Annotated in this window: 105 protein-coding genes, 4 tRNA genes and 1 riboswitch (1 of these 110 only partly in view); of the genes, 41 read left to right on the forward strand and 68 right to left on the reverse strand. The window is 65.9% G+C overall.

All coding sequences use genetic code 11. The features are described from left to right. The 5 genes from QQK63_RS12985 to QQK63_RS13005 all read right to left on the reverse strand — a co-directional run. Window positions 1–331, reverse strand: a 331-nt coding sequence (locus QQK63_RS12985; protein WP_284283221.1) for a hypothetical protein, incomplete at its 3' end; no start/stop codon positions are given. Between the two features lie 264 nt (window positions 332–595). Beyond that, window positions 596–1,066, reverse strand: a complete 471-nt coding sequence (gene cynS / locus QQK63_RS12990) for a cyanase (RefSeq protein WP_277828764.1) — start codon at window positions 1,064–1,066, stop codon at window positions 596–598. A gap of 31 nt (window positions 1,067–1,097) precedes the next feature. Next, complete coding sequence (locus QQK63_RS12995) at window positions 1,098–2,000, reverse strand: ABC transporter ATP-binding protein (RefSeq protein WP_277828766.1); 903 nt, start codon at window positions 1,998–2,000, stop codon at window positions 1,098–1,100. A gap of 11 nt (window positions 2,001–2,011) precedes the next feature. Continuing rightward, window positions 2,012–2,845, reverse strand: a complete 834-nt coding sequence (gene ntrB / locus QQK63_RS13000) for a nitrate ABC transporter permease (protein WP_277828768.1) — start codon at window positions 2,843–2,845, stop codon at window positions 2,012–2,014. Between the two features lie 3 nt (window positions 2,846–2,848). After that, the gene (locus tag QQK63_RS13005; RefSeq protein ID WP_277828770.1) at window positions 2,849–4,234 is read right to left on the reverse strand and encodes a CmpA/NrtA family ABC transporter substrate-binding protein; all 1,386 of its coding nucleotides are present in this window, start codon (window positions 4,232–4,234) and stop codon (window positions 2,849–2,851) included. 204 nt (window positions 4,235–4,438) lie between these two features. Between QQK63_RS13005 and QQK63_RS13010 the strand changes: the two genes are divergently transcribed. Further along, window positions 4,439–6,307, forward strand: a complete 1,869-nt coding sequence (locus QQK63_RS13010) for a sigma 54-interacting transcriptional regulator (RefSeq protein WP_277828772.1) — start codon at window positions 4,439–4,441, stop codon at window positions 6,305–6,307. 123 nt (window positions 6,308–6,430) lie between these two features. Here the strand turns inward: QQK63_RS13010 and QQK63_RS13015 are convergent, their stop codons facing one another. From QQK63_RS13015 to QQK63_RS13055, 9 genes are all read right to left on the reverse strand, one after another. Beyond that, entirely contained in the window at window positions 6,431–7,168 is a 738-nt protein-coding gene (locus QQK63_RS13015) for a hypothetical protein (RefSeq protein ID WP_277828774.1), read from the reverse strand. Window positions 7,169–7,295: 127 nt separating this feature from the next. Beyond that, window positions 7,296–7,814 (reverse strand): hypothetical protein, encoded by a 519-nt coding sequence (locus tag QQK63_RS13020; RefSeq protein ID WP_277828776.1) that lies wholly within the window; start codon window positions 7,812–7,814, stop codon window positions 7,296–7,298. Next, window positions 7,811–9,109, reverse strand: a complete 1,299-nt coding sequence (locus QQK63_RS13025) for a hypothetical protein (RefSeq protein WP_277828778.1) — start codon at window positions 9,107–9,109, stop codon at window positions 7,811–7,813. The genes QQK63_RS13020 and QQK63_RS13025 overlap by 4 nt, the downstream gene beginning before the upstream one ends. Further along, window positions 9,106–9,858, reverse strand: a complete 753-nt coding sequence (locus QQK63_RS13030) for an ABC transporter ATP-binding protein (protein WP_277828780.1) — start codon at window positions 9,856–9,858, stop codon at window positions 9,106–9,108. Before QQK63_RS13030 ends, QQK63_RS13025 begins: the two co-directional genes overlap by 4 nt. Beyond that, window positions 9,855–10,814 (reverse strand): FecCD family ABC transporter permease, encoded by a 960-nt coding sequence (locus QQK63_RS13035; protein WP_277828783.1) that lies wholly within the window; start codon window positions 10,812–10,814, stop codon window positions 9,855–9,857. Before QQK63_RS13035 ends, QQK63_RS13030 begins: the two co-directional genes overlap by 4 nt. A gap of 92 nt (window positions 10,815–10,906) precedes the next feature. Next, the gene (locus QQK63_RS13040; RefSeq protein ID WP_277828785.1) at window positions 10,907–11,977 is read right to left on the reverse strand and encodes an ABC transporter substrate-binding protein; all 1,071 of its coding nucleotides are present in this window, start codon (window positions 11,975–11,977) and stop codon (window positions 10,907–10,909) included. Window positions 11,978–12,373: 396 nt separating this feature from the next. After that, entirely contained in the window at window positions 12,374–13,150 is a 777-nt protein-coding gene (locus QQK63_RS13045) for an ATP-binding cassette domain-containing protein (protein ID WP_277828788.1), read from the reverse strand. After that, window positions 13,147–14,223, reverse strand: a complete 1,077-nt coding sequence (locus QQK63_RS13050; protein ID WP_277828790.1) for an ABC transporter permease — start codon at window positions 14,221–14,223, stop codon at window positions 13,147–13,149. Before QQK63_RS13050 ends, QQK63_RS13045 begins: the two co-directional genes overlap by 4 nt. A gap of 143 nt (window positions 14,224–14,366) precedes the next feature. After that, window positions 14,367–15,398 carry a substrate-binding domain-containing protein gene (locus QQK63_RS13055; RefSeq protein ID WP_277828792.1) on the reverse strand — a complete coding sequence of 344 codons (1,032 nt, stop codon included), beginning with the start codon at window positions 15,396–15,398 and terminating at the stop codon, window positions 14,367–14,369. A gap of 152 nt (window positions 15,399–15,550) precedes the next feature. Between QQK63_RS13055 and QQK63_RS13060 the strand changes: the two genes are divergently transcribed. Then, window positions 15,551–16,753: an ROK family transcriptional regulator gene (locus tag QQK63_RS13060; RefSeq protein ID WP_277828794.1), complete on the forward strand. Its 1,203-nt coding sequence runs from the start codon at window positions 15,551–15,553 to the stop codon at window positions 16,751–16,753. Between the two features lie 166 nt (window positions 16,754–16,919). Here the strand turns inward: QQK63_RS13060 and QQK63_RS13065 are convergent. Together QQK63_RS13065 and QQK63_RS13070 are read right to left on the reverse strand one after the other, a co-directional pair. Then, window positions 16,920–16,994 (reverse strand) — tRNA-Phe (locus QQK63_RS13065). Window positions 16,995–17,101: 107 nt separating this feature from the next. Continuing rightward, window positions 17,102–17,284 (reverse strand): DNA gyrase inhibitor YacG, encoded by a 183-nt coding sequence (locus QQK63_RS13070; protein ID WP_277828797.1) that lies wholly within the window; start codon window positions 17,282–17,284, stop codon window positions 17,102–17,104. Between the two features lie 139 nt (window positions 17,285–17,423). Here QQK63_RS13070 and QQK63_RS13075 point away from each other — a divergent pair, with 139 nt between their 5' ends. Further along, a complete protein-coding gene (locus QQK63_RS13075; protein ID WP_277828799.1) occupies window positions 17,424–18,683 on the forward strand; it encodes a lytic murein transglycosylase in 1,260 nt (419 codons plus the stop codon). Window positions 18,684–18,894: 211 nt separating this feature from the next. Here QQK63_RS13075 and QQK63_RS13080 read toward each other — a convergent pair whose 3' ends face one another. The 13 genes from QQK63_RS13080 to QQK63_RS13140 form a co-directional block, all read right to left on the reverse strand. After that, complete coding sequence (locus QQK63_RS13080; protein WP_277828834.1) at window positions 18,895–19,947, reverse strand: ribonuclease E/G; 1,053 nt, start codon at window positions 19,945–19,947, stop codon at window positions 18,895–18,897. Next, window positions 19,944–20,543, reverse strand: a complete 600-nt coding sequence (locus tag QQK63_RS13085) for a Maf family protein (RefSeq protein WP_277828836.1) — start codon at window positions 20,541–20,543, stop codon at window positions 19,944–19,946. Before QQK63_RS13085 ends, QQK63_RS13080 begins: the two co-directional genes overlap by 4 nt. A gap of 85 nt (window positions 20,544–20,628) precedes the next feature. Further along, on the reverse strand, window positions 20,629–20,847 hold the full coding sequence (infA, locus tag QQK63_RS13090; protein WP_037209844.1) for a translation initiation factor IF-1: 219 nt from the start codon (window positions 20,845–20,847) through the stop codon (window positions 20,629–20,631). A 73-nt stretch (window positions 20,848–20,920) separates the two neighbouring features. Next, on the reverse strand, window positions 20,921–21,814 hold the full coding sequence (locus tag QQK63_RS13095) for a carbon-nitrogen hydrolase family protein (protein WP_277828838.1): 894 nt from the start codon (window positions 21,812–21,814) through the stop codon (window positions 20,921–20,923). Continuing rightward, on the reverse strand, window positions 21,811–22,395 hold the full coding sequence (locus QQK63_RS13100; protein WP_277828840.1) for a GNAT family N-acetyltransferase: 585 nt from the start codon (window positions 22,393–22,395) through the stop codon (window positions 21,811–21,813). Before QQK63_RS13100 ends, QQK63_RS13095 begins: the two co-directional genes overlap by 4 nt. Further along, complete coding sequence (locus QQK63_RS13105) at window positions 22,392–22,796, reverse strand: ketosteroid isomerase-related protein (RefSeq protein WP_277828842.1); 405 nt, start codon at window positions 22,794–22,796, stop codon at window positions 22,392–22,394. Before QQK63_RS13105 ends, QQK63_RS13100 begins: the two co-directional genes overlap by 4 nt. After that, window positions 22,789–23,259, reverse strand: coding sequence for an arsenate-mycothiol transferase ArsC (locus QQK63_RS13110; RefSeq protein ID WP_277828844.1), 471 nt, complete (start codon window positions 23,257–23,259; stop codon window positions 22,789–22,791). The genes QQK63_RS13105 and QQK63_RS13110 overlap by 8 nt, the downstream gene beginning before the upstream one ends. Before the next feature lie 13 nt (window positions 23,260–23,272). Beyond that, window positions 23,273–23,755 (reverse strand): UPF0262 family protein, encoded by a 483-nt coding sequence (locus QQK63_RS13115; protein WP_277828846.1) that lies wholly within the window; start codon window positions 23,753–23,755, stop codon window positions 23,273–23,275. Then, window positions 23,752–25,074 carry a histidinol dehydrogenase gene (hisD, locus tag QQK63_RS13120; protein ID WP_277828848.1) on the reverse strand — a complete coding sequence of 441 codons (1,323 nt, stop codon included), beginning with the start codon at window positions 25,072–25,074 and terminating at the stop codon, window positions 23,752–23,754. The genes QQK63_RS13115 and hisD overlap by 4 nt, the downstream gene beginning before the upstream one ends. A gap of 99 nt (window positions 25,075–25,173) precedes the next feature. Then, the gene (locus QQK63_RS13125) at window positions 25,174–25,680 is read right to left on the reverse strand and encodes a GNAT family N-acetyltransferase (protein WP_277828850.1); all 507 of its coding nucleotides are present in this window, start codon (window positions 25,678–25,680) and stop codon (window positions 25,174–25,176) included. Next, window positions 25,677–26,141 carry a DUF2948 family protein gene (locus tag QQK63_RS13130; protein WP_277828852.1) on the reverse strand — a complete coding sequence of 155 codons (465 nt, stop codon included), beginning with the start codon at window positions 26,139–26,141 and terminating at the stop codon, window positions 25,677–25,679. The genes QQK63_RS13125 and QQK63_RS13130 overlap by 4 nt, the downstream gene beginning before the upstream one ends. Further along, window positions 26,134–27,405: a UDP-N-acetylglucosamine 1-carboxyvinyltransferase gene (gene murA, locus QQK63_RS13135; protein WP_277828854.1), complete on the reverse strand. Its 1,272-nt coding sequence runs from the start codon at window positions 27,403–27,405 to the stop codon at window positions 26,134–26,136. Before murA ends, QQK63_RS13130 begins: the two co-directional genes overlap by 8 nt. A gap of 13 nt (window positions 27,406–27,418) precedes the next feature. After that, window positions 27,419–27,586, reverse strand: a complete 168-nt coding sequence (locus QQK63_RS13140; RefSeq protein ID WP_277828856.1) for a hypothetical protein — start codon at window positions 27,584–27,586, stop codon at window positions 27,419–27,421. Window positions 27,587–27,671: 85 nt separating this feature from the next. Between QQK63_RS13140 and QQK63_RS13145 the strand changes: the two genes are divergently transcribed. After that, window positions 27,672–27,746 (forward strand) — tRNA-Thr (locus QQK63_RS13145). A gap of 213 nt (window positions 27,747–27,959) precedes the next feature. Here QQK63_RS13145 and QQK63_RS13150 read toward each other — a convergent pair. The 9 genes from QQK63_RS13150 to QQK63_RS13190 all read right to left on the reverse strand — a co-directional run bounded on the left by QQK63_RS13150 (window position 27,960) and on the right by QQK63_RS13190 (window position 38,293). Beyond that, on the reverse strand, window positions 27,960–28,940 hold the full coding sequence (locus QQK63_RS13150; protein WP_277828858.1) for a hypothetical protein: 981 nt from the start codon (window positions 28,938–28,940) through the stop codon (window positions 27,960–27,962). A 1-nt stretch (window position 28,941) separates the two neighbouring features. Further along, window positions 28,942–30,480, reverse strand: coding sequence for a ShlB/FhaC/HecB family hemolysin secretion/activation protein (locus QQK63_RS13155; RefSeq protein WP_277828860.1), 1,539 nt, complete (start codon window positions 30,478–30,480; stop codon window positions 28,942–28,944). 187 nt (window positions 30,481–30,667) lie between these two features. Then, entirely contained in the window at window positions 30,668–32,152 is a 1,485-nt protein-coding gene (locus tag QQK63_RS13160; RefSeq protein WP_277828862.1) for a mannitol dehydrogenase family protein, read from the reverse strand. Next, window positions 32,152–32,925 carry an L-iditol 2-dehydrogenase gene (locus QQK63_RS13165; RefSeq protein ID WP_277828865.1) on the reverse strand — a complete coding sequence of 258 codons (774 nt, stop codon included), beginning with the start codon at window positions 32,923–32,925 and terminating at the stop codon, window positions 32,152–32,154. Before QQK63_RS13165 ends, QQK63_RS13160 begins: the two co-directional genes overlap by 1 nt. Next, window positions 32,922–33,926, reverse strand: coding sequence for an ABC transporter ATP-binding protein (locus tag QQK63_RS13170; protein ID WP_277828867.1), 1,005 nt, complete (start codon window positions 33,924–33,926; stop codon window positions 32,922–32,924). Before QQK63_RS13170 ends, QQK63_RS13165 begins: the two co-directional genes overlap by 4 nt. Before the next feature lie 86 nt (window positions 33,927–34,012). Beyond that, on the reverse strand, window positions 34,013–34,843 hold the full coding sequence (locus QQK63_RS13175) for a carbohydrate ABC transporter permease (RefSeq protein WP_277828869.1): 831 nt from the start codon (window positions 34,841–34,843) through the stop codon (window positions 34,013–34,015). A 9-nt stretch (window positions 34,844–34,852) separates the two neighbouring features. After that, entirely contained in the window at window positions 34,853–35,731 is an 879-nt protein-coding gene (locus QQK63_RS13180) for a carbohydrate ABC transporter permease (RefSeq protein ID WP_277828872.1), read from the reverse strand. A gap of 120 nt (window positions 35,732–35,851) precedes the next feature. Next, window positions 35,852–37,165, reverse strand: coding sequence for an ABC transporter substrate-binding protein (locus QQK63_RS13185; RefSeq protein WP_277828874.1), 1,314 nt, complete (start codon window positions 37,163–37,165; stop codon window positions 35,852–35,854). Between the two features lie 96 nt (window positions 37,166–37,261). Next, the gene (locus QQK63_RS13190) at window positions 37,262–38,293 is read right to left on the reverse strand and encodes a LacI family DNA-binding transcriptional regulator (RefSeq protein ID WP_277828875.1); all 1,032 of its coding nucleotides are present in this window, start codon (window positions 38,291–38,293) and stop codon (window positions 37,262–37,264) included. A gap of 209 nt (window positions 38,294–38,502) precedes the next feature. On the opposite strand from QQK63_RS13190, the gene xylB reads away from it, so the two are divergent. Further along, complete coding sequence (gene xylB, locus QQK63_RS13195) at window positions 38,503–39,972, forward strand: xylulokinase (RefSeq protein ID WP_277828877.1); 1,470 nt, start codon at window positions 38,503–38,505, stop codon at window positions 39,970–39,972. Here xylB and QQK63_RS13200 read toward each other — a convergent pair. Beyond that, complete coding sequence (locus tag QQK63_RS13200) at window positions 39,962–40,720, reverse strand: DeoR/GlpR family DNA-binding transcription regulator (RefSeq protein ID WP_277828879.1); 759 nt, start codon at window positions 40,718–40,720, stop codon at window positions 39,962–39,964. The two genes, xylB and QQK63_RS13200, sit on opposite strands and share 11 nt — an antisense overlap. 247 nt (window positions 40,721–40,967) lie before the next feature. On the opposite strand from QQK63_RS13200, the gene glpD reads away from it, so the two are divergent. The 9 genes from glpD (at window position 40,968) to QQK63_RS13245 (ending at window position 51,392) form a co-directional block, all read left to right on the forward strand. Then, window positions 40,968–42,569 carry a glycerol-3-phosphate dehydrogenase gene (gene glpD, locus QQK63_RS13205; protein ID WP_277828881.1) on the forward strand — a complete coding sequence of 534 codons (1,602 nt, stop codon included), beginning with the start codon at window positions 40,968–40,970 and terminating at the stop codon, window positions 42,567–42,569. 28 nt (window positions 42,570–42,597) lie between these two features. Then, complete coding sequence (locus QQK63_RS13210; protein ID WP_277828883.1) at window positions 42,598–43,686, forward strand: ABC transporter ATP-binding protein; 1,089 nt, start codon at window positions 42,598–42,600, stop codon at window positions 43,684–43,686. A gap of 10 nt (window positions 43,687–43,696) precedes the next feature. Next, entirely contained in the window at window positions 43,697–44,803 is a 1,107-nt protein-coding gene (locus tag QQK63_RS13215) for an ABC transporter ATP-binding protein (protein ID WP_277828885.1), read from the forward strand. After that, complete coding sequence (locus tag QQK63_RS13220) at window positions 44,803–45,675, forward strand: carbohydrate ABC transporter permease (RefSeq protein ID WP_277828887.1); 873 nt, start codon at window positions 44,803–44,805, stop codon at window positions 45,673–45,675. The genes QQK63_RS13215 and QQK63_RS13220 overlap by 1 nt, the downstream gene beginning before the upstream one ends. Then, window positions 45,675–46,529 (forward strand): carbohydrate ABC transporter permease, encoded by an 855-nt coding sequence (locus QQK63_RS13225; RefSeq protein ID WP_277828889.1) that lies wholly within the window; start codon window positions 45,675–45,677, stop codon window positions 46,527–46,529. The genes QQK63_RS13220 and QQK63_RS13225 overlap by 1 nt, the downstream gene beginning before the upstream one ends. A 22-nt stretch (window positions 46,530–46,551) precedes the next feature. Then, window positions 46,552–46,824, forward strand: coding sequence for a DUF2160 domain-containing protein (locus QQK63_RS13230; protein WP_277829090.1), 273 nt, complete (start codon window positions 46,552–46,554; stop codon window positions 46,822–46,824). Window positions 46,825–46,935: 111 nt separating this feature from the next. Then, entirely contained in the window at window positions 46,936–48,639 is a 1,704-nt protein-coding gene (locus QQK63_RS13235) for an ABC transporter substrate-binding protein (protein WP_377135258.1), read from the forward strand. 144 nt (window positions 48,640–48,783) lie between these two features. Next, window positions 48,784–50,271 (forward strand): glycerol kinase GlpK, encoded by a 1,488-nt coding sequence (gene glpK, locus QQK63_RS13240; RefSeq protein ID WP_277828893.1) that lies wholly within the window; start codon window positions 48,784–48,786, stop codon window positions 50,269–50,271. Window positions 50,272–50,273: 2 nt separating this feature from the next. Next, window positions 50,274–51,392 (forward strand): iron-containing alcohol dehydrogenase, encoded by a 1,119-nt coding sequence (locus QQK63_RS13245; RefSeq protein ID WP_277829092.1) that lies wholly within the window; start codon window positions 50,274–50,276, stop codon window positions 51,390–51,392. Here QQK63_RS13245 and QQK63_RS13250 read toward each other — a convergent pair. The 3 genes from QQK63_RS13250 to QQK63_RS13260 form a co-directional block, all read right to left on the reverse strand. Next, window positions 51,389–52,594, reverse strand: coding sequence for a winged helix-turn-helix domain-containing protein (locus tag QQK63_RS13250; RefSeq protein WP_277828895.1), 1,206 nt, complete (start codon window positions 52,592–52,594; stop codon window positions 51,389–51,391). The genes QQK63_RS13245 and QQK63_RS13250 overlap by 4 nt on opposite strands. A 297-nt stretch (window positions 52,595–52,891) precedes the next feature. Then, the gene (locus QQK63_RS13255; protein WP_277828897.1) at window positions 52,892–54,781 is read right to left on the reverse strand and encodes an acyl-CoA synthetase; all 1,890 of its coding nucleotides are present in this window, start codon (window positions 54,779–54,781) and stop codon (window positions 52,892–52,894) included. A 117-nt stretch (window positions 54,782–54,898) separates the two neighbouring features. Further along, the gene (locus QQK63_RS13260) at window positions 54,899–56,719 is read right to left on the reverse strand and encodes an ABC transporter transmembrane domain-containing protein (protein WP_277828899.1); all 1,821 of its coding nucleotides are present in this window, start codon (window positions 56,717–56,719) and stop codon (window positions 54,899–54,901) included. Window positions 56,720–57,026: 307 nt separating this feature from the next. Here QQK63_RS13260 and QQK63_RS13265 point away from each other — a divergent pair, with 307 nt between their 5' ends. The 3 genes from QQK63_RS13265 to QQK63_RS13275 all read left to right on the forward strand — a co-directional run bounded on the left by QQK63_RS13265 (window position 57,027) and on the right by QQK63_RS13275 (window position 58,722). Continuing rightward, complete coding sequence (locus QQK63_RS13265; protein ID WP_277828901.1) at window positions 57,027–57,218, forward strand: hypothetical protein; 192 nt, start codon at window positions 57,027–57,029, stop codon at window positions 57,216–57,218. Window positions 57,219–57,285: 67 nt separating this feature from the next. Next, window positions 57,286–57,359: transfer RNA gene (locus QQK63_RS13270), tRNA-Gly, on the forward strand. Window positions 57,360–57,582: 223 nt separating this feature from the next. Further along, a complete protein-coding gene (locus QQK63_RS13275) occupies window positions 57,583–58,722 on the forward strand; it encodes a GGDEF domain-containing protein (protein WP_277828903.1) in 1,140 nt (379 codons plus the stop codon). Window positions 58,723–58,747: 25 nt separating this feature from the next. Here the strand turns inward: QQK63_RS13275 and QQK63_RS13280 are convergent, their stop codons facing one another. From QQK63_RS13280 to QQK63_RS13295, 4 genes are all read right to left on the reverse strand, one after another. After that, on the reverse strand, window positions 58,748–60,415 hold the full coding sequence (locus QQK63_RS13280; protein WP_277828905.1) for a bifunctional diguanylate cyclase/phosphodiesterase: 1,668 nt from the start codon (window positions 60,413–60,415) through the stop codon (window positions 58,748–58,750). A gap of 314 nt (window positions 60,416–60,729) precedes the next feature. Continuing rightward, the gene (locus tag QQK63_RS13285; RefSeq protein ID WP_277828907.1) at window positions 60,730–61,395 is read right to left on the reverse strand and encodes an SOS response-associated peptidase; all 666 of its coding nucleotides are present in this window, start codon (window positions 61,393–61,395) and stop codon (window positions 60,730–60,732) included. 74 nt (window positions 61,396–61,469) lie between these two features. Then, a complete protein-coding gene (locus QQK63_RS13290) occupies window positions 61,470–61,634 on the reverse strand; it encodes a hypothetical protein (protein WP_277828909.1) in 165 nt (54 codons plus the stop codon). A gap of 166 nt (window positions 61,635–61,800) precedes the next feature. Then, window positions 61,801–63,411, reverse strand: a complete 1,611-nt coding sequence (locus QQK63_RS13295) for a bifunctional metallophosphatase/5'-nucleotidase (RefSeq protein ID WP_277828911.1) — start codon at window positions 63,409–63,411, stop codon at window positions 61,801–61,803. A gap of 123 nt (window positions 63,412–63,534) precedes the next feature. On the opposite strand from QQK63_RS13295, the gene QQK63_RS13300 reads away from it, so the two are divergent. Beyond that, the gene (locus QQK63_RS13300) at window positions 63,535–63,870 is read left to right on the forward strand and encodes a DUF952 domain-containing protein (protein ID WP_277828913.1); all 336 of its coding nucleotides are present in this window, start codon (window positions 63,535–63,537) and stop codon (window positions 63,868–63,870) included. A 4-nt stretch (window positions 63,871–63,874) separates the two neighbouring features. Further along, the gene (locus QQK63_RS13305) at window positions 63,875–64,927 is read left to right on the forward strand and encodes a quinone-dependent dihydroorotate dehydrogenase (RefSeq protein ID WP_277828915.1); all 1,053 of its coding nucleotides are present in this window, start codon (window positions 63,875–63,877) and stop codon (window positions 64,925–64,927) included. A gap of 72 nt (window positions 64,928–64,999) precedes the next feature. On the opposite strand, the gene QQK63_RS13310 is transcribed toward QQK63_RS13305, so the two are convergent. Genes QQK63_RS13310 through QQK63_RS13320 form a run of 3 tightly spaced genes read right to left on the reverse strand, consistent with a single transcriptional unit; the run spans window position 65,000 to window position 67,297 of the window. Continuing rightward, on the reverse strand, window positions 65,000–66,313 hold the full coding sequence (locus QQK63_RS13310) for an MATE family efflux transporter (RefSeq protein ID WP_277828917.1): 1,314 nt from the start codon (window positions 66,311–66,313) through the stop codon (window positions 65,000–65,002). Further along, entirely contained in the window at window positions 66,306–66,815 is a 510-nt protein-coding gene (locus tag QQK63_RS13315; RefSeq protein ID WP_277828919.1) for a PaaI family thioesterase, read from the reverse strand. The genes QQK63_RS13310 and QQK63_RS13315 overlap by 8 nt, the downstream gene beginning before the upstream one ends. Then, window positions 66,812–67,297 carry a PaaI family thioesterase gene (locus tag QQK63_RS13320; protein WP_277828921.1) on the reverse strand — a complete coding sequence of 162 codons (486 nt, stop codon included), beginning with the start codon at window positions 67,295–67,297 and terminating at the stop codon, window positions 66,812–66,814. The genes QQK63_RS13315 and QQK63_RS13320 overlap by 4 nt, the downstream gene beginning before the upstream one ends. A 146-nt stretch (window positions 67,298–67,443) precedes the next feature. On the opposite strand from QQK63_RS13320, the gene QQK63_RS13325 reads away from it, so the two are divergent. From QQK63_RS13325 to QQK63_RS13360, 8 genes are all read left to right on the forward strand, one after another. Then, window positions 67,444–67,818 carry a MerR family transcriptional regulator gene (locus QQK63_RS13325; protein WP_277828923.1) on the forward strand — a complete coding sequence of 125 codons (375 nt, stop codon included), beginning with the start codon at window positions 67,444–67,446 and terminating at the stop codon, window positions 67,816–67,818. Window positions 67,819–67,916: 98 nt separating this feature from the next. After that, on the forward strand, window positions 67,917–68,882 hold the full coding sequence (locus QQK63_RS13330) for a glycosyltransferase family 61 protein (protein ID WP_277828925.1): 966 nt from the start codon (window positions 67,917–67,919) through the stop codon (window positions 68,880–68,882). A gap of 196 nt (window positions 68,883–69,078) precedes the next feature. Next, complete coding sequence (locus tag QQK63_RS13335; RefSeq protein WP_277829094.1) at window positions 69,079–69,480, forward strand: MerR family transcriptional regulator; 402 nt, start codon at window positions 69,079–69,081, stop codon at window positions 69,478–69,480. Between the two features lie 33 nt (window positions 69,481–69,513). Next, window positions 69,514–71,289 (forward strand): acyl-CoA dehydrogenase C-terminal domain-containing protein, encoded by a 1,776-nt coding sequence (locus tag QQK63_RS13340; RefSeq protein ID WP_277828927.1) that lies wholly within the window; start codon window positions 69,514–69,516, stop codon window positions 71,287–71,289. Window positions 71,290–71,351: 62 nt separating this feature from the next. Further along, complete coding sequence (locus QQK63_RS13345) at window positions 71,352–71,564, forward strand: hypothetical protein (RefSeq protein ID WP_277828929.1); 213 nt, start codon at window positions 71,352–71,354, stop codon at window positions 71,562–71,564. A gap of 301 nt (window positions 71,565–71,865) precedes the next feature. Continuing rightward, a complete protein-coding gene (locus QQK63_RS13350) occupies window positions 71,866–72,498 on the forward strand; it encodes a glutathione S-transferase family protein (protein ID WP_277828931.1) in 633 nt (210 codons plus the stop codon). A 13-nt stretch (window positions 72,499–72,511) separates the two neighbouring features. Continuing rightward, window positions 72,512–73,723, forward strand: coding sequence for an acetyl-CoA C-acetyltransferase (locus QQK63_RS13355; RefSeq protein WP_277828934.1), 1,212 nt, complete (start codon window positions 72,512–72,514; stop codon window positions 73,721–73,723). A gap of 15 nt (window positions 73,724–73,738) precedes the next feature. Then, entirely contained in the window at window positions 73,739–75,943 is a 2,205-nt protein-coding gene (locus tag QQK63_RS13360) for a 3-hydroxyacyl-CoA dehydrogenase NAD-binding domain-containing protein (RefSeq protein WP_277828936.1), read from the forward strand. 9 nt (window positions 75,944–75,952) lie between these two features. Here the strand turns inward: QQK63_RS13360 and QQK63_RS13365 are convergent, their stop codons facing one another. After that, window positions 75,953–77,044 carry an enolase C-terminal domain-like protein gene (locus QQK63_RS13365; RefSeq protein ID WP_277828938.1) on the reverse strand — a complete coding sequence of 364 codons (1,092 nt, stop codon included), beginning with the start codon at window positions 77,042–77,044 and terminating at the stop codon, window positions 75,953–75,955. Window positions 77,045–77,179: 135 nt separating this feature from the next. Between QQK63_RS13365 and QQK63_RS13370 the strand changes: the two genes are divergently transcribed. Then, window positions 77,180–78,814 carry an AMP-binding protein gene (locus QQK63_RS13370; protein ID WP_277828940.1) on the forward strand — a complete coding sequence of 545 codons (1,635 nt, stop codon included), beginning with the start codon at window positions 77,180–77,182 and terminating at the stop codon, window positions 78,812–78,814. 71 nt (window positions 78,815–78,885) lie between these two features. Then, window positions 78,886–79,902, forward strand: coding sequence for a hypothetical protein (locus tag QQK63_RS13375; protein WP_277828942.1), 1,017 nt, complete (start codon window positions 78,886–78,888; stop codon window positions 79,900–79,902). 9 nt (window positions 79,903–79,911) lie between these two features. Here the strand turns inward: QQK63_RS13375 and QQK63_RS13380 are convergent, their stop codons facing one another. From QQK63_RS13380 to QQK63_RS13435, 12 genes are all read right to left on the reverse strand, one after another. Further along, complete coding sequence (locus QQK63_RS13380) at window positions 79,912–80,715, reverse strand: hypothetical protein (RefSeq protein WP_277828944.1); 804 nt, start codon at window positions 80,713–80,715, stop codon at window positions 79,912–79,914. A 69-nt stretch (window positions 80,716–80,784) separates the two neighbouring features. Then, entirely contained in the window at window positions 80,785–81,417 is a 633-nt protein-coding gene (upp, locus tag QQK63_RS13385) for a uracil phosphoribosyltransferase (RefSeq protein WP_277828946.1), read from the reverse strand. Next, window positions 81,414–82,400: an adenosine deaminase gene (locus QQK63_RS13390; protein ID WP_277828948.1), complete on the reverse strand. Its 987-nt coding sequence runs from the start codon at window positions 82,398–82,400 to the stop codon at window positions 81,414–81,416. The genes upp and QQK63_RS13390 overlap by 4 nt, the downstream gene beginning before the upstream one ends. Window position 82,401: 1 nt before the next feature. Next, on the reverse strand, window positions 82,402–82,563 hold the full coding sequence (locus tag QQK63_RS13395; RefSeq protein ID WP_277828950.1) for a hypothetical protein: 162 nt from the start codon (window positions 82,561–82,563) through the stop codon (window positions 82,402–82,404). Next, entirely contained in the window at window positions 82,550–83,779 is a 1,230-nt protein-coding gene (locus tag QQK63_RS13400) for a phosphopentomutase (protein ID WP_277828952.1), read from the reverse strand. The genes QQK63_RS13395 and QQK63_RS13400 overlap by 14 nt, the downstream gene beginning before the upstream one ends. Before the next feature lies 1 nt (window position 83,780). Then, window positions 83,781–85,091 carry a thymidine phosphorylase gene (locus QQK63_RS13405; RefSeq protein ID WP_277828954.1) on the reverse strand — a complete coding sequence of 437 codons (1,311 nt, stop codon included), beginning with the start codon at window positions 85,089–85,091 and terminating at the stop codon, window positions 83,781–83,783. Then, complete coding sequence (locus QQK63_RS13410) at window positions 85,088–85,519, reverse strand: cytidine deaminase (RefSeq protein WP_277828956.1); 432 nt, start codon at window positions 85,517–85,519, stop codon at window positions 85,088–85,090. The genes QQK63_RS13405 and QQK63_RS13410 overlap by 4 nt, the downstream gene beginning before the upstream one ends. A gap of 72 nt (window positions 85,520–85,591) precedes the next feature. Further along, window positions 85,592–87,151, reverse strand: a complete 1,560-nt coding sequence (locus QQK63_RS13415) for a response regulator (RefSeq protein WP_277828958.1) — start codon at window positions 87,149–87,151, stop codon at window positions 85,592–85,594. 72 nt (window positions 87,152–87,223) lie between these two features. After that, complete coding sequence (locus tag QQK63_RS13420) at window positions 87,224–89,122, reverse strand: propionyl-CoA synthetase (protein WP_277828960.1); 1,899 nt, start codon at window positions 89,120–89,122, stop codon at window positions 87,224–87,226. A gap of 139 nt (window positions 89,123–89,261) precedes the next feature. Then, window positions 89,262–90,602 (reverse strand): putative bifunctional diguanylate cyclase/phosphodiesterase, encoded by a 1,341-nt coding sequence (locus tag QQK63_RS13425; RefSeq protein WP_277828962.1) that lies wholly within the window; start codon window positions 90,600–90,602, stop codon window positions 89,262–89,264. Window positions 90,603–91,027: 425 nt separating this feature from the next. Then, a complete protein-coding gene (locus QQK63_RS13430) occupies window positions 91,028–92,041 on the reverse strand; it encodes an alpha/beta fold hydrolase (protein ID WP_277828964.1) in 1,014 nt (337 codons plus the stop codon). 136 nt (window positions 92,042–92,177) lie between these two features. Beyond that, the gene (locus QQK63_RS13435) at window positions 92,178–93,410 is read right to left on the reverse strand and encodes an amidase (RefSeq protein ID WP_277828966.1); all 1,233 of its coding nucleotides are present in this window, start codon (window positions 93,408–93,410) and stop codon (window positions 92,178–92,180) included. A 141-nt stretch (window positions 93,411–93,551) separates the two neighbouring features. On the opposite strand from QQK63_RS13435, the gene QQK63_RS13440 reads away from it, so the two are divergent. After that, window positions 93,552–94,514, forward strand: coding sequence for a Gfo/Idh/MocA family protein (locus QQK63_RS13440; RefSeq protein ID WP_277828968.1), 963 nt, complete (start codon window positions 93,552–93,554; stop codon window positions 94,512–94,514). Window positions 94,515–94,926: 412 nt separating this feature from the next. After that, window positions 94,927–95,178 carry a hypothetical protein gene (locus QQK63_RS13445; RefSeq protein WP_277828971.1) on the forward strand — a complete coding sequence of 84 codons (252 nt, stop codon included), beginning with the start codon at window positions 94,927–94,929 and terminating at the stop codon, window positions 95,176–95,178. Window positions 95,179–95,184: 6 nt separating this feature from the next. Here the strand turns inward: QQK63_RS13445 and QQK63_RS13450 are convergent, their stop codons facing one another. Then, window positions 95,185–97,464 carry an NADP-dependent malic enzyme gene (locus QQK63_RS13450; protein WP_277828973.1) on the reverse strand — a complete coding sequence of 760 codons (2,280 nt, stop codon included), beginning with the start codon at window positions 97,462–97,464 and terminating at the stop codon, window positions 95,185–95,187. A 91-nt stretch (window positions 97,465–97,555) separates the two neighbouring features. Then, complete coding sequence (locus tag QQK63_RS13455) at window positions 97,556–98,323, reverse strand: NAD kinase (protein WP_277828975.1); 768 nt, start codon at window positions 98,321–98,323, stop codon at window positions 97,556–97,558. 194 nt (window positions 98,324–98,517) lie between these two features. Here QQK63_RS13455 and glyA point away from each other — a divergent pair, with 194 nt between their 5' ends. Continuing rightward, window positions 98,518–99,813 carry a serine hydroxymethyltransferase gene (gene glyA / locus QQK63_RS13460; protein WP_277828977.1) on the forward strand — a complete coding sequence of 432 codons (1,296 nt, stop codon included), beginning with the start codon at window positions 98,518–98,520 and terminating at the stop codon, window positions 99,811–99,813. Between the two features lie 197 nt (window positions 99,814–100,010). Beyond that, on the forward strand, window positions 100,011–101,024 hold the full coding sequence (locus QQK63_RS13465) for a fatty acid desaturase (protein ID WP_277829096.1): 1,014 nt from the start codon (window positions 100,011–100,013) through the stop codon (window positions 101,022–101,024). Between the two features lie 203 nt (window positions 101,025–101,227). Here QQK63_RS13465 and QQK63_RS13470 read toward each other — a convergent pair whose 3' ends face one another. Beyond that, window positions 101,228–101,836, reverse strand: coding sequence for a TetR/AcrR family transcriptional regulator (locus tag QQK63_RS13470; protein WP_277828979.1), 609 nt, complete (start codon window positions 101,834–101,836; stop codon window positions 101,228–101,230). Between the two features lie 89 nt (window positions 101,837–101,925). Between QQK63_RS13470 and QQK63_RS13475 the strand changes: the two genes are divergently transcribed. From QQK63_RS13475 to QQK63_RS13505, 7 genes are all read left to right on the forward strand, one after another. After that, window positions 101,926–102,192, forward strand: a complete 267-nt coding sequence (locus QQK63_RS13475; RefSeq protein ID WP_277828981.1) for a hypothetical protein — start codon at window positions 101,926–101,928, stop codon at window positions 102,190–102,192. A 79-nt stretch (window positions 102,193–102,271) separates the two neighbouring features. Further along, complete coding sequence (locus QQK63_RS13480; protein WP_277828983.1) at window positions 102,272–103,558, forward strand: homoserine dehydrogenase; 1,287 nt, start codon at window positions 102,272–102,274, stop codon at window positions 103,556–103,558. Window positions 103,559–103,569: 11 nt separating this feature from the next. Then, the gene (locus tag QQK63_RS13485; RefSeq protein ID WP_277828985.1) at window positions 103,570–104,271 is read left to right on the forward strand and encodes a ceramidase domain-containing protein; all 702 of its coding nucleotides are present in this window, start codon (window positions 103,570–103,572) and stop codon (window positions 104,269–104,271) included. 74 nt (window positions 104,272–104,345) lie between these two features. After that, window positions 104,346–105,317 carry a class II fructose-bisphosphatase gene (glpX, locus tag QQK63_RS13490; RefSeq protein WP_277828987.1) on the forward strand — a complete coding sequence of 324 codons (972 nt, stop codon included), beginning with the start codon at window positions 104,346–104,348 and terminating at the stop codon, window positions 105,315–105,317. Continuing rightward, entirely contained in the window at window positions 105,314–105,871 is a 558-nt protein-coding gene (locus QQK63_RS13495) for a cysteine hydrolase family protein (protein WP_277828989.1), read from the forward strand. The genes glpX and QQK63_RS13495 overlap by 4 nt, the downstream gene beginning before the upstream one ends. Continuing rightward, complete coding sequence (recJ, locus tag QQK63_RS13500) at window positions 105,868–107,610, forward strand: single-stranded-DNA-specific exonuclease RecJ (RefSeq protein ID WP_277828991.1); 1,743 nt, start codon at window positions 105,868–105,870, stop codon at window positions 107,608–107,610. Before QQK63_RS13495 ends, recJ begins: the two co-directional genes overlap by 4 nt. A gap of 91 nt (window positions 107,611–107,701) precedes the next feature. Further along, window positions 107,702–107,776, forward strand: a tRNA-Glu gene (locus tag QQK63_RS13505). A gap of 261 nt (window positions 107,777–108,037) precedes the next feature. Here the strand turns inward: QQK63_RS13505 and gcvP are convergent. The 3 genes from gcvP to gcvT form a co-directional block, all read right to left on the reverse strand. Next, entirely contained in the window at window positions 108,038–110,875 is a 2,838-nt protein-coding gene (gcvP, locus tag QQK63_RS13510; protein WP_277828993.1) for an aminomethyl-transferring glycine dehydrogenase, read from the reverse strand. Between the two features lie 123 nt (window positions 110,876–110,998). After that, complete coding sequence (gene gcvH, locus QQK63_RS13515) at window positions 110,999–111,361, reverse strand: glycine cleavage system protein GcvH (protein WP_277828995.1); 363 nt, start codon at window positions 111,359–111,361, stop codon at window positions 110,999–111,001. A 14-nt stretch (window positions 111,362–111,375) separates the two neighbouring features. After that, window positions 111,376–112,491 (reverse strand): glycine cleavage system aminomethyltransferase GcvT, encoded by a 1,116-nt coding sequence (gene gcvT, locus QQK63_RS13520; protein WP_277828996.1) that lies wholly within the window; start codon window positions 112,489–112,491, stop codon window positions 111,376–111,378. 148 nt (window positions 112,492–112,639) lie between these two features. Beyond that, window positions 112,640–112,733, reverse strand: a riboswitch (glycine riboswitch). A gap of 74 nt (window positions 112,734–112,807) precedes the next feature. Between gcvT and QQK63_RS13525 the strand changes: the two genes are divergently transcribed. After that, window positions 112,808–113,133, forward strand: the 5' portion of a protein-coding gene (locus QQK63_RS13525; protein WP_277829098.1) for a gamma-glutamylcyclotransferase. Its footprint extends 238 nt past the window's final position; the window shows 326 of its 564 coding nt (coding positions 1–326); it begins with the start codon at window positions 112,808–112,810; the stop codon falls past the right edge of the window.

Here is a 113,133-nt window from a genome sequence, read left to right on the forward strand (position 1 = left end):
GGGCGGCGCCCGCCGCATCGGCGCCCAGCTCGGCCGAGGCGGTGCCATAGCTGCCGCCCGGATCCCAGATCGCAAAGGCGCCGCTGCCCGCCCCGTCAAGGCAAAGGCCGTCCGCCCCCATGACGCCAAGGCAAGAGGTTCCGGCATGGAGCGCGGCGGTGCCGAAGGCGGCAGGGGCGGCCGAGGCCATATCCTCCGGGTCGAGGCCGACCGCGAAATGGAGGGCCACGAAATCGGGCGCGGACCGCCCGTCCAGCTCCAGACGAGCGCGCAGGTCGGTGATTGCGATAGCCGCCCCATCCTCGCGGGATTGCGCCGTCCGTATTTCCATGCCGGTCTCCTTCCGAGCCGGACACTATCGAAAGTTAAGGTGCGCTAAATGGCTCATAGGGATGGCGCTTCGGTCCAAAAGGACATGGGGTTGTATCTTTCGATACCCGCCTCTTATCCAGTCCGGAACGGCATCGTCCAAGGTGTCTGCTCCGCACCAAAAACAAGCACCCCCCGCCGCAGGGGACGGGGGGGGTACGGAAACCGACCGGCACAAGACCGGGGACGGCGCGGTATCTGGCGACGGGCGCGCCTGCGCCCTTGCTTACCAGTTGTTGTAGCCGAGGAACTTGCCCGACATCTCGAGCTTCACACGGTCGCCCTTGGGATTTTCCACGCGGGTGATCTGCATGTCGAAATCGATGGCGGACATGATGCCCACGCCGAATTTCTCCTCGATCAGCGCCTTGATGGTCGGGCCATAGACGCCGACGATTTCATAAAGGCGATAGATGCAAGGGTCGGTCGGCACGGCCTGCGACCAGACCTTGGTCGGCGGCTCGGTCATCACCGAAACTGCCTCTTGCGGGAGGCCCATCTTGGCCACCAGCAACTCTGCCTTGTCCTTGGGAAAGGCGTTCATGCCCATGCAGGCCGAATGGGTCCAGACGGGCGACATGCCGATGCTGTCGGCGATGCCTTCCCAAGTCAGGCCGGCCTGTTTCTTGGCCGACAGGATCATGACGGTCACGTCTTCCATGGTCATCATGACGGGGCGTTCGAATGTGTCTTTCATCGCGGTCTCTCCTCTTGCGAATGGGGCGGCGTCAGTCGTTGACGGCGCGCAGCCGGGCCTCGGGCTCGGGGCCGCCGGCGGGCTTGGTCTTGTCGATCACCACGGTTTCGGGGGTTTGCGTTTCGCCGCCCGACGGCTGGCCCGACAGAACCTTGGACCTTTGGCCGAGGAACTGAACGAGGTGGTTGCGGATCGGATAATAATTGGGGTGTTCGACGATTTCGGTGCGGTTGCGCGGCCGCGGGATGGTGATCTGGACACTTTCCGCGACGCGGGCATAGGGACCGTTCGTCATCAACAAGATGCGATCGGCCAGCAAGATCGCCTCGTCGATGTCGTGGGTGATCATGAAGACGGTCTGTTCCGTCTGGCTCCAGACCTTGAGGAGTTCTTCCTGGATGGTGCCGCGCGTCAGTGCATCGAGCGCGCCGAAAGGCTCGTCGAGCAAGAGCAGTTTGGGCTGGTTGGCGAAGGCGCGCGCGATCGACACGCGCTGCCGCATACCGCCCGACAATTGGCTGGGCTTGCGCAAGACCACGTCACCCTCGAGCCCCACCATGGCGAGGTATTTGCGCGAATGCGCTTCCACATCGACCTTCGACCAGTCCTTGTGGCGGGCTTGCACGCCGAAGGACACGTTTTTCAGCGCCGAAAGCCAAGGCAGGAGGGAGTAGTTCTGGAACACGACGCCCCGGTCGAGGGACGGGCCCGATACCTCGGCCCCGTCCATGGTCACCACGCCCGATGTGGGCGACGCGAGACCGGCAAGGATGTTCATGATCGTCGATTTGCCGCAGCCGGAATGGCCGAGGATACAGACGAATTCCCCCCGCTCGATCCCGAAACTCGCGTTCTCGAACACCGTCGTCTCACCGCCCGCCGCATCGGGATAGGTCTGGGTCAGTCGTTCCACGCTGAGAAAAGGTTTTGCCATGGTTCTGGTCCTTATTCCGCGTAGGCCACGACCCGCTGGAGCGCGCCGAAAGCGCTATCCAGGGCCATGCCGACAATGCCGATCATGAGGATCGAGAAGATCACCGACGTAAGGTCGAGGTTGTTCCACTCGTTCCAGACGTAATAGCCGATGCCGGTCCCGCCCACGAGCATCTCGGCCGCGACGATCACGAGCCACGCGATGCCGATGGAGATCCGCATTCCCGTGACGATGGTGGGGGCTGCGGCGGGCAGGATCACTTGGAACGCGGTGCGGACAGCGCCCAGTTCATGGGTACGGGCCACATTGACCCAATCCTTGCGCACACCCGCCACGCCAAAGGCGGTGTTGAGCAGCATGGGCCAGATGGAACAGATGAAGATGACGAAGATCGCGCTCGCCTCGCTGTCGCGGATGACGAACAAGGCCAGCGGCATCCAGGCCAGCGGCGAAATCGGCCGCAACACCTGAATGTAGGGGTTGAGCGCGCGATAGGCCACGGGCGACATACCGATCAGGAAGCCCAAGGGGATCGCCACCGCAGCGGCCAGCAGGTAGCCCGACAACACGCGATAGATCGAATAGCCGATCTGGATCCCGATGCCTTTGTCGTTGGGGCCCGCGTCGTAGAATGGGTTCGACAATTCCTCCCACGCCTTGGCGAAGATGTCCGACGGCGGCGGTATGGCGGCGCGGGGTGACCCGCCCCCCATCAGGCGTTCGTATTCCGTCATCTCGGTCGCCAGCTGCTGCGGCGGGATCGCGGCCTCCCAAAACAGGAGGCCGACGATCAGGATCACCACGGACAGAAGCGCGCCACGCTGGTTGATGCTGAGCTGTGGCATGGCTCAGGTCCGCCGGATCGCGAAGCTGTCGATGTAGCCCACGGGGTCGGCCGGGTCGAAGGTCTTGCCCATGATCGTGTGGGTCCGGTAGGTCTCGGTCGGCGCCTCGTAGCCCAGATCCTCCATGATCCGGCGTGCATCCGAGGCGAGATAGACCTGCTCGGCCACCGCGCGGTAATCGATGTCGTTCTCGATATAGCCCCAGCGGCGCATCTGGGTGAGGATCCAGACGCCCATGGAATGCCAGGGGAACGGGTCGAAATCGATCCGGTCGGGGACGCGCTGCACGTTGCCCAGACCATCCGCAAACGTTCCCGTCAGAACCTGCTGGATCACTTCGACCGGCTGGTTGAGGTAGTTCTCGGGTGCGATGGCGGCGGAGATTTCCTCGCGGTTGGCCGGATCCGACGCGTATTGCGTGGCGTCGATGATCGCCTTCAAGAGCGCGCCATAGGTGTTGGGCAGTTCCGTGGCAAAGGACAAGGGAGCCGCGAAGGCGCAGCAGGGATGCCCTTCCCAGATGTCCTTGGTCAGCAGGTGAATGAACCCGATGCCTTCCCAGACCGCGCGCTGGTTGAACGGGTCGGGCGACAGGTAGCCGTCGAGGTTCCCGGCGCGCAGGTTCGCCACCATCTCGGGCGGGGGCACGACGCGGATCTGGATGTCGGTGTCGGGGTCGAGACCGAATTCCGCCACGTAGTACCGCAGCAGGAAGTTGTGCATCGAATATTCGAAGGGCACTCCGAAGGTCATGCCGCGCCACTGGCTCGGATCGCGCTTGTCGAGGTGGTCGTTGTGCAGGACGATGGCCTGCCCGTTGATGTTTTCGACGGCCGGCATGATGTAGGGTGCCGCGACCGAACCCGCGCCCAGCGTCATCGCCAGCGGCATCGGCGTCAGCATGTGGGAGGCGTCGTATTCGCCCGACAGCGACTTGTCGCGGGCGACGGCCCAACCGGCGGTCTTGATGACCTGTGCATTCAGGCCGTAGCGCTCATAGAACCCCATCGGCTGCGCCATGATGATGGGCGTGGCGCAGGTGATCGGCACGAAACCGATGTTCAGGTCCGCTTTTTCCGGTGGCCCGAGATTGTCGAGAATGGCCGCCTTGGCCGCATCCATCGGGAAAACCGAGGCGAGGATCGAGGCGAACGTCCCGCCGCCCACCATTCCCATGAAGGCGCGACGCTGGACGTCATTGTGGCCGAAGACCGAGCGGACCACCGCGCTTTCGATGGCGCGTTCGACCATTTGTTCGGCCGACATGGTGGTGGCGGTGCGGCTCAATTCGGCCTGCGCATGGGCCGCGCATCCGTCACAGCCGCAATCGGCGCCGTGGCGAAGGTCGGTTTTGTCGGAAAACGGGTTACCGAGGCTCTTGACGGACATGGCTCATCCCCTGTGTTGGACATCTGCAACCATGATGAAAGCCCAACGCCCAAGGGGGAAGCATGCGCCTAAAATTTCAGCATTATATGAATTTACATTTATTTCCAACTGTTAGGTAGATCGCATCATATGCAATTATCACGAATTTTCGTAATTTACGAAATATCGTGACGCCCTGCCGCGTCGCAGCACTACACTTCGGTCATGCTCGACACGCCCCTGACATTTGATTCGCTGGTCGCCACAGTGCCCGAGGCTGCGCTGGTGCTGGACACGTCTACCGACCGCATCACGACCCTCAACGCGGCCGCACGCCGGATGCTGGGGGCCGGGGCGGAACGGGGTGCGGTCTTCTCCTGCTGGTTGGGGCCCGCCCTGCCCCGCTTCATCGTCTTCATCGAGGAAGTGGACCACCGGGGTGAGGCATGGACGCGCGACGTGGACCTGATGGTCGCGGACACGCCCCTGCCCTGCGAATTGCGCGCGCGCCGCATCGCCGAAGGCGACAGCCATATCTTCGTGATGCTGCTGGATCTTGCCGAACTGGAACGCCGCGCGCAGCTGGTGGAAACGGTGCGCCTGCACCGCGCAGGCATCGAGGAATGGAAGCGCGCCCATGATTTCTTTGCCGAACTGGAACACCAGAACCAGCTGATCCTGAACGCCGCGGGCGAAGGGATCTACGGGGTCAACGCCGAAGGCAAGACCACTTTCGTAAACCGCGCCGCCCAGGAGATGCTGGGCTGGACCACCGAGGATCTCTTGGGCAAGCCGATCCATGACATGATCCACCACCATCATGTCGACGGCGAGATTTACCATTCCCACGATTGCCCGATCTACCGCTCGTTCCGCTTCGAACAGGTGAATCGGATCGAGGACGAGGTTTTCTGGCGCAAGGACGGGCGGCCGATCCGGGTCGAATACGTCTCGACCCCGATCTACGATCAACAGGTTCTGGCGGGCGCCGTCGTGATCTTTCGCGACATCACCGAGCGCAAGGAAAACGAGAAACGTTTGCACGATGCGCTGGCCGAGATCGCCAGCCTGCGCGACCGGCTGGAACAGGAAAACGCCTACCTGCAGGAGGCAATCACCACCGAGCGCGCCCATCACGACATCATCGGCAGTTCGCAAGCGGTGCGTCAGTTGCTGATGCGGGTCGAACTGGTGGCAGGCACCGATGCGACCGTGCTGATCTCGGGCGAGGCGGGCACGGGCAAGGCTTTGGTCGCCCATGCGATCCACAATGCGAGCCCCCGTCGCAGGCGCCCCCTGATCCATGTGCGCTGCGGGTCCGTCGCCCCCGGCGCGATGGAGGCGGAATTGTTCGGCCAGATCCGGGGTGCCTATCCCGGCGCACTCCGCGACAAGCCCGGCAAGCTGGAACTGGCACATGGCGGCACCTTGTTCCTCGACGACGTGGAGGAATTGCCGCCCGAGGTTCAGGGCCAGCTGTTGCGCGCCCTGCAGGAGCGGGAGGTGACACGGCTCGGTGACACGCGGGGCCGCAGCCTCGACGTGCGCGTGATCGCCGCCTCGACCAAGCCGCTCGACCGCGAGGTGGCGGCCGGACGACTGCGCGAGGATCTGAACCTTTGGCTCAACGTCTTTCCGATCCTGTGCCATCCGCTGCGCGAAAAGCGCGAGGATATCCCGGCGCTCGCCACGCATCTTCTGGGACTTGCGGCCAAACGGATGAACCGCAAGCCGCCGGTCATCACCCAAAACGTGATGGAGCGGCTGATGGGTTATGACTGGCCGGGCAATGTGCGCGAATTGCGCAACGTCATCGAACGGGCCGTCATCGTATCTCAGGGCGGCAAACTGATCGTGGACCTCGGCACGCCCGATACACGATCACGCCAAGCCAACCGGACGATCCGGACCGAGGCCGATCTGGAGGCCGACATGCGGCGGGCGTTGATCGATTGCCTGCGCGAAACCGACGGGAAGGTGTCGGGGCGGTCGGGGGCGGCCGAGCTGTTGGGCATCCCTGCGACCACCTTCTATTCGCGGATGCGCAAATTCTCCATCACACGCCCCGATTGGGACAACGCGGACGTTTCCTGAACGCCAGCGCTTCGGCACAAGCGCAGATTGCCTGCCACGCCAATTGGCACGGTGCGTCGAACCTATGTCGAGGAGGGGTCTAATTTCGACGGGAAGCCGTGGATCGGTCCGGGATGCGCAAGGTCAATCGCGCCCATTGCCATTCCCGCCGCCGTTCCCATTTCCACCGGCGTTGCCGTTGCCGCTCCCGCCGCCGTTGCCGCTTCCGCTGCCGTTGCCGCTTCCGCCGTTGCCGTTACCGTTACCGCCGCCGCCGTTATCGTTGCCTGCGCTGCCGTTACCGCCGTTGCCGTTATCGTTGCCGCCGCCATTTCCACCGGAACCGCCGCCGCCAGACCCGCCGCCACCATTGCCCCCGCCACCATCACCGTTCCCGACCGTGACGCTTCGGATACCGTCGGATCTTGCAGTCTCGAGGCTGGTCTCGGTTTCGCCCGAGACAGCCCCTTCCGCGACGTCGTTCTGGCGTCGCTCGTTTTCCAACTGCCGCTCACGTGCAATCGAAATGACTTCTCCCGCACGCTCCGACGCCTGCTCTGGCAACCGGTCCGCCGTGATCCCGTTGCGACGTTCCTCGACCGAAACAGTACCGTCGCCATCCTCGTCCACCGCGACGATGGCCTCCACGACCTCGAAGGTTTCGGGATCCAGTTCCAGGCGGACAGCGACGCCCTCCTGTTCGGCGACAAGGGCCAGAGAGCCCAACATCGGGTCTTCCAATGTGAATTGCGTAAAGCCTTCGGCCGCCAAAAGCTCGGCCAGTTCCTGGATGGCCGGATCGACATTCTGGGCGATCGATGGGGATGCTGCCGACAGGGCGGCGCCCATCGCCAAGAGTAACGGGATATTTGTGATGCGCATATCCGACCCTTTGGGCGGTCAAGCCCGGTGCGCGAAGACTAGTGCATGAGACGTATCGTCTCAAGATGGTTATCCGCAATCACCTTGAGAAAATGGCCCATTTCGGGATGCCCCGTGCTATATTCCCCTATCCGTCCACCGGCCTCACCTCGTAGATATCTTGCGCGGCCAGTGGCAAAAGCCGGTCCGCCAGCTCGTGTTTGAGGATTTCGAGGCGGGCGTCCTGCGCTGCCGTGCGGGACGACATTGCCCCGAGGCTCACGAATTCGGGGCGGACATGGCCGGGGCGGATCGTGACCGCCACGCGCCGATGACCAAGCGTGAAACGCCAGACATAAGGGCCGGGCGGATCGCTGATCACATCCTTGCCGCCCAGCGCGCGATCCACGCTGTAGCGCCCATCGGTCAGGGCGCGGGTCACGCATTCCACGGCATCGCGCCCACCGGGACCGGTAAACGCGGTTAGGACGTGGATGTCGCGGCGCGGCAGCGGCCCTTCGCCCAGCGCCGGGAAACCGGCCTGCATCGCCTTGAGGGCATGAACCACGCCGCCGGGAAAGCCGCCGCCATGATAGGACAGGAGGGTGGAGAAGGAGAAGGTCAGCACCTGTCCACCCTCGCGCACGGAAATCCGGTCATGGGTCATGCCGGCACCGTCCCGGCGCGCAGGCGCCGCAGGTTCGGCAGAAACCGGTCGAGAAAACGGGTGGTTGCGGGCATGAAATGGCTTCCGTGATGATAACAGGGATCGAGCGATGTGACGATCATGCGCCCCGGGGTGCTGACGCTGTCGTCATAGGCGATGGCGTGGCCGGCGCTGTCGCGCACGAAGATCCGGGCGCGCGGTGGCGGGTGGAAATACCCGTGCAGATGCCAGGTCAGATCGGCATCGCGCAGGCCGTCGAGCAAGGCATGAGGGTCGGCGCGGCGTACGCCCAGATCGGCGCCGGGTGTCAGCCACCACCACCAATTCGTTTCAGTGGCGGAAAAAGCAACCTCGGGAAGCCAAAGGTCGCTTCGGCTTTCGCCCATCGCCACGATGGTGCCGCCTGCCGCCAGATGGGCGGCCAGCCTGTCGCGCCGGGCGATCATCCGCTGGGGCGGCGTGCGGCAGGGCACGAACAGGATGTCGTCGGGTCTGAGGACGGCGTCGATCCGCTCGGGCGCGATCACGAGGTCGAAAATATCGCGGTACCGCGGCCCTTCGAAGCACTGAATGTGGTAACAGGTGCCCGCAGTCACGCCGATGAGGCGGGATGTATCCGGTGCGCCGCGCGGTTCGGCAGGTCGGGAAAAGCGGGTCGCATCGGGCGCACGCGTCACGCGCGGGGCATCGGCGGGCACACAAGGCCCGCCATCGGCCCAGTCGATCAGATTTGCCCAGATATGCAGGCCAAACCCGTGCAGGGTGGCGATCTGCGCCAGATCATTGCCTGCATGGCTGAAGATCGCGCCGCCGGACGGGCGGTGCCAGACCCAATCGACGGCCACCCCCTGCCCCAGCGTGTTCAGCACCACCGCCCCCGGAGGCGGAGGATTTGCGCCCCGCCCGTAGAAACCGGCCACACCCTTGTTTGTTTCCAGATGCTTTGGGTCGACTCCGTCGAAGATCGGGTGGATTACCTGTTGGCACAGATCGAAATCCCTGCGTCGCGGTGCACGCATCGGCTGGTAGGGGAAAAGCCCCTCGACCAGAGGACGAACCAGATGACCATTGAAAACCCAGCGCCCGCCCCGGTCCAAAAACCGCTCCAGCAGAGGGCGTAGGGCCATCATGGCATCCTGATCCAACAGCAGGCCGGTGATCAGCCCGCGATGCGCGCCCAGCGCCGCCCCGGTCAGTTCAGCCCGCCGCAGGATGGTCACGCGCCCGGAGCGCGCGGCGGTCCGGACGGGTTCGGGAGGGTCGTCAAACCCCGATTGCAGCCAGATCACGCTCATGCGGCCTCTTTTCCGGTGAATGCGGGCAGCATCGCGCTGCGCCCCGACGGATCGGCAGGGCGCACCCACTGCATCGGAACACCGTAGAGTTCGGCCATCAGGCCGGGCGTGATCATCCGGTCCACAGGCCCCTGCAAGACGGCACCCCCCGGCATCATCAGCACAACATAATCGGCCACGGCCAGCGCGTGATTAGGATCATGTGTCGAGAACAAGATCGCCCGGTCCCGGATCCGTCCAAGCGATGCGATCAAGGACAGGGTTCGGGACTGGTTGCCGAGGTCGAGCGCCGAGGTCGGTTCATCCAGAACCAAGACCCGGGAGCCTGTGGCCAGCGCGCGCGCGATCAAGATCATCTGCCGCTGACCGCCTGACATCCGGTCATAGCGCAATTCGGCGAGGTTCTCGGCCCCGACCTGTGCAAGCGCCCCATGGGCGGCCGTCACATCTTCGGGGCCCGGTTGGCCAAAGAGCCCCAGCCGCGCGGCTCGTCCCATTATAACGACCTCGAGCCCTGAAAGCTTGGCCTGCGATGCGCCGTGTTGGGGAACATAGCCGATGATCGCAGGCGCATGGCGGTGTCCCCGGTCCAGCGCCTGAAAACCCAGCATCGCCCGCAAAAGCGTGGTCTTGCCGCGCCCGTTCGGCCCAAGAATGGCGGTCGTGCGCCCCTGCGGCACCCCAAGCGTGAGCCCTTCGAAAAGGCGCAGCGCCCCGAAGGACAGGCTGGCATCCGTCAACCCGATCATGGCGCACCCGCCCGGCTGAAATGCTGCCGCAAGAGCACCGCGAAGACCGGGGCGCCGATCAGCGCCGTCAGCACACCAAGCGGGATTTCGGCAGCCGTAAGCGTGCGCGCCAGAGTGTCGATCACCACGAGATACGCCGCCCCCAGAAGCGCCGAAGCCGGGATCAGGCGGCGGTGATCCTCGCCCACGATCAGGCGGGCGGCGTGCGGCACGACAAGGCCGATCCAGCCGATCACGCCCGCCACCGCCACCGACGTGCCGGTCATCAGCGCCACCGCGCCGAAGATGAACCAACGTTCGCGGTCAGGGTTCACGCCCAGCGACCGGGCCTCTGCCTCGTCAAGGGCCAGCAGATTGAGGCGGTAGCGCAGCGCCCAGACAAGGATCAGCCCGAAGGCCATTCCCGGAACGGCCAGACCCAGCCGGGGCCATGTCGCCGTCGCAAAGGACCCCATCAGCCAGTAGACGATGGCCGGAAGCGACGTGTTGGGATCGGCCAGGAACTGGAGCACCGACACAAGCGCGGCAAAGAAGGCCCCCACCACCATACCGGCCAGAATGACGGTCAGAACCTCCGTCCGGCCGTCGATCCGCGCAAGAAGACCCACGAGGATCAGGGCCAGAAGCCCGAAGCCGAAGGACATGCCCAGCAGAACCACACCGTGAAAGCCGAGCAAGATCGCCAGCGCACCGCCGAAGGCGCCGCCTTGGCTGATCCCCAGAACCTGCGGACTGACCAGCGGATTGCGGAACACGCCTTGCAACGCGGCCCCGCCCACCGCCAGCGCGGCACCCGACAGGGCCGCCAGCAAGACACGCGGCAGGCGCACCAGTTCGACGATGCGCGCCTCCATCGTTTCGGGACTGCCGGACAGGTCTTGCGCCCGCGCCCAGAGGATTTCGAGGATCCGACCGAAGGGGACCTCGAAGCGTCCCGCGCTGATGGCATAGAGCATGGTAAGAACCAATCCCGCCGTCAGCACGGGAAAAACGCCTGGCCGCAACGAAAATAGCCCGCGCCGGGGGGCGGCATCTTGGGATGTGAGGGTCATTGGGCTGCGAATTGCGCGTAATTGGCCTGACCGCCCTGCATGTCCATCCAGAGGATCTCGTCGATTTCGGCGTCGGTCAGGTCGTGATCGTAGAGGACGCGATAGGCCGCGCGCATTTCCGCCCGCAGGTCATAGTCGAACAGGTCCGGATGCAGCAGTTCGGCGGTCCAGATCCAGGTCAGCGGGCTTTCCTGGTTCGGCGGATCCCAGCGATAGCCTCCCAAAGGCATCTTGTAGATGCGGCCGTTCCGGGCGGCATCGGTCATCGAGAGGATCGGATCGTTCAGGATGCGGTCGATGGTCAGATCGGCTTCGAAGGAATTGAGAAAGATGACATCGGGATTCCAGGCTGCGACCTGTTCCACGCTGACATCGGCCCAGCCGCCCACCATCTCTTCGGCGGCGTTCCGGCCGCCGGCGAGGCCATGATACCAGGCGTTGTAGTTGTTCTCGGTTCCCGAGGCCCGCAGGTTTTCCATTGCCCGCAGGAGATAGAGAACCGTCGGACGGTCCTCTTGGGCAAGCCCGGCGGTGCGCGCCTCGAGCTCGGCCTGCACCTGTGCGCGCCAATCGATCAGCGCCTCGATACGTTCGGGGCGGCCCATCGCGGTCGCGGCCATCGTCATGTAGTCGCGCGTCCGCTCCTCGGTGCCATACATGATGGTCATCAGGTTCAGCCCGGCATTCGTGATCGGATCGACGTAATCGGGGCCGCGCCCGGCCCACTGGATCACAAGGTCGGGATTGACCCGGGCCAGTTCCTCGACATTCGGGATGAAGTTCGGCGCCGTGATGTCGGAGGGGATATCCTGCGCTTCTGGAAAGATGCGGCCCAAAATGCCCTCGAGGATCGCGGATTTCGCGGTCGGGTTCATCCCGACAAGCCGGTCGGTCGCGCCGTCGATGGCGATCAGCGTCGAAGCCATGGGGATCGGGATCGACGCGATCCGCTCCGCAGGTGCGGGCAAGGCAACCTCGCGGCCTTCGTGGTCGGTGAACAGGATGGGATCGGCCAGAGCCGGAGTCGCCGTCAGAACGGCGATTGAAAGATAGGACAGGAGGCGCATCAAAGGATCCTTCCGCGGTGGACCCGGCCCTTGCGCTGGCGGCCATGACGGAAAGATCGGCTCGGCAACGAGGGCGCTGGGTCGGTTGAACAGGACCTGGCGATGCGGGCGAGCCGGTGCTTGGCGCGTTATTCCTACTTTTTCTGTCAACTACTGTCAACGTGTCCCGTTCGACGTCACCGGAACGCGAGAGCGGGTCGGCCAAGCCCCTTTCGGAACAGGGCGCGGATGCATGGAAAGGTCAGTCGGACGGAGGGGGTTGATGCCTCCGCTGCCCTTGAGGCGCGCGTCATGTCAGGGTTGGCATGAGCGCAGGGTCACCGCAGCGCAGGACGGCACCCCGAGCGAACCCGAGCGATCTGGCCCTGCCCCGCGGGATTCGTGCCCTTTGCCCCGCTATGCCGCGACCACCTCTTCGGGCTTCATCGCACCCGTCATCAGGGCGACCGCATCGGACATGCTGATCGCCTTGGGATCGACAACACACAGCCGCCGCCCGAGGCGGTGGATATGGATGCGGTCGGCCACCTCGAAGACATGGGGCATGTTGTGGCTGATGAGCACGACCGGCGTGCCGCGCGAGCGCACGTCCTGAATGAGATCCAGCACCTTGCGGCTTTCCTTGACCCCAAGCGCGGCGGTGGGTTCGTCCAAGATGATGACCTTGGACCCAAAGGCCGCCGCGCGTGCCACGGCGACACCCTGCCGCTGGCCGCCCGATAGCGTTTCAACCGCCTGGTTGATGTTCTGGATCGTCATCAGGCCGAGGTCGGACAGCTTTTCGCGGGCGAATTTCTCCATCGCCTTCTGATCCAGCAGGCCGAACCATTTGCCCATGATGCCGGGTTTGCGCAACTCACGCCCACAGAACATGTTGTCGGTGATCGACAGCGCCGGGCTGAGGGCAAGCGTCTGGTAGACGCATTCGATCCCCGCCTCGCGCGCCTGCAGGGGCGAAGTATAGCTCACCTCGCGTCCTTCCAGCGTGATGGTCCCCTCATCGGGCACGGTCGCGCCGGAAATCGCCTTGATGAGCGAGGATTTTCCCGCGCCATTGTCGCCGATCACCGCCAGGATCTCGCCCGGCATCAGGTCGAAATCGGCATGGTCGAGCGCCGTGACGCGGCCATAGCGCTTGACGAGGCCTCGGGCCTTGAGAAGGGGCTCGCTCATGCCGACACCTTTCTGATCCATTGGTCGATGGCGACCGCGATGATGATGAGCCAGCCGATGGCGAAGACCTGCCAAAGCACGTCCACCCCGGCAAGCCGCAGGCCCGACTGGAACACACCCACGATCAGCGCCCCGAAAAGCGCCCCCATGATCGAGCCGCGCCCGCCGAAGAGCGAGATACCACCGATCACCACGGCGGTGATGCTTTCCAGATTGCCTTCGTAAAAGCTTTGCGGAGAGATCGATCCGACCCTCCCGATCGAGGCCCAAGCCGCGAGCGCACAGATGAAACCGGCCAGCATGTAGACCTGCCGCAGCGTCCGGTCGGTGCGGATGCCCGCCAGTTCGGCCGCCTCCTTGTCGTCACCGATCATGTAGACATGCCGACCCCATGCGGTCTTGTTCAACACATACCACAGCGCCACGAAGACGAGGATCATCAGGATCGTGCCAAAGGTCAGGCGCGCATCCCCGATCTGGATCGTGTTGCCAAAGAATTTCAGGAGCGGCGCGGTCGCGTCGATATCCGCCCCGCGGATCGATTGCGCCCCCGACAGCCAGAGCACCAAAGCGAAGAACACGTTCCATGTGCCCAGCGTCGCGATGAAAGGCGGCAATTTGATCTTCGTCACCAGCCAGCCATTCAGATAGCCCGCCGCAATCCCGCCCGCGAAACTGACCAGCAGCGCGATGGGCGCAGGAACCCCGAATTGCACGGCAAGCTTGCCCGAAATCACGCTCATCAAGACCATGATCGCCGCAACGGAAAGATCGATACCGGCCGTCAGGATGATCAGCGTCTGCGCTGCCGCGAGGATGCCGATGATCGAGACCTGCTGCAGGATCAGCGACAGGTTGAAGGGCGAAAAGAACCGTTCGCCTGCGATCACGCCGAACACCGCGATGGACGCGACCAGAACGATCACCGGCACGAAGGTCGGGTTTGCGTGCAGCACATGCTGGATCGTCCCGATCACGCCCCGGGGCGCATGGTCGAATTCGGCCAAGGTCGTGGCGCTGGTTTTCAGCCTCGCCTCGTAATCCTGGCCACCTGGTTTCGGGGTGTCGGACATGTCACGGTCTCCGGCCATCGGGTTGCCATGTTGCCATGGCAGGGCACATCCGGACAACACCGGACGGCTCAGGGGATGGAAAGTTGGGGAGGGGCGGCATGCGCGACAGGGTCCGCGTCATGCCGCCCGGCTAGGGCTGGGCTTCAGCCCCAGCAGAGGTCCAGCGCCTCGGCCGAGGTGATCGACTCCACGCCGTCGACCGGCTGGTCCGTCACCAGCATCACGCCGGTGTTGAAGAACTCGAGCCCTTCGGTGTTGGCAGGCATCGTGCCGTCATTGGCATGGGCGATGATCGCCTCGATCCCCAGCGACGCCATGCGCAGCGGGAATTGCATCGCGGTCGCCCCGATCACGCCTGCGGCCACGTCGCGCACGCCCGGGCAACCGCCATCGACCGACACGATCAGCGCCTGATCGGCGATCCCGAAGGCGCTCAGCGCCTCGTAGGCACCGGCAGCGGCGGGTTCGTTGATCGTGTAGACAAGGTTGATGCCACTGTCGATCTGCAGCAGGTTTTCCATCGCCGTGCGGCCACCCTCGGCGCTGCCGTTGGTCACGTCATGACCGACAATGCGGGCGTCATCCTCGTCGCCGATGCGGGTCGGATCGTTCACCTCGATCCCGAAACCGGTCATGAAGCCCTGGTTGCGCAGGTAGTCGACCGACACCTGCGACGGGTTGAGGTCGAGCGTCGCGATCCGGGCGTCGGCTGCGGCATCGCCCATCGTGGCGGCGGCCCATGCGCCGATCAGGCGACCTGCCTCGAAATTGTCGGTGGCGAAGGTTGCGTCGGCCGTATCCGCGGGCTCGAACGGCGTATCCAGCGCGATAACCAGCAGCCCCGCATCGCGCGCCTGGGTGATGACTGGCTCCAGCGCGCGGCTGTCGGAGGGTGTGATCAAGATGCCCGAAGCACCGGCCGCGATGCAGGTCTCGACAGCGGCAACCTGGCTTTCCACGTCGCCATCGATGGCGCCGGCATAGGTCTGCAGCGTGATACCTGCGGCTTCTGCGGCCGCTGTCGCGCCTTCGCGCATCTTCACGAAGAACGGGTTGGTGTCGGTCTTGGTGATCAGGCAGGCAGTCACATCGCCGCTGGCCTGCGCTTGCGCCATCCCGGTGAATGCAACGGCGGCAGCGCCGCTCAACAGGAGCGTCTTGAGGGTATTCGTCATGGTTTCCTCCCAGAAATACGGTCAGGCGGCTCTTGCCCCCTTCACCCGCTGAACATGCGCTCAGGCCTGCGGGCCTGTCAATAAATAAATCACTCTTATTTAATAATTGACAGGAGGCCCGGAACACCCAAGATGCATGTGGGAGGAAAGCCATGAAGGACGCGCCAGAACCACTCCGCGCCATGCCGCAGGCCGATGCGCTGGGCACGAACCAGTCCGGCATGCGCGCTCAGAACGAGCGCCTTGTGCTTACGCTGATACGACGCCATGGCGCGCTCTCCAAATCCGAGATCGCGCGCCTGACCGGCCTGTCGGTCCAGACGGTTTCGGTGATCATGCGCGCGCTGGAGGATGAACGCCTGATCCTGCGCGGCGAACCGCAGCGCGGCCGCGTCGGGCAGCCTTCGGTACCGATGAAGCTGAACCCGCGCGGCGCTTTTTTCCATGGGCTCAAGATCGGCCGCCGCTCGGTCGAAATGGTGCTGACTGATTTTCTCGGCACGATCCTAGAGCGTCGCCTGCGCCAGCACGATTACCCGGACTACGACTCCGTCTTGCGCTTTGCCCTCGAAACCGCCGGGGATCTTGTCGGCGCACTCTCCGCAGACGAACGCCAAAGGGTTGCGGGGCTGGGCATCGCGATGCCCTTCGAGATCTGGGGATGGGCGACGGTGATCGGGGTGCATCCCGAAGCCATGACCCCGTGGAAAGAGCGCGATATCAAACAGGATTTGTCCGCAGCGCTTGCCCTGCCCGTCTTTCTGCAGAACGATGCGACGGCTGCGTGCAGCGCGGAGCTGGTGTTTGGCACGCATGAGCAGCCATCGGATTTCCTTCATTTCTACGTCGCCTTTTTCATCGGCGGAGGCGTCGTGCTGGACGGACGCCTGTTTCAGGGGCCGACCGGCAACGCGGGCGCAGTTGGCTCCATGCCTGTACCCGACCGGACCGGCAGGATGCGCCAACTGATCGACCTCGCCTCGCTCGTGACGCTGGAAAAGCGCCTTCAGGCCAAGGGCATCGATGCGTCATGCCTGTGGACCTCGTCCGAAGCTTGGCCGCTGCCCGAGGACATCCTGGCGGATTGGCTGGACGAGGCCGCCCAAGCCATCGCGCATGCCGTGCACGGAGCACTCGCCGTCCTCGACTTTTCCGCCGTCAAGATCGACGGCTGGATGCCGCAAGAGGTGCGCTGCGACCTTGCCTACCGTGTCGCCTCCTACCTGCGCGACCACGACCTGACGGGCCTCGTCATGCCCGACATTCAGGAAGGCAGCATCGGCCCCGACGCCCGCGCGCTGGGCGCGGCAAGCCAACCGCTGCTGGCAAGATTCCTTGTGGCCTACCTGCGCTGACGCGACACTCGCGTGATGGCCAAGCGGACCTGAGGGTTTTGTACCTGACGGCCTGGGAACGCGACCCGTCACGACTGACTGCCCCAAACGGCCATCCGCCGCCAATGTCGACGGACGGCGCGTTTTGCGCAACGGTCCAAGCGAGATTACAGCAGTCTGGAAGCTGTGGTGCCCGGGGGCGGAATCGAACCACCGACACGAGGATTTTCAATCCACTGCTCTACCCCTGAGCTACCCGGGCACGGGTGGCAGGGCAGTGGTGCCCCGCGGGTGAGCGGCGTTCTAGGGCTATCGCGTCGGGCTGTCCATAGGGCAAAGCGGGATTTTTTCGCGACGGGCGCGAGGCCGTCAATGCGGCTTCGGCTGAGGCTTGCTCAACGCTTCGGCGGCGGCCTGTGCGTCCTCGGGATCGTCGGAAGGGATCGCGTAGGAGCCCGTCAGCCAGCGCGCCAGATCGACGTCTGCGCAGCGGCGCGAACAGAAGGGGCGATAGGCGGGTGTCGTGTCCCGGTTGCAGATCGGGCAACTCATGGCGAACTCTCGGCTTTCGGCGGATCTTGAGGCAGTATGGGCCGTGCTCCGCCGCTGTGCAAGGCGCGGACCACAGAGGCTTGTGGACTTCCGTGCAGACCGGATAGCCAGAGGGCAAAGGCAAGATAGGGTGGTGGACATGCGCTGGACACGCAGGATGATGTTGGCGGGAACGGCGGCGGCGGGGGTCGCGGGCTGTGTGCCGTCGCTGGGTGGAACCGGGGGTGTCGGGGCGGGTGGACCGAGCCGCGATCCGGACCTGAGGCCGCAACCCAATGCCGATTACGATGCCTGGGTCGCAGCGTTCCGGGGACGGGCGCAGGCGCAGGGGATCACGGCGGCGACCCTGGATCGTGGGTTTCGGGGGCAGGGATTCCTGCCCGGCGTGGTCGAGCGGGACCGCAACCAGACCGAATTCCGTCGCAGCACCGAGGATTATCTCGCGCTTGTCGCGTCGGAGGAGGATGTCGCGACGGGCCGGGCGCGGGTCGCGCCGCATCGGAGCGTTCTTTCACAAATCGAACAATCCTACGGCGTTGATGCCGATGTCATCGGTGCGATCTGGGGGCTTGAGACGCGTTTCGGCACACGGCTGGGCGATATCCCCGTGATCTCCGCCACATCGACGCTGGCCTGGGAGGGGCGGCGCGGGCGGTTTTTCGAGGCGCAACTGATCGCGGCGCTGCGCATCTTGCAAGCGGGCGACACCACGACCGACCGGATGCTGGGATCTTGGGCCGGGGCGATGGGCCACACGCAGCTCATGCCGACCGTATTCGAGGATTATGCCGTTGATTTCACGGGCGATGGCCGTCGGGATATCTGGGGCGCCGACCCGACCGACGCGCTGGCCTCGACTGCGGAATACCTGCGGCGCGCGGGATGGCGACAGGGGGAACCTTGGGGGCTGGAGGTGCATCTGCCGACCGGGTTCGACACGGCACGCACCGGGCGCGACACCCGCCGCGCGGTCGCGGATTGGGCGGCGGCGGGCGTGCGGCCAGCGCGGGGCGGCGCCCTGCCCGACCCCGGCCCTGCCGCGATCATCGCACCCGCCAGCGCGGAGGCACCCGCCTGGATCGTCTATCACAATTTCAACATGATCCTGCGCTACAATCCGTCGACGAATTACGGGATCGGCGTTGGCTACATGGCGGATCGGCTGGCTGGCGGCGGACCGCTGTCGCGGGGTTGGGGGCCGGATGACACCGGGCTCACGCAGGCGGAGCGCGTTGAATTGCAAGGGCTTTTGAACCGTATCGGGTTCGACGTCGGCACGCCGGATGGGGTTGTGGGGCGGCGCACCGAAGCCGCGATCAGCGCCTATCAGCAGTCGCAGGGCCTGCCGGTGGACGGGCGGCCGTCGCCTGGCTTGTTGCAAAGGTTGCGGCGGGGTTAACGCCGCGGCCCAAAAGTTGACGGATCGTTAAAAAAATATGCCGAATCTTGCCGAAGGGTTAACGGGCCAGATCCGAGACCGGGAGGCGTCGGCGGGAGGCGGAGCGAGGCCTGGCGCGCGGCCCACGTCGGGGATAGCAACCCTGCCAACGACAGCGTTTTCGCACGAAACCCGCCTTGAGCATGGTTAACCGTACACGCGACGGCGCAGCCTAGCCAATGTCGGCCCAGAGGGTGGACAGCGGCGGGCGGTCGCGTTTTTTCTGCAGCTCGAAACAGCCCAGCGGCGTCCATCCGGCCAGCACCACCTCGGCCCCGTCCTCACGGAAGGCGCGGCGCAGCGCATCTTCGATCACGCGGCGGTCTTTCTTGGGCATGGGCGCGAGGTCGAGCGTCACCTGCCCGCCCAGACCCTTGATCCGAAGAAGGCGGGGCAAGTGACGCGTGAGCGCCAGATTGGCCTTGAGCCCAGCGGCCAGCGAGGTGTCGCCGCCCGTGTTCACATCGACCGCGACCAGCGCACGGGTCGGTTCGACGAAGGCCGTGGCCCCGCCCGGAAGATCGACGCGGGGCGACAAGGCGGCCTCGACCGCTTCGGCCACGCCGTGGGTTTCGAAACAACCGGGGCTGTCTATGACCTCGTCCGGGTCGGGATCGGACCAATCGCGCCACGCCAGAAGATGGGCATCGGGCGCATCGACCAGACATTCGGCCGGACCATCGGTATCGGCCATGACGGCGGCGGCCAGATCGCGCATGGCGATGATGTCTTCCTCGAGCGCCTCGGGGTCCACCGCCTCGGCCGCGCTGCGCAGGATCAATCCGTGACCTTCGGGCGCGCCCTCCATCGCGGCATGGGCGATTTCAAGGAGCCGGTCGCGTTCGGCATCGTCGCGGATGCGGCGCGAGATGTTGAGACCCGGGGCGTCGGGGGTGACGATGGCGTAGCGGCTTTTGAACAGGATGCGGGTCGTGACCGGCGCGGCTTTGCCCGGCTCGGCTGGGCCAGAGACCTGCACCAGCAACCGGTCGCCGGGGGAAATGCCGCCTGCCTGTTTCAAGAAACCCTTGGCCGCGCCCATGCTGACGGTGACACCGCCCTGCCCTTTCATCGGACGGTCGGCCACGGCGCGGAAGATCGCGCCGGGCATCGGGCCCACGTTTTCAGGCGGATCGACAAGGATATCGGCCAGTTGGCCATCGACCATCAGGGCGGCGGCGGCGCGGTCGCCCAGGTGATCGAGCAGGACGACGCGACCCTTCATGGCTGTCTCCAGAGGTTCAGGCCCAGTGCCTGCAAAAGCTGCGCGGTTTCCATCAGCGGAAGGCCCACGATGGCGCTGTGGCTGCCGGAGATCCAAGGGATGAAGGCCCCTGCCGGTCCCTGGATCGAATAGCCGCCCGCCTTGCCGCGCCAATCGCCGGTGGCGATGTATCCGTCGCGTTCAATGGGCGAGAGGCGTTTCATCTTGACCTGCGATTCCACCAGCTTTTCGAGGATACGGTCGCCGCGCCGGACGGCGAGCGCCGTGAAGACACGATGCCTGCGGCCCGCGAGCATGTCGAGAAAGCTGCGCGCCTCGGCTTCGTCGGCGGGTTTGCCGAGGATGCGGCGGCCAAGCGCCACCGTGGTATCGGCCGACAGGACGATATCATCGGGACCGGCGGGGATGGCGGCCAGTTTCTCGCGCGCGATGCGGGCGCAATAGGGGCCGGGCAATTCGGCGCGCGCCGGTGTTTCGTCGATGTCGGGGGGCAGGATCGCGTCGGGCACGACCCCGAGAACCGCCAGCAATTCCTTGCGGCGGGGGCTGCCCGATCCGAGGATCAGGCGGGGCCTTGAGGGCACAGGTTGTGTCATGTCAGCGCCCCGTCCAACCGGGTGCCGGGCCGCGCGCCGCCTTTGGCGCCGCGCCTACCCGCACTGCGCGATCCAGAGGCTCGCGCTATTTGAACCGGTAATTGATGCGGCCCTTGGTCAGGTCGTAGGGCGTCATTTCAACCTGAACGCGGTCGCCGGCCAGAACGCGGATGCGGTTCTTGCGCATCTTTCCTGCCGTATGCGCGATGATCTCATGGCCGTTTTCAAGCTCGACCCGGAATGTCGCATTGGGCAGGAGTTCCTTCACGACACCAGGAAATTCGAGCATTTCTTCCTTGGCCATGGTCACTCCTTGATTGGCGCGCCGCCAAGGGGCAGCGCAGGTTGCGGCTAAATGCGCCCCTTATGGCAGATTTTCAAGGCAAATCTGAGCCGTCCGGCGGAAGGGCCGCGCGGATGGCGCTTTCGGGCCAATGGGCGTGGTTGAAGACCGCCCCTTGGGCCCGCACGCGGGCGATGGCGCCCATGTCGATATCGGCCATCACCCAGCCCGGTTCGTTCAGCACGCCCATGGCCAGAATGCCATCGGCGGGAAAGCCCAGATCGGGCGGGCCGAAGATGCCCGCAGCGCCGATGTTTTCATCCACGGCGGGCGACCAGCGGGCATCGCCCACCGTACAGGATTGGACCACGACGCATTGATTTTCCAAGGCGCGGGCCATGGCCCCGATGCGGACGCGGTGGTAGCCGTGTTCAGTGTCGGTGCAGGAAGGAACCAGCAGGATTTCCGCCCCCTGTTCGACAAGCGCGCGGCCAAGAAGCGGGAATTCGGCGTCATAGCAGATCAAGATGCCGATCCGCCCGAGGGCCGTGTCGATCACCGCGAGCGGATCGCCGGGGACGACATTCCACGTCTCGCGCTCGAAACGGGTCATGACCTGTTTGTCCTGATAGTCGAGGAAGGGGTTTTCCGCATCGGGGCCAAGGAGCCACGCGCGGTTGACGGGGCGTGTACGCCCCTCGTCAAAGACCGGACCCGACGGGCAGAGGATGTGAACGCCGTAGCCTTGCGCCAGATCGGCCATCAGGTGATCGGCCTTTTCGGCGAGGCTTGCCGCGGCGTGGAGCGAAGCCTCCAGATTCTGGGCGGCGCCTTGCAGCGCGGCCAGTTCCATGCGGGCATATTCGGGAAAGACCAGCAGATCGGCGCCCGCGTGGGCCGCCTCGCGCACCCAGGCGATCTGTTTCTCGGCATAGGCGGCCCAACTGTCGGGCGCGTCGAGCGGATAGGCGGCGGTGGCGATCTTCATAGGCGCTTGATCCAGACCTGAAGGGGTTTGGGGGATTCGGCCGCCTCGCCGAGGGCGCGCCACGAGATGGTGGTCGTGACGCCCGGAAGGGGCGCGTAGCCGAAGTGCCGCCAGACCGGATCGAGGGGCTGGGCGTCTTTCGGGCGAAGGGGGTGATCCTTGGGGCGGATCACAGCGCAAAAGATTGAAAAAGTGGCATCGAGGCTGCGGGCATGCGCCTCGCGCAGGTCGAAGAAACCGCGATAGGCCCCCTGCCCCCTGTGGCTGGAAAGCAGAACGGATTCAGCGCAGTAGTAGACGTTCTTCGCGTTGGTTGGCAGCATATCCGCCAGATCGGCCGCGACCTCGGAATGATCGGATAACGGCAAGCCGGTCGAGCCGCCCACCAGCCTGTCCCCGTCGAAGGCGGCGACAAGGATGCTGTCGGAACGGGCGTAATCGGCGAGGTAGCGGCGTTCGTAGTCGAGATCGCCATCGTAGAGATAGGGCCAGTCGCGGAAGACCGCGATGCGCAGATGGGCGAAGGGTTCCACCATCGGCGCGATCTCGGCACCGCGGAAGGCGCGGAGCGTCAGGCTCATGCCGAGACCTGCGCCATCCAATCGGCGAGGTTGTAATAGGTCACGATGCGCGCGATCTGCCCGTCGCGGATCGTGAAGAAGCCCCCGGCGGGCAGGGTATAGGTCTGGCCATGGGCGGGCGGCAGGCCCTTGTCGGTCGCGAGATAGGTGCCGTGGACGGTGAACTCGGCGGCGGCGCGGGTGCCGTCGGGGGTTGCCATGATCACCATGTCGTCGAGCCGTTCGGCATAGCAGCGCGCCATGTGATCGCAGAAGGCGCGGAAGGCGATCGTGCCGCGCCGCACCTGCCCCTCGTTCACATGATGGGCCACGTCGGGCGAGAGGCAGGCGATCATGCCGTCGATGTCGCCTGCGTTGAAGGCGGCGTAGTAGCGGGTCACGAGGGCTATGGCGTCATCCATCGTCTTGTCCTTCGGTCGGCGGCCCGAAGCGGGCAATCATGCGTTCGATGATCTGGTCGCGGGCTTGGCGGTAGCTGTCCAGTTTCGCCTCGCGCGTTTCGCCGAGGCCCGTGGGGTCGAGGATCGGCCAGTATTCCACGTCGAGATGGAATTGGCCGGTCAGTTCCAGCGCGCGGCGCTGGCTGGCGGGCGAGAGTGCGACGATCAGGTCGAACCCCGAGATGTCGTCGCCCCATTGGTGCATGTCGTCGAAACTGCGCACGCGGTGGCGCTGCAGTTCCACGCCGAGTTCCTTGGACACGGCAACGGCGAACCCGTCGATCTCGAGGTCGTTCTTCACCCCTGCCGATTGCACATAGGCGCGGTGACCATAGAATTTCTTCATCAGGCCTTCGGCCATGGGGGAGCGTGTCGCGTTGTGATCGCAACAAAAGAGCACCGAGGAGGGGAAATCGCCGCTCACGCCAGTCCCATTCTCATGCGCCGAAATGCAGGACGCAGATCAGCGTGAAGAGGCGGCGGGCGGTGTCTGTATCGACATCGGCCTTGCCCTCGAGCCGTTCCTGAAGGATGCGCGCGCCCTCGTTGTGGATGCCGCGCCGGGCCATGTCGATCGCTTCGATCTGGCTGGGGGGCAGGGCTTTGACCGCCTTGTAGTAGCTTTCGCAGATCTGCCAGTAATCCTTGACCACCTGCCGGAAGGGCGAGAGCGAAAGGTGGAATTCGGCGGCATCCTCAGCGTCTTCGGTGTTCACGTCGAACACCAGCCGCTTTTCCCGGATCGAGAGGGTGACATGATAGGGGCCGGGCGGCACGGTCCGGTCGTCACGGGCGGGAAGCGCGAAGGAATTTTCCTCGAGCAGATCGAAGATGGCGACGCGGCGTTCCTGTTCGATTTCGGGTGTCGGGGCGGGCATCCCCTCCATGTCGATCTCGATATGGCTGATGTGCATAGTCATGCCCCCGTATCTCCGCCCGGCCGATTGAGCCGCGCCAGACGCACACCGACCGACAGGCCATGCGCCTGCAGGCTTTCGGAGGCGGCGAGCGTTTCGGCGGCCGGGCCGATGGCCTTGAGCGCCTCGGGCGTCATTCGGGCAAGGGTCGTGCGTTTCATGAAGTCGAGCACCGACAGCCCACTGGAAAACCGGGCCGAGCGCGCCGTGGGCAAAACGTGGTTCGGCCCCCCGATGTAATCGCCGATCGCCTCGGGCGTCCACTGTCCAAGAAAGATCGCACCGGCATGGGTGATCGATTGCGACAGGGCCACGGGGTCTGCGACGCAAAGCTCCAGATGTTCGGGCGCGATGCGATCCGACAGCGCCGCAGCCTCGGACAGGTCTCGCACGGTGACGATGGCCCCGTAATCGCGCCAGCTGGCCCCCGCGATGGCGCGGCGTTCCAGCGTTTCGAGGCGTTTGTCGACTGCGGCCGCCACGGCCTGCCCGAAAGCGGCATCGGTGGTGATCAGGATCGATTGCGCGCTTTCGTCATGTTCGGCCTGGCTCAGAAGGTCGAGCGCGATCCAGTCGGGATCATTGTCGGCATCCGCGATGACGAGGATTTCGGAAGGGCCCGCGATCATGTCGATGCCGACCTTGCCGAAAACACGGCGCTTGGCGGCGGCGACATAGGCATTGCCGGGGCCGGTGATCTTGTCGACGGGGGTGATGGTGGCCGTCCCATAGGCCATGGCGGCCACGGCCTGCGCGCCGCCGATGCGGTAGATCGTGTCGATGCCCGAGAGATGTGCCGCCAGAAGGACCAGCGGATTGGCCACGCCATCCGGGGTGGGCGCGCACATCACCAGCCGCTTGACGCCTGCCACCTGTGCCGGGATCGCGTTCATCAAAACGCTGGAGGGATAGGAGGCAAGGCCACCGGGAACATAGAGGCCCGCGGCCTCGACCGCCGTCCAGCGCCAGCCGAGCGTGGCGCCCGCCGCATCCGTCCATTCGGCATCCTCGGGGCGCTGGCGTTCGTGATAGGCGCGGATGCGCGCGGCAGCCAGTTCCAGAGCGGCGCGTTCGGCCGCGGGCACGGTGGCGATGGCAGCGGCGATCTCGTCCTGGCTGAAGGCGAGCGTTTCGGGGGTGAGCGACAGGCGGTCGAAGCGTGCGGTGAGGTCGATCACCGCGGCATCGCCGCGCGCGCGCACATCGGCGATGATGTCGGCCACGACCGCGTCGGTTTCGGGGGCATCCTCGCGTTTCATGTCCAGAAGCGCCCGGAAGCGGGGGTCGAAATCAGCGTCGGTGGTGGAGAGGAACTGGGGCATCGGGTCTGTCGCCTCTGTCGGGCCGGATCAACTGCGGTCGGGGGCAGATAGCGCGGGGAGGCCCGGGCCTCAAGCGCGCAAGGTGCCTCAGCCCGAGCCTCAGGCGGGCGTGGACCGGTCAAGCGGGCGGACCATCACGAGCGTATCGCTGAAGCCCACACCGTCGCGCATGGCGCGCGGCATCCGGCCCACGGTCACGAAGCCGGTGCGTTGGTAGAGCGCGATGGCGGGGGCATTCCCGTCGGCCACGTCGAGTTCGAGTTGGAGAATGCCCTGCGCGGCGGCGGCATCAGCCAGCGCGTCGATCAGGCGGGCACCATGGCCCCTGCCCCGCACATCGGAGCGGAGATAGACGGCGATGACCTCGGCCCTGTGCGCGGCGCGGGCGGTGGCGTCGCGGTGAAAGGTGGCGGTGCCGACAAGGCGGGCGCCGTCGAAAAGGCCTAGGGTGTGGATTTTGGCCAGCCAATCGCGGATCTCGCGTTCGGGTTTGGCGGCCCATTCGGCCTGGGTTGAGCCGAAGGCGCGGGGCGCGGCGCGCAGCATGTCGAGACGGATTTCGCGGAACCGCGCCCAATCGGACGGGTCGAGCCGGCGAATGGTCATTCCGGGTGGCGCGGGGTCTGGCCCGAGGGGGCGACATAGGGGCGGGTCACGTCCTTGAGCGTCACCTCGATGGTTTCGACATCAAGGGCGATGGCCCCGTCACCCGCGAGCACCAGCGTGATGCGGCCCGTCCCATCCTCGCCCGGTGTCCAGTCGAGCGCGAGGAGCGACAGGACGAGGTCGGGATCGGCTCGGTCGATCCCTTGGGTCGCAACGGCAAGCACATCCTCGACGGCCAGCACCGCCTGCACCCGTTCGGGGGGGCGGGCGGCGGTATCTTCCCAGCGGAACCGGTTGAGGAGGAGCGCGAAACGGCGGCGGCGGCGATCCCATGTCATTTCGGCGGCGGGCAAGATCGCATCCTGCACCAAGGCCGAGATCACGCGCAGATCCTCGGCATCGAGCGCGCGGAGCGCGACGGGGCCGTCGCCTGCATCCTCGAAACGGGCGTCTTCAACCATCGCCTTGCACTCGCTGGATTTTCGCGCCGACATTGCCGAGCTTTTCTTCGACCCGTTCGTACCCGCGGTCGAGGTGGTAGACGCGGCTGACGACCGTTTCGCCCTGGGCTGCGAGGCCCGCGAGGATCAGGCTGACCGAGGCGCGCAGATCGGTGGCCATGACCGGCGCGCCCTTGAGTTTCTCGACACCCTTTACGGTGGCTGTGCCGCCATGCACCTCGATCCGGGCGCCCATGCGCATCAGTTCGGGGGCATGCATGAAGCGGTTCTCGAAAATGCGTTCCTCGAGCACCGAGGTGCCTTCGGCAAAGCACAACAGCGCCATCATCTGCGCCTGAAGATCGGTGGGGAAACCGGGGAAGGGTTCGGTGACGACATCGACGGCGCGGACGCGGTCGGTTTTGCGCGCGACCTTGAGGCCCTTGTCGGTTTCGGTGACGGAGACGCCGGCCGCCTCGAGCTTTTCCGCGAAGGCCGCAACCAGATCGAGGCGGCCGCCGAGCAATTCGACCTCGCCGCCCGCGATGGCGGGGGCGAGCATGTAGGTGCCCAGTTCGATCCGGTCGGTGACGACGGGATGGGTCGCGCCATGCAGGCGGTCGACGCCCTCGATGGTGATGGTGGAGGTGCCTTCGCCCTCGATCTGGGCGCCCATCTTGCGCAGGCAGCGGGCGAGATCGACGATCTCGGGCTCGCGGGCGGCGTTTTTCAGAACGGTGGTGCCCTTGGCCAAGGTCGCGGCCATCAGCGCGTTTTCGGTCGCGCCGACGGAGACCACGGGGAAGTCGATCACCGCGCCCTTCAGCCCGCCCTTTGCCTCGGCATGGACATAGCCGTCGCGCAGGTCGAGATCGGCGCCCATCGCCTCGAAGGCCTTGAGATGCAGGTCGACGGGCCGCGCGCCGATGGCACAGCCGCCGGGAAGGGACACGATGGCCCGCCCCTCGCGCGCGAGCATGGGCCCGAGGACGAGGATCGAGGCGCGCATCTTGCGCACGATGTCGTAATCGGCCGTGTGGTTGTTCAGCCCGTGGGAGGACATGGCCAGAACCTGCCCGCCATTGAGCGCCGAGACCTCGGCCCCCAGCGACTGGAGGAGCGTGGTCATCGTGCGGATGTCGGACAGACGCGGCGCATTGGTAAGCGTCAGCGGCTCATCGCTCAGGAGCGTCGCGGGCATGAGGGTGAGGCAGGCGTTTTTCGCGCCTGCGATGGGGATCTGCCCCGAAAGCGGGCCATTGCCCGTCACCACGATCCGATCCATCGCCCCTGCCCCTTCACTGCCCGTTTGTGTCGTCGCCGGTGTCACCCGGCTGTTCTGTGTCCTCTGCCGCCGAACGCGCGCGGGCCTGAGCCTTGCGGCGGGCCAGATTGGCCTTGAGCGCCGCCTTGAGCCGCGCTTCGCGGTGCCCCGCCCTGCCCGTATCGCCATCCTTGCGTGCCATGAGCCAGCCTTTACCCTTGATGCGCCTGAGCGTCCAGATTGCGCTTGCGAAGGGGGAAAGATGCTTTTATTGGAGCGCCCACATCGCCGCAGTAGCTCAGTGGTAGAGCGTACCCTTGGTAAGGGTAAGGTCGGGAGTTCAATCCTCCCCTGCGGCACCATCCTCACAAACAAGTCCGAACCGAACCGCCAGCGGAGATGGCCGGTCCCGACTGACGCGCGCCTGCGGCGCTGCTGAGCCGGGAGGTCTATCCTCCCCTGCGGTACCATCCCCACAAATACGTCCGAACCGAACCGCCAGCGAAAACGCCCGGTCCTGACTGACGCGCGCCTGCGGCGCTGCTGAGCCTCCTGCACAGGAGCGGGGCGGGCGTTCAGTCGCGCCTTATGGCGACGATGCAATGGGGTTGCGTGGGATGGCGTGCGGGCACGTCGCGCGCCAGCGCGTCGACCTGACCGATATGGGAATAGGTGCCGATGACGCGCGGGCCCGATCCGGTCTCGACCAGGCGCGGGCCATGGCCGCCGGTGAGGCAGGTCCAGGACGAGGCTTGCGACACGGCACCGCCCGGATCCTGTCGGCCCGTGGCATGCGGCACGATGGCCTGCGCGACGGAAGCACCGCCCCCGGTGCGATCATGGGTGATCGTGCCGGTTGTCGGGCCCTGTGTGCCGGGCGCGGTCGGCTGCCCCAAGGGGCGCGGGCGGGGGATGAGCGTCGGCTGCGCTGGGCCGCCCGAACCGGCGGCCACGGGCGGCACCTGCCCCGTTCCGGTGAAGCCCGGCGATGCCACCGGATGGATCAGAACGGTCGGGGGCACAGGGCCGGAGCCCGTGACGACGCGGGGCGGGATCGGGGTCACGGCAATGCCCCCGACCGTTGGGTTCGGCCCCGGGGTGCCGGTCAACACAGGCACCGGGCCGTAGCCCACGAAGGTCGGTCCGGTCGTGCCCGTCAGTGTCTGCACGGGCCCATAGCCCACGACGGGGGGCGCAATGGTGCCGGTGACAGTCTGCACGGGCGCGTAGCCCACGACGGGCGCACCGACCGTGCCCGTGATTGTCTGAACCGGGCCATAGTCGGTGAAGGTCAGGGGCGCGGTCGGCGTGACCAGCACCGGTTGAGCCGTCAAGACGGGGGGTGCGGTGGTCGGTCCTGTGGGGACGCTGGGCCGGGTCGTCGCGCCGGGGATCACGCCGGGAATCGCATTGGGTGCGTTGGTTGCGCCGGAACAAGCGCTGCTCTGGTGCGGGTTTCCGACACCCTGACACCATCCGCGCGGCACGGCATCCGCGGTTTGCGCGGACAAGAGGACCAAGGGCAGGATCGCCGCGAAAACGGAACGCGTTGTCATGTCACCAACTCCTCGTCAGGCCAAGATAGATCGCCGGGTCGCTTGTGCGCTGCGTCACCCCGTCGGTCAGCGGGAAACCAAGATGCCCGCGCAGGTAGAAATTGCCGTCGATCTGCATTTCCACCCCGGCCCCGGCCGAGGCGAGCGAGATAGCACTGGTTTCGGAGGCGGAGGGCTGATTGTTCCAGATCCGGCCTGCATCGATGAAGACGAAGGGCCGGATGCGCTGGACCACGCCGGAGGTGGGCAGGAAATCGCGGCCCGCCGAAAGCGCGAAGGACAGGCCGCTGTCGCCCTGCGCCTCGGCGAAGGGGAAACCGCGCAATTCCTCCTGCCCGCCGAGGACATATTCCTCGGCCGCGGGCAGGCGCGCGGTGGTGACTTGTGCGGTGGCATCGAAGCGCAGGCTGGCATCGGGCAAGACAGTCATGGGTATCTCGAAATCCAGACCTGCGCGCAGGTACCAGAATGTCCGGTCGCCCGCATCGAGACCCGCCGGCACGGAGGCCTGTTCCCCGGCGGTCAGGTCGAGCGCGTATTCGAGCGCCCCGCCATCGGCCAGAGCCCGACCGTCGATCCATGACGCGGAGAGGGCATAAAGTTCGGAATCGAACCGCTGTGTGCCGACGACGACCTCGGTCCGGGCGCCACGGAGTTCCAGCACGCTGTACGCGTAGCGGTCGACGCTGCGCAGAACGGGATAGCCATAGGCGAGGATCGCGGTCAGCCCTTCGCGGTCGGTCTGCTGAAGCGTGCCGAAGGCATCGTGCTGGGCTGCGATATTGGCGACATAGCCTTCGACATAGCCGCCACCGGTGCCGACGGGCGCACGGTAGGTCAGCGCGCCCAGCGTTTCGCGATCTTGCGGGTCGAAGCCTTCGGTATGGGTCAAGGACAGCCGCAGGAGATCGCCCGGCTGCATCGCGGCGTAATATTCCTGATTGAAGGACAGGGTGAGCGCGTCGCCGAAGGCGCGCGCCGGGTTGTCGAGCGTGATCGCGCCGGCCGATCCGGCCTCGGGCGTGGCGACGAGGCGCACCTGCGCCCCGGCGGGGTCGGTGGCATCGACATCGGCGGTGACGGCGATGGTTTCGAGGTCATCCGCCAAAAGCACCGCCCGTTCGAAGCGGTGGATATTGGGCGCGGGACGGCCGATCAGGGGATCGAAATAGCCGCGCACCCGGTCGAAGGTCCGGGGATCGGTGCCTTCGACGCTGACCGAGGCGATGACGCCTTCGTCCACGACGATGCCGCGGCCATCGGGGGTGACGCCGACATCGGCAAGAAAATAGCCATCCTCGGCATAGATGCGTTGAACGATCTCGGCGACCTGTTCGGCGGTGACCGTGCCATGACGTTCGGCGGCGGCGCTGGCGGCAAAGAGCAAAAGCTCGGTCCCGTCATAGGCGGTGACGCCGTTGATCGTCAGGGCGGTGGTTTCTTGCGCTTGCGCCGACAGGGGGTTTGTCGCCATGAGGGCGGCAAGCGAGGCGGCGAGACATGCACCCGTCCTTGCACCCGTGATCGCGGTTTTCAGCATCGGTTTTCCGTCTTTCGTATCGGGCCCGCTGGCTGGACATGGCCCGGAGGTCGCAAGGCCAGTGGCGCTTGCGGGCCATCATGATCAAAATCCGGGCGTTTTGCGCCCCCTTTGGCGCGGGCCGGCTGGCCAAGGTGCAATTGGCGCGGCGCGGATGCAACACTCGGGGCTGCGCGTGGCGCGGGGCTCAGTCGCCTTGTGCGTAGGCGGCAAGCGTCGCCGCCGTGCCCGCGCGCCAGAGCATCCTCAGCCAATCCTCGAAGGCGGACGCAAAGCGCGGGACGCCAGCCAGATCGCCGTAGATCGCGCCCTGTTCGAGCCATGCTATTGGACGGGCGCGAGCGGCGGCGGCCGTCTCGGTCAGGCGGGACCAGTCGGGATCATTGGGGTCGATCGCGGTTCCGTCCTCGCGGGTTCCGGCGCACATGCGCGCCCAGAGCGCCTCGACCAGTGCCAGCCCTTCGACCGGGGCACCCGAAGCCAGCCCGTCGCGCAGGATGGGCAGGACGAAGCCCGGATGCCGGGACGAGCCGTCGAAGGCGACGCGCCGCGTCGTGTCGCGGATCGCGGGATTGGAAAAGCGCCGCTCGATCAGGTCGAGATAGGCCGGGGGCGTCATGCCCGGGACGGCATGGACATGGGGCAGGATTTCCTGCGTCTGGACCTTGCGGAACAGCGCGGCGATGGCGGGATGAGCCATGCAATCGGCAATGGTGGGCACCGAGAGCAACTCGCCTGCATTGGCCAACACCTGATGACCCGCGTTCAGGATGCGGATCTTCATCATCTCGTAGGCATGGACATCGGGGGTGAAGGTCGCGCCAACGCGGTCCCAATCGGGGCGGCCGGCGCAAAAGGCATCCTCGATCACCCATTGGCGGAAATTCTCGTGCGTGACGGGGGCGGCATCGGCGATGCCGAGTTCGGCCACCAGCGCCAGTTCGGCGGGACCTGTCGCGGGCACGATGCAATCGACCATGGAATTGGGGAAGGCCCCGTTGGCATCGATCCAATCGGCGAGATCGGGATCGGTGAGCCGCGCGAGCCCGGTCACAACCTGCCGCAAGATCGCGCCGTTTCCGCGCAGGTTGTCGCACGACAGGCCGGTGAAGGGCCCCTGCCCCGCCGCGCGCCGCAACCGAAGCGCCGCGACCATCGCGCCGAAGGCGGTGCGCGGGCTGTCGGGATTGGCCGCGTCATGGGCCATGTCGGGATGGGCGGCATCGAAGCCGCCCTGCGCGTCGAGGTAATAGCCGCCTTCGGTCACGGTCAGGGCGACGATGCGGATCGCCGGATCGGCCATGGCGGCGATCAAGGGGGCGTTGCCCTCGGCGATGGGAAGATAGTCGATCATCGCGCCCGTCACCTCGACGGCGCGTCCCTCGGGCGACAATTCGACGAGCGTGGTCAGACAATCTTGCGCGATCAGCCTGTCGCGCATGGCCGCGTCATAGGGTCGGACGCCTGCGCCGAGAATGGCCCAATCCTGCGCCAGACCCTGCTGCATCAGGCGGTGGGTATACCACGCCTGATGGGCGCGGTGGAAATTGCCCAGCCCGATATGGACGATGCCGGGCGTGAGCCGCGCGCGGTCATAGGTGGGGCGCGCGATGCCCTTGGGCAGATCGGCGAGCGTGGCATTGGACAGTCGGATCGGGCGGTCGGTCGTCATCAGCTCATCCATTGGCCACCGTCGACGTTGTAGCATTGGGCGACGATGTAGTCGGCCTCGTCCGAGGCGAGAAACACGGCCATGCCGGTCAGATCCTCGGCCCGGCCCATGCGGCCATAGGGAACGCCTGCGCCCACCTCGGCCTTTTTCTGGCCCGGGGCCTTGCCTTCGTATTTCGCGAAAAAGGCGTCGACGCCGTCCCAATGTTCGCCATCCACGACGCCCGGCGCGATGGCGTTGACGTTGATGCCATGCGCGATGAGGTTCAGGCCCGCCGATTGGGTCAGGCTGATGACCGCGGCCTTGGTCGCGCAATAGACGGCGACCAGCGGCTCGCCCCGGCGACCGGCCTGGGAGGCCATGTTGATAATGCGGCCCTTGATCCCGTGGTCGATCATGTGACGGGCGACGGCCTGCATCATGAAGAGTGTGCCCGCGACGTTGATGTCGAAGGTACGGGCGTAATCGGCGCGGTCGATCTCGACCAAGGGCGCGGCGGTAAAGATCGCCGCGTTGTTGATCAGGATGTCGATCTGGCCCAAGGCCGCGACGGTTTCGGCGACGGCGGTGTCGATGCTGTCTTGCCGCGTCACGTCGAGTTCGACGGCGATGGCGGCAGGGCCGATCTGGCCGGCCGTTTCGCGGGCGCGGGCGATGTCGATATCGGCGATGGCGACACGCGCGCCTTCGCGGACATAGGCCTCGGCGAAGGCGCGGCCGATACCGCGGGCCGCCCCGGTGATGAGCGCGGTCTTGCCCTGCAGCCGTGTCATGCGATGCGCAACCCGTTCTGGTCGAAGCGGTGGATCTGGGCCGGATCGGGCGAGAGCCAGACCGTCTGGCCATAATCGAGCGCGACCTCGCCGCCGACGCGGACGGTCAGGGGCCCGTCGATCCCCTCGCAGGTGACGTGAAAGAACGTGTCCGAGCCCAGATGTTCGGAGAGGCCCACGATGCCCTTCCAATCGCCCGCCTCGGCCGAGACGGAGATATGTTCGGGGCGGATCCCGATAGTGGTGGCGTCGTGGCCTGCCGCCACCGCACCGCCGATCAGGTTCATTTTCGGGCTGCCGATGAAACCCGCGACAAAGAGGTTGCGCGGCGCGCGATACAGATCCAGCGGGCTGCCGACCTGTTCGATATGGCCCGCGCGCAGGACCACGATCTTGTCGGCCATGGTCATCGCCTCGACCTGATCATGGGTGACATAGATCATCGTGGTCTTGAGCCGCTTGTGCAGTTCGGAGATTTCGAGGCGCATCCCCACCCGCAAGGCGGCGTCGAGGTTGGAGAGCGGTTCGTCGAAGAGGAAGGCCGCCGGTTCGCGCACGATGGCCCGCCCGATGGCGACGCGCTGGCGCTGGCCGCCCGAGAGCTGGCCGGGGCGGCGGTCGAGATAATCGGTGAGGTTCAGCACCTCGGCGGCAGCGGCGACGCGGCGATCCTGTTCCGCCTTGTCGAGACCTGCCATGCGCAGCGGAAAGGCGATGTTCTTGCGCACCGACATATGCGGGTAGAGCGCGTAGGATTGGAACACCATCGCAAGGCCGCGCTTGGCGGGGGGAACGGCGGTCGCATCCTTGCCGTCGATGCGGATCTGGCCGTCAGACACATCCTCAAGCCCCGCGATGAGCCGCAGGAGGGTGGATTTCCCGCAGCCCGATGGGCCGACGAAGACCACGAATTCCCCGTCCTCGATGGTAAGGTCGAGGGGCGGAATGACCTCCACGTCCCCGAATGCCTTGCGGACCTTGTCCAGCGTGATGCGTCCCATTTTGGATTTCCTTTCGCGCTATCGCTTCGCTGCTTGAGCGCTGTTTTCCTCTTGCGCTATCGCTTCGCTGCTTGAGCGCTTGCTCCTTACTTCACGGCGCCGAAGGTGAGCCCCCGGACCAATTGTTTCTGGCTGAACCAGCCCAGGATCAGGATCGGCGCGATGGCCATGGTCGAGGCCGCGCTGAGTTTGGCGAAGAACAAGCCCTCGGGGCTGGAATAGCTGGCGATGAAGGCCGTGAGCGGCGCCGCGCTGGCGGCCGTCAGGTTCAGGGTCCAAAACGCCTCGTTCCAAGCCAGAATGAAATTCAAAAGGAGGGTCGAAGCGATGCCGGGGATCGCCATGGGCGTCAGGACGTAGAGGATTTCGGCCTTGAGCGTGGCCCCGTCCATCCGCGCGGCCTCGAGGATTTCCGCGGGAATTTCGCGGAAATAAGTGTAGAGCATCCAGACGATGATCGGCAGGTTGATCAGCATCAAGACGAGGATCAGGCCGCCGCGCGTGTCGAGCAGGTTGAACTCCACGAAGATGAGCGAGATCGGATAGAGCACGCCCACGGCGGGCAGCATCTTGGTCGAGAGCATCCAGAGCAAGATGTCCTTGGTCCGGCGCGAGGGCACGAAAGCCATCGACCAGGCGGCGGGCACCGCCACGAGAATGCCGAGGATCGTGGAGCCGCCCGCGATGATCACGGAATTCCACAAGAAGCGCATGTAATCGGAACGCTCCTGCACCACGGCATAGTTTTCGAGCGTGAAGTCGAAGCCCCAGAAGAGCGGCGGATTGTTGATCGCCTGCGCCTCGGTCTTGAAGCTGGTGAGGATGGTCCAGAAGATCGGGAAGAAGATCAGGAGACCGATGGCCCAGGCGAGGACCGTGGTGGCGATCTTGCGGCGGGTGGTGACTGCGCGTGCCATGATGCCCCCTCAGCGGTCCAGGTTCTTGCCGACGATGCGCATCAGGAAGATGGCGACGATATTGGCGAGGATGATGGCATAGACCCCGCCCGCCGAGCCGAGCCCGATGTTCTGGCTGTCCACGACCCGCTGGAAGATCAGGTAGGTCAGCGTGCGGGTGCCGAAGGACCCGCCGGTCGTCACGAAGATCTCGGCGAAGATCGACAAAAGGAAGATCGTCTGGATCAGGACCACGATGGTGATCGCGCGGCCCAGATGCGGCAAGACGATGTGCCAAAAGCGGGCCATGACCGGCGCGCCGTCCATCTCTGCCGCTTCGAGTTGCTCGCGGTCGAGAGACTGGATCGCGGTCAGCAAGATGAGGGTGGCAAAGGGCAGCCACTGCCACGACACGATGAGGATGATGGATTGCACCGAGGCATCCGACAGCCATGACACGGGCGTCATTCCGAGGAAGCGCCACAGATGCGCGAGCATTCCGTTGACGGGATCCATCATCATGTTCTTCCACACCAGCGCCGAGACGGTGGGCATGACGAAGAAGGGCGCGATCACGAGGATGCGGACGATCCCCTGACCCCAGAAGGGTTGATCGAGCAAGATGGCCAGAAGCACGCCGAGGATCACGGTGATGACCAGCACGCCGCCCACGATCAGGAGCGTCGCCTGAACGCTGGGCCAAAAGGAGCTCGACCCGATGAAGCGGACATAATTCTCGAACCCGACCCAATCGAGGCCGCGCTCAATGCTGTCGCCGCGCATCGGCAGGTAGCGCGTGAAGGAAAACCACAGCGTCATGGTCAGCGGCACGAGCATCCAGCCCAGAAGCAGGATGACGGCCGGTGCCATCATCACGCGGGCGGCGGATCGGGCATGTTGGGTCGCCATGGTCACACCTTTCGGGCTGGGGTTGCGGTCCGCTGCGGCACGGCCTGACGGCGGGTGCCGGGGAAAGGGACAGTCGGGGGGCGGATTTGGGCGCCGCCCCCCGACCGGGGAGGGTATGCGTTACCGGTAGCCGGCCGCTTCCATCGCGTCGTTGGTCAGGGCCTGCGCATTGGCAAGGGCCTCCTGCACGGTCTGCTGACCGGCATAGACCTCGGCGAATTCCTGGCTGACCTCGGTCGCGATCCCCGCGAATTCGGGGATGGCCACGAACTGGATGCCGACATAGGGCACCGGGTCGACCGTCGGGTTGGTCGGATCGGCTGCGTTGATCGAGTCGAGCGTCATCTGCGCGAAGGGCACGTCCTGATACTCAGGCGTCTCGTAGAGCGAGGTGCGCGCGCCGGGGGGCACGTTGGCCCAGCCTTCGTTTTCGGCCACAAGCTCGATATATTCGCGCGAAGTCGCCCATTCGATGAACTGGAGCGCGGCATCGGCCTGCTGGGTGCCGGCAGGGATCGCAAGCGCCCATGCCCAGAGCCAGTTCGACCGCTTGCCCAGCCCATTGTCGGGGGCGAGCGCGAAGCCGACGGTGTCGGCAACGGTCGAGTCGTTGGGGTTGGTCACGAAGGAGGCGGCGACGGTGGCATCGATCCACATGCCGCAGCGGCCCTGCTGGAACAGCGAGAGGTTTTCGTTGAAGCCGTTGGTCGCATAGCCGGGCGGGCCATAGCTGTTCATCAGGTCGACGAAGAAGGTCAGCGCCTGTTCCCACTCGGGCTGATCAAACTGGGCGTTCCACTCCTCGTCGAACCAGCGTGCGCCGAAGGAATTGGCGGTGACGGTGATGAAGGCCCCGCCTTCGCCCCAGCCCGGCTTGCCGCGCAGGCAGATGCCGTAAACCTCGTTCGCGGGATCGTTCATCGCCTCGGCGGCGGCGCGGATATCGTCCCAGGTGGGCGCCGCGGGCATTTCGAGGCCAGCGGCTTCCATCAGGTCGGTGCGATACATGACCATGGAGCTTTCGCCGTAGAAAGGCGCGGCATAGAGCGTGCCGTCATGGCTGAGACCGCCGCGCATCGCGGGCAGGATATCGTCGACGTCATACTCTTCGGACAGGTTGTCGAGCGGGACGAGCCAGCCGTTCGCACCCCAGATCGGCGTCTCATACATGCCGATGGTCATGATGTCGAACTGGCCGCCATTGGTGGTGATGTCGGTGGTCACGCGCTGGCGCAGCACGTTCTCCTCGAGCGTCACCCATTCGACGGCGATGCCGGTCTCTTCGGTGAACCGGTCGGTGTACCCCTGCATCCGGATCATGTCGCCGTTGTTGACGGTCGCGATGGTGATGGTCGTGTCCTGGGCCGCGGCGGCACCTGCAAAAACGCAGAGCGCAAGGGCAGCGGACGCGCGAAGCGCGGTCTTGCAAGACATCCGTATCCTCCCTGGTTTGGATGTGTCGTGCAAAAAAGCTAAGCGACGAGGCTCCCTCGCGTCAAGAATTTTCTTTACGCGCGTAAATTACTGAGCTCAGGCAGAGGCGCGCAGGATCAGGCGCGCGGGAATGAGCGTCTCGTCGCGGGTGGCGAAGCGCCCGCCCGCCTCGATCAGCGAAAACAGAGTCTGCATGCATTTGTCCGCGACCAGTTCGTATTCATGCGCGGCCGTGGTCAGGGCCGGACAGGTGAAGCGCGAGAACGGATGATCATCATGCGACGCGACACGCAGCGCGCAGCCCTCGCCCCGCCCGACGCGGAGCCCGCGTTCGTAGCAACCGGCCAGAAAGCCGATGGCGAGGCGATCGTTGCTGCACAGGATGGTGTCGGTCGGCAGGGCGCGTTTTTCGATCAATTCATGCGCGCCACGGCGGCCGATTTCCTCGAATCCCCAGCCCTCGCCCTCGATCTGGATCACCTGCGGCTCAAGCCCGGCATCGGCCATGACCTTGAGATAGGCCTTGCGCCGCTTGTTGGCATTGGGGTTGGCGGGCGTCTTCATCTCGAAGAAGGCAGGCGGTGCCCCGGTGCGGCAGAGGTAATCGACGGTCTGCCGCACGAAGCTGTAATTGTCTGATCCGACAAAGGCTTCGCCCATACCCTCTATGTTGCTGTCAAAGAGGACGGTGGGCACGTCGCGGCAAAACCGCTCGATCGCGCCGCGATCCGACAAGCGCCCGAGGGGCGCAAGGAACACGCCAGCCGGTTTGAGCGCGGCAAGGCCCGAGAGGATGTCGTTCTCGAGCTTTTGCTGGCCATGGGCGCTGTAAAGGATGGGGGAGAAGCCTGCGTCGATGCAGCGCCGTTCCAACGTGCGCGCGATCTCGGCGAAGAAGGGGTCGGCCAGGTAGGGAACTGCGATGCCCACGATCTTGGTCAGGCTGCGGTTCTGGTTCATCGCGTAGATGTTGGGCCGGAATTCGTAGCGCGAGAGCGCATCCTCGATCTGTTCGCGGGTGCGGGCGCGCACGCTGGCGGGATCGTTGAAATACTTGGAGATCGTGGGTCGCGACAGCCCGCTGAGGGCGGCGAATTCCTCCATGTTGCGGATCTTGTGGTCGGTCACGATCTGCCCCCTCTCGCTTGGGCCGGCCCGTATTTCGGCGGGCGTGGACCCATGTTCACCATCCGGAAAACATGCCGCGAGTAAAGTTTTTTCTTGCCTTTCCCTGCGCCGACACCTTGGGTTGCGGCGGCGCGTGATGCACACTTGTCGCGCCAAACGCGCCGAAACGGAAGCGTTTCGGACAGGATAGGGCATCAAAGAGGCGGGACATGTACCTTGGCATAGATCTTGGGACATCGGCGGTGAAGGCCTGCGTCATGGATGCGGCGGGCGCGATCGTCGCCAGCGCTGCGGCACCCCTGAGCGTGCAGCACCCGTTCGAGGGCGCCAGCGAGCAGGAATGCGCCGCATGGTGGCAGGCGACACGCGCCGCCTTGGGCGGTCTTGCGCCCGAGTTACGGGCGCAGGTGCGCGCGATCGGCCTGTCGGGGCAGATGCATGGCGCGGTGGTGCTGGATGCGGATCATCGCCCGCTCAGGCCCGTGATCTTGTGGAACGATGCCCGCGCCGAGGCCGATTGCGCCGCGATGCTGGAGGCCGAGCCTGAAGCGGGCCGGATCGGGGGCGTGCCGCCGATGCCGGGGTTCACCGCGCCCAAGATCCTCTGGCTGTCGCGCCGGGAACCGGCGGTTCACGCCAAGATCGCGCATGTGATTTTGCCCAAGGATTACATCGGCCTGCGGCTGCACGGAAACCTTGTAACGGACCCGACGGATGCCTCGGGTAGTGCATGGTATGACAGCGGGGCGCGGTGCTGGTCGGCGCGGCTTTGCAAGGCGAGCGCGACCGATCCCGCATGGCTCCCCGAGGTGCGGCACGGAAGCGAGATCGCAGGGGTGCTGCGGGACGCCGTGGCCGACGAGCTGGGACTGCCTGCAGGCATCCCGGTGGCGGTCGGCGCGGGCGATGCCGCGGCGGGGGCTGTCGGGATCGGGGCCGTCGCGGATGGCGACGGGTTCTTGTCGCTCGGCACATCGGGGCAGTTGTTCGTGACGACCGCGGACTATCGCCCCAACCTTGAAAGCCGCATCCACGCCTATTCCCACACCGTACCCGGCCAATGGTTTCAGATGGCTGCGATGCTGAACGGGGCGCGTCCGCTGGCTTGGTTGGCCGGAGTGTTGAACCGGCCCATCGCGACGCTGTTGGCCGAGGCGGAGACAGCCACACCGGGGCCGTTGTTCCTGCCCTATCTGACGGGCGAGCGCACACCGCATGGCGACAGCGACATCCGGGCGGGCTTCGCGGCTCTGAGCGAAACGACGACGCAAGGCAGCCTGATGCGCGCGGTGGTCGAGGCCGTGGCCTTCAGCTTTGCCGATGCGATGGCGGCGTTGGCGGCGACTGGCACGCGGCCCGAGACGCTGCTGGCGATCGGCGGCGGCACGCGGGCCGATCTGGTGGTGCAGACCATCGCCGATGTGATCGGCTGCCGGATCGGGCGCAGCGCGGCCGCCGATGTGGGCCCCGCGCTGGGGGCCGCGCGGCTGGCCTGCCTGGCCGAAGGGGGAGCCGACCCGGACGAGGTGATGACCAAGCCCGAGGTGCGCGACTGGTTCGTACCGCGCCCGGATGCGGCAGCGGCGCTGGCCCCGCGTCTTGCGGCCTACCGCGCGCTCTACCCGGCGCTGGCGGGTGTGCAGGCGGTGCTGCGCGGGGCGTCTGCGGTCAGGCCGTGACGATCCCGGTGCCCCAGCCGCGGCAAGCCTCGCGGAGCGCGGCGGGCGGGGGGGCATCGGTGTAGAAGGTGTCGATCTGCGACAAGGATCCGATCCGCGCAGGCGCGCGGCGCTGGAATTTGGACTGGTCCGCCACGAGGAAACTGCGTCGCGCCTGTTTCAGGATGGCCTGGCTCACGCCCACCTCCTGGATGTCGTAGTCGAGCATGTCGCCGTCGAGGTCGAGGGCCGAGCAACTGACCACGGCAAGGTCGAACTTGAACTGGCCGATGGCCTGCGTTGTCACGCTGCCGACCAGTCCCCCGTCGGAGCGGCGCAAAAGGCCGCCGACCACGATGATCTCGCAGGCGGAGTTTTCCACGAGGATATTGGCGACATTCATGTTGTTGGTCAGCACCATGATGTCGCGATGATGCATCAGGGCATGGGCCACGGCCTCGGTCGTGGTGCCGATGTTGAGAAACAGCGAACAGCCGTTGGGAATGTCGCGCACGCAGCGCGCCGCGATGGCGGTCTTGGCGGCATCGTTCAGGCCGCGCCGATCCTCGTAGCCGATGTTGGCGATGGTCGATTGCAGCACGGCGCCGCCATGGACACGCTCGAGCTTGCCCTGATTGGCCAGTTCGGCGAGGTCGCGGCGGATGGTCTGGAGCGTCACGTCGAAATGCGCCGCCAGCCCCTCGACCGTCACGCGGCCATCGCGGCGGGCGATGTTGAGAATCTCGGGCAGCCGCATGCTTTGCGACATGGACCATCCCTCCCTTGCGCCACGCTGAAGACCTGCGCGGCGTGGCGTCACCATGTTCGCTTTCAGCCTATAGTCCCGCGTGACGATCACGCAATCAAGAACGGAGGTCGAACATCTACCTATTTTCTGTTCGTTTTTCCAAAAAACGAAAATTTATGGCCTGATAAAGAAAAATTCTTGCGCGGTTCGCTTCGGTTTCGATAGGGTGCCGGCGAGGAAGAGGCGACGCCTGGGGAGGGTGGGACACGTGCAGAGCACGGGTATTTCATCGACGGCAGAGGTGCATGACCTGCTGATCATCGGCGGCGGCATCAATGGCTGCGGCATCGCGCGAGATGCGGCCGGACGCGGGCTGTCGGTTGTCTTGGCCGAAAAGGGCGATCTGGCGGGCGCAACCTCTTCGGCTTCGACCAAGCTGTTTCATGGCGGGTTGCGCTATCTGGAATATTTCGAATTCCGGCTGGTGCGCGAGGCGCTGGTGGAACGCGAAACCCTGTTGCGCGCCATGCCCCATATCAGCTGGCCCATGCGGTTCGTGCTGCCCTACCACCCCGACATGCGGTTCGAGAGCGACACGCCGACCTCGCGCCTGTTGTCGCGGATCATGCCGTGGATGAAGGGGCGGCGGCCTGCTTGGCTGATCCGGCTGGGCCTGTTCCTGTATGATACGCTGGGCGGGCGGCAGATCCTGCCCGCGACGACGACCCTTGCCCTTGCCGGGCGCGCCGAGGGTGCCCCTTTGCAGGAGCGCTTTGCCAAGGCGTACGAATATTCGGACTGCTGGGTCGAGGACAGTCGCCTTGTCGTCTTGAACGCGCGCGATGCCGAGGCGCGGGGCGCGACGATCCTGACCCATAGCGCCGTGATCTCGGCCGAGGTGAAAGACGGGATCTGGTCGGTCACGGTCGCACAGGGGGACAAGCGGCATGTCCTGCGCGCGCGGATGCTGGTGAATGCGGCGGGCCCCTGGGCGGGCGAGGTGATCCACGCCAAGCTGCGGCTGAACAGCCAAGAAAACGTGCGGCTGGTGCGCGGCAGCCATATCGTGACCCGCAAGCTCTATGATCACGACAAGTGCTATTTCTTTCAGGGCACGGATGGCCGGATCATCTTTGCCATTCCCTATGAGCAGGATTTCACCCTGATCGGCACAACCGATGCCGAGCATGACGATCCCAACCGCGCGCCCGTCTGCACCGAGGCCGAGCGCGATTACCTCTGCGCCTTTGCCAGCCAGTATTTCAAGCGTCCCGTGACGCCCGAGGATGTCGTCTGGTCCTATTCCGGGGTGCGCCCGCTTTATGACGATGGGGCAAGTTCGGCCACGGCGGCAACGCGGGATTACACGCTCAAGATCGACCGCTCGGCGGGGGCGCCGGTGCTGAATATCTTTGGCGGCAAGATCACCACCTACCGGCGTTTGGCCGAAAGCGCGCTGGAGCAGATCGGCAGCGTCCTGCCGCTCGCCAAGGGGCCGTGGACAGCGGGCGTGACCCTGCCCGGCGGCGATTTCCCGCATGACGGCCAGCCCGCGCTGGCCCGGGCGCTGCGGTCGGATTTCCCGTTCCTGTCCGAGTTCTGGGCGCGCCGGCTGGTGCGGGCCTACGGGACCGAGGCGCGCCAGATCCTTGGCGATGCGGTGACCGCCGCCGATCTGGGGCAGGATTTCGGCGCGACACTGACCGAGGCCGAGGTGCGATGGCTCATGGCGCAGGAATACGCCCGCAGCGCCGAGGATGTTTTGTGGCGGCGCAGCAAGCTGGGCCTGCGCGTGACCGAAGATCAGGCGCGCGCGCTCGACGATTGGATGACGACACATGCCACCCTGTCCGCGCGCGCCGCGGAATAGGGTCCGGTCTCAAGGGGGAGGAACGGCGATGGCGCTGGTGCTGGACGGGGTTTCCAAGGTCGTGGAGGGCAAGACGCATGTCTACCCGACCGATCTGACGCTGGAGCGTGGCACAATGAACGTGCTGCTGGGGCCGACCCTGTCGGGAAAGACCACCCTGATGCGGCTGATGGCGGGGCTCGACCAGCCGGCCAAGGGGCGCATCCTGTGGGAAGGCAAGGACGTGACGGGCCAGCGCGTGCAGGATCGCAAGGTGGCCATGGTCTACCAGCAATTCATCAACTACCCCTCGATGACGGTCTACGACAACATCGCCTCACCGCTGCGGCTCATGGGTCTGGCCAAGGCCGAGATCGACGCCCGCGTGCAGGCCACGGCGGAGCTGATGCAACTGACGCCGATGCTGGGCCGCAAGCCGCTGGAATTGTCGGGGGGTCAGCAGCAGCGCTGTGCACTGGCGCGCGCGCTGGTCAAGGATGCGGGGCTTGTTCTGCTGGACGAGCCCTTGGCCAATCTCGACTACAAGCTGCGCGAGGAATTGCGGGCGGAAATCCCCCGCATCTTTGCCGAGTCCGGGGCGATCTTCGTCTATGCCACGACCGAGCCGGAGGAAGCGTTGCTTCTGGGGGGCAATGTCGCAACGCTTTGGGAAGGGCGCGTGACGCAATTCGGCCCCACCCCGCAGGTCTACCGCCAGCCGCGCGACGCGACGACCGCGCGGGTGTTCTCGGACCCGCCGATGAATTTCACCCGCGTGGTGAAGGCGGGCGACAGGATCAGCTTTGGCGAGGGGCAGACCGCGGCGGCCACAGGTGCGCTGGCCGATCTGCCCGACGGCACCTATCAGGCGGGGTTCCGCCCCGATCACCTGCATCTGCGCGCGCAGGGCGGCGAGGGGCTGCATTTCCAGTGCCGCCTCAAAGTGACCGAGATCACCGGCTCGGAAACCTTCCTGCATCTTGAACATTCGCACGACCGCTGGGTCGGGCTGGTGCATGGCGTGCACGACCTGAAATTCGGCCAGCCCATCGAGGTCTGGCTTGATGCCGCGCATGTCTATGTCTTTGCTGAAAGCGGCGAACTGGTCGCGCCCGCGGCCTATGCGGCTGCGGCCTGAAGGGGGACCCATGGCCCGGATCACGCTCGACAATCTTGCCCATTCCTACCTGCCCAATCCGAAGGGCGAGGAGGATTTCGCACTCAAGCAGCTCGATCACGTATGGAACGATGGCGAGGCCTACGCGCTTTTAGGTGCATCGGGTTGCGGCAAGTCCACGCTGCTCAACATCATTTCGGGGCTTTTGGTGCCGTCGCGGGGCCGGGTCTTGTTCGGCGACCGCGACGTGACGAGGGCCGATACGGTGGAACGCAATATCGCGCAGGTGTTCCAGTTCCCGGTCGTCTACGACACGATGACGGTGGGCGACAATCTGGCCTTTCCGCTGCGCAACCGTGGCATGGACGCGGGTTTTGTCGCGGCGCAGGTGCAAAAGATCGCGCGCATGATCGGGATGGAGGATGTGCTCCACCGCAAGGCGCGCGGGCTGACGGCGGATGCCAAGCAAAAGATCAGCCTTGGGCGCGGCATGGTGCGCGAGGATGTGAACGCGATCCTGTTCGACGAACCGCTGACCGTGATCGACCCCCACATGAAATGGGAGCTGCGCACGCAGCTCAAGGCGCTGCACAACGAATTCGGGCACACGATGATTTATGTGACCCATGACCAGACAGAGGCGCTGACCTTTGCCGACAAGGTGGTCGTCATGCATGACGGCCGCGTGGTGCAGCTTGGCACGCCCGAGGATCTGTTCGACACGCCGGAACATACGTTCGTCGGTTATTTCATCGGCTCGCCCGGCATGAACCTGCTCGACGCCGAGGTGTCGGGCCATATGGCCCATGTTGCGGGCCATGCCGTGGCCCTTGGCGGCAGCTACAAGGCGCTGACGGGCCGGGTGCAGATCGGGGTGCGGCCCGAATTCGTCACGCTGGCCGAGGGGGACGAGGGCCTGCCCGTGACCATCCGCCGGATCGAGGATGTGGGCCGTCACCAGATCCTGCGCGCCGATTTCGCAGGAACCCCGATCAACGCCATCCTGCCCGAGGGCGCGCGTGTGCCCGCAGGCGCGAACCGGCTGAAATTCCAGCCCGAACGCATCAACGTCTATGCCGATGACTGGCGGGTTGCGCCGCTCCGGTCGGTCGCCACCCCGCAAAAGGAAGCCGTCTGATGGACAAGGTTCAGAACAACAAGGCGTGGTTTCTTGTGCTGCCGGTGCTGGTGCTGGTGGCGTTTTCCGCGGTCATCCCGCTGATGACGGTGGTCAATTACGCGGTGCAGGACACGTTCGGAAACAACGTCTTCTTCTGGCACGGGCTTGGCTGGTTCGAGGATGTGCTGACCGACAGCCGCGTCCATGGTGCGCTGGGTCGGCAGCTCATGTTCTCGGGCATCATTCTGGCCATCCAGATCCCGCTTGGCATCGCCATCGCGCTCTGCATGCCCAAGCGCGGCTTCTGGGCCTCGGTCTGTCTGGTGCTGATGGCCTTGCCGCTGCTGATCCCGTGGAATGTGGTGGGCACGATCTGGCAGATCCTTGGCCGGACCGACATCGGACTTTTGGGCTATGTCCTGTCGGGGCTGGGCATCGAGTGGAATTATGCGCGCAACGCGGTCCACGCCTGGGTCATCGTCGTCGTGATGGATGTCTGGCACTGGACCTCGCTTGTGGCGCTTTTGGCCTATGCCGGGCTGCAATCCATCCCGCAGGCCTATTACCAGGCGGCCAAGATCGACCAGGCCAGCCGCTGGAAGGTGTTTCGTTACATCGAACTGCCCAAGATGCAGGGCGTCTTGCTGATCGCGGTGCTGCTGCGCTTCATGGACAGCTTCATGATCTATACCGAGCCTTTCGTCGTGACGGGCGGCGGCCCGGGATCGGCCACCAGCTTCCTGTCCATCGACCTTGTGAAGATGGCGCTGGGGCAGTTCGACCTAGGCCCCGCGGCAGCCTTCTCGCTGATGTATTTCCTCGTGATCTTGCTGGTTTCTTGGGTGTTCTACACCGTCATGACCAACCTCGACAAACAGGAGGGCAAGTGATGGCCGCCACGACCGAGACCTATGCGGCGACCACCCGCGCCCGCGCCCTGCCCCGCGTGCAGACACGCCATGTGGTGATGGTGGCCTATCTCCTGTTCATGCTGATCCCGATCTACTGGTTGCTGAAGATGAGCCTTCAGACCAACCAAGAGATCCTGGGCGGTTTCACGCTTTGGCCGCAACAGCCGACGCTCGACAATTACCGGGTCATCTTGACGGATGCGTCTTGGTACATGGGCTATGTCAATTCGATCACCTATGTGGTGATGAACACGATCCTGTCGCTGTCCGTCGCCCTGCCCGCCGCCTATGCCTTCAGCCGCTACCGGTTTCTGGGCGACAAGCACCTGTTTTTCTGGCTTTTGACGAACCGCATGGCGCCGCCCGCAGTGTTCGCCCTGCCCTTCTTCCAGCTCTATTCCTCGGTCGGGCTGTTCGACACGCATATCGCGGTGGCGCTGGCGCACACGCTTTTCAACGTGCCGCTCGCGGTCTGGATCCTCGAAGGGTTCATGCGCGGCGTGCCCAAGGAAATCGACGAGACCGCCTATATCGACGGCTATTCCTTCCCGCGCTTCTTCGTGAAGATCTTCATGCCGCTGATCGCATCGGGCATCGGGGTCGCGGCATTTTTCTGCTTCATGTTCTCTTGGGTGGAACTGCTGTTGTCGCGCACGCTGACGGCGGTGAATGCACAGCCCATCGCCTCGATCATGACGCGCACGGTTTCGGCCTCGGGGCTCGACTGGGGCGTGCTGTGTGCCGCGGGGGTGCTGACGATCGTGCCCGGCGCGCTCGTGATCTATTTCGTTCGCAACTACATCGCCAAGGGCTTTGCCCTGGGCCGCGTTTGACAGGGAGGTTTGCGTGATGGACCTGCAATGGATGGCGTGGACGGGGCCGACGGCGATCTTTTTCGTCGTGATCGCCTGCCTGCTCTTGATCTTCACCTTTTTGGCGATCCGATCGCCCGAAACCCCGCGCGTGGGCGTCTTGCGGATCGAGACGACGCGGGGCGACCGCCTGTTCATCACGCTGTTGGGATCAGCCTTCATCAATGCGGGATGGCTGGCGATGAGCGGTCTGCCGCAATGGTGGGCGCTTGGAATTTGCGCGCTTTATGCCGCGGCGGTGTTCCGCTGGGTCTAGGGGCGCAATGAGGGGTGTGTCCGGGCCAAGAGGCCTTGGGAAGCTGCAAGACCCGGACACGCATGAAACGAAAACGAAGTTCATTCCATGGGAGGAAGCCATATGAACAGAATGACAAGAACTTCAACCGCGCTTGCGCTGGCGCTGAGTGCGATGGGGGCGCCGGCATTTGCCGATATCGACGCCGCCCGCGCGTTTCTGGACGAGCATATCGGCGAGCTTTCGGCCCTGACCCGCGAGGAGCAGGAAGCCGAGATGCAGTGGTTCATCGATGCGGCGGCCCCGCTTGCGGGCATGTCGATCAACGTGGTCTCGGAAACGATCACGACCCATGAATGGGAAAGCCGCGTCCTGGCGCCTGCCTTCACGGCGATCACGGGTATCAACGTGACCCATACGCTGATCGGCGAGGGTGACGTGGTCGAACGTCTGCAAACGCAGATGCAAACCGGCGAAAACGTCTTTGACATGTACATCAACGACGCCGACCTCATCGGGACGCATTGGCGCTACCAGCAGGCGCGCAACCTGACCGACTGGATGGCGGGTGACGGCGCGGCCTTTACCAACCCCAACCTGAACCTTGACGATTTCATCGGCCTGTCTTCGGCGACCGGTCCTGACGGGTTGCTTTACCAGCTGCCGGTGCAGCAGTTCGCGAACCTTTACTGGTTCCGCTACGACTGGTTCACCGATCCCGAGCTCATGGCCGCTTTTGAGGCCGAATACGGCTATCCGCTGGGCGTTCCCGTGAACTGGGCGGCCTATGAGGATATCGCGGCCTTCTTCACCGGGCGCGAGATCGACGGGCAGACCGTTTATGGCCACATGGATTACGGTCGTCGCGACCCGTCGCTCGGCTGGCGCTTCACCGATGCGTGGTTGTCGATGGCCGGCGCCTCGGACCTTGGCTTGCCCAACGGCGTTCCCGTCGACGAATGGGGCATCCGGGTGAACGAGAACTTCCAGCCGGTGGGTTCGTGCATGTCGCGCGGCGGGGCCACCAACAGCCCGGCGGCGGTCTATTCGATCGAGCGCTATGTCGACTGGCTGAACAACTATGCGCCGCCGGAAGCGGCGGGGATGAACTTCTCCGAATCCGGGCCGGTGCCGGCACAGGGCGCGATTGCCCAGCAGGTGTTCTGGTACACCGCCTTTACCGCCGACATGGTGGCAGACGGTCTGCCGGTGGTGAACGAGGACGGCACGCCGCGCTGGCGCATGGCCCCCAGCCCGCATGGCGCCTATTGGCAAGAAGGGATGAAGGTCGGCTATCAGGACGTGGGTTCCGCCACGATCCTCGAGTCCACGCCGGTCGACCGCGCGCAGGCCGCATGGCTCTATGCGCAGTTTATCTCGTCCATGACGGTCGACGTGGCCAAGTCGCACTACGGCCTGACCTTCATCCGCGAGTCGACCATCAACCACGAAAGCTTCACCGAACGCGCACCGCGTCTGGGTGGCCTGATCGAGTTCTACCGTTCGCCCGAGCGTGAACTGTGGACCGACACCGGCTTCAACGTGCCCGACTATCCGCGTCTGGCGCAGCTGTGGTGGCAGTACATCGGGGATGCTTCCTCGGGGGCGAGCACTGCACAAGAAGCGCTCGACGGTCTTTGCGCCGAGCAAGAAGCGGTGATGGAGCGTCTGCAGCGCGCAGGCGTTCAGGGCGATATCGGCCCGCTCCTGAACGAGGAGCAGGATCCCGAATACTGGCTGGCCCAGCCCGGTGCGCCCTGGCCGCGTCTGGAGGACGAGCGTGGCGAACCCATGACCGTCGCCTATGACGAACTGATCCGCCGCTGGACGGAATGAGGGACTGCGCCGGGGCCGCGTGACCGCGCGGCCCCGGCCACGAACGAACCAAGGAACGGCCGCGATCTGGACAGCCCAAACTGGACAGCCGCGGCCGTTTCCGTTGAAACGGGACCTGCGACAGAACAAGGGGGGAGCACGGACATGGGACATATCCTGGCACTCGATCAGGGCACGACATCGAGCCGCGGCATCGTCTTTGACGGGACGATGAAGATCGTCGCCGTCGCGCAGGAGGAATTTCCGCAGCATTACCCGGCCTCGGGCTGGGTGGAACATGATGCGGCGGACCTTTGGGCGACCACGGCGGCGACCGCGCGGGCCGCCATCGAGCGCGCGGGCCTGAAGGCGGGGGATATCGCGGCCATCGGCATCACCAACCAGCGCGAGACGACGCTGATCTGGGACCGCGAGACCGGCAAGCCGATCCATCGCGCCATCGTCTGGCAGGATCGCCGCACCGCCGATTTCTGCGCCAAGCTGCGCGCCGACGGCCATGAACCGATGATCACCGCCCGCACCGGGCTTTTGGCCGACCCCTATTTCTCGGCCACCAAGGTCAAGTGGATCCTCGATCATGTGGAGGGCGCGCGCGACCGCGCCCGCCGGGGCGAACTCGCCTTCGGCACGGTGGACAGCTGGCTGATCTGGAACCTGACTGGGGGCCGCGCGCATGTGACCGATGCCACCAATGCGGCGCGGACCATGCTTTATGACATCCACAAGGGCCGTTGGAGCCGCACGATCTGCGATCTCTTCGACATCCCGATGGAGATGCTGCCCGAGGTGCGCGATTGCGCCTCGGACTTCGGGATGACGCGCGCCGATCTCTTCGGGCGGGAAATCCCCATCCTCGGCGTTGCGGGCGACCAGCAGGCGGCGACCATCGGGCAGGCCTGTTTCGCGCCCGGCATGATGAAATCGACCTATGGCACGGGCTGTTTCGCGGTTCTGAACACGGGCGAGACGGCGGTGGCCTCCACCAACAAGCTGCTCACGACCATCGCCTACCAGCTCGACGGCAAACCGACCTATGCGCTGGAAGGGTCGATCTTCATCGCGGGCGCGGTGGTGCAATGGCTGCGTGACGGGATCAAGGTGATCCGCGCGGCACCCGAAACCCAAGGCCTCGCCGAAACCGCCGATCCGTCGCAGGACCTGATCCTCGTGCCGGCCTTCGTGGGCCTTGGCGCGCCCTATTGGGCGCCCGAGGCGCGCGGCGCGATCTTTGGCATGACGCGCAATTCGGGGCCTGCCGAATTCGCCCGTGCAGCATTGGAATCGGTGGGCTACCAGACCCGCGATCTGCTGGAGGCGATGAAGGCCGATTGGGCGGGCGACGATGCGCAGCCCTCGCTCCGGGTCGATGGCGGCATGGCCGCGAACGATTACGCGATGCAATTCCTGTCCGACATCCTTGGCGCGCCGGTCGACCGGCCCGAGGTGCTGGAGACCACCGCGCTGGGGGTGGCATGGCTGGCCGGAAGCCGCGCGGGCGCATGGCCCGACATGGAAGGCTTTGCCAAGACATGGGCCATGGAACGCCAATTCACCCCCGCGATGAAGCCCGACAGCCGCGATCTTCGCTACGACCGCTGGAAGCGCGCGATCAAGGCCGTGCTGTCGGTATGAGCATCGCGCCCTTCGGTTTCGCCACGGCGGGCACGATCCGCTTCGGCCGCGGCCTGCGGAGCGAGGCGGCGCCATGGGCGCTGGCCCGGGGGCGGCGCATCTTGGTGGTGCGCAGCGCCTCGGTCGCGGCTGCCGATGATCTGGTGCGCGCGCTGTCCGGCGGGGCGGCGGTGGAGGTGGTGACCGCGCGGGGCGAGCCGGACCTGCCCGGGCTGACCGCTCTGTGCGCAGACGCGCGGGCCTTTGGCCCGGACCTGATCGTCGCGATCGGCGGTGGGGCGGTTCTCGACACCGGCAAGGCACTGGCCGCCCTGATCCCCGCGCCGCACGGGGCGCTGCGCTATCTGGAGGTGGTGGGCGAGGGTCGGCCACTTGATGCGCCCCCCCTGCCCCTTCTGGCCATCCCCACCACGGCGGGCACGGGCACCGAGGTGACGCGCAACGCGGTGATCGGTATTCCCGAAGCTGGCCGCAAGGTCAGCCTGCGCGATGCGCGGCTCTATCCCGCACTGGCCCTGATCGACCCGGAGCTTGCGGCGCTTTGCCCGCGGCCTGTCGCCCTTGCCTCGGGTCTCGATGCGGTGGTGCAGGTGATCGAACCCTTCGTGAGCCGCCGCGCGACGCCGATGACCGACGCGCTCTGCCGCGATGCGATCCCGCGCGGTCTTTCGGCGCTTCGCCATGTGGTCGAGGGGCGCGACGCATGGGACGACATGACCCTGACAAGCCTTATGGGCGGGCTGGCGCTGGCCAATGCGGGGCTTGGGGCGGTGCATGGTCTGGCGGGCGTGATCGGCGGTCTGACGGGCGCGGCGCATGGCGCGATCTGCGGCGCGGCGTTGGTGCCCATCTTGCGCGCCAACCGCAGCGCCCTGCCCGAGGGTGGCGAGGGCCGGGCCCGGATCGACTGGGTGATCGACCGGATCACGGAGGTCTACGGCGGGCTTGACGGGTTGCAGGCTTGGGCACGCGACCAGGGCCTGCCGCGTCTGTCCGATCTGGGCGTCACCGCCGCGAACCGCGCCCATATCGCACAGGAGGCGCGGCATTCCTCCTCCTATGCCGCAAATCCCGTGGATCTGGGTGAGGCCGCTCTGATCGCCGCGCTGGAACAGGGTTAAGCCCCCGGCGCGCGCAGCCAACCATCGGCAAAGACGACCCGGTCACAGCCCGCAAGCGGCAAGAGCCGGTCAAGCTCCGCCTCCAGCCGCGCCTGCCGCCCATGGCCCCAGCGCACCCCGGCCTCGGGCCAGAGCGCGCGCAGCCGCAGCGCGCCCGCCTGACGGTCGGCCGTGATGTCGACGCGGCCGACGATCCTGTCCCCCTCCAGCATGGGAAAGACATAGTAGCCGTAGCGCCGCTGCGTCTCGGGCACGAAGATCTCGATCCGGTAGTGAAACCCGAAAAGCCGCTCGGCCCGCTTGCGGTCGCGCAAGACCGGGTCGAAGGGCGACAGGACCCGCAACCGCCCCGGTGGATCAGGCATGTCGGCAAGGCGATCCACGGTCTCGGGTCGGAGCAGGACGCGACGCAAGGCACCATCGGCGCAGGTGATCTCGGCCTCGACCACGGCGCCTTGCTGCAGGGACCGGGTGGCCCAGCCCCGCGCCTCTGCAGGCGTGATCAGGTCGAAGAAGGCGGCCAGTTCGCCAGAGGTGGCAAAGCCCAAGCGGTCGAGCGCCGCCGCGCAGGCCCAGTCGATCACCGCGGCCTCGGGCAGATGCGCGTTCAGGTGTTCGGGCGGGATCACGCGCTCGGTCAGATCGTAGAACTTGCGGAACCCCTCGCGCCGGGTGATCGCAAGCTCGCCCGACCGCCAGAGATATTCCAGCGCGATCTTGGACGGATGCCAATCCCACCAGCCGGTCGATTTCTCGGCCCGCTTCTCGCCGATCTCGGCGGAATGGACCGCGCCGTGATCGGTGACGTGGCGCAGAACGGTCTCGATCTCGTCGTGAAAGGCGGAGCCATGCCAATCCTTCCAGCGCTCGCGCAGGCGGGCGCGGTCGCGGGCGAATTTCAGCCGCCATTGCGGAAAGAAGGCGGCGGGGATCACGCTTGCATCATGGGTCCAATGTTCAAAGGTCGCCCTGTCGCGGTCGTTCAGGTGGCGCAGATTGTCGGGCCGATAGGACGGACGACGCGCGAACAGGATCAGGTCATGGGCGCGCGCCAGCGTGTTCACACTGTCGACCTGCACGAAGCCCAGCCGTTGGACCATCGCGGCCAGATCCGCCCCCTTGCCCGGCCCCGCCGGACGATCCGCCAACGCATGGGCTTCGAGGAAGAGCCGCCGCGCCGTCTTCGTGTCGATCTGGTGCATCTCGGCCCTCCGCGTCACATCCTTTGCCCTCCACCATCCGGATGACAAGAGCCATGCGGAAACGGGCCGATCCAAGGAAGCCCCGGACCTTTGTGACAGCGCGTGCAAGGTGGGGGCTCTGCCCCCGTCGCGTGCCGCGACTTCCCCGGAGTTTTTTCGCCAAGATGAAGCAGCACGCCTGGACGGTGGCCCCGCCCGCGCGGCACCGCTTTCATCTTGGCAGGAAAACTCCCGCCGGAGGCTCCCGAACCCGGCCACGCCTGCAAGGTCCGGGGTGCGCGCGGGGTCGCGACAGGCTCAGGCCGCCCAGGTCCAGGGCTGGGTGAATTGTCCCAGCACGCTGGCCACCGCGTCCTCCTCCACCGGGCCCGTGCGGCGCAGATGCGCGACAAGGCCGAGCTTCTTGTCTTCGGCGACGTGATCGACGCGCGCGGCGAGCCCCGCCTCGGCCAGAGCGGCGTCGTAGACGCGCGTGATCGCCCGTCGGCGCAGGTCGGGCTTGAACACCTTTCCGACGGCGGTCTTGGGCAATTCGTCGAGGATCTCGAGATGCTTGGGGATGGCGGCGCGTTCATGGATATGCTCGCGGCACCATGTCGCCAGATCCTCGACGCTGGCCTGCGCGCCGCCCACCAGCTCGACATAGGCGCAGGGCAATTCGCCCGCGAAGGCATCGGGCTGCCCGATCGCACCGGCAAAGGCCACGGCAGGGTGACCGGCCAGCGCCTCCTCGATCTCGGCGGGGTCGATGTTGTGGCCACCCCGGATGATCAGATCCTTGGCGCGCCCCGTGATCCACAGGTAGCCATCCGCGTCGATCCGGCCCAGATCGCCGGTGCGCAGGAAATCGCCGTGAAAGTAGAGATCGCGGTTCTTGTCGGCCTCGGTATAGGTGGCGCCGGGCCGGACGCCGGGATTGGCGACGCAGATCTCGCCCACCTCGTCGGTCTCGCAATCCAGCACGCCATGCGGCGTGACCTTGAGGATCCGGACGTCGCAATGGGGAAAGGGCACGCCGACCGACCCGATCTTCTTCTCGCCGTCCACGGGGTTGCAGGACACGAGGCAGGTCGCCTCGGTCAGGCCGTAACCTTCGACCAGCGTGACGCCAGTGGCCTTTTCGAAGCGGCGGAACAATTCCACCGGCAAGGGGGCCGAACCGGAAAAGGCCGTCTTCACGCTAGACACATCGGCATTGACCGGGCGCTGCATCATGGCGGCGATGGCGGTCGGCACCGTGATGATGAAGGTCACCTGCCAGCGTTCGACCAGTTTCCAGAAATTGTCGAAGACGCCCGCGCCGCGATAGCCCTGCGGCGTGGGAAAGATCACATGCCCGCCCGAGGCCACCATGGCCATCAAGATCACATGGCAAGCAAAGACATGGAACAGCGGCAAGGGGCAGATCACGTTGTCCTTCTCTGTGAAGAGAAGCGTGTGACCGACCCAGCCGTTGTAGATCATCCCCGAATAGCTGTGCTGCGCGACCTTGGGCATGCCGGTCGTGCCGCCAGTGTGGAAATAGGCCGCGACGCGGTCGCCGTCGCTGTCGGCGAAGGTCAGGCGATCACGCGGGTGTTTGGCGGTTTCACTCGCCCAATCCAGAACGCGGGCATGGTGGCCCGAGGGGTTCTTGGGCCGGATGAAGGGGATGATGAAGCGCTTGATCCCGGTGATGTAGCGCAACAGATCGACCTCGATCACCACCTGCACGTTCGGGGCGTTCCTGACCGCTTCGGCCATCTTCTGGGCGACGTCGGTCTTGGGGAATTCCTTGAGCGTGACGACGACACGGGCCTTGGTCTCGCGCAGGATGGCGGCGATCTGCTCGGGCTCGAGCAACGGGTTGATCGGGGCCGCGATGCCCGCGACCATGCCGCCCAGAAGCGTCACCACCGTTTCGGTGCAATTCGGCAAGACATAGGCCACCGTATCGGTCTCGGTCACGCCCAGCGCGCGGAACATGTTGGCCGCCTGCGTGACGCGGCCGTGAAGCTCGTCCCATGTGAGCGTCTCGGCGGGGTCGTTCGGCCCCGAAAACATCTGGAAGGACGTGGCACGCAAGGACCCGTGGCGGTCGCGTGTGCGGCTCAGCAATTCATAGAGGGTCCGGGCCGGCTGGCTTTGCGGCCAAGGCATCTCTCCCTCGATCCGCGTGATATCCGCAAGCGTGGCAAACTGCACCATGGCGAAACACTCCCCTGCCATCTCTTGGGGGAGACGCCTTGAACGGACCGCTCCCCTCCTCCGGGGGGCAGCATGGGGGGCGCCCGGGGGCGGTGCAAGCCTGACGCCACGGCGGCCTTATTCTGCGGCGAGGCCTTCGGTGAATTGCAGACGGGCGAGGCGGGCGTAAAGCCCGCCCTGCGCCACGAGGCTGTCATGCGTGCCCTCGGCCACGATCCGGCCGGCCTCGAAGACGAGGATCCGGTCGGCCTGTTTCACCGTGGCCAAGCGATGCGCCACGATCAGCGTCGTCCGATCCGCCGAGAGGCGCGCCACGGCATCTTGGACCGCGCGTTCGCTTTCGGCGTCAAGCGCGCTGGTCGCCTCGTCCAGAAGCAAGATCGGCGCATCGCGCAAGATGGCCCGTGCGATCGCGATCCGCTGCTTCTGTCCGCCCGACAACATCAGCCCCCGCTCACCGACATAGGTGTCATAGCCCTGCGGCAGCGCGATGAGGAAATCATGCGCGGCTGCCGCCCGCGCCGCCGCCTCGACCTCGGCATCTGTGGCATCGGGGCGGCCGAAGCGGATGTTGTCACGCGCGGTCGCGCCGAAGATCACCGGATCTTGCGGCACCAGCGCCATGGCACCGCGGAAGGTCGCCCGCGCCATGTCGCGCAGATCGACCCCATCGAGCGTGATCCGCCCTTCGGACGGGTCATAGAATCGCTGCAAGAGCTGGAAAATCGTGGTCTTTCCCGCCCCGGACGGCCCGACCAGCGCCACGGTCTCGCCGGGCCGGATGGTGAGCGTGACACCATCGAGTGCCTTGTCCTCGGGTCGGGTCGGATAGGAGAAGCGCACCTCCTCGAAGGTGATGGCCCCGCGCCCGCCCTGCGGCAGCGCCACGCCCCGCGCCGGGTCCGACACGGCGTCCCCGGTGTGCAAGAGTTCCACCAACCGCTCGGTCGCGCCGCTGGCACGCTGCAATTCGCCCCAGATCTCGGACAGGGCACCCACCGACCCCGCGACCATGATCGCGTAGATGAGGAACTGGATCAGTTCGCCGATGCTCATGGCGTCGGCCCGCACATCGCGCGCCCCGGTCCACAGCACGCCCACGATGCCCGCAAAGACCAGCGTGATGACGATCACCGTCATCACCGCGCGGGTCGCGATCCGTTTCTTGGCGCTGACAAAGCTTTTCTCGGTCACAAGGTCAAAGGCATGGGCGGAGGCGCGCTCATGCGTAAAGGCCTGCACCGTCTGCACGGACAAAAGCGCCTCGGAGGCATTGCCCGAGCTTTCGGCGATCCAATCCTGATTTTCACGGCTGAGACTGCGCAGGCGCCGGCCCAGAACGACGATCGGCACGATGATCAACGGCACGATCAACAAAACCGCCCCCGTCAGCTTGGGCGAGGTGACCATCATCAGGGCCAGCCCCCCGATCAGGATCAACAGGTTGCGAAGCGCGACCGACACGCTCGACGAGATCACCGACAACAGGAGTGTGGTATCGGTCGTGATCCGGCTCAACACCTCGCCGGTCATGATCTTTTCGTAGAAGGCGGGGCTCATCCCGATCATCCGGTCGAAGACCGCCTTGCGGATGTCGGCCACCACCCGCTCGCCCAAACGCGTGACGAGGTAGTAGCGCAGCCCCGTTCCCAGCGCGAGCAGGACCGCGATGGCCAGCGCCGCGAGGAAATACTTGTCCAGCAGCTCCGCGCTTTCGGTTTCGAACCCGTCCACGACACGACGCACGGCCAAGGGAAGGGTCAGGGACACGATGGCCGTCAGCACCAGTGCCGCGACGGCGGCGGCCAGCATCGGCGCATAAGGTGCGAGAAACGGGCCAAGAGCGCGCAGGCTGCCGATGCGGCGCGACTTGGCGCGATCTTCGGTGGCAGAGGCGGTGGGGCCGGGCTTTGGAGTTGCGGAGGTGTCTGCGGTCATCGGGCTTTTCTTGTCGTTTCCTGCCTCGCGTTACAGGCAGGGCCGATCTGCCGCAATGGGGCGGGCTGCCGCGTCATTCCTCGAACCCGTAGAGGTCGAGCAAATCCTGCCGGGTGAAGGTCCGCGGCGGCACATACGACCAGCCTGACAAGCCCCAACCCCACCAGTCCGAAGGGCACGCAGGCAATGACGCCCATGATCTGCCTTTCGATGACGCAAGAACCGCAACAACACCACCCCGATCCTAGATGCAGGCCAAGCCATCGGGCAATCCACCGCAAACCCTCGCGCAGCATGATGCGCTGGCATGGGGGCCTGCCCTATCGACCTGTCGGGCATGTCCAGTCTTTCGGGGATCGAGGGTTTCGACGCTTTCATGGGCTCGGGCGCTGTGCGCATCGTCGCGGGCGGTGTGCTCGCCACAACCGGCGAGGCGATGTCGATCCTTCTTGCGGGCGTTCTGTTTGACGATCTGGGCGCCGATCATTTCGTGTTCTGAGGCACCGCATCCGAAGGACCGACCGGCTTGACGATCCTGCCATGCGGGTCTAGCAGTCCTTCCGTGCGCGGGCGTTGTGTAATGGTAAGACCCTTGCCTTCCAAGCAAGAGATACGGGTTCGATTCCCGTCGCCCGCTCCAGATCCCCGCCCCACAGCGAAAGATCCCGCGGTAATTTCCGGACGTCGTAGGGACGCTGCGCCCGCCTCTGTGGACCAGGCAAAGTTCCATAACGACCGCGCGTGCGTACTTTGGATTGAACCGCGCAACTTATCGAGATAGTTTGCACACACCAGTATTTGGTCGTAGTCATTGTCTTCCGCGCGCTTGGCGTATCTGCGCTTTCACAAAGAAAGACAGAACCATGCGTTCCCTCTGGCCTCTCTCCCTGCATCAGATCGTGCCGGTCACGGTCTTGTTGTGCATCATAGGCGGCGCGTCTTTGTTCCTGTCGCTGGTCGCTCTCGGGGAAACGATTGCCGAAGTCACCCGCGAGGGCGGGCCATCGACTCCGTGGACGGCCACGCAGGTGGATGCAACCCTGTCGGAATTCCGGACGGATATCATCTTGGCCAGCCAAGCGACGGATGGCGACGCCGCCCGGCAGGTCCGGCTTTCCTTTGACCATCTCAACACCCACCTGAACGAACTGGATCAGGCACGGACGCAGGACATCTTGGAACGCGCGAATGCAGGTGACGTCGTTCCCTCCCTCTTTTCCACGCGCGACGAGATGGCCGAAATCATCGCGAACACCCCGTCGTTGGGGGATTCGGAACTGTCGCGCCTTTACGATCTCGCGACCGAGGCGCAACGCCGGTGGCATCCCTATACCCCAGTGATCCTCGAAGCCGCGCGCCTTGACGAACTCTACCGGTTGGAGATCGCCACCTCGGCCCTTGGCGATGCACGCAATCACCTGTTGTTCGGGTTGTTCGCCGCGATCGGCGCGGGCCTTGCGGTCACCATCTCCTCCGTCGTGGCGCAACGGAACAAGCAGCTGCTCGACCAGATCGCCCATGACAAGCTGACAGGCTGCTATTCGCGGCGCGGTTTCGAAGAAATCGTGGCCCAGAAACTGCGCGACAAGGAGCAACTGTCGATTGCCGTGATCGACATAAACGGCCTCAAGAAGATCAACGACACGCAGGGCCATTCTGCGGGCGATACCTATATCCGATACATCGGACATGCCCTGCGTGACGGGTTCCGCAAGGATGATTGCGTGGCCCGGGCCGGCGGCGACGAATTCTGGATCGCGGCCAAGGCCGCGCAAGAGGTCATCGAAACCAAGCTTCGGGACATCGAGCGCAGCATGACCGACAGCGCGCCGGACGATGACACCCGGCCCAAGGGCTATGGCTTCTCCTTCGGGGTCGCCTCGCTGTCGGACTATCCCGATGTCGAGGCGACGATCGCCGAAGCGGATCGGCGCATGTACGACCAGAAAGAAGCAATCCGCAGGCCCCGGCTCGTGGCCGCCGGATCGGCGCAACCCTCCTGACGAAAGCCATGACTGCCGCGCAAGGTCAGGACGCGCCGCCGGTTCGTTCCGCCCGCTGTCGCGTCAGCCATTTCAAAAGGTCTTCCGATGACATCGGGCGCGCGTACAGGTAACCTTGCACGATATCGAAACCCTGCTCCTCCAGAAAGGCTTCGGCGGTGCGGGTTTCGACGCCTTCGGCAACGACACGCGTGCCCATGCGTTTGCAGACGGCAGCGGTCATGGAGGAAATCGCCGCGCTCGCCTGGTTGTCAGGAAGATCGCGGACAAAGGACTGGTCGAGCTTGACCGTGTCCATCGGGAAATTCTTGAGATAAAGCATCGAGGAATAGCCGGTTCCGAAATCGTCGATGGCCAGCCGGAACCCGAAGGCATGCAGATCCTCGAGCGCGCGCGTGTTCATGACAGTATCGTCCATCAGGGCGGTTTCGGTGATTTCCAACTCGATCCGCGCGGGTGCTATCCCGTAACGCCCCGGTAACGCCTTGAGAAAGGCCATGAACTCGGTGTTGGTCAGCAACGAGGGCGCAATGTTCAGGGCCAATTCCAGATCGAACCCCTGCGCCTCGAGCGCCGCGATATCCGCCATCGCGGTCTGCGCCACGAACCGCGTCATGTCGTCGATCAGGTTGGTCTTTTCGATGATCGGGACGAAAAACGCGGGCGGAATGTTCCCGAAAAATGAATTGCGCCAGCGGATCAACGCCTCGACCCCCATCGGTTTACCAGTCGCGAGGTTCACCTTGGGTTGAAAATGCACCCGCAATTCCCCGACCCGCAGCGCCCGCTCGAAATCAGACAGCAGAACGAAACCGCGCGTGACGGCATGGTCATAGCTGCCCCTGTAGCGGGCGATGCGTCGCCCTTCGTTGCGGGCAAGGTTGAGGGCGGCCATCGCCTTGCGGAAGGCCTGCCCCTCGGTCCGATCCTCCTCGGTCAGCTTGGCGACCCCATAGCGCGGCAGCAGCATCAGGGCGAAGGTGTCGATCGGCATCGACTGGGGCATGAACCGCTCGATGTCCTTTGCAAAGGAATGAACGCTGCGGCGCCCCTTCGGCAAGGTGACGGCGAAGGTCGCGCCGTGGATCCGCGTAACCAGCCGATCAGGCCCCATCGCAGCCTGCAGTGTTTGTCCAATCTCGAAAATGGCCTTGTTCGACGCCTCGATCCCCAACGCGCGCAGCACGGAGGACAGGCCCTCGTAGGCGATCACGACGGCATAGGCCGGCGGATCGAGCCTGGCCTCGGAATCCTTGCCCGCCACAAGGCGCAACGCCGCGATGGGGGACAGCAGGCCCGAGACCGGATCGATCCGTTCCCGCGCGATCAGATCCTGCTGCCGCTGATACATCAGCGTCGACAAAAGACCCGTGAAGCCCCCGATCAACAGGAACATCACCAGACGGAAGATCCAGGCCTGCGTGGCCTGCATCACCCCGTTGTCCACGTCGAGCGGCATGTAAGGGCCGACGCTCAATCCGGCGATCAGGCCCGCGATCAGACCGCCGGGCACCTTGAACACCGCGGCCGACAGGATCACGGGCAACAACAGGACATGCGGATAGGGATAGGCGGTGCCCCCCGTCTCGTAGACCACGACGCTTCCGGCGAAGATCGACAAAAGGACCAGAACGCCGATCCCGATCCAGATCGGGCGAGACCCGATGGTCGGCCGAAAGATGACCGCTCGCATCGAACGCCCGGGAAGACCACCGGAAACGACGGACGTTCCGCCATCTGAACCCGGCATCCGCCTGCCGTTCTCCGGCAGACGTGGCGACAAGGAGGTCGACGGGGAATCGGCCATGACGGAACGCCACCTTGCTTGATCCCAACATGGGAGCTGAACCAGTGAACGCATACCAACCGACTGGTAGCCTACTGATTTTTCGCAAGACTGCCTAGCATGCAATCATACCGCAGGGCTTGGTTCGGGGCGCGCCCCACGGGCTCGAAAAGCGAGGCGGACGGCCTCGCACTTCCCCATGAGCCCGCGCCCCTGCCCGCTCAGGCGGCGATGGGCCGCGTCAGGCCCTCGCCCTCGGCACGGTTGGAATTGACGGTCGGATCGACGCGCCAGCGGTCGTAGAACCCTTCCGGTGCGGGGCGCATCAGAGGGGCGGCCTTTTCGCCCGTCTCGCCCAGCCAGCGGGCCCAGTCGCCCGGCGCCAGGACGACCGGTTCACGGTGATGGGTCGCAGCCATCCAGTCGCTCGCCCCCGTGGTGACGATGGCGCAGGCCGTCACGCGGTCGTCGCCCTGCCCCCAGTCCTGCCAGATCCCCGCAAAGACCAGCGGCCCCTCGCCCTTTGCCACGAAATACCACGGCAGACGATTTCCGTCCGCGTCCTTGGTCCATTCGTAGAATCCCGTGGCGGGGATCAGGCAGCGCCGTTCGCGCACGGCGGCGCGAAAGGCGGGCTTTTCCGCGATGGTCTCGGCGCGCGCATTGATCAAAAGCGGGCCGTCCGTGGGCGTCTTGTACCAATGCGGCACGAACCCCCAGCGCATCGGGCGCAGCCGTCGCCCCCGGGGGCCCGACGTCACCACGCCCACGGCCTGCGTCGGGCAGATGTTGTAGCGTGGCACGTCGGGCAGGTCGTTCGAGGGCGCGGCCTGAAACAGTCGCGCCATCGCGTCATCGGGGTGGGTCATGGTCATGCGCCCGCACATGGGCCACAGCCTAGATCATGACGCACAAGCCGGGAAAGCCGGTTCTGGCGACCGGCACCGCCTCATGCCCCGGTTCAACGCCCATAGACGTGTTTCCAGGCGATCTGTTCCGCATCCTCGCGGAAGATGCCGATATCCCATGCCATTTCGCGCGGCAGGCTCGAAATTTCGCGGACGGTCTGGTTATAGGCCGCGCGTTTCGCGGCGGCGGCGCGCAGGCGGGTGATCATCGAAACCATCGGTGGCTCCTTTCCAACATCATTCATCTCTTTGTGGGATGGATATGGTGGCGCTAACGGAACCAACAATTGTCCCGATCCGAAACCCGCCCTGCACCTGCTGCATGGCACGAAAAGGCCGGCGCGAGGATCCCCCGCGCCGGCCCGTCCTTAACCCTGTCGCCGTTTACTCGACGGTGGCGATCCGCCCGTCGGTATAGGGCGTGTAGGGGCTGTTTTCGCCGATATAGGTCGCCACGACCTCTTCCAGACCGGGGCCGAAGTCATAGGCATTCATGCCGTTGGTGGCAAAGACGCTGTAGCCGTCGCCGCCGCCGCGCATGAAGTTGTTGGACACGACGCCATAGGTCGCCGCCGGATCCAGCGCCTCCCAGGTGCCGCCCATGTCGACCTCGGCCGACACGATCCGCGCGCCCGGTTCCCCCGCCGGGTTCCAGGTGAAGCGCATCCCCGACACCTGAGGGAAGCGGCCCGCCACTTCCTCGACCTGGCTCACGCCGTTTTCCAGCGCGGCCAGCACATCGGCGCCGGTCAGCTGAAAGGTCGCCAGCGCATTCTGGAACGGCAGGACGGTAAACACCTCGCCCATCGTCACCTCGCCCGCGTCGATCGAGGCGCGCAGGCCCCCGCTGTTGGCGATAGCGATCTGGATGCCCTGGTCGGCGACGCGCTGCAGCATGGCATCGGCCACCAGATTGCCCATCGGGCATTCCATCACGCGGCAAACGCTGCGGTCGCCCTCGATGAAATCCGAGGTCTCGCCCACGGCGACGGCCATGGCGACATCGATCTCGCCGCCCAGTTCCGCGATACGGGCGGCAATCGTCTCGTCCGGCACCACGCTGGCATCGAGCAGCATTGTGTTGCCATCGGCATAAACCACCTCGCCCGCGTCATCGAAGGTGACGGCCAGGTGGCCAAGGTAGCGCGAATAGGCGCCTGCCTGAACGATCGGCACCATCGCCCCCTCGGGGTTCGAGATCCAAAGCGGATAGGGGCCGTCGCGGTCCGGATCGTCCTTGCTCAGATAGGTGTGCGAATGGCCGCCCACGATCACGTCCAGCCCGGTGACGGCTTCGGCGATCCGGATATCGGCGGGCAGGCCCACATGGGTCAGCGCGATGATCATCGAAACGCCTTCGGCGGTCAGGGCATCCACATCGGCCTGCAGCGCCGCGATCTCTTCCTCGAAGACGACACTGTCCCCGGGCGAGGAAATCTCCATCGTGTCGCGCGTCAGCGCCGAAACGATGCCGACCTGCATCCCGTTCACCTCAAGCACCAGCCGGTCGCCAACCCGCCCGTTCAGCACCGGATCGGCGCTGACATCGAGGTTGCCCGACACCACAGGGAAGCTGACCGTATCGAGCAGCGGCAACAGCCCCTCGGGACCGTTGTTGAACTCGTGATTGCCCAGCGCCATCGCGTCGAAGCCGATGGCTTCCATGAACTCGGCCTCGGCCGCGCCGCGATAGGTGGTGAAGAACAGGCTGCCCTGATATTGGTCACCCGCATCCAGAACCAGCACGTTCTCGCCCGCGGCCTGCAGATCGCCGCGCAACGTGTTGATTGCCGTGGCCACACGCGCCACACCCCCGAAACACTCCCCTGCCGCTTCGTTCTCTGCCGAACAGGTCGACCCCGACCCCGAGATCGACTGGATCCGGCTGTGCAGGTCGTTGATGTGCAGGATATGCAGCGTGGTTTCCGCCGCAACCGGTGCGGCCATTGACAGGCCCGCAACCATCGCGGTGGACCCAAGGATTCGTGCAAGCATTGTTGCTCTCCCGTATGTGTTGGACAGAGATCAGACTGACCGCCCCGGCGGGCCAAGTAAAGCGGAACGGTGACGCTTGCGTAACACTTGACGGCGGGTCATCCGCGCGCCAATGGAGGGCCCATGCGCATCTACAAGATCCTTCACCGGGCCGAATGGGCCGACCTTGACGCCCACGGCGAAACCGCGGGCGCGCCCGTCGATGTCACGGACGGCTTCATCCACTTCTCGACCGCCGAACAGGTCGCTGAGACTGCGGCGCGCCATTTCGCGGGACAAGACGGCCTGATCCTCGCCGCCTTCGAGGCCGAGGCCTTGGGCGAGGCTCTCGTCTGGGAACCGTCCCGCGGAGGCGCGCTTTTCCCGCATCTCTACGGGCCCTTGCGCCGCGCCGATGTGCTCTGGCACGCACCCCTGCCGCTTCAGGGCGGCAGCCATGCATTCCCAGCGGACCTCTGACAGAATGTGGGAGCGTTTCGGCCTATCGGTGATGCAGCGCATGGACCCCGAGCGCGCCCATGCACTGGCCATTTCCGCCCTGCGCACCGGCCTCCTGCCCGCACCCGGCCCGGTCACCTCGCCCCGGCTCGAAACGCGGCTGGCCGGGATGGTGCTTCCCAACCCCGTGGGCCTTGCCGCGGGCTTCGACAAGAATGCCGAGGCCGTGGGCCCGCTCACCCGCGCGGGCTTCGGCTTCGTCGAGGTGGGGGCAGCCACCCCCGTGGCCCAGCCCGGCAATGCCAAGCCCCGGCTCTTCCGCCTGACCGAGGACCGGGCCGCGATCAACCGCTTCGGCTTCAACAACGACGGGATGGAGGCGATCGCCACCCGGCTCGCTACATCCCCCCGCGCGGTGCCCGTCGGCCTGAACCTCGGCGCGAACAAGGAGAGCGCCGACCGCGCGGGCGATTTCGCGCGGGTTCTCGCCCGCTGCGGGGCGCATGTGGATTTCGCCACCGTCAATGTCTCCTCGCCCAACACCGAACGCCTGCGCGACCTTCAGGGACGTGCCGCGCTTGATACGCTGCTTGCGGGCGTGATGGAGGCGCGGGCGGGTCTTGCGACGCCGATCCCGATCTTTCTCAAGATCGCGCCCGACCTCACCCCCGACGATCTGGCCGAGATCGCCGAGGTCGCTCTGGCCCATGGCCTTGCGGGCATCATCGCCACCAACACGACACTCGCCCGCGACGGTCTTTCCAGCCGTCACAAGGGCGAAACGGGCGGGCTGTCCGGCCAGCCGCTCTTCGAGAAATCGACAAGGGTTCTCGCGCAGCTGTCCAAGCTGACGGGCGGCAGCCTGCCACTCATCGGGGTCGGCGGCGTGGCGAATGCCGATCAGGCCTGGGAAAAACTCCGCGCGGGCGCCACGGCGGTGCAGCTCTATACCGCGCTCGTCTATGGCGGCCTGACGCTTGCCGCCCGCATCGCCCGCGACCTCGACGCCCGCGCCCAAGCCGAAGGCATCGCCAGCCTCTCCGAGATCACAGGCACGGGAACCGGCGACTGGACCTGACGCTCCGCGCTTCTCTGTTTCGAAAATATCCCGGGGGAATCGCCAAAGGCGATGGGGGCAGAGCCCCCCTCCCTACCCCGCCGCCCGCTCCAGCGCCGGGTAGCGCAGGCCCAGCGTCAGCCCCCGCAGCACGAAAAACCCTACCAGCGCCGCCCAGAGCCCGTGATTGCCCATCCCCGGCAGCAGCAACACGACCATCACGGCATAGCCTGTGAAACTGACCGCCATCATGTTGCGCATGTCGCGCGTGCGGGTGGCCCCGATGAAGATGCCATCGAGCATCCACGACGCCCAACCGCCCAGAACCGCCGCGATGATCCACGGCAGATAGGTCCGCGCCTCGGCCCGCACGCCCTCGGCCGTGGTCATCTGGTCGATGAACAGCCCCCCCGCCAGCATCAGCAACACCGCCATGCCCCCCGACACGACCAGCCCCCAGAAGCTCGTCAAAAGTGCCGCCCGGCGCAGCGCCGCACGGTCCCGCGCTCCCATCGCGCGCCCCACCAAAGCCTCGGCGGCAAAGGCAAACCCGTCCATCCCGTAGCTCGTCACATAGACGAACTGGATCAGCACCTGATTGGCCGCTAGCGTCGCATCGCCGAAATCCGCCCCCAGAAACAGGAAGGACGAAAATCCAAGCAACAACAAAACGGACCGGATCAGGATATCGGTGTTGACCGATGCCATCCGCCACAGCGCCACCTTGTCGAAGACCCGCGGCCAGTCGCGCCAGTCCCGCACGCCAAAGGCCCGGCGGCACAACCACAGCCCCAGAACAAGCCCGCTCCATTCCGCGATGAACGTACCGAGCGCGACGCCCTCCACGCCCATCTCCAGCCCCATCACGAACCAGACCGACAGCACGATGTTGAGCCCGTTTTGCCATAATTGCAGGACCAGAACCGCGCCGGTGCGCTCCTGCGCGATCAGCCAGCCGGTGATGCCGTAGATCGCGATGGCGGCAGGGGCCGACCAGATGCGCACCTGCAGATAGGCCCGCACCAGCGCCTCCACCTCTTCGCTTGCGGGCGACAGCCACAGCGCGAAGCCGAAGATCGGCGCGCGGAGCGTGATCAACACCAGCCCCGCCGCCCCCCCGATCATCAGGACCCGCGTCAGAAGCGCGGCCACCTCGCCCCGATCACCAGCCCCAATGGCCTGCGCCGCAAGACCCACGGTGCCCATGCGCAAAAAGCCGAAGGCCCAGTAGATCGAGGTCAGGATGACAGCACCCAATCCCACCGCCCCGATGGGGGCGGGATCGCCCAATTGGCCCACCACAGCAGTATCGACCACCCCCAGAAGCGGGATGGTGGCATTGGACAAGACGACCGGCAGCGCGATCCGCAGCACCCGACGGTGGCTCAGGCGGAGTGCCTCAGCCATCGCGGGGCGGCATCAGGAAATGGCCCGTCGCCTGCGCGAACAGCCGTTGGCGATTGTCCTGCCAGGCCTCGACATGCACACTGGCGTAGCGCCGCCCCTGCCGGTTCACCCGCGCCCGCGCATAGGCGTCGCGCGGCAGGCCGGACCGCAGATAATCCACCGTGAAATCAATGGTCTTGGGCAGGCGCGGCAGGGTTTCGGGGCTGAGGCTCTCGGCGGCGATGCGACCGCTTTCGACATCGTCCCACAAGAGGGTAAAGGACAGTTCCATGATCGCCGTCACCTCGAGAAACGACGCGATCGCCCCCCCGTGCAGCGCGGGCAAAAGCGGGTTGCCGATCAGCTTGGGATCATAGCTCAACACGCCGGTCAACTCGTCGCCGCGACGGTCGAAACTGACGCCCAGAAATCCGATATAGGGCACGGCCTCGACCAGTACGGCCAGCGCGCGGTCGCGGCGCTGCTTGATCCGCTCGACGGGCTCGGGCTTGCCCCGGCTCATGGTTTGTCCCCCGATGCAGGTCGCTCGACGGTAAAGGCTCCCGTGGCCGCAGCGACGGGCCGCGATCGGTCCTCGTCCCAGGCCTCGGCCCTCACGAAGGCGACCGAGCGGGTGACATGATAGCATTCCGCCCGCGCCGTGATGCGCTGTCCGGGCGTGGCCGCGCGCATGTAATCGATCCGCAGATCGATGGTCGCGGTGCCCGCCAAGGCCTCGGGGTGGCACATCACCGCCGCGCCCCCGCAGGTATCCATGAGCGCCGAGACCGCGCCGCCATGGATCACCCCGGTCTTGGGGTCGCCCACCAAAGCCGCCGACCATGGCATCGAGATCGTGGCCATTCCGTCGCCGATGTCTTCCAGCCGCATGTCGAGCGCGCCGGAAAACGGGATCGCGGCAATGAACTGGCGCGCGATCCGCGCCTTTTGCGCAATCCCGTCCGCAGGGCCCGCAGCCCCGCCCTCGCCATCCCTGCCCGTCATGCGCGTCGTCCCTTTGCTTTGCCCGTGATCTTCCCTCTGCCCGCACCGGCGCGCAAGCCCCACCAAGCCGGTCTTTGCAGGGACGACGCTGGCGCCTATGCTGGTCCGTACCAAGGCCGTTACCAAGGGCAGCGATCGGGGGAGTGATGGGCAAGGACACCCGGCTGAGTTTCAAGGAAATGTGCGCGCGCTTCGATGTGACACCGCGCACGCTCAGGCATTACGAATACATCGAGCTTCTGTTTCCCGAACGCGAGGGACGGGCGCGCTACTACGGCCCGCGCGAAGTGGCGCGGATGACCCTGATCCTGCGCGGCCGCCGGTTCGGCTTCGCGCTCGAGGAAATCCGCCAATGGCTCGAGATGTATGACGCCGACCCCCAGGGCGCGCGCCAGCGCGAGGCCTGGCTGGCGCTGGCCGACCGGCAATTGGCCGAACTCGACAAACGCCGCCGCGACCTCGACGAGATCATCGACGAGTTGCAGAGCCTGCGCGACCAGACCGAGGCGAGTTGGGGCTGAGGCGGCGGGCGGGCGTTTATAGCCCTGTGTAAAAAGTGAGACTTTGTGCAATGATACCGGGGCAAAGCGGCTTCCTGTCCGATCTCAAGACAGACCTGATGAAATGGCGGCTGCAACGGTTTGGCCCCCGCCCCAAACTTTGGCATCTGCGCTGTCGCACCGTTGTGCCGCATCGCTGGGAGGGTCCCAATACGCTGCGCATGGGAAGCTATGGGCCAGATGGGCGTTTAGATCCGGAAACCGCACTTTTTCGTCGCTATCATCCTCGCAAGAAGCACCAACTTGGACAGGCATATAACGAGATCGCGACGAATTCGCCCCGTATTGCATCCGCAGTCTTCGCCGGTCCTTTGTTTCCAGCCTTCGGACACTTTCTTCTCGAAAGCCTGGCCAGATTGTGGGCGGTTGATCGCTTTCCGGATCGCCCGATCCTCTGGAGCGTCGGACCAGGCGCCAAACAAGACAGCCTTCACCCATGGATGCGCGATATTCTCGACCTTCTTGGCGTGACGAACCCAATCCTGATGATCAATTCACCCATCATCGTGGATGAGCTGATAGTTCCAGCGCCCGGATACGAAATCCAGTATCGTTTTGGGGCCCACCACTTCAGATTTCTCGGAAAGGTCAATCACAAGCCAGAACCGAACCGGAAACTCTGGCTATCGCGCGCAGGTGTGGAAGAGGCGGAAAACACCGGACGGACCGCGCTTGAGGAAAGCTTGACCCAACGTGGGTGGGAAGTGATGCGGCCCGAAACCATGACAATCCGTGACCAAATGGAGGCTCTTTCTTGCGCGGAGCGGATCGCGGGAGAACAGGGCTCGGCCCTACACAGCCTGATCCTGTTACGGCGACCTAAGCGTCTCCGCTTGGATGTCTTTGCACGTGACCCTGCTTTGGATGGCCACGCCATAAACGCAAATCAACATACTATCTGCGCCCGACTTGGGATCGACTATCGGTTACACAGAATGGCCGAGGAATCCGTTGAGGCCCGGAAAGGCACACGCGTTACGAAAACCTACGGGCCGCCCGAGGCCTATTTGAACAGACTGGATTGAGCGAAGGGCGCTCGAACCAACAATACCAGACCTCACAAAATTGCGCCTTCCCCAGCGTCAGCTTTCCTGACGTTTCGTCACCCTGCAAAGTGACGCGACGTTCCGTTTACGTCAACGTCATCCTGTCTTGTAAAGATATCCCCGACTCGCACATCCAGACGGCAGAAACCCCATGTTCGACACGGAAGATCCGACCATGACCGCCGATACGATGACCATCCGCCAGATGTGCGACGCCTTCGAGGTGACGCCGCGTACCCTGCGCTTCTACGAACAAAAAGAGCTTCTGTTTCCGATCCGTCAGGGCCAGAAACGCCTGTTCACCAAGCGCGACCGCGCCCGGCTCACGCTGATCCTGCGGGGCAAGCGGTTCGGCTTCAGCCTCGAGGAAATCCGCCAGCTGCTCGACCTCTACTACGTGGGCGACCAGCAGGCGACGCAGCTGTCGCGCACCATCGCCATCGCGCGCGACCGCCTGACCGACATGGAACGCCAGCGCGCCGAACTGGACGTGGCGATCAATGACCTTCAGAGCCAGATGGGCCTCGTCGAGGACATGCTGGCCAGCCTCGGGGGCGCGCGCGACGCCGCCGAGTGACGCTAGAACCGACCGCCGGGAGGATTGAGGACAATGCCGAGCTATACCGCCCCCACCAAGGACATGCAGTTCATCTTGCATGACGTGCTGAAACTCTCGCAGGGCACCACGCCCGGCTATGCCGATCTCGACCGCGACTTCACCGCCGCGATCCTCGAAGAGGCGGGCAAGATCGCCTCCGAGGTTCTGGCCCCCCTGAACCCGGTGGGCGACACCGAGGGCTGCCGGCTGGAGAACGGCGTGGTCTACACCCCGCCGGGGTTCAAGGCCGCCTTCGAGCAGATGAAGGAAAACGGCTGGCCCGGCATCGACATGCCCGAAGACTTCGGCGGTCAGGGAATGCCCTATGTTCTGGGCACAGCTGTGGGCGAGTTCTTCTCCGCCGCCAACCAGGCCTTCACCATGTACCAGGGCCTGACCCACGGCGCGGCCTCGACCATCCTCGCACACGGGACCAAGGCGCAGAAAGAGACCTACCTGCACAAGATGGTCGCCTGCGACTGGACCGGCACCATGAACCTCACCGAACCGCATTGCGGCACGGATCTTGGCCTGATGCGGACCAAGGCCGAACCGCAGGCCGACGGCAGCTACAAGATCACCGGCCAGAAGATCTTCATCTCGGCCGGCGAACACGACATGGCCGAGAACATCATTCACCTCGTCCTCGCCAAGATCCCCGGCGGACCGGAAGGCATCAAGGGCGTCTCGCTCTTCATCGTGCCGAAATTCCTCGTGAACGAGGATGGCAGCCTCGGCCCCCGCAACGGCGTCTCCTGCGGCAAGATCGAGGAGAAGATGGGCATCCACGGCAATGCCACCTGCGTGATGAATTACGACGGGGCGACCGGCTACCTTCTGGGCGAAGCGCACAAGGGTATGCGCGCCATGTTCACCATGATGAACGAGGCCCGGCTCGGCGTCGGCATGCAGGGCGTGGCGCAGGCCGAGATCGCCTTCCAGAACGCGCTGGCCTATGCCAAGGACCGTCTTCAGGGCCGCGACATCACCGGGGTCAAGAACCCCGAGGGCCCCGCCGATCCGCTGATCGTTCACCCCGACATCCGCCGCAACCTGATGGAGCAGAAAAGCTTCGTCGAAGGGGGCCGCGCTTTCCTCCTTTGGGGCGCCACGCTGATCGACGCGGCGCATCGGTCGGGCGACACGGATGCCGATGGCCTGATCTCGCTGATGACGCCCGTCATCAAGGGCTTCCTGACCGACAAGGGCTTCGACATGACCGTACAGGCCCAGCAGGTCTATGGCGGCCATGGCTACATCGAGGAATGGGGCATGTCGCAATATGCCCGCGACGCCCGCATCGCGATGATCTACGAAGGCGCCAACGGCGTGCAGGCGCTCGACCTCGTTGGCCGCAAGCTCGCGCAGGACGGCGGCAAGCATGTCATGGCCTTCTTCGACATGGTGAAAAGCTTCTGCAAGTCGGCCGCCGAAACGGACGGAATGGGCGAATTCGTCGAACCGCTCAAGCGCGCCTCCAAGGATCTGCAGACCGCCGGCATGTATTTCATGCAAGAAGGGATGAAGAACCCCAATGCCGCGCTCTCGGGCAGCTATGATTTCATGCATCTCTTCGGCCATGTCTGCCTTGGCCTGATGTGGGCGCGCATGGCCGAAGCCGCGCTCGCCGCATTGGCCGCGGGCACGGATGACCCGGACTTCCACCGCACCAAGCTCGCCACCGCGCGCTTCTACATGGCCCGGCAACTGCCGATGACCGCGACGCATCTGGCGCGCATCCAGTCGGGGGCGGAGCCGGTGATGGCGCTCGACGCCGCGAACTTCTAGGCTCTGGTCCGGGCCGTGCCGACCCGGCGCGGCCCACCAAACCCCGAGGGAGGAGAACCACGATGCCCAAGCGCCTGCGGCTCACCCGCCGCCCCAACATCGCGATGAGCGAGGACGGCTACCGCAAACTCCGCACCCTCTCGCAAGAGGCGGGCCTCGATGCGGGCGAGTTTCTGTCCTTTCTTTTCGAGAATTGGGGCAGCGTGATCCACGAGGAAAAGCTCGTCGCGCGTCTGAGGCTCTTCAACTCCGAACTCGAGGAACGCAAGGCGTGAGGGGGCATCGCCTCGTCCGGGCAGCAGTTGCGGCGGCACCCGTGCGGCTTCCGTATTTGGGGGAAGATGAAGGGGCAAGATCAGTGCCCTGCCCGGCCGAGTGTTCGCCAGCAACGTCCGGACGCCGAGGCGCGCTGCACGACCGGGCAGGACACCTTCACCTTCCGCGGTCATCGGCTCGGCAGCCTGTACCGCACCCTCATCATGGCGCGTTAACCTTAATAGAAGGTTACGAGCCTTCATCTTCCTCCAAATACGGCGGCACGACGGTGGCCGCGACAGCACAGGCAGGAACAACGCGATGACCAACACGCTCTATTGCTTCGGCGAATCCGGCAATGCCTACAAGGCGGCGCTGGCGCTGACACTCGGCGGCATCGACTGGACCGCGCGGCATGTCGATTTCTTCAACGGCGCCGCCCGCAGCCCCGAATTCCGCGCAATCAACCCGATGGGTGAGGTGCCTGTCCTCGACGCCGATGGTCTGATCCTGACGCAATCGGGCGTGATCCAGGATTGGGTGATGGACGAAAGCGGCCTGCTTTGCGGCGACGGGTCCAAGGCGACCCGGCGCGAAATCCTGCGCTGGACGATCTTCGACAACCAGAAGGTCTCGGGTCAGGCGGGGCCCCTGCGGTTCCTGATGAATTTCCTGCCCGTGGAAAAGCGCCCGGTCGAGGTGATCGGCTGGATGACCGGCCGCCTGAAAGCCGCGCTTCAGGTGTTGGAGGGCGAACTTGCCACCCGCGACTGGCTTGTCGGCGATGCGCTCACCTGCGCCGATATCTCCTGCGCGGGATATCTCTTCTACGATGAACCCTTCAGCTTCGACCGGGCCGATTACCCGGCGATCTCGGCCTGGCTCGACCGCATCGCGGCGACACCGGGCTGGAAACACCCCTACGAGATGATGACGCGGGCCTTTCCCGCCTGACCGGAGACGAGTGATGACCGAGGCCTATATCTACGACGCGATCCGCACCCCCCGCGGCAAGGGCCGCAAGGATGGCGCGCTGCACGAGGTGACGGCGGCGCGGCTTTCGGCGGTGACGCTCAACGCGATCAAGGACCGCAACAACCTCGACGGCCACGCGGTCGAGGATGTGATCTGGGGCAATGTCACGCAAGTCATGGAACAGGGCGGCTGCCTCGCACGCACGGCCGTTCTCGCCAGCGAGCTGGACCAGCGCATCCCCGGCCTTGCGATCAACCGCTTCTGCGCCAGCGGGATGGAGGCGGTGAACCTCGCCGCGAACCAGGTGCGGGGCGGCGCCGGTTCCGCCTATATCGCGGGCGGGGTCGAGATGATGGGCCGCGTGGCCATGGGCAGCGACGGGGCGGCCATCGCCGTCGACCCCTCCATCGCGATGGACACCTATTTCGTGCCGCAGGGCATTTCCGCCGACATCATCGCCACCGAATACGGATTTTCCCGTGACGATGCCGATGCGCTGGCCGTCGAAAGCCAGAACCGCGCCGCCCGCGCCTGGGCCGAAGGGCGTTTCGACAAATCGGTCATCCCGGTGCGCGACATCAACGGGCTGACGATCCTCGACCGCGACGAATACCTGCGCCCCGGCACCGACATGCAAAGCCTCGGCGCGCTCAAGCCCGCCTTCAAGGAGATGGGCGAGATGATGCCCGGCTTCGACCAGATCGCGCTGATGAAATATCCGCATCTCGAAAAGATCGAGCATATCCACCACGCCGGCAATTCCAGCGGCATCGTGGATGGCGCGGCCGCACTCCTGATAGGCAATGCCGAATTCGGCGCGGCCTACGGGCTGAAGCCCCGCGCGAGGATCAAGGCGACCGCCAAGATCGGCACGGACCCCACCATCATGCTCACCGGCCCCGTCCCCGCGACCGAAAAGATCCTCAAGGACAGCGGGATGAGCATTTCCGACATCGACCTCTTCGAGGTGAACGAGGCGTTTTCCTCGGTCGTCCTGCGCTTCTTGCAAGCCTTCGATGTCGACCACGGCAAGGTCAACGTGAACGGCGGGGCCATCGCCATGGGCCATCCGCTGGGGGCCACGGGAGCCATGATCATCGGCACCTTGCTCGATGAACTGGAACGCACCGGGAAAGGCACCGGCCTTGCGACGCTCTGCGTGGCAAGCGGCATGGGTGCCGCCACCATCATCGAACGCGTCTGAGGGGAGTTGAGGGACATGACCGATTTCACCATGCAAGCGGACGCCGATGGCGTCGCCGTCATCACCTGGGACGTGAAGGCCAAATCCATGAACGTCCTCACGCGGGAGGCTTTCGCCCTGGTCGAGGAGTTGCTCGATGCGGCGCTGGCCGACCCGGAGGTCAAGGGCATCGTCATCGCCAGCGGCAAATCCACCTTCGCGGGCGGCATGGACCTCAATACGCTGGCCACGATCCGTGACGAAGCGGGCGACGACCCGGCGCAGGCGCTCTACGATTTCACCATGAACGGCCACCGCATCCTGCGCAAACTGGAACGCGCGGGGCTGGACCCCAAGACGAACAAGGGCGGCAAGCCCATCGCTTGCGCCATCCCCGGCACCTGCGCGGGCATCGGTACGGAAATCGCGTTGGCCTGCCACCGCCGGATCATGGCCGATGACCCCAAGGCGCGCATCGGCCTGCCCGAGATCCTCGTTGGCATCTTCCCCGGCGGCGGTGGCACGACCCGCTATTCCCGCATGGTCGGCGCGATGCAGGCGGCCCCCGTCCTCCTCGAAGGCAAGATGCTCGCTCCCAAGGCCGCGAAATCCGCGCAATTGATCGACGAGGTGGTCGCGCCCGAGGATCTGCTCGCCCGCGCCAAGGAATGGGTCCTGTCGGCCACCGACGCCGATATCGTCAAACCCTGGGACCAGAAGGGCTGGAAGATGCCGGGCGGCGCGCCCTATCATCCGGCGGGCTTCATGACCTTTGTCGGCGCCTCCGCCATGATCAACGGCAAGACCAAGGGCGTCTACCCGGCGGCCAAGGCGCTCCTGTCGGCGGTCTACGAAGGCGCGCTCGTCGATTTCGACACGGCGCTCCGGATCGAAACGCGCTGGTTCGTCTCGGTCCTGATGAACCCCTCCTCCTCGGCGATGATCCGGTCGCTCTTCCTCAACAAGGAGGCGCTGGAAAAAGGTGCCAACCGCCCCGCCGTTCCCGATCAAAGGGTCGCGAAACTGGGCGTTCTGGGGGCCGGCATGATGGGGGCGGGCATCGCCTATGTCGCGGCCAATGCCGGGATCGAGGTCGTACTGATCGACGCGGCGCAGGATGCCGCCGGCCGGGGGAAAGCCCATGCCGAAAGCCTCCTCGACAAGGGGATGAAGCGCGGCAAGGTCACGCCCGAGAAAAAGGCCGAGGTGCTGGGCCGCATCCATGCCACGACCGATCATGCCGCCCTTGCGGGCTGCGACCTGATCGTCGAAGCCGTGTTCGAGGATGTGGGCGTCAAAGCCGAGGTCACGAAAATGGTGCTCTCGGTCGTGGGCCCCGATTGCATCTTTGCCACCAACACCTCCACCCTGCCGATCACCGAACTGGCCAAGGCATCCGATAGCCCTGAGCATTTCATCGGCATCCATTTCTTCAGCCCCGTCGACAAGATGGCGCTGGTCGAAATCATCAAGGGCGCAAAAACCGGGGATCGGGCCGTGGCCAAGGCGCTCGATTTCGTGCGCCAGATCCGCAAGACGCCCATCGTGGTTAACGACGCGCGCTTCTTCTACGCCAACCGCTGCATCATCCCCTACATCAACGAGGGGATCCGCATGGTGGCCGAGGGCGTGGCCCCTGCCCTGATCGAGAATGCCGCCAAACTGGTCGGTATGCCCCTTGGCCCCCTGCAGCTGACCGATGAAACCTCGCTCGATCTGGGCGCCAAGATCGCCAAGGCCACCAAGGCTGCGATGGGCGCAGCCTATGACGATACCGTCGATCCCGTGATCTTCGGCATGGTCGACGCCGGTCGTCTGGGCCGCAAATCCAACGCGGGCTTCTACGCCTATGACGAGAGCGGCAAGCGTCTGGGCCTCTGGGACGGTCTGGCCGACCATTACCCCCTGGCCGCCGATCAACCCGAGCTGGTCGAGGTGCAGCACCGCCTGCTCTTCGCGCAGGTGCTGGAGGCCGTCCGCGCGCTGGAGGAAGGCGTCCTGACCGACATCCGAGAAGGCGATGTGGGCGCGATCCTTGGCTGGGGCTTTGCGCCCTGGTCGGGTGGCCCGTTCAGCTGGCTCGACATCCTCGGCACACCCTATGCCGCGGAACGCTGCGACCAGCTTCAGGCGGCCTATGGCGACCGCTTTGCCTGCCCCGCGCTCCTGCGTGAGATGGCCGACAAGGGGCAAAGCTTCTACGGCCGCTTCGGCGCGGGCGTGGACAGCAAGGCCGCCTGAGGCCTTGCCCTACCCCACCCGGCAGGCGGCCAAGGCCGCCTCGTCGGGTGCAAGCCCCAGACCCGGGGCCTCCGACACCACCAGCATCCCGCCCGACATTTCGGGCGGGCGCGCCATCAACAGCCGCGCGATGCGCGCCTGCGCCCGGTGCAATTCCACCGAACCCGCGCCCATCGCTCCGCACATCCAGTGCAGGTTGACGATATCCCAACCTCCCGCAGGCGATACCGCACACCCCCGCGCCTCAGCCGCACGGGCCAGGGCCACCGCCGCCCCGATCCCACCCGCGAAAACCGCATTGGGCTGGATCACGGCAACACCCGCCTCGGCCAGCAACTCGAACCGCTCGGGCGATTGCTCCATCTGCCCCGCCCCCAGCGGCACGATCCCCTCCGCCGCCAGCTTGGCCAGCGCATGGCGGTCATTGCCGCGCACAGGCTCCTCCAGAAAGCTCAACCCCAGATCAGCCGCGCCCCGCGCAAATTCCAGCGCGCTCTCCAGATCCCAGCCGCAATTGGCATCCGCGATCAGCGCGGCTTCGGGCCCGATCGCCTCCCGCACCGCCCAGACCCGCGCGATATCCTCCGCCACGCTCCGCCCCTTGGCGGCGACCAGCACCTTGACCCCATGCGCCCCCGCTGCGACCTCCGCCGCGCAGGCCTCGACCAGCGCGCCCATCTCCAGCGCCGGAAAGCCGCAGGTCACATCGACCGGCGCGCCGTCCCTCACGCCTCCCAGCATCGCCGCCACGCTTTTCCCCGCGCGCTTGCCCGCAAGATCCCAAAACGCGACCTCAAGCGCCGATAGCGCCGAGATGACGACCCCCGTCATCCCCCGTGGGTTCAGCTTGCGCGCCAGCTCGGGCAGGGTGACAGGCCCCGCCAGCGCCTCGGCCACGGCCCCGTTCAACAGATGCGCCACCTCTGCCGCGCAGAACCGGCCCGTAAAGCCCTCGCCCGTGATGCCATCGCCATCCCTGACCTTGACCCGGACAAAAGTGAAACTGTCCTCGCCCGCATAGGGCGCCGGATCGCCCGGTGCCGCCCCCGCCCGATGGACCCCCGCCTCGACCCTCAACGGCCCCGTGATCTCCGGTCCCATCCGCACCTCCCTCTTCCCTGCGGCGGACCATAGCCGCACGAAACCCGGCCCGAAAGCCACCCCGACCCCTTTCCTTTTCTTGCGCGGCGGGCCAAGACTCGCGTCAGAATCTTTCGCAGACAACAGGGGGTGGCCATGGGCTGGATGAAGGACGAGACCGGGCTGGAAAAGCGCGCCGCCAACCATGTGGCGCTGACCCCGCTCAGCCACCTGATCCGCGCGAACCGCATCTTCACCGACCGTCCCGCCCTCGTGGATCGCGGCTTTCGGCTGACTTATGGCGAACTCTACACGCGCGTCACCCGCCTCGCCTCGGCGCTGGCCAAACGCGGCGTAAACCCCGGCGATGTCGTGGCCGCCGTCATGCCCAACACCGCCCCCCACGTGGAGGCGCATTGGGCCGTCCCCGCCTGCGGCGCGGTGCTGAATTCCATCAACATCCGCCTCGATATCGGCACGATCTCCTACATCCTCGACCATGGCGAGGCCAAGGTGGTGCTCGTCGACACCCAATTCCTCGGCGTGGTCGAGGAAGCCATCGCCGCGCAGGAAAACGCCGATCGCCCCCTGATCGTCGAAGTGCCGGACGAGGCGGCGGGCTATCACGCCTCGGGCCGTCACCTGACCTATGACGCGCTGATCGCCGAAGGGGACGCCGACTTCGCGTGGATCATGCCCATCGACGAATGGGAAAGCCTTGCGCTCAACTATACCTCCGGCACCACCGGACGGCCCAAGGGCGTGGTCTATCACCATCGCGGGGCCTACCTGATCACCATGGGCACGCCGATCTCGTGGCGGATGACGTTGCACCCCACCTATCTCACCATCGTGCCGCTCTTTCACTGCAACAACTGGTGCCATGTCTGGACCATGCCCGTCGTCGGCGGCACGACCGTGTGCTGCCGCGACATCACCGCGAAAGCCATCTACGATTCCATCGCGGACGAGGGCGTGACCCATTTCGGCGGCGCGCCCATCGTGCTCAATATGCTGGTCAACGCCAAACCCGCCGACCGGCGCGCGTTTTCCCATGTGGTCGAGGTCTTCACCGCCGGTGCGCCGCCTGCCCCCGCCACCCTCGCCGCGATCGAGACCATGGGCTTCAACATCACGCAGGTTTACGGCCTGACCGAAACCTATGGCCCGGCCACCGAATGCACCTTCAAGGATGTCGACTGGGCCAATCTGCACGGCGACGACCGCGCCGCCGTCAAGGCGCGTCAGGGCGTGCCCATGCCCAACATGGACCACATCACCGTCATGGACCCCGACACCATGACCCAGATCCCCATGGACGGCGCGGTGCTCGGTGAAATCATGATGCGCGGCAATTCGGTGATGAAGGGCTATTACAAGAACCCCCGCGCCACGAACGAAGCCTTTGCCGGTGGCTATTTCCACTCCGGCGACATCGCCAAACAGCACCCCGACACCTACGTCCAGATCGCCGACCGCGCCAAGGACATCATCATCTCGGGCGGTGAAAACGTCAGCTCGGTCGAGGTCGAGGGCGTCTTGATGCACCATCCCGCCGTGCTCCTCTCCGCCGTGGTGGCCAAGGCGGACGAGAAATGGGGCGAGGTGCCCTGCGCCTTCCTCGAACTCAAGGAAGGCGCGACCGCGACCGAAGAGGAAATCATCGCCTTCGCCCGGCAACGCCTTGCCGGCTTCAAGACGCCCAAGCGCGTCGTGTTTCAGGAACTGCCCAAGACCTCCACCGGCAAGATCCAGAAATTCGAATTGCGCAAGATCGCCAACAGTCTTTGACAGGCGATCTGCGTTGAGCCGGGGGCCACACAGGTCTATGCTGCTTCCAAACAGGGTCGAGCAGCACGCCCATGACGGTACTTGAGCAATACAAGCGGCTCGAGGCGACGGGCCTCTGGCGAGAGGCACCCGACGCCCAGCGCCGCGAGGTGATCGTGTCGCTGGGTGACGCCACGCTGATGATCTCCACCTTTTCCGAGATTGCCCTGACCCATTGGTCGCTGCCCGCCATCGCGCGCCTCAACCCCGGCCGCCAACCCGCGCTCTACGCGCCCGGGGCCGAGGCCGAGGAACGGCTCGAAATCGACGATCCCGACATGATCGCCGCCATCGAAACCGTGCGCAGCGCCATCGACAAACGCCGCCCGCGCCCGGGCCGCCTGCGGCTCTGGATCGGCGCGGGGTTCGGTGCGCTCCTCTTGGGTCTGGGTGTGTTCTGGCTGCCCGACGCGCTGACGCGCCAGACTGTGGCGCTCCTGCCACCCGCCAGCCGCGAGGCGATCGGGAACCGGCTCTTGCAGGAAATCGGGCGGCTGGCGGGGCCGATCTGCACCAATCCGCGCGGATCGCTTGCGCTGAACCGGCTGGCGCGGCGCACCTTCGGCGATGTGGCCCCCCGCGTGGCCGTCCTGCCCGCCTCCATCCCCGACACTCTCGCGCTTCCGGGCGGCATTCTCGTGGCCAATGCGGGCCTCGTCGAGGATCACGAAACCCCCGAGGTTCTGGCCGGCTACCTGCTCGCCGAGCAGACCCGCAGGACAACGACCGACCCGGTGCTCACGCTGCTGACCGAGGCGGGGCTCGGCACCACCCTGCGCCTTCTGACCACGGGCGAGATCGACAATGACACGCTCTATGCCCATGCCGTGACGCTCTTGTCGCGCGAAACCGGCCCCGTGGACGAAACCGCCCTCCTGTCGCGGTTTGCCAATGCCGGCATCTCGACCACGCCCTATGCCTTTGCGCGCGACATTTCCGGGGAAACCGTTCTGAGCCTGATCGAGGCGAACCCGATCCGAACCGGCCGGGCCGAGCCTCTCCTGCCGGATGCCGACTGGATCACGCTTCAGGATATCTGCGGCCGCTGACGCCCCGCCTCAGGGCCGGATGACCACCAGCTGCGCCGGGATCACCTCCGCCGGGCGCGAGCGCTGTGCAAACAGCGCCATCAGCCCGCGCGGCGCAGGGTCGCTGACCAACCGACGCGGCACCGTGTTCGTCCAGACCTGTTCCATCTGCCGCTGCCCGCCCGCGAAGAACACGCCGCGATAGGGGTTCATCCGCCCGTCATCCCAAGCCGCGCGGTATCCCGGCGGCGGATCGACCTCGTAGCGCACAACCTGCCGGACTTCGCCGCCCGTGGTCCCGAGGCTGCTTTGATCCAGACCGCGCGCGGCATCGCCGGGATGAACCGCCTGCGGGCCGCAGCGCACGCCGGGGCCCGTGAAATAGGGCCGGATGTCGGCGGGAAGGTTGGGACAATTGCCCGCCGCGGCAGGGGCCACTGGCGTGGGCATCGGACGCGGCGTGGTCGCCACCGGTCGCGGGGCCGTCGCCACGGGCCGTGGCACGGTCGCGGCGGGCGCCACGGTCGCAGGGCGGCTGGCGGCGGGCGGCGCCGCCGCGACGCTGGGCGCGGCAGCAGGCGCAGTGCCCGCGATCCGCGTCGGCGATTGGCCGCAGATCTGGCGCCGGTCACGCCCGACGCGCGGCACCCATTCCACGTTCGCGCCCACGCCGACCCGCACAAAGACGCAGCCACGGCTGTCGACATATTGCACGCCCGTATAGCTTGAAGGCGGGGTTTCGGCCGGGACGGCCTGAGCCTGCCCCATCGTCACCGTCCCCAGAAAGGCCACCACGGCCAGCGCGATACCGCGCGTCACTCGTCTCGATTCCATGCAAACCCCCAAGGCTGCGTTGGAAACAGACTGTCCGAAGACATTGCCCAAGTAAAGCCGCACAAACGCCTATTTTGTGCCAAACATGCGGTCTCCCGCATCCCCTAGTCCCGGCACGATATAGCCGTGGTCGTTCAAATGGCTGTCGAGCGCCGCCGTCACGATGGGCACATCGGGATGCGCCTCCTTCATCCGCGCGACGCCCTCGGGGGCCGCCAAAAGGCACAGGAACCGGATGTTGTTCGCCCCCGCCTTTTTCAACAGGTCGATGGCCGCGGCCGAGGAATTGCCCGTGGCCAGCATCGGGTCGACCACGATGGTCAACCGATCCTCCAGCGCATCGGGCACCTTGAAATAATACTGCACCGGTTGCAGCGTCTCGGGGTCGCGGTACAGCCCGATGAAGCCCACCCGCGCATTGGGGATCAGCTCCAGAATGCCATCGAGCAACCCGTTGCCCGCCCGCAGGATCGACACAAGCGCCAGCTTCTTGCCCTCGATCGTGGGGGCGTCCATCTCGCACAGGGGCGTCTCGATCCGCTTGGTCGTCATCGGCATCTCGCGCGTGACCTCGTAGGCCAAAAGCAGGCTGATCTCGCGCAGCAATTGCCGAAACGACTTGGTCGAGGTGTCAGCCTCCCGCATCAGGCTCAATTTATGCTGCACCAACGGGTGATTGACGATGGTCAGATGCTCGGTCATGCGCGGCTGGCCCCCAGTTTCTTGGCGATCTTGTCCTTGGTGGCCGCGTCGCAGAACGCAGCCTCCAGGGCAGTGCGGTTCACCTCGGCGAAAACGTCCTCGTCCCAGCCGAAATGCCGGTTCAGGTTCTCGTAATCCGAGGTCATGGTGATGCCGAAAAACGGCGGGTCATCGGTCGAAACCGTGACCTTCACGCCGCGTTCGCGCAGGCGTTCGATGGGATGGCTGCGCCAATCCTTGTAGACGCCCAGAAAGACATTCGAGCCGGGACAGCATTCCAGAACCACACCATCCTCGGCCAGACGGTCGACCAGCGCCAGATCGTCGATGGCCTGCACCCCGTGGCCGATCCGTTCGGGGTTGAGCGCGTCCAGCGCATCGCGCACCGAGGCCGCACCACCCCATTCGCCCGCATGAACCGTGATCCGCAATCCCGCCTCCCGCGCGCAGTCAAAGGCGTAGCGGAAATCGCCCGGCTTGCCCTTCAACTCGTCGCCCGCCATGCCAAAGCCCGTCAGCCAATCGCCCGCCGTTTCCGCGGCACAAACCGCGATGGGCCGCGACCGGTCCGGCCCGAAATGGCGGATGCAGGTGACGATGCCCCTGAGCGTGATGCCGTGGCTGCGCTCCATATCCTCCGCCGCCTCGCGGATCGCCTGCAGGTAATCGCGCCACGCCCCGACATCGCCGCCGCCGCAGAAATCGGGGCTCAGGAACGTCTCGGCATAGACCACGCCATTGGCCGCACTTTCCTCCAGCACGGCACGCGTCAGCCGCGCGTAATCCTCGGGGCTTGTCAGAACGCTCGTCGCCGCCTCGTAGACCTGCAGGAAATGCCAGAAATCGCGGTAGGTATAGCCGCCATCCTCGCGGAAGATGCCCGACAGGTCGACGTTCTTTTCGCGGGCCAGCCCCCGGATGAAGGCGGGCGGCGCGCCCCCTTCGAGATGCAGGTGCAATTCGACCTTGGGAATCTCTCTCATCTCACGCCCCGATCGCCCAACCGATCACCGCAATGACCAGTCCAAAGGTCACAGCCCCCCGCCACGGCGTGCGCGGCCGCCCGATGAAGGGGCCGATGTAGCGCACCGCCAGCGTGACGACGGCAAAGGTCATCGCGAAATAGACAAGTTCAGAGGCTGACATGGTCCCTCACCAGAAAACTCCGCCCCGGCCCCGGCAAGGCAAGGCCCAGATGCGCGGCAATGGATGCCCCCACATCGGCAAAGGCCCGGATGCCGATCTGCCCGGAATAGGGGCCCTTTGCAACCACCGGCACCCGCTCGCGGGTGTGATCGGTACCGGGCCATGTCGGATCATTGCCATGATCTGCGGTCAGGATCATCAGGTCATCGGGACGCAAGGCCGACAGGATCGGCCCCAGCCCCCCATCGAACCATTCCAGATGCCGCGCATAGCCCGACACGTCGCGCCTGTGGCCGTACAGGCTGTCGAATTCCACGAAATTGGCGAAGGTCAGGCTGCCTTCCGCGGCCTCGGCAACGCAGGTTTCCAGATGCGCCATCAGGTCGGCATCGGCCCCCGTCACCGCCTGCCCCACGCCCCGCCCGGCAAAGATGTCGCGGATCTTCCCGATCGTGTGGGTCTGCCGCCCCGCGCCCTGCACAAGGTCCAAGAGCGTCGGACCGGGCGGGGCCAGCGCGTAATCGTGCCGGTTGACCGTGCGCCGGTAGGCCCCCGGTTCGCCGACAAAGGGCCGCGCGATCACCCGCCCCACCCGGCGCGCATGCAACATGGGCGCAAGCCCCTCGCAAAGCTTCAGCAACCGCTCCAGCCCGAATGTCTCCTCATGCGCCGCGATCTGGAACACGCTGTCGATCGAGGTGTAGCAGATCGGCCAGCCGGTCCTTTGGTGTTCCTCCCCCAGCCGGGCGATGATCTCCGTCCCGCTGGCGTGCTCATCACCCAAGATCCCCTCGACCCCCGCCAGCCGCTTGACCTCCTCCACGACATCTTGCGGGAAACAGGGCTTGGTCTTGGGAAAATAGGTCCAATCGAAAGGCACGGGCAGCCCCGCCAATTCCCAATGCCCCGATGGCGTATCCTTGCCGCGCGACACTTCCTCGGCCGCGCCCCAAAGCCCCGACGGATCCGCGTCCAGCCCCTCGCCGCGCGCCCCCGACGCCAGCCGCAGCGCCGCGCCCAATCCCAAACCGTCCAGATTGGGCAGCCGCAAGGGCCCGCTCCGCCCGTCCTCGGCCTCTCCCGCCGCACAGGCCGCCGCGATATGGCCCAGCGTATTGGCCCCGGTGTCGGGCAGGTCGCCGTTGAAATAGCTTCCCGCATCCGGCGCGCCGCCGATGCCCAGACTGTCCATCACCACCAGAAAGGCCCGCGCCATGTCAGCCGATCCTTTCGTGGATCAGGGGCGGCACCTCCGGCGCGGTCTCGACCAATGTGAATGCCGCCCGGATGCGCCCCGCCACCGCGCGCGCGGCCTCTTCGCTCGCGGCATGGATCCGCGCAAGCGGCCGGTCGGTCTCCACCCGTTCCCCGATCCGCGCGATATCGGACAGGCCCACGGCCAGATCGATCCGGTCGTCCTGCTTCAGCCGACCGCCGCCCAGCCGCACCACCGCCTCGCCCAAGGCGCGCGTGTCGATCTTGCCCACGTAGCCGCCCTCGCGCGGGACCACATCGACCATCACCCGCGCCGCGGGCAACCGGTCGCGCCAGCGCTCGATGAAATCATGCGGCCCGCCCAGGGCCGCGACCATCTCCCCGAACGTATCGGCCGCCTCGCCCGAGGTCAGCGCCTGCGCGATCCGCGCCTCCCCATCCGCCGCATCCGCCGCCAACCCGCCCAGCGCCAGAACCTCGCCGCCCAAAGCCTGCGTCAGCTTCGCCAAGGGCGAGGACAGATCGCCCGACCCCAGAACCTCCATCACCGCGATCACCTCCAGCGCATTGCCCGCCGAAGCGACCAGCGGCTGGTTCATGTCCGTGACCAAGGCAGAGGTCATGCAGCCCGCGCCATGCGCCGTGTCGACCAGCCCCTGCGCCAAAGCCAGCGCATCGGCGGGCGCGGCCATGAAGGCGCCCGACCCCACCTTCACATCCAGCACCAAGGCCTCCAACCCCGCCGCCAACTTCTTGGACAAGATCGAGGCGGTGATCAGGTCGATGGATTCCACCGTCCCCGTCACGTCGCGAATGGCGTAAAGCCGCTTGTCGGCGGGTGCGATATCTGCGGATGCGCCCACGATGGCGCAGCCCACATCGGCCACCAGTTCCTGCAGGTCATCGACCGACACCTGCGTCCGGTAGCCGGGAATGGCCTCCAGCTTGTCGAGCGTTCCGCCGGTATGCCCCAGCCCCCGCCCCGAAATCATCGGCACATAGGCCCCGCAGGCCGCCAGCGCCGGGGCCAGCAGCAAGGACGCGCAATCGCCCACACCGCCCGTGGAATGCTTGTCGATCACCGGCCCGTCGAGCCGCCATTTCAACACCTGCCCGCTTTCGCGCATCGCATTGGTCAGCATGACCCGCGCAGGCTTGCCCAGACCCCGCGTGCAGACCGCCATGGCAAAGGCTCCCGCCTGCGCATCCGTCACCTCGCCGCTGGCAAGGCCTTCGGCGAACCAGAACAGCTCGGCCTCCGTCACCCGCTCGCCGTCGCGCAGCTTGGCCAGAATGGTGCGCGCGTCACTCACGGGGCGCTCTTCTCCGCATGGGTCATGAAGCCCGCGTCAAAGGCACCGGGCAACAGATCGGCCACAGTCGTCACCAGCGTCGCGCCCCCGGTCGTCGCCAGCGTCACCACGACCTCGCCACCCGCGAATTCCGCCAGCTTCTGGCGGCAGCCGCCACAGGGCGGGACCGGCGCGGGGCTGTCGGCGATCACGGCCACCTCCACGATCCGCTTGTCGCCCGCCGCGATCATCGCGGCAATCGCGCCCGCCTCGGCACAGGTGCCTTCGGGATAGGCGACATTTTCCACGTTGCAGCCCAGATGCAGACGCCCCTCGACGGACCGCAGGGCCGCTCCCACCTTGAACCCCGAATAGGGCGCGTGGGCGTTGTCCCGCACCGCGCGCGCGGCCTCGATCAGGGATGGGTCGGCGGATTGGGGGGCGGGCATGGCGGCACTCCTCGGGCGATGCGTCCTGCGCGCCAGTCTGTGCCGCCCGGCGCGCGGGCGCAAGGGCGGGCCTCAGTCCGGATCGGGCCGCGCGGCACGATCGGCCACATAGGCAATCAGATCCTCAAGATCGGCCCGGCACGGCGCATACAGCGCCGCCAGATCCCCCAATCGCCGCCGCTTGGCCGCGATGTTCAGCACTTCGGCCAAGCGATACAGACGGTCCGCCCCCACCGCGCCCGACACCGCGATCAGGATATGGGTCTGCGCCCGGATCTCGGGCAGATCGCCCGCCTCCAGCGCCCCGTCCAGCGCCGCCAGCACCCCGCCAAGGTCGGAAATCAGCCGCGTCAGCAATTCCGCCCGGTCCGGCCCCGCCACGGCCAACAGCGCCTCGAACCGTGCCGCGTCCATCTTCTGACCCAACGCCGGATCGCCCGCGCCGCGCCCCAGCACGTCCTCGGGTTCGGGCAGGCCCGCCGGACGCCCGGCATAGCGCAAGATCGCCCGCCCGAATTCGGCGGCCGAGGCGATGGGCTTGCCGATGATCCCGTCCGCGCCCGCGGCATAGATCGCCTCCCTGTTGTCGCGCAAGACATAGGCCGTCAGGGCCACCATCGGCAGGGCGGCACGCGCATCGCCGCGCGCCCGGACGGCCTGCATCACCTCCAGACCCGACAGGCGCGGCATCTCGATGTCGATCAGCGCGATGTCGAACGCCCGCGCCTCCACCGCCTCCAGCGCCGCGACACCGTCGCCCACCAGCACGATCTCGGCCCCCATCCCGCCCAGCACCCGGCGCAGGATCGTCTGGTTGGTCAGGTTGTCCTCCGCCAACAGGATCGAAAGCCCTCCCAGGTCGGGCTGCGCCCCGGGTTCGGGCAGGGTCTCCGGCCCGTAGCGCAGCAGGGCCTCAGGCAGCGTCAGCCGGGCCAAGGCCCCGCCGCCGTCCGGGTTTTCCAGAACCAGCGTGCCGCCGATCTCCCGCGTCAGTTCCGCCGCGATCCTGAGACCCAATCCACCCCCCGGCGCAAGAGCGCCCCCCCCGCCGCGCGCCGGATATGCCCCGCCCCGCGCCATCCGGTCCAGAACCGCGCGTGGATAGCCCGGCCCGTCATCGCGCACGCTCAGGATCAGCCCCGCGCCGGGTTGGCCCTCCACGACCAGCCGGACACCGCCCGCACCTGCATGGCGCAAGGCATTCGACACGAGATTTCCGGCGATCCGGTCCAACGTGACCGGCGACAGGTTCAGATGCCCGGGCAACTCGCCCCGCCGCTCGACCACGAACGCCGTGCCCGCCTCCGTGGCGCGCCCCGACCAGCGCCCGTTCAGCGCCGCCAGCCAATCGCCCAGACGCATCAGGCCTTCCGCGCGCCCGATGACCGCCTCGCCCGCCACCGTCATCAGCGCATCGTCCACCAACCCCGCCAGCGTATCGGCGGCCGCCTGCACCCGGTCGATCTGCACCCGCGCCTCGGGCGCAAGGCGGGACCGCTCGATCAGCCGCAGGCCGCCCACCACGTCCGATATGGCCGCGCGGATATCATGTTCGAACAGGTGCAAGGACCGCAGCGCCAACAGCGCCGCAGTCTCGGACGGGTCAGGATCGCGCGCTTCGGGATCGACCATCGCGCAACCTCCGCTGGCGGTTTCCAACGAAGGATACAACCCTTCCCCGCGAAGACAAACCCTTCCGCCGCCTCAGGCCCCCTTGGCCGGATAGCCGATGCCGTCCAATGCCTCGCGGATTTCGTCGAGGATCGCGGGATCGTCGATCGTCGCCGGAGTCTTGAACGTCTCGCCATCGGCGATCTTGACCATCGTGGCGCGCAAGATCTTGCCCGAGCGTGTCTTGGGCAGCCGGTCGACCACCACCGCCAGCTTGAAGGCGGCAACCGGCCCGATCCGGTCACGCACCAGCTTGACGCACTCCTTGACCACCTGTTCTGGCGCGGTCGTGGCTCCTTTGTTCAGGCACAAAAAGCCCATCGGCAATTGCCCCTTCAGCGTGTCCGAAACCCCGATCACGGCGCATTCGGCCACATCCGGGTGGCTCGCCAGAACCTCCTCCATCGCGCCTGTCGACAGGCGGTGGCCGGCCACGTTGATCACGTCATCGGTGCGCGCCATGATGTAGAGGTATCCATCCTCGTCGATCATCCCCGCGTCGCCGGTTTCATAATAGCCAGGGAAATGCGTCAGATACGCCTTGCGGAACCGCTCCTCCGCGTTCCAAAGCGTCGGCAGCGTCCCGGGAGGCAAGGGCAGCTTGACCGCGATGGCCCCCAGCTCTCCCGGCTTCACCGGATGGCCCGCCTCGTCCAGGATCTGCACGTCATAGCCCGGCATCGGCACGGACGGACTGCCGATCTTGACCGGCAGCATCTCGACGCCGAGCGGATTGCCCGCAATGGCCCAGCCGGTTTCCGTCTGCCACCAATGGTCGATGACCGGCACGCCCAGCTTGTCCTGCGCCCAGACGATCGTGTCGGGGTCCGCGCGCTCCCCCGCAAGGAACAGGCTCTCGAGACAGGACAGATCGTAATCCCCCACCAGCGCGCCCTTGGGATCGTCCCGCTTGATGGCGCGGAACGCGGTTGGCGCCGTGAACAGGCATTTCACCCCGTGATCGCGGATCACCCGCCAGAAGGTGCCGGCATCGGGCGTGCCCACGGGCTTGCCCTCGAACACGATGGTGGTGCAGCCGAATGTCAGCGGCGCGTAGCAGATATAGGAATGGCCCACGACCCAACCCACGTCGGACGCGGCCCAGAACACCTCGCCGGGGTTCATGCCGTAGAGGTTCCGCATCGACCAGTTCAGCGCCACCAGATGCCCGCCCGTGTGCCGCACCACGCCCTTGGGCTGGCCCGTCGTGCCGCTCGTGTACAGGATATAGGCCGGGTGGTTCCCCTCGACCGGCACGCAATCGGCCGGTTCCACGCCATACTGGAACGCGTGCCAATCATGGTCGCGCCCCGGCTCCAGATGCGCCACTTCCTGCTCACGCTGTAAGATCACGCAGAATTCGGGCTTGTGGCGCGCGATCTCCAGCGCGCCGTCCAGCAGCGGTTTGTAATGCACGACCCGCCCCGGCTCCAATCCGCAGCTGGCCGCGATGATGCACTTGGGCGCGCAATCGTCGATCCGGACAGCCAGTTCATTGGCCGCAAATCCGCCAAAGACCACCGAATGGATCGCCCCCAGCCGCGCGCAGGCCAGCATCGCCTCCAGCGCCTCGGGCACCATGGGCATGTAGATGATGACGCGGTCGCCCTTCTCCACGCCCTTGGCCCTGAGCGCCCCGGCAAGGCTCGCCACCCGCGCCTGCAACTCGGCATAGGTGATCTTGTGAACCGTGCCCGTCAGCGGGCTGTCGTGGATGATCGCCACCCGGTCGCCATGACCCGCCTCGACATGCCGGTCGACCGCGTTCCAGCAGCCGTTCAGCGTGCCATCCGCGAACCACTCGTAAAGCGGCGCGTTCTCGTCCGACAGGGCCCGGCTCGGCCGTGTGACCCAATCCACCCCCTCGGCGGCCTCCATCCAGAACGCCTCGGGATCGGCCTTTGCCCGCTCGTAGATCTCGGCATATCGCATGGGGGTCCTCCTGCCATTGTATGCCGATGTCTACAAAACACAGGGCCCTCAGGGCAATTCTGCGATAGTGCCGCATGGGGGCGCTAACGGGCCACGCCCGGAATGGCCCTGCGCGCCGATCAACCGGCCCGGTCTTCGGTCAGGTCTCCGCGGCAGCGGTTTCCGCATGAATCGTCAGCCACTCCGTCAGCCGTGCGGCGGGCATGGGCCGTGCGATGTGATAGCCCTGCGCCTGCGCGCAGCCGATGGCTTTCAAGAACGCATAGGCCTCGCCCGTTTCGACCCCTTCGCCCACGACCTCGAACCCAAGGCCGCCAGCCAGTTCCACGATTTTCCGCAACAAGAAACCGCTCTGGCCGGATGGCTCCACATGCAACACGAATTGCTTGTCGATCTTGATGATATCGGCCGGGATCTGCGTCAGGTAGGCCATGTTGCTGTAACCGCTGCCAAAATCGTCGATGGCCACCGTCATGCCCAGCGCGCGGATCTGGGTCAGTGCCCGCAGCGTGGCCGCGTCATCCGCCGCGACCGCACCTTCGGTGAATTCCAGCTCCAGATGGCGGGCATTCACCCCGCGCTCGCGCAACAGACGCTGCAACTTTTGTGCGAAATCCGGCTCGCTCAGATTGTTGGGCGACACGTTGACCGACATGCTCAGCCCCTCGAACGTCTTGCTCCAGACCGCCAATTGCTGGATCGCGACATCCAGAACCTTTTCGGTCAGCGGCCGGATCAGCGTGGTGCTTTCAACCAGCGGAAACAGCTCGACCGGCGAGATCGGGCCCAGCACTGGATGCGTCCATCGAAACAGCGCCTCGACGGCCACGCAACGATCCGTTTTCAGGTCGATACGCGGTTGATAATGCAATTCGATCTGGTCATCGGCCCGCAGGGCCTCGGGTAGATCCGTGAGGATGCGAAACCCCCGCCGATGTTTCGAGTCCGTTTCCGGGTCGTAAGTGGCATAGGGTTGTTGCTTGTGGCGGCTGTCTTGCGCGGCGGTCAGCGCCGCGCGCAGGACTTCGGCTGGGTCGCTCACCCCGTATTCCAGATCGACAACCCCCACGCCCGCCCGCGACCGGACCGGGATGCCGCCGAGCTTGATCGGCTCCGCGAAACACGGGCCGATGGCTTCCACCAATCTTGTTTGCGACGCCTTGCTTTCCCCTTCGAGAACGAAGGCGAAACTGAGCACGCTCACGTTGAACAATGTCACGCCATCCGGAAGCAGCGATCCGATCCGCCGCGCGCCCGCCCGGATGAAGTCTTCCGAGAAATCATGGCCGAGCGCGCGCAGAAGCTGGTTGAAATGCTCCGCATCGGCCAGCGTGACCAACACAAGAACGACCTTCGGGTCACCCAGATCCTCCTTGGCTGACGTACGCGACAGTTTTTCCAGAAGCTGCGTGCGATTGGGCAATCGCGTCACATGGTCGAAACGGCCAATCCATTCGGATGGCGTATCAGGCAAGGTCATCTGGCGTCGTCTTTCCGGTAAGTCAGACACTGCACAGATACTGGCCATGTCTGGACACGCGCGGTCGGCGGGTAAATCGCGCAAAATCGCAATCGTAACCAAACACTAGCGTCATCGCATGCCACGGCCCTCAGCGTCAAATCCCGGCTCCTGCCGATCCTTGTCGGCATCACGGGATCTTTTCCAATCGTCCATCCGGGCGGATGGCGTCCCACCTCGGAATGACCCGGGGCGATAGGCAGGCCGCGACGCGGGCCTACGGGCACGGTGGCTTTGCGGGGATCACCAAGGCCTGCCGCGGCGCGCATGACCGGAAGCGGTCAAGCACGACGGAACATCCTTTGCCACGGCGCTTTGAGCAAAATCCCCCTGCCGCATCTTCGGCACGCTGCGGCCACAGGCGCCCGTCGGCTGCATTGCTTTCCCTACCCGTTCCGAACCCGGTCGATGGCCGCAAGGATCGCATCGGGGCGGGTGTGGTGGGGCATGTGACCGACATCCGCCAGCACCTCCAGATGTGCGCCGGGCACCTGCTGGGCCAAGCGTTCCCCGTGAACATCCAAGGGGACCGTCGTGTCCCGCGTGCCGAACACGATGGCCAGCGGCATCCGCAGCCCGCCATAGCGCGGCTCCATCGCCCTGACATGCGTCTTCAACCCCGCCACCTGCCGCGCGTTCACCATCAACCGGTCGGGGTCCAACGAAAACCCGATGCCGATATGATCCAGATACCCCTCGGGAACCGGGTTCGGCGCAAAGACGGACGCGACCGCGCGCTGCGCCCTGTCGCGGTTGACCAGACCGGTCAGAACCGGCGCGACGACGCGCCCGCCGAACCGCGTACTCACCAGATCGTACCAAAGACCGACACCACCGGGCCATGTGTTGGTCGCGCCCGCCACCGACACAAGGCCAGACACGGGGGCAGAAACCCCCTCCTGCGCATTCAGCGCCCAGGCCATCGCCACCGCACCGCCATAGGAATGGCCCAGCACGATGGGACGCCGCACACCGAATTGCACCGCCGCCTGCTCCAGATGACGCGCCTGGACCCGCGGATCGATCCCCGCATCGCCAAGGCTCTGTGACCAGCCCAGCCCGGGCCGGTCAAAGCTGATCACGCGGTATCCCCGTTCCGCCAGCAAGGGCGCGAGTTGAAAGGTAAAGTCGCGCGCATTGCCCCCGGCCCCATGCAACAAAACGACATCGCGGCCCCGGCCCCGGATATCGGCATGCACCTCCAGATTGTTCACCAGCGCCATATGCCCCGGCGGCGGCGGCAGGCTCCGGTCGAGCGGCGGGCTTTCTGCCCCCGCCCCGTCCGCGCCGCGATCCGGCGCGGCACAGGCGGCGGCCGCCGTCACGGCACCGACCGACAGGATCCGCTTGCCAAAACCGCGCCGCGTCCAAGCCCGGCCTGTCCCGTCGTGTTGCTCCATCTCGCCACCACCCCGTCCGTCGTCGATCTTCGCGCCCCGCCGCGCGGCATCCCATCTAGCGTGCCCCGCATGACGAGGCCCGGATGAACCACGGCAAGAGGGGCCGCGATGTTTCACCCCGCCCGGTCCAGCCGCATCACGCCGCGCCGGATCGGGCCAGCGCGGCCTCCAGCCACGCCGCCGCGTCAAGCAGGCTCCGGTCGCGTCCCGGCGCGCCGACGATCTGCACGCCGATCGGCAGGCCGCGCGGTCCGCGCTGCGTCGGCAGATGCAGCGCGGGCCCGCCCAGCAACGTCCAGACCCGGCAGAAATGGGGATCACCCGTGCCTGCCTCGACCAGCGGCGCCTCGCCCTTCGCGCTCAAGGTCAGGACCCCGTCATAGGGTGCGATGGCCGCAAGCAGCCCGCCGCCAAGGCTCCGTCGCACCTCCAGCGCCGCCTCGTATTCCTCGGGCTGCAACCGTGCCGCATCATCGAGGTAGGCGCGCAGCGCATCGCTCAAGAGACCGCGATGAACCTCCCACTCGAAGGCCAGCGCCCTGACCCCCTCCCAGCCCATCACGATCTGCTGTGCCTCGATCAGCGCCTGCCAGCCACCGGGGTCTGGCAAGGCCGTGACGGTCGCACCCGCAGCAGCCGCCACCGCCGCCACCCGCTCCAACTCGGCCAGCACCGGGGCCTCGGCCATCGCGGCATCGGGCGTGACCCAGACCGCCAGACGCGGTGCCCGCTGCGACACCTTTGGCGCAAGATCGCTCCGCCCTGCCATCACCCCGACGAACAGCGCCGCCTCCGCCACGCTGCGCGCAAAGCCTCCGATCGTATCGAGGCTCTCCGAGAACAACGACAGACCGCTGCGGCTGATCATGCCAAAGCTCGGCTTGTAGCCCACGACGCCGCAAAAGGCCGCCGGACGGATGATGGAACCCGCGGTCTGCGTCCCCGTCGCAAGGCTGGCCCCGCCCGCCGCCACGCTCGCCGCCGAACCGCTGGACGATCCGCCCGGCGTATGGGCCGTGTCATGCGGATTGCGGGTCGGCCCCGGCGTCAGATGGGCGAATTCCGTCGTCACCGACTTTCCGACAACCAATCCCCCCGCCGCCCGGATCGCGGCCACAGCGGCGGCATCGCGCACCGGACGCCGCCCTGCATGGATCGGCGATCCGCAGGCGGTCGGCATGTCGACCGTGTCGAAGATATCCTTGACGGCCACGACGTGACCACTCAGCGGCCCGCGCCGCGCCCCATCCTCCAACCGGCGCGCCTCGGCCAGAACACTATCCCGGTCAAGCCACGCATAGGCCTGCAACCGCCCCTCGTCCCCTTCGATGCGCTCCAGCGCAGCTTCGGCCAGCGTCATGATGGACATCGCATCCTCCCGATCTCGCGCGGATCGCGGGCGGCAGGCCCACGCATCGGCCCCCAGAGGGTAGCGCCGATTTGCCTTCCAGCCATATCCAAGCGTAAAGCACAGAGCGACGCATCAGCGAACAGGAACGGGACCGGCATCATGACCGTAAAAACCACAATCATCGGCCTCGGCATCATGGGACGGCGCATGTTGGACCACATGCTCCGGCACCCCGGCTACGAGGTCACGGCGATCTGGGACCCCGATCCGCAGTCTTGCAAGGATGCGCTGGCGCTGGCACCCGGCCTGTCCATCGCCACCTCGGCCGAGGCCGCGATCGCGGCCACGGATCTCGTCTATCTCGCCTGCCCGCCCGTGCCCCGCAAAGCCCATGCGCTGACCGCGCTCGGTTCGGGCAAGGCCGTCTTCCTCGAAAAACCGCTCGGCGTCGACATCGCCGAAAGCGAGGCGCTGGTGGCCGCCTGCACCGACAGCGGTCTTCCCGCTGCGGTCAATTTCACACAGGCCGCAGGCGCCGCCCTGACCGGTGTGTCCGAGGCCGCCCGCACCGGCGCGCTCGGCACCCTGCAGGGCGTCGATATCGTCGTCACCTACGCCGATTGGCCGCGAAGCTGGCAAAAGGCAGCCGATTGGCTGCGCTTCCGCGACGAAGGCGGCATGACCCGCGAGGTGATCTCGCATTTCCTGTTCTTTTCCGAGCGGATCCTCGGCCCGCTCACCCTCGTCTGGGCCAAGCCCTCCTACCCGGCCGATCCGACGCTGTGCGAAACCCACATGCTCGCCCGCCTCGAGAATGCGGAGGGCCTGCCGGTGACGATCATGGCCAGCGTCGGCGGCGCGCAACCGGACAGACAGGAACTGACGGTCAAGGGCTCGCTCACCAGCCGCCGGATCACCGATTTCTACGTCGATGCCCGGTCCGACGGCGGCCCCTTCACCGAGATCGCGGAGCGCCCCGCCGATCCCCGCGCCGTCAGCCTCAAGGCACAGCTGGACGATCTGCTTCTTTGCCTTCAGGGCAAACCCAACAGGCTCGCCACACCGGCCGAGGCGCTGCGCGTCCAGAAACTCGTCGAGGCCATGTTGCACGCCTCCGGCTAGAGCACGTCGTGCAAAAGTGGGAACCGGTTTTGCGCTCCCCGGACATGCGACATCAGAAGGTTGGAGACCGGCGCGTGACTGCGACTGACCGCGACGGGCTCCAAGGGCCGCCGGGCCGTTTTCACATCTGTTGAAACAGATCGTGCGGCGCTTGCCCGACTCAGGGGACAAGGCGCTCACTCCTCCCATGCCGGACAGGCATGGTGCCACCGGCACGGAGGAGAACGCCCATGGGCGACAAGAAACCCACGACCAAGAAAGCCGGCGGCGGCAAGCCCGGCAAGTAACGCCTGACCGACCACGGCCCCGCGTCGGGCGCGGACCGGCGCGGGGCATCCGCCTGCGACAGGCCGCCTCGGTTGCTGCGGCGCAGCATTGCCCTATTTGCCTCCTTGCGAACAGGAGACAGATCATGAGCCTTGCCCCCGAAACCCCCCGCCCCCGCTACATCACCCGCCACGTCACCTACCGCCTGCCCATCATCGGCCGCATGGCGCGCGAAGTCGTCGAAGGGCCGGTGGACAACGCCTTCGCCGCCGTCATCGGCGCCGTTTCCGCCGTGGCCATCGGTGTGCTGATCTGGGGCTATCCCGCCCTGATCTTCTCGGCGCTGCTGGCAGCCGCCCTGATGCTCGTGACGCTGGTCCGCATCACGCTCGGCTGAGGCCCGTCAGCTGTAAGTGCTGACAGGCGTCCCGGCGAGCGCCGCGATGTTGAGCAGGCCACGCGGCGTGATCGAGGGCGTCACGATATGCGCCCGGTTGCCCATCCCCATCAGGATCGGCCCGACCTCCAGACCACCCGCGCGCATCTTCAAAATGTTGCGCGCGGCCCCGGCCGCATCCGTGCTGGCAAAGACCAGCGCATTGGCCGCGCCCTCCATCCGGCTCTCGGGCAAGAGCCGCGCCCGCAAATCGCCATCCAGCGCCACGTCGACCGGCATTTCCCCCTCGTAGGTGAAATCCAGCCCCATCCCGTCGAGGATCTCCAGCGCCGCGCGCATCCGCCGCCCGCTGCCGCTGTCGAGGTTGCCGAACTGGCTCCCCGAACACAGCGCCACCTGCGGCGCGATGCCGAACCGCCGGATATGCCGCGCGCATCCGCGCACGGTTTCCGCGATCTGCTCGGGCGTGGGTTCGGGGTGGATCTGCGTATCCGCGATGAACAACGGCCCGGTATCCGCGATGATCAGCGACAGCGCGCCCACCGGGCGCAACCCGTCCCGGCCCAGGATCTGGTTCACGTATTTCAGGTGCCACAGGTACTGGCCAAAAGTCCCGCAGATCAGGCTGTCCGCCTCGCCACGCTGCACCATGACCGCGCCGATGGCCGTGGTATTGGTGCGCATGATCGCGCGCGCCAGATCGGGCGTCACACCGCGCCGCGCCATGATCGAATGATAGCTCTGCCAGTAATCGCGGTAGCGCGGATCGTTTTCCGGGTTCACCAGATCGAAATCCACCCCCGCCTTCAGCGTCAGGCCCGCCCGTTCGATCCGGCTCTCGATCACCTCGGGACGGCCGATCAGGATCGGCTTGTCGGTGGTTTCCTCCGAAATCGCCTGCGCCGCGCGCAGCACCCGCTCGTCCTCGCCCTCGGCAAAGACGATCCGGCGCTCTGCATTGCGCGCCGCCTCGAAAACCGGGCGCATGATCAGCGCCGATTTGAACACCGACTGGTTCAACCGCTCGCGATAGGCCTCGATATCGTCCAAGGGTCGTGTCGCTACGCCCGAGTCCATCGCGGCTTTGGCCACGGCACTGGCCACCACCCCGATCAGACGGCGATCAAAGGGTTTGGGGATCAGGTAATCGGCCCCGAATGTCAGCTGCTCCCCCGCATAGGCGGCGGCGGCCTCGGCACTCGTCGTGGCCCGCGCCAGCGCCGCGATCCCTTCGATGCAGGCGATCTGCATCGCATCGTTGATCTCGGTCGCGCCCACGTCCAGCGCGCCGCGGAAGATGAAGGGGAAACACAGGACGTTATTGACCTGGTTGGGGAAATCGCTCCGCCCCGTGGCGATGATCGCATCGGGCGCGACACTGCGCACCTCGTCGGGCAGGATTTCCGGCATCGGATTGGCCAGCGCGAACACGATGGGCCGCGGCGCCATCCGCGCCACCATCTCGGGCTTCAGAACGCCCGGACCCGACAGGCCCAGGAACAGGTCCGCACCGTCGATCACCTCGTCCAGCGTGCGCAGATCGGTCTTCTGCGCATAGGCCGCCTTTTGCGGGTTCATGTCGATCTCGCGCCCCTCGTGGACGAGACCGTGAATGTCGCACAACCAGATATTCTCGCGCTTCACGCCCAGCTTCAGCAGCATGTTCAGGCAGGCGATCCCCGCGGCCCCGCCGCCCGTCGAGACGATCTTGATATCCTCGAACCGCTTGCCCGTGACGCGCAGCGCATTGGTGGCCGCAGCCCCCACCACGATGGCCGTGCCGTGCTGGTCGTCGTGGAACACGGGGATGTTCATCCGCTCGCGGCAGATCTGTTCAACGATGAAACAATCGGGTGCCTTGATGTCCTCGAGGTTCACCGCGCCGAATGTCGGCTCCAGCGCGCAGACGATCTCGGCCAGCTTCACCGGGTCGGGTTCGTTCAGTTCGATGTCGAAGCAATCGATGTTGGCGAAAGTCTTGAACAAGACCGCCTTGCCTTCCATCACGGGCTTGGACGCAAGCGCCCCGATGTTGCCCAGACCCAGCACGGCCGTTCCGTTCGACACCACCGCCACAAGGTTCCCGCGCGAGGTGTAACGCGCCGCATTGCTCGGGTCGGCCTTGATCTCAAGACAGGCCTCGGCCACGCCGGGGCTGTAGGCACGGGCCAGATCTCGCCCGTTCGCCAAGGGCTTGGTGGCGCGGATCTCAAGCTTACCGGGCTTCGGGAACTCGTGGTAGAGCAGCGCCGCCGACCGCGCCCCGTCCTGCTTGTCTTCGCTCATCGCTCTCTTCCGACCCAGTTTTGTTTAACGTTAAACCTTCTTCTGCCAGCCCCCGGAACGCGGCGCAAGGCCGCGCATGATACCCAAAAGGTCACTGGAACTGCTCGCTGATCAACCGCTCCTCCAGGCCATGGCCCGGATCGAACAGGATGCGGTGCGCGACCGATGGTTCCGACCGGATTTCCACCGACACGACATTCGCCACCGACCGGCTGTCGGCATCGGCCATGACCGGCCGCTTGTCGGGCTCCACCACGTCGAACCGCACCACGGCCGTCTTGGGCAACAGCGCACCGCGCCAGCGCCGCGGCCGGAACGCCGCCACCGCTGTCACCGCCAGAACATCGGCATCGATGGGCAGGATCGGCCCATGCGCCGAGTAATTGTAGGCCGTCGACCCCGCTGGCGTGCAGACCAGCGCCCCGTCGCACACCAGCTCCTCCATCCGCACCCGCCCGTCGACGGTGATGCGCAGCTTCGACGCCTGCGGCCCGGCGCGCAGCAGGCTCACCTCGTTGATCGCCAGCATCTCGACCACCTTGCCCCCCGTGGTCGTCGCCCGCATGTGCAGCGGGTTGATCACCGCTTCCTCCGCCGCCTCCAGCCGGTCGATCAACCCGTCTTCCTGATAGCTGTTCATCAGGAATCCGACCGTGCCACGGTTCATGCCATAGACCGGCGCGTCCAGATGCTGGGTGCCGTGCAAGGTCTGCAACATGAAGCCGTCCCCGCCCAGCGCCACGATCACATCCGCCTCCTCGGGCGGAAAGGATCCATAGCGCGCGACAAGCCGCGCCTGCGCTTCTTGCGACAGGGCCGTGTCCGATGCGAGAAACGCGATGTTGCGCGCGGCGGGCATGGCACCCCTCCCCTTCAGCCTCTCGTCGCACCCTCGCGCGCGCCGATCGGAAACTCAATCCTTCATCGGCGACGCCCGCGCCGCTTTCGATGCCCCCCGCGCCGCTTTGCGCCCTTCCCCGCGGGCCTTCCATCCACTAAAGGGCGGGCTAACTGTCACCCGACACCCCTAGCTGCTCCCGAGGAGGTTCGCCCATGAACGCCCCCCACCGCGACGCCGGTTTCTTCACCCAAAGCCTCGAAACCCGCGACCCCGAGATTTTCGGCGCGATCCGCAAGGAACTGGGCCGCCAGCGCCACGAGATCGAGCTGATCGCTTCCGAAAACATCGTCTCCGCCGCCGTGATGGAGGCGCAGGGCTCGGTGATGACCAACAAATACGCCGAAGGCTATCCGGGCCGGCGCTATTACGGCGGCTGCCAGTTCGTCGACATCGCCGAGGATCTGGCGATCGACCGCGCAAAGCAGCTCTTCAACGTCGGCTTCGCCAACGTGCAGCCCAATTCCGGCTCCCAGGCCAACCAGGGCGTGTTCACCGCGCTCCTGCAGCCGGGCGACACGATCCTCGGCATGTCGCTCGATGCGGGCGGCCACCTGACCCACGGGGCCAAGCCCAACCAGTCGGGCAAATGGTTCAACGCGATCCAGTACGGCGTGCGCCAGCAGGATCTCGCAATCGACTACGACCAGATCGCGGCCTTGGCCGAAGAACACCAGCCCAAGATGCTGATCGCGGGCGGTTCGGCCATTCCGCGCATCATCGACTTCGCCAAGATGCGCGAGATCGCGGACAGCGTCGGCGCCTATCTCCTTGTGGACATGGCGCATTTCGCGGGCCTCGTGGCTTCGGGCCATTACCCCTCGCCCTTCCCGCATGCCCATGTCGCCACCACAACCACGCATAAAACGCTGCGCGGTCCCCGTGGCGGCATGATCCTCACCGATGACGAGGGCATCGCGAAAAAGGTCAATTCCGCGATCTTCCCCGGCATCCAGGGCGGCCCCCTGATGCATGTCATCGCCGCCAAGGCCGTGGCCTTCGGCGAGGCGCTGCGCCCCGAGTTCAAGGATTATCAGGCGCAGGTCATCCGCAACGCGCAGGCGCTGGCCGACCAGCTGATGAAGGGCGGTCTCGACATCGTCACCGGCGGCACAGACACCCACCTGATGCTCGTCGACCTGCGCCCCAAGGGCGTCAAGGGCAACGCCACCGAACAGGCATTGGGTCGCGCGCATATCACTTGCAACAAGAACGGCATCCCCTTCGACACGGAAAAGCCGACGATCACCTCCGGCATTCGTCTGGGCAGCCCCGCGGGCACGACGCGCGGCTTTGGTGAGGTCGAATTCCGCCAGATCGGCGATTGGATCACCCGCGTCGTCGATGGTCTTGCCGCCAATGGCGAAGACGGCAATGCCGAGGTCGAAGCGCAGGTCCGCGCCGAGGTCGAGGCGCTCTGCGAACGCTTCCCGATCTACCCCGCGCTCTGATCCGGCCGCCACCTGGATACGGGCGGGCAACGGCCCGCCCAAGCGTTTGAAAAACTTGCAGCCCTCCGTCGCGCATGGCACCTTGCAGGTCGCGGCGGGGGGCTTATTTGTGGTGGGTTGTCGTCACCCCCGTGACCCAGAACCAATTTATCGAGACCGGAAAGATGCAGGCTGCTTCATCCTCCCGCCCCGATGTCATGCCCGGCTACCGCGCCGAGGCCGAGCGCGAAATCCGCGCCTTTACAAGGGCTTGGACAAAACGCGACGACAGGCTTGCCGCGCTGAGCTACGGCGGCACCTTCGCGGTCTATTTCCTGACCCTCATCCTTGCCGTGCAGGCATGGCCCGTATGGTGGCTGGTCCTGCCGCTGATCGTCGTCAACGCCTTCGCGGGCGTCCGGCTTTACGTGCTGCAACATGATTGCGGCCATGGCTCGCTGTTTTCGACCAAGGCGCGCAACGACCGCGCGGGCCACGGCCTCAGCATCTTCACGTTGACGCCCTACCGGGTCATGCAGTCGAACCACAACGATCACCATTCCCATCTCGGCAATCTCGACGAACGCGACACGACCGAGATTTTCACCATGACGCTGCGCGAATGGGAACGCGCGGGCTTCTGGCGCAGGCTTTGGTACCGACTTTACCGCAACCCCTTGATTCTCATCCCGATTGGCGGGATTTTTACCTATGTTCTGGCCTATCGTTGGCCCAAGAATGCAGGCCGCGTCGATCCAAGGGGCGTGATCTTGCACAACCTTGGCCTCGCGCTCTGGGTCGGGCTGATCTGGGCGCTCGGTGGTCTGCCGGGGCTGGTGATCTATGCCGCTACCGTCTTCGTCGCGGGCTGCATCGGGGTATTCCTCGTGTATTTGCAGCATAATTTCGAGGATACGTGGTGGGATCGCAAACCCGATCTCAACCCGGCGCGTGCCGCCCTTCAGGGGTCTTCCGCGCTCGATCTGGGGTGGTGGTTCGATCTGGCGGTCGCCAACATCACCTATCACGACATCCACCATTTCAACGCCAATATCCCGAGCTACCGGCTGCGCGCCTGCCACCGCGCGCTGCGGCGCGAATACGAGGTGCCGACCATCGGCTGGGCCGAGGCCTTCCGCTCCTTCACGCTCAAATTGTGGGACGAGGATCAGGGGCGGCTTGTCCCCTTCCCGCGCCGTGAGGCATCCGCGCGGGGCATGGTCGGCGCGTGAACAAAGGGTAAAGATCCGGGGGCACGGATGAAGAGACCCTTGCTTTCCCGGCGATCCGATAATCCTTTCTCAACCGTGTCGGCACCCCGCCGAAACAGGGTCAACAATCCCTTCACGCAGGCGCGGCTTGGCAATCCTTCGTCAGGATTTTCCCCGCGCCCTTAACCTTTCGGCAAGAAAGCTCCCCGAGCGCTTACTGCACCTTAACCCTTTTTCGCCCCGTCCTGGGCCCGCGCCGCGACCGATTTCCGGGCCATGTCCCAATAGATCGACAGGACCGTTTCCCGGTCGAGACGCCCGCCTTCGCGGTACCATGTCGTCACCCCGGTCAGCATGGCAATCAGCGCAAGCGTCGCCAGTTTCGTATCGGGAACCGCGAAATCACCCGCCGCCTGCCCACGTTTGAGGATCGTCTCCAACTGGTTCTCGTAGTCGCGCCGCAGCCCTTCGATCACCGCAAAATTCGCAGGGTCAAGGTTGCGTAGCTCCATGTAAGCGATGAAGACGAGGTCCGGCCGGTCAAGGTGATAGCCGATGTGATGGCGCACGAAGCTTTCCAACTGCGCCTCGGGCGGGGCGTCGGGCGGCGACCAATCTGCCAAGAGATGCTCAAGGTGATCGCGCATCAGATCGAACAAAAGCGCTTGTTTGTCAGAGGTATAAAGATAAAGCGCCCCGGCCTGTACGCCGATTTCCGCCGCGATCTGGCGCATCGAAACGGCGGCGAACCCGTGCCGCGCGAACAGCCGCAGCGCCGCCGCGCGCAGGCGCGGCCCGGTGATCTCGGCGTGACTGCCCTGTTTGCGTGCCATACGTCCCAGATTATCTGAACAAGCGTTCAATTCAAACCGGCAATTCAACCGGGATGGACGGGCGCGATGCGAGACGCTAGGCCTGTTTCATGGTTGCGCGTCTCCTTGCCCCTGTCTGTCTGTTCGGTCTCGCCGGTCTTGTGGCCGCCTGCGGCCCGACCGCGCGCGAGCGCGCGAACCTGATCAGCCCCGCGGCACAGGCCGGCGAATATCCCGAAATCCAGGAAGTCGCCCCGCTTTTGGCCTCAACCGACGATCTTTTGCCCCAACAAGCCGCCGAGCGCGGGCAAAACCTGCAAGCCCGCGCCGCCGACCTGCGCCGCCGCGCCGCGATGTTGCGGCAGATGGACCTCTGACGCCGCTCGCGTTGCAGCCTTGCCGGTAAGGCGCTAACACGTGGCGAAGCGTGCTGTCTGTCCCCGGAGGAACCCGACCATGACCCAACCCCTGCGCCTTGGCATTGCCGGGCTTGGCACCGTCGGTGTGGGTGTCGTCAAGATCGTGCAGCGGCAGGCCAACCTGCTTGCGCAGCGGTGCGGGCGGCCGGTGGAAATCACCGCGATTTCAGCACGTTCCCGCGACAAGGACCGGGGCGTGACCCTGTCGCGCTACGCCTGGGAGGATGATCCCGTGGCCCTTGCGCGCCGCGCGGATGTGGATGTTTTCGTGGAACTGATGGGCGGCAGCGACGGTCCGGCCAAGGCCGCGACCGAAGCGGCCATCGCCGCCGGCAAGGACGTGGTCACCGCCAACAAGGCCATGCTCGCGCTTCACGGTCAGGCGCTGGCCGAAGCCGCCGAGGCCAAGGGCCGCGTCCTGCGCTTCGAGGCCGCCGTTGCGGGCGGCATTCCCGTCATCAAGGCCCTGACCGAGGGGCTGGCGGGCAATGCCATCGGGCGCGTCATGGGCGTGATGAACGGCACCTGCAACTACATCCTGACGCGGATGGACAGCGCGGGCCTGACCTACGAGGAGGCCTTTGCCGAGGCCGACGGGCTGGGCTATCTGGAGGCCGATCCGACGCTTGACGTGGGCGGCATCGACGCGGCGCACAAGCTGACGCTTTTGGCGTCTATCGCCTTTGGATCAAAGGTGAATTTCGATGCGATCGCGCTCGAGGGCATCGGGTCCATCACCATCGAGGATATCCGCCGCGCGGGTGACATGGGCTACAAGATCAAGCTTCTGGGCGTGGCGCAGATGACCGGCCGGGGGCTGGAACAGCGCATGTCGCCCTGCCTTGTGCCCGCGACCTCGCCCTTGGGCCAGCTCGAGGGCGGGACCAACATGGTCGTGATCGAGGGCGACAGCGTGGGCCAGATTGTCCTGCGCGGCGCGGGCGCGGGCGAGGGTCCGACGGCCAGCGCCGTCATGTCGGACGTCTGCGACATCGCCCGCGGCATAAGGGTTGCGACCTTCGGGCGGCCTGCAACGGCGCTTGACGATGCGCCGCCCGCAAGCGCCGCCAGCCCCGCGTGCTATTACCTGCGGATGGAACTGGCCGACCGGCCCGGCGCGCTGGCCAAGGTGGCGACGGTGCTTGGCGAGGCGGGCATTTCCATCGACCGAATGCGGCAATACGATCACCCCGGCGACAATGCGCCCGTGCTGATCGTGACGCACAAGACCGCGCGCCCGAACCTCGACACGGCGCTGGCCGCCCTGCCCGGAACCGGCGTTCTGACCGGCGCGCCCGTGGCGCTCAGGATCGAGGAAGTCTGAGGGTCGCCGCGATGGATTGGTCGGCGACCATCGACATCTATTGCGAGCGGATGGGTGCGGGGTTCTGGGCCGAACCCGTCAACGCGCTGACCAATGCGGCCTTTTTGCTGGCGGCGATCTGGGGCGCGGTGACGGCACGGCGCCTTGGCGTAACGCATTGGGTTGCTTGGGTTCTGATCTGTCTGGCCGGGGTGATCGGGGTCGGATCCTTTCTGTTTCACACCTATGCGACGAACTGGGCGGCGCTGGCCGACACAGCCCCGATCTGGACCTTTGTCGCCATCTTCGTGCTGGCGGCGATGCGCTATATCGGCGGCATGAGTCCTGCCCGCGTCGCGCGGGTTTCGGGCTTTGTCATCCTTGGCGCCGTGCTGACCGTCGCGCTTCTGGCAATGACGGAGGGCGCGGACCCAAATGCCGCGCCCGATCCGCTGAACGGGTCGGGGCAATACGCCCCCGCCCTTCTGGCGCTGCTCGTCTTCGCCGTGCTGACGCGCTGGCGCGGGCATCCGTCGGCCAATTGGATCGCGGCGGCGACGGGGGTGTTCTTGCTGTCACTGACCTTTCGGACGCTCGACCGCGACATCTGCGAGACCATCCCTCTTGGCACCCATTTCCTGTGGCACCTGCTGAACGGCCTGATGATCGGACTGCTCTTGCAGATGTTCCTGCGCACCGCCGACCTGCCGCGCGCGGCGACGGAAGCGCGTTAGCGCCCCCATGCTGGACGTTGCCGGGCCGGGCCGTTAGACCTCTGCCAACCGCAATTGACCAAGGCCCTTTTCCCATGTCGCAGACCGCCGATTTCAACGACCGTATGCTGTCCCTGGGCCTTGCCCGCGTGTCCGAGGCGGCGGCGCTGGCCTCCGCCGATTTCATCGGGCGCGGGGATGAAAAGGCCGCCGACCAAGCTGCCGTGAACGCCATGCGCGACCAGCTCAACAAGCTGGACATCCGCGGCACCGTCGTGATCGGCGAGGGCGAGCGGGACGAGGCGCCGATGCTCTATATCGGGGAAGAGGTGGGCATGGGATCGGGGCCGGAGGTCGATATCGCGCTTGACCCGCTGGAAGGCACCACGCTGACCGCCAAGGACATGCCCAATGCCCTGACGGTAATCGCCATGGGCCCGCGCGGGTCGATGCTTCACGCGCCCGATGTCTACATGGAGAAACTCGCCATCGGGCCGGGTTACCGCCCCGGTGTGGTCACGCTCGACATGACGCCGTCCGAGCGCGTCTCGGCCTTGGCCGCCGCGCAGGGCTGTTCGACGACCGACATCACGGTCTGCGTTCTGGAGCGCCCCCGCCACGAGGCGATGATCGAGGAATTGCGCACCACGGGTTGCGCCATCCGCCTCATCACCGATGGCGATGTGGCGGGCGTGATCCATTGCGCCGAGCCGCAGGTGACGGGCATCGACATGTATATGGGACAGGGCGGCGCGCCCGAAGGGGTTCTGGCGGCTGCCGCGCTCAAATGCATGGGCGGGCAGATGTTCGGCAAGCTCCTGTTCCGGAACGAGGATGAAAAGGCGCGGGCTAAAAAGGCCGGCATCACCAATTTCGACCGCGTCTACACGCGCGACGACATGGTGACGAAGGACGTGATCTTTGCCGCCACCGGCGTCACCGACGGGTCGATCCTGCCCGGCATCAAGCGCGAACCGGGCTTCTTGACGGCGGAAACGATCCTGATGCGGTCCAAGACCGGATCGGTGCGGCGCATGACCTATCGCAACCCGGTGAAGCGGGCGTGAGCGCGCTGATCCTCATCGATATCCAGGCGGGCTTCGACGATCCCGTCTGGGGCGAGAGGAACAACCCGCAGGCCGAGGCCAATGCCGCCCGCCTGCTGGCCGCATGGCGGGGCGCGGGCGCGCCCGTCATCCATATCCGCCATCTGAGCGCGGAACCGGGCAGCCCGCTTGGCCCCGGCCCCGGCAGCGCCTTCAAGCCCGAGGTCGCGCCTTTGGCGGGTGAAATCATCTTCGAGAAATCGGTCAACAGCGCCTTCATCGGAACGGGGCTCGAGGATCATCTGCGCGGGGCGGATATCCGCGATCTGTTGATCTGCGGGCTGACCACACCGCATTGCGTTTCCACGACCACGCGCATGGCCGCGAACCTTGGGTTCAACGTGCGTCTGGCGCATGACGCCTGCGCCAGTTTCGCGGGCAATGCCCGGATGGATTGGGCCGAAGGGCTGGCCCCGCTGACGCCCGAGGCGATCCATGTGACCGCCATCGCGCATCTGCATGGCGAGTTCGCCACTGCCCTTTCCACGGATGCCGTGCTAACCCAAGGCCCATGACAGCCTTTCTCGGGATCGAAACCTCGCTGACCGGACGGTGCTGGGTCGGGCCGGACACAGAGACGGCGCGCATGGCCGCGGCCTTGGAGCAGCGCGCGGGGCTGGAGCCGGCGCTCGCCCATGTTCTGGCGCGGCGCGGCGTCACGCCCGAGGCGGCGGCGGGGTTCCTTGCGCCTGCACTGCGCGACCTGATGCCCGACCCACGATCCTTGCGCGACATGGATGCCGCAAGCGCCCGGCTGATCGCGGCGGTGGAGCGGGGGCAGCGCATCGCCATTTTCGCCGATTACGACGTGGATGGCGGAGCCTCGGCCGCGCTGCTGATCGACTGGCTGCGCGCCCTTGGGCGGCCCGCGACGCTTTATATCCCCGACCGGATCGACGAGGGCTATGGCCCGAACGAACCCGCCATGGCGCAATTGGCCGAGGCGCATGATCTGATCCTCTGCGTCGATTGCGGAACGCTGTCGCATGGCCCCATCGCGGCGGCCAAGGGCGCGGATGTGGTGGTTCTGGACCATCACCTTGCAGGCGCGACGCTGCCCGATTGCGTGGCGGTGGTGAATCCCAACCGCCAAGACGAGGATGGCAGCCTTGCCCATCTGTGCGCGGCGGGGGTGGTGTTCCTCTTGCTGGTGGAGGCCAACCGCCGCCTGCGGGAGGCGGGGAAGAAGACCCCCGACCTGATCGCGATGCTGGACCTTGTGGCGCTGGCGACGGTGGCCGATGTCGCGCCGCTGACCGGTCTCAACCGCGCCTTTGTGCGGCAGGGGTTGAAGGTGATGGCGCGGCGCGCGCGGCCAGGGCTTGTGGCGCTGGGGGATGTGGCGCGGCTCGACCGGCCGCCCACAAGCTACCATCTGGGCTTTGTTTTGGGCCCAAGGGTCAATGCCGGGGGGCGCATCGGGGCCGCCGATCTGGGCGCGCGCTGCCTGTCGACGCTGGACCCGGCCGAGGCCGCAAGCCTCGCCAAGCGGCTCGACGATCTGAACACCGATCGCCGAGAGATCGAGGGCCGCGTGCGCGAAGCGGCGCTGGAACAGGCCGAGGCGCGGGGCCTTGAGGGCGCGCTGGTCTGGGCCGCCGAGGAGGGCTGGCATCCCGGTGTCGTCGGCATCGTCGCCGCCCGCCTGAAGGAAGCGACGAACCGCCCCGCCGTTGTGATTGGCTTCGAGGGGGATCAGGGCAAGGGGTCGGGCCGGTCGGTCACGGGCGTCGATCTGGGGGCCGCGATCCAACGGCTGGCCGCCGAGGGGCTGATCGAAAAGGGCGGCGGCCACAAGATGGCCGCAGGCCTGAGCCTGACGCGCGCGCAGCTGGAACCGGCGATGGCACGGCTCGAGGCGCTGTTGGCGAAACAGGGCGCGGGAGAGCGCGGACCGGGAGATCTGCGCATCGACGGGCTGATGATGCCCATGGCCTGCACCGTGGCCCTGATCGAGCGGCTTGAAGAGGCGGGGCCGTTCGGGGCCGCCGCCCCTGCCCCGCGGTTCGCCCTGCCGGGGCTGCGCATCCGCCACAGCCGCCCCGTGGGCGAAGGGCATCTGAAACTGACGCTGAGCGACGGGGTGGGAACGATCGACGCGATCTGTTTCGACGCGGCCGGGCGGGGCCTCGACGCAGCGCTGCAAAACCACGGGGGCCGCGCGCTGCATGTCGCGGGTCGGGTGGAGGTGAACCATTGGAACGGACGGCAGAGCGTCCAGTTGCGGCTGGAGGATGCCGCCTGGGCCGAGTGAGCTGGGGCGGATCATCTTTCCTGCATCTTGCGCAAAGAATCCCCTTGAACCCCGCCGCGCGTTTTTCTAGAAGCCCCTCACCGCCAAGCGTGGCCCGTTCGTCTATCGGTTAGGACGCCAGGTTTTCAACCTGGAAAGAGGGGTTCGATTCCCCTACGGGCTGCCACTTTTCCCCACCCGAAAACGACAAGCTACCAGAGCGCCTTGCCCTGTCCGGCTCCTTGCGTGACGGGTTTGCGCGTCCCGTCCTGCCCCGGGTTCACGCAGCAAAAAGCCCGGTCGCATCCGACCGGGCTCTTTGTTTTCAGGCGCTTGCGTCCCGTCTAGAGCGTGTCGCGTTCATTTGCATTCACGCGCCCCCCTCCAGCCTTTTGATACCGCATGTTCGAGGAGCGCAAAACCGGTTCCCACTTTTGCGCAACATGCTCTATTCCGCCGCTTCCTGATAGCTTTCCAGCGGCGGGCAGGTGCAGATCAGGTGGCGGTCGCCGTGCACGTTGTCGACGCGGTTGACCGGCGGCCAGTATTTGTCGACGCGGAAGGCACCGGGCGGGAAACAGCCCTGTTCGCGGCTATAGGCGCGGTCCCAGTCGCGGATCAGGTCTTCCATCGTGTGGGGCGCGTGGCGCAGCGGGCTTTGCTCGATCGTCATGTGGCCTGCCTCGACCTCGGCGATCTCGGCGCGGATGGCGAGCATGGCGTCGCAGAACCGGTCGATCTCGGCCTTGGTTTCGCTCTCGGTCGGTTCCACCATCAGCGTGCCTGCCACGGGCCAGCTCATCGTCGGCGCGTGAAAGCCGCAATCCATCAGGCGCTTGGCGATGTCATCGACCGTCACGCCGGCCTCGGCAAAGGGACGGGTGTCGAGGATGCATTCATGCGCGACCCGGCCGTTCTTGCCGGTGAAGAGGACGGCAAATGCCCCCTCCAGCCGCTTGGCGATGTAATTGGCGTTCAGGATCGCGACCTTGGTCGCCCGCGTCAGCCCCTCGCCGCCCATGAGCCGGACATAGGCATAGGAAATCGGCAAGATGGAGGCGGAGCCATAGGGCGCGCCCGAGACCGGGCCCGTTGCCCCGCCGGTTTCGGGATGGCCCGGAAGGAAGGGCGCCAGATGCGCCTTGACCCCGATGGGGCCCATGCCGGGACCACCGCCGCCATGCGGGATGCAGAAAGTCTTGTGCAGGTTCAGGTGGCTGACATCGGCCCCGATCTCGCCGGGCTGGGACAGGCCGACCATCGCGTTGAGATTGGCACCGTCCAGGTAGACCTGACCGCCGAATTCATGCGTGATCGCGCAGACCTCGCGCACGGTGCGTTCGAAGACACCATGGGTCGAGGGATAGGTGATCATGCAGGCGGCGAGGTTTTCGCCCGCGGCCTCGGCCTTGGCGCGGAAATCCTCGAGGTCCACATCGCCGTTGGCCGCGGCCTTCACCACGACCACCTCCATCCCGCACATCTGGGCGCTGGCGGGGTTGGTGCCATGGGCCGAGACGGGGATCAGGCAGACCCGGCGATGCCCCTCGCCCCGCGCCTTGTGATAGGCGGCGATGGTCAGAAGCCCAGCATATTCGCCCTGCGCGCCGGAATTGGGCTGCATCGACATGGCGTCATAGCCGGTGATCTCGCAGAGCTTGGCGGACAGGTCGGCCAGCATCTGCGCATAACCCTGCGCCTGGTCAGCGGGGGCGAAGGGGTGGATGGCGTTGAACTCGGGCCAGGTGATGGGCATCATCTCGACCGCGGCGTTGAGCTTCATCGTGCAGGAGCCGAGCGGGATCATCGCCCGGTCGAGCGCAAGGTCGCGATCCGAGAGACGACGCATGTAGCGCATCATTTCCGACTCGGCCCGGTTCATGTGGAAGATCGGGTGGGTCAGGTAGGGCGTGGTGCGCAACAGCGCCTCGGGAATGGCGGGTGCCGTGGCTTTGGGTGCCAGCGCCACGTCGAAGGCGGCGCAGACGGCCTCGAGATGGGCCTCGGTCGTGGTTTCGTCCACCGAAATGCCGATCCGGTCCGAACCGACGTCACGCAGGTTGATGCCACGCGCGACAGCCGCCGCCATGATCCGGCTTTGCCGATCGCCCACGGGCAGCGTGATCGTGTCGAAAAACGCCGAAGCCTCGGGCGTGTAGCCGCCCGCGCGCAGGCTGTCGGCAAGGCGCACCGCCTTGAGATGCACATCCTGCGCGATGGCTTTCAGGCCCTCCGGCCCGTGGAAGACGGCGTAGAAACTTGCCATCACCGCCAGAAGCGCCTGCGCGGTGCAGACGTTCGACGTGGCTTTTTCGCGGCGGATATGCTGCTCGCGCGTCTGGAGCGACAGGCGGTAAGCCTGCCGACCATGCGCGTCGATGGAGACGCCGACGATCCGGCCCGGCATGGCACGCTTGTGCGCATCGCGGCAGGCCATGAAGGCGGCGTGCGGACCGCCATAGCCCAGCGGAACACCAAAGCGCTGCGCGGAGCCGACGGCGATATCGGCGCCCATGGAGCCGGGATCCTTGATCAGGGTCAGTGCCAAAAGATCGCCCGCGACGATGGCGATGGCCTTGGCCGCGTGCAGCGCCGCAATCTGCGCACCGGGGTCGGACAGGCCGCCGAAAGTGCCCGGCACCTGGAAGATCGCGCCGAAAACGGCGGCGGCGTCCAGCGTTTCGGGCGCACCCACGATCACCTCGATCCCGAGCGGTTCGGCGCGCGTCCGCATCACCGCGATATTCTGGGGGTGGCAGTTTTCATCGATGAAAAAGGCGCGCGCTTTGGATTTCGCCACGCGCTCGGCCATCACCATGGCTTCCGCGCAGGCCGTCGCCTCGTCGAGCAGCGAGGCATTGGCAACCTCGAGCCCGGTCAGGTCGGACACCATCGTCTGGTAGTTCAACAAGGCCTCGAGCCGGCCCTGGGCAATCTCGGGCTGATAGGGCGTATAGGCGGTGTACCACGCCGGGTTTTCCAGCACGTTGCGCTGGATCGCGGGCGGCGTGTGCGTGTTGTAATAGCCCTGCCCGATCATCTGGACCATCGGCTTGTTCCGGGATGCGATCGCGCGCATGTGGTCGATCAGCGCCGCCTCGGACATCGGGGCCCAGTCGAGCGGCGTCTTTTGCCGGATCGAGGTGGGCAGCGTCTGGTCGATCAGATCGTCCACGCTGGCCGCGCCGACGACCTTGAGCATCTCGGCCATCTCGGCGGGCGAGGGTCCGATATGGCGGCGGTTTGCGAAATCGGTCGGGTCGTAGGCGGTCGGCGTCCAGGGCATCAGGGTCGTCCTCTCCAGAGCGGGCGGCCAAAGGCTCTGTCCCGCGCCATCTTTGCTTCAGAAATACTCCGGGGGAGACGCGGCCCCGCGGGGCCGCGGCGGGGGCAGAGCCCCCTTATCGCCTTACTCCCCGATGTGATCCTTGTATTCGTCCTCGTCCATGAAATCGTCGAGCACGGACGGGTCCTCGATCTTGATCTTGAAGAACCACGCTTCGCCGGTCGGGTCCTCGTTCACGAGGGCCGGGTTCTCGGCCAACGTTTCGTTGATCTCGACGATCTCGCCATCCACGGGCGCGACGATATCGGAGGCCGCCTTGACGCTTTCGATCACGACGATCTCGTCGCCCTTGGCGACCTGCGTCTCGATCTCGGGCAATTCGACGAACACCACGTCGCCCAGTTGGGTCGCGGCGTATTCGGTGATGCCGACGGTGACGATGTCGCCGTCAAGGCTCAGCCATTCATGGTCTTCGGTGTATTTCATCGGGGCCTCGTGTCTCAACGCTTGTAGCCGGGTGGAACGAAAGGAAGCGGCACCTGCCGCGCAGGCAGGCGCTTGCCGCGCAGATCCCCGTATAGCACGGCATCGGCGGGCGTGGCGGCATCAATCAGGCCCAGCGCCATCGGCGCGCCGAGGCTGGGGCCGAACCCGCCCGAGGTGATGCGCCCGATGGGCGCGCCGCCTTCGGGCGTGGCGTAAAGCATCACATCGCCGCGCATCGGCGCGCGGCCTTCGGGGCGCAGGCCCACGCGACGGCGCGGCGCGCCATGGGCGAGTTGGTCGAGGATGACATCGGCGCCCGGAAAGCCGCCGGCGCGCGCACCACCCGCGCGGCGCGCCTTGCCGATCGACCAGGCCTGACCGGCCTCGACGGGAGAAATGTCTTCGTCCATGTCCTGACCATAGAGCGGCAGCCCGGCTTCGAGCCGCAGGGAATCGCGCGCGCCAAGGCCTATGGGCGCGACACGCTCATCGGCCAGAAGCGCGCGGGCAAAGCCCTCGGCCATCGCCACAGGCACCGAGATTTCGAACCCATCCTCGCCCGTGTAGCCAGAGCGCGAGATCCAAAGCTCCGCGCCCTGCCAACCCAGCACGGCGACATCCATGAATTTCATCGCCGTGACGGCCGGCACAAGGGCTGCGAGCGCCGCCTCGGCCTCGGGGCCCTGCAGGGCCAGAAGCGCGCGATCGGTCACCTCCTCGACGTCCGAGAGGTGGGCGCGAAGGTGCGCCAGGTCATGGGCGCGGCGGGAGGCATTGACGACAAGGAAAAGATCGCCCGCCCGATGCGCGATCATCAGGTCGTCGAGAACCCCGCCCGCGGCATTGGTGAACAGGCTGTAGCGCTGCCGCCCCTCGGGCAGGCCCATCAGATCGGCGGGCACCAGACCCTCGAGGGCGTCCAGCGCCCCCTTGGGCAGTCGGACCTGCGCCATGTGGGTCACATCGAACAGCCCCGCATGGGCGCGTGTCCACAGGTGTTCGGCCATGACGCCCGAGGCGTATTGCACGGGCATGTTCCAGCCCGCGAAGGGCACGAATTTGGCACCCAATTCGGCATGAAGCGCCGCAAGGGGCAGATCGGTCAGGTCGGTGGTGGCGGTTTCGGCCATATGTCCCCGTCGAGGTCTTGGGCGCATGGCCCGGCATCTGTTCGCACGCGACCAAGGCCCCGCGCCGGTGATGCCCCCTCTGTCCTGTCGCCTGAGATCGTTATCCCGTCGGCGGATACGGTTTCCCGCATCACTCTCCAGAGTTTTCGTTCCGTCACAGGTCCTTCTGCCTGAGAGTTTACCGGGGCGGTTGCTCCTTCGGCCCTGACCTTTCCGGGGTCAGCGTCTCCCTGTGACGATGGCGGGAAAATATCAGGCCTGCGGGAGGCCGCAAGGGGCCTTGTGCATCCGCGGCGCTTTGGCCATCAAACCCGACATGGAGCGGACGGCAGATCCCTTTTTCTTCGGCTATGGCAGCCTCGTGAACCGCGCGACGCATGTCTATGCGCCGGTGCGCGCGGCTCGGGCGCGCGGCTGGGCGCGGATCTGGCGCGGCACGTCCTTGCGGCAGGTCGCCTATCTTTCGGCCATCGAGGCCCCGGGCGTGGAGATCGAGGGGCTGATCGCGCCGGTTCCCGGCGGGGATTGGGCCGCACTCGATAAGCGCGAGGCGGCCTATGGACGCCACAATCTGCAGGAGGTGGACCATGACCTGCCCGGTCCGGCCGAGGTCATGATCTACAAGGTCGAGCCAGAGCACGT

The sequence above is a fragment of the Roseicyclus marinus genome (assembly GCF_030163795.1).
Classification (GTDB): Bacteria; Pseudomonadota; Alphaproteobacteria; order Rhodobacterales; family Rhodobacteraceae; genus Roseicyclus; species Roseicyclus marinus.

Bases quoted from the DNA above. Each gene is read 5' to 3' on its own strand.
- QQK63_RS13235 (WP_377135258.1), top strand. From the start codon at position 46,936: ATGACAAGAACTTCAACCGCGCTTGCGCTGGCGCTGAGTGCGATGGGG.
- QQK63_RS13150 (WP_277828858.1), bottom strand. From the start codon at position 28,940: ATGACAACGCGTTCCGTTTTCGCGGCGATCCTGCCCTTGGTCCTCTTG.
- QQK63_RS13435 (WP_277828966.1), bottom strand. From the start codon at position 93,410: ATGTCCATCATGACGCTGGCCGAAGCTGCGCTGGAGCGCATCGAAGGG.
- QQK63_RS13305 (WP_277828915.1), top strand. From the start codon at position 63,875: ATGTGGGAGCGTTTCGGCCTATCGGTGATGCAGCGCATGGACCCCGAG.
- QQK63_RS13355 (WP_277828934.1), top strand. From the start codon at position 72,512: ATGACCGAGGCCTATATCTACGACGCGATCCGCACCCCCCGCGGCAAG.
- QQK63_RS13390 (WP_277828948.1), bottom strand. From the start codon at position 82,400: ATGAGAGAGATTCCCAAGGTCGAATTGCACCTGCATCTCGAAGGGGGC.
- QQK63_RS13115 (WP_277828846.1), bottom strand. From the start codon at position 23,755: ATGACTATGCACATCAGCCATATCGAGATCGACATGGAGGGGATGCCC.
- QQK63_RS13410 (WP_277828956.1), bottom strand. From the start codon at position 85,519: ATGCCCGCCCCCCAATCCGCCGACCCATCCCTGATCGAGGCCGCGCGC.
- QQK63_RS13310 (WP_277828917.1), bottom strand. From the start codon at position 66,313: ATGGCTGAGGCACTCCGCCTGAGCCACCGTCGGGTGCTGCGGATCGCG.
- QQK63_RS13050 (WP_277828790.1), bottom strand. From the start codon at position 14,223: ATGTCCGACACCCCGAAACCAGGTGGCCAGGATTACGAGGCGAGGCTG.
- QQK63_RS13370 (WP_277828940.1), top strand. From the start codon at position 77,180: ATGGGCTGGATGAAGGACGAGACCGGGCTGGAAAAGCGCGCCGCCAAC.
- QQK63_RS13300 (WP_277828913.1), top strand. From the start codon at position 63,535: ATGCGCATCTACAAGATCCTTCACCGGGCCGAATGGGCCGACCTTGAC.
- QQK63_RS13055 (WP_277828792.1), bottom strand. From the start codon at position 15,398: ATGACGAATACCCTCAAGACGCTCCTGTTGAGCGGCGCTGCCGCCGTT.
- gcvT (WP_277828996.1), bottom strand. From the start codon at position 112,491: ATGGCCGAAACCGCCACCACCGACCTGACCGATCTGCCCCTTGCGGCG.
- QQK63_RS13185 (WP_277828874.1), bottom strand. From the start codon at position 37,165: ATGTCTTGCAAGACCGCGCTTCGCGCGTCCGCTGCCCTTGCGCTCTGC.
- QQK63_RS13265 (WP_277828901.1), top strand. From the start codon at position 57,027: ATGGGGGCCTGCCCTATCGACCTGTCGGGCATGTCCAGTCTTTCGGGG.
- xylB (WP_277828877.1), top strand. From the start codon at position 38,503: ATGTACCTTGGCATAGATCTTGGGACATCGGCGGTGAAGGCCTGCGTC.
- QQK63_RS13365 (WP_277828938.1), bottom strand. From the start codon at position 77,044: ATGGGACCGGAGATCACGGGGCCGTTGAGGGTCGAGGCGGGGGTCCAT.
- QQK63_RS13020 (WP_277828776.1), bottom strand. From the start codon at position 7,814: ATGACCCATGACCGGATTTCCGTGCGCGAGGGTGGACAGGTGCTGACC.
- QQK63_RS13005 (WP_277828770.1), bottom strand. From the start codon at position 4,234: ATGTCCGTCAAGAGCCTCGGTAACCCGTTTTCCGACAAAACCGACCTT.
- glpX (WP_277828987.1), top strand. From the start codon at position 104,346: ATGTCGCAGACCGCCGATTTCAACGACCGTATGCTGTCCCTGGGCCTT.
- cynS (WP_277828764.1), bottom strand. From the start codon at position 1,066: ATGAAAGACACATTCGAACGCCCCGTCATGATGACCATGGAAGACGTG.
- QQK63_RS13215 (WP_277828885.1), top strand. From the start codon at position 43,697: ATGGCCCGGATCACGCTCGACAATCTTGCCCATTCCTACCTGCCCAAT.
- QQK63_RS13425 (WP_277828962.1), bottom strand. From the start codon at position 90,602: ATGACCTTGCCTGATACGCCATCCGAATGGATTGGCCGTTTCGACCAT.
- QQK63_RS13275 (WP_277828903.1), top strand. From the start codon at position 57,583: ATGCGTTCCCTCTGGCCTCTCTCCCTGCATCAGATCGTGCCGGTCACG.
- QQK63_RS13470 (WP_277828979.1), bottom strand. From the start codon at position 101,836: ATGGCACGCAAACAGGGCAGTCACGCCGAGATCACCGGGCCGCGCCTG.
- QQK63_RS13070 (WP_277828797.1), bottom strand. From the start codon at position 17,284: ATGAGTTGCCCGATCTGCAACCGGGACACGACACCCGCCTATCGCCCC.
- infA (WP_037209844.1), bottom strand. From the start codon at position 20,847: ATGGCCAAGGAAGAAATGCTCGAATTTCCTGGTGTCGTGAAGGAACTC.
- QQK63_RS13010 (WP_277828772.1), top strand. From the start codon at position 4,439: ATGCTCGACACGCCCCTGACATTTGATTCGCTGGTCGCCACAGTGCCC.
- QQK63_RS13475 (WP_277828981.1), top strand. From the start codon at position 101,926: ATGGTTGCGCGTCTCCTTGCCCCTGTCTGTCTGTTCGGTCTCGCCGGT.
- QQK63_RS13130 (WP_277828852.1), bottom strand. From the start codon at position 26,141: ATGGTTGAAGACGCCCGTTTCGAGGATGCAGGCGACGGCCCCGTCGCG.
- QQK63_RS13085 (WP_277828836.1), bottom strand. From the start codon at position 20,543: ATGACACAACCTGTGCCCTCAAGGCCCCGCCTGATCCTCGGATCGGGC.
- QQK63_RS13040 (WP_277828785.1), bottom strand. From the start codon at position 11,977: ATGCGCCTCCTGTCCTATCTTTCAATCGCCGTTCTGACGGCGACTCCG.
- QQK63_RS13210 (WP_277828883.1), top strand. From the start codon at position 42,598: ATGGCGCTGGTGCTGGACGGGGTTTCCAAGGTCGTGGAGGGCAAGACG.
- QQK63_RS12995 (WP_277828766.1), bottom strand. From the start codon at position 2,000: ATGGCAAAACCTTTTCTCAGCGTGGAACGACTGACCCAGACCTATCCC.
- QQK63_RS13045 (WP_277828788.1), bottom strand. From the start codon at position 13,150: ATGAGCGAGCCCCTTCTCAAGGCCCGAGGCCTCGTCAAGCGCTATGGC.
- QQK63_RS13220 (WP_277828887.1), top strand. From the start codon at position 44,803: ATGGACAAGGTTCAGAACAACAAGGCGTGGTTTCTTGTGCTGCCGGTG.
- QQK63_RS13250 (WP_277828895.1), bottom strand. From the start codon at position 52,594: ATGCACCAGATCGACACGAAGACGGCGCGGCGGCTCTTCCTCGAAGCC.
- QQK63_RS13030 (WP_277828780.1), bottom strand. From the start codon at position 9,858: ATGATCGGGTTGACGGATGCCAGCCTGTCCTTCGGGGCGCTGCGCCTT.
- QQK63_RS13255 (WP_277828897.1), bottom strand. From the start codon at position 54,781: ATGGTGCAGTTTGCCACGCTTGCGGATATCACGCGGATCGAGGGAGAG.
- QQK63_RS13025 (WP_277828778.1), bottom strand. From the start codon at position 9,109: ATGAGCGTGATCTGGCTGCAATCGGGGTTTGACGACCCTCCCGAACCC.
- QQK63_RS13015 (WP_277828774.1), bottom strand. From the start codon at position 7,168: ATGCGCATCACAAATATCCCGTTACTCTTGGCGATGGGCGCCGCCCTG.
- gcvH (WP_277828995.1), bottom strand. From the start codon at position 111,361: ATGAAATACACCGAAGACCATGAATGGCTGAGCCTTGACGGCGACATC.
- QQK63_RS13035 (WP_277828783.1), bottom strand. From the start codon at position 10,814: ATGCTCTATGCCATCAGCGCGGGACGCTTCGAGGTCCCCTTCGGTCGG.
- QQK63_RS13295 (WP_277828911.1), bottom strand. From the start codon at position 63,411: ATGCTTGCACGAATCCTTGGGTCCACCGCGATGGTTGCGGGCCTGTCA.
- ntrB (WP_277828768.1), bottom strand. From the start codon at position 2,845: ATGCCACAGCTCAGCATCAACCAGCGTGGCGCGCTTCTGTCCGTGGTG.
- QQK63_RS13095 (WP_277828838.1), bottom strand. From the start codon at position 21,814: ATGAAGATCGCCACCGCCGCCTATCCGCTCGACGCGCCCGACAGTTGG.
- QQK63_RS13180 (WP_277828872.1), bottom strand. From the start codon at position 35,731: ATGGCGACCCAACATGCCCGATCCGCCGCCCGCGTGATGATGGCACCG.
- QQK63_RS13315 (WP_277828919.1), bottom strand. From the start codon at position 66,815: ATGAGCCGGGGCAAGCCCGAGCCCGTCGAGCGGATCAAGCAGCGCCGC.
- QQK63_RS13450 (WP_277828973.1), bottom strand. From the start codon at position 97,464: ATGAGCGAAGACAAGCAGGACGGGGCGCGGTCGGCGGCGCTGCTCTAC.
- hisD (WP_277828848.1), bottom strand. From the start codon at position 25,074: ATGCCCCAGTTCCTCTCCACCACCGACGCTGATTTCGACCCCCGCTTC.
- QQK63_RS13200 (WP_277828879.1), bottom strand. From the start codon at position 40,720: ATGTCGCAAAGCATGCGGCTGCCCGAGATTCTCAACATCGCCCGCCGC.
- gcvP (WP_277828993.1), bottom strand. From the start codon at position 110,875: ATGCCCTGGACGCCGACCGCCTACGACCCGACCGATTTCGCAAACCGC.
- QQK63_RS13340 (WP_277828927.1), top strand. From the start codon at position 69,514: ATGCCGAGCTATACCGCCCCCACCAAGGACATGCAGTTCATCTTGCAT.
- QQK63_RS13125 (WP_277828850.1), bottom strand. From the start codon at position 25,680: ATGACCATTCGCCGGCTCGACCCGTCCGATTGGGCGCGGTTCCGCGAA.
- glpK (WP_277828893.1), top strand. From the start codon at position 48,784: ATGGGACATATCCTGGCACTCGATCAGGGCACGACATCGAGCCGCGGC.
- glyA (WP_277828977.1), top strand. From the start codon at position 98,518: ATGAACGCCCCCCACCGCGACGCCGGTTTCTTCACCCAAAGCCTCGAA.
- QQK63_RS13280 (WP_277828905.1), bottom strand. From the start codon at position 60,415: ATGCGAGCGGTCATCTTTCGGCCGACCATCGGGTCTCGCCCGATCTGG.
- QQK63_RS13285 (WP_277828907.1), bottom strand. From the start codon at position 61,395: ATGTGCGGGCGCATGACCATGACCCACCCCGATGACGCGATGGCGCGA.
- QQK63_RS13165 (WP_277828865.1), bottom strand. From the start codon at position 32,925: ATGACACGGCTGCAGGGCAAGACCGCGCTCATCACCGGGGCGGCCCGC.
- QQK63_RS13320 (WP_277828921.1), bottom strand. From the start codon at position 67,297: ATGACGGGCAGGGATGGCGAGGGCGGGGCTGCGGGCCCTGCGGACGGG.
- QQK63_RS13160 (WP_277828862.1), bottom strand. From the start codon at position 32,152: ATGACGACCGACCGCCCGATCCGACTGTCCAATGCCACGCTCGCCGAT.
- QQK63_RS13225 (WP_277828889.1), top strand. From the start codon at position 45,675: ATGGCCGCCACGACCGAGACCTATGCGGCGACCACCCGCGCCCGCGCC.
- QQK63_RS13360 (WP_277828936.1), top strand. From the start codon at position 73,739: ATGACCGATTTCACCATGCAAGCGGACGCCGATGGCGTCGCCGTCATC.
- QQK63_RS13175 (WP_277828869.1), bottom strand. From the start codon at position 34,843: ATGGCACGCGCAGTCACCACCCGCCGCAAGATCGCCACCACGGTCCTC.
- QQK63_RS13350 (WP_277828931.1), top strand. From the start codon at position 71,866: ATGACCAACACGCTCTATTGCTTCGGCGAATCCGGCAATGCCTACAAG.
- QQK63_RS13380 (WP_277828944.1), bottom strand. From the start codon at position 80,715: ATGGAATCGAGACGAGTGACGCGCGGTATCGCGCTGGCCGTGGTGGCC.
- QQK63_RS13100 (WP_277828840.1), bottom strand. From the start codon at position 22,395: ATGAGCCTGACGCTCCGCGCCTTCCGCGGTGCCGAGATCGCGCCGATG.
- QQK63_RS13465 (WP_277829096.1), top strand. From the start codon at position 100,011: ATGCCCGGCTACCGCGCCGAGGCCGAGCGCGAAATCCGCGCCTTTACA.
- QQK63_RS13080 (WP_277828834.1), bottom strand. From the start codon at position 19,947: ATGAAGGGTCGCGTCGTCCTGCTCGATCACCTGGGCGACCGCGCCGCC.
- QQK63_RS13335 (WP_277829094.1), top strand. From the start codon at position 69,079: ATGACCGCCGATACGATGACCATCCGCCAGATGTGCGACGCCTTCGAG.
- QQK63_RS13440 (WP_277828968.1), top strand. From the start codon at position 93,552: ATGACCGTAAAAACCACAATCATCGGCCTCGGCATCATGGGACGGCGC.
- QQK63_RS13075 (WP_277828799.1), top strand. From the start codon at position 17,424: ATGCGCTGGACACGCAGGATGATGTTGGCGGGAACGGCGGCGGCGGGG.
- QQK63_RS13375 (WP_277828942.1), top strand. From the start codon at position 78,886: ATGACGGTACTTGAGCAATACAAGCGGCTCGAGGCGACGGGCCTCTGG.
- QQK63_RS13395 (WP_277828950.1), bottom strand. From the start codon at position 82,563: ATGTCAGCCTCTGAACTTGTCTATTTCGCGATGACCTTTGCCGTCGTC.
- upp (WP_277828946.1), bottom strand. From the start codon at position 81,417: ATGACCGAGCATCTGACCATCGTCAATCACCCGTTGGTGCAGCATAAA.
- QQK63_RS13260 (WP_277828899.1), bottom strand. From the start codon at position 56,719: ATGACCGCAGACACCTCCGCAACTCCAAAGCCCGGCCCCACCGCCTCT.
- QQK63_RS13290 (WP_277828909.1), bottom strand. From the start codon at position 61,634: ATGGTTTCGATGATCACCCGCCTGCGCGCCGCCGCCGCGAAACGCGCG.
- QQK63_RS13480 (WP_277828983.1), top strand. From the start codon at position 102,272: ATGACCCAACCCCTGCGCCTTGGCATTGCCGGGCTTGGCACCGTCGGT.
- QQK63_RS13105 (WP_277828842.1), bottom strand. From the start codon at position 22,796: ATGGATGACGCCATAGCCCTCGTGACCCGCTACTACGCCGCCTTCAAC.
- QQK63_RS13485 (WP_277828985.1), top strand. From the start codon at position 103,570: ATGGATTGGTCGGCGACCATCGACATCTATTGCGAGCGGATGGGTGCG.
- QQK63_RS13400 (WP_277828952.1), bottom strand. From the start codon at position 83,779: ATGGCGCGGGCCTTTCTGGTGGTGATGGACAGTCTGGGCATCGGCGGC.
- QQK63_RS13155 (WP_277828860.1), bottom strand. From the start codon at position 30,480: ATGCTGAAAACCGCGATCACGGGTGCAAGGACGGGTGCATGTCTCGCC.
- QQK63_RS13415 (WP_277828958.1), bottom strand. From the start codon at position 87,151: ATGGTCGATCCCGAAGCGCGCGATCCTGACCCGTCCGAGACTGCGGCG.
- QQK63_RS13445 (WP_277828971.1), top strand. From the start codon at position 94,927: ATGAGCCTTGCCCCCGAAACCCCCCGCCCCCGCTACATCACCCGCCAC.
- QQK63_RS13060 (WP_277828794.1), top strand. From the start codon at position 15,551: ATGAAGGACGCGCCAGAACCACTCCGCGCCATGCCGCAGGCCGATGCG.
- QQK63_RS13140 (WP_277828856.1), bottom strand. From the start codon at position 27,586: ATGGCACGCAAGGATGGCGATACGGGCAGGGCGGGGCACCGCGAAGCG.
- QQK63_RS13170 (WP_277828867.1), bottom strand. From the start codon at position 33,926: ATGGGACGCATCACGCTGGACAAGGTCCGCAAGGCATTCGGGGACGTG.
- QQK63_RS13325 (WP_277828923.1), top strand. From the start codon at position 67,444: ATGGGCAAGGACACCCGGCTGAGTTTCAAGGAAATGTGCGCGCGCTTC.
- recJ (WP_277828991.1), top strand. From the start codon at position 105,868: ATGACAGCCTTTCTCGGGATCGAAACCTCGCTGACCGGACGGTGCTGG.
- QQK63_RS13455 (WP_277828975.1), bottom strand. From the start codon at position 98,323: ATGCCCGCCGCGCGCAACATCGCGTTTCTCGCATCGGACACGGCCCTG.
- QQK63_RS13430 (WP_277828964.1), bottom strand. From the start codon at position 92,041: ATGGAGCAACACGACGGGACAGGCCGGGCTTGGACGCGGCGCGGTTTT.
- murA (WP_277828854.1), bottom strand. From the start codon at position 27,405: ATGGATCGGATCGTGGTGACGGGCAATGGCCCGCTTTCGGGGCAGATC.
- QQK63_RS13330 (WP_277828925.1), top strand. From the start codon at position 67,917: ATGAAATGGCGGCTGCAACGGTTTGGCCCCCGCCCCAAACTTTGGCAT.
- QQK63_RS13345 (WP_277828929.1), top strand. From the start codon at position 71,352: ATGCCCAAGCGCCTGCGGCTCACCCGCCGCCCCAACATCGCGATGAGC.
- QQK63_RS13420 (WP_277828960.1), bottom strand. From the start codon at position 89,122: ATGCGATATGCCGAGATCTACGAGCGGGCAAAGGCCGATCCCGAGGCG.